Here is a 115343-nt window from a genome sequence, read left to right as displayed (position 1 = left end):
TGGCTTGACCGAAGAAAAGCTGAACAACACCGACGTGCTGATCTGGTGGGGCCATAAAGCCCACGGCGACGTTCAGGACGAGATCGTAGAGCGCGTGCATCAGCGCGTCCTGCACGGCATGGGGCTGATCGTGCTGCATTCGGGGCATTTTTCGAAAATTTTCAAAAAGCTCATGGGCACCGGCTGCGACCTCAAATGGCGCGAAGCCGACGAGAAGGAGCGCATCTGGGTCGTATCCCCGGGCCACCCGATCGTCGAAGGCATCGGCGAATATATCGAGCTGCCGGCCGAGGAAATGTACGGCGAGCATTTTGACATCCCGCAGCCGGACGAGCTGATCATGGTCAGCTGGTTCGAGGGCGGCGAAGTATTCCGCAGCGGCTGCACGTTCCATCGCGGCCAAGGCAAAATCTTCTACTTCCGTCCGGGTCACGAAACATACCCGACCTATTACAACGAGCAAGTGTGCCGCGTCATTCGCAATGCCGCCCAATGGGCCGCGCCGACGACGCGCGAGTATCCGAAATACGGCAACCATAAGCCGCTCGAAGCGATTAAAGGGAAAGTGAACGCTTAATTCTCCTATCGCATAGCTATAAGAAAGACCGCCGCGAAAGTACTGGTTTCCAGCCTTCGCAGCGGTCTTTTCGTCGTATTTCCCAATTGTACGAGGCGATGTCAGGCATACCTCTTTTTTTGAGGACGGCAATCTGGCAAAGGTTTGCGCGGCACGTAAGTCGTAGCGTCCCTGTCGGTTCCTGCACGTACCTGCCGGCTGTCAATTGTAACTTGTCCGAGTTAACCATTCCAGCCTTCCGTTGCCTTATCCCTGTTCATTCTCGCCACATCAGCCGACGCTTAGCTAACTCCTCCTTATTCGCATACGTTTAGGCTCATTCTTCTCCGCCTTCGCTAGCTCGTCCCCATCCGTTTCGTTATTCCGCCGCTTGACTCTCACCGTGACCGCCTTCGTTCGCTCTCCTGCTTTCGAACACCTCCTGAGCGACCGTGAAGATCGCGTTCAGCGCGACCGGGAACCCGGCATAGATAATCATCTGCAGGATCGTTTCTACAATTTCTTCCTCGGTCCAGCCGACGTTAAGCGCTCCGTTGATATAAAACCGCAATTGCTGCGTGTTCCCCAGCGCCGTCAAGCCTGCGACGGAGGCGAGCAAGCGGGACTTCAAATCCAATCCGGGACGCGAAAACAGCTGTCCGTAATTGAATTCGACGGCGAGCCTCCCCAGATCGGGGGCGGGGGAGTGCTTGAAGCTGTCAATAATAGCCTGATAATTTTCTTTATCGATTTGGGCTAAAATATCTAAGCCCCTTTGGTACGTTTGTTCATGAGAAGATGACATAATAGAAGCTCCTTTTTACCTTTATTATCAAACTCCGGATTTTTCCTCCACAGATCTCGCCCCATGCGCTGGATTGCGCCGGCGTCCGACCAGTCCGCCGAACGACGCGGCAACCATGAGCGATCCTGTCAGGCACACCATGCTCCACTGTCCGTGGCTCCACGCCAGTACTCCTAGATAGGAGCCGGCCGCGCCGCCCAGAAAGGTCGAAACCATGTACAAGCCGTTCAACCGGCTGCGCACTTCGGCAGACAGCGCGAAGATCCTCGCTTGGCAGGCGACTTGGTTCGCTTGCGTGCCGACGGTGAGCAGGAATGCGCCGAGCAGCAGGACCGGCAGCCGGTTGCCCGAAATCGTAAGAAGCAGGAACGAAGCCACAACGACCAGCAAGCACAGCAGGTTGGCAAGCCACGCGCCTTTGCGGTCAATGATGCGTCCGATGACGGGCGAGGCAAACACGCCTCCGAAACCGACCAAACCTACGATGCCGACGAATTCGCTTCCTAGCGAGTAAGAGGGCGATTTTAGCAGGAACGCCAGAGTGGTCCAAAATATGCTGAACGCGCCGAACACCATGCCTTGACTTAAGCAGGCTTGCCGCAGGACGGGTTCCTTCAATAACAACGGCCCCAGGGACCGCAAAAGCGCTCCATACGTCAGAGCGCCGGACGGCTTGCTCCGCGGGAACTTCCAGCGCACCCATCCGATGAGCAGCAGCATGCAGGCAAGCGAAATCCAGTACATCGCCCGCCAGCCAAGTTGGGCGTCGACGATTCCGCTAAGCAGCCTGGCGCCGAAAATGCCGCAGATGAGTCCGATGGCTACTTTCCCCAGCACGTTGCCGCGCTGCCGGACATTGGACAGCTCCGCGGCCCACGGAAAGACGATCTGTGGGACAACGGTCGTCGCCCCGATCAGCAGATGGGCGGCAATCAGCCAGCTTGCGCTCGGCGCCAGCGCGGCCAACGCCAAGGCGAGGCTGACGAGACCAAGCAGCGCGATAATCAGCCTCCTCCGCTCCACCCGGTCCCCGAGCGGTACGAGAAACAGGTTGCCGAGCGCATAGCCGATCTGTACCAGCGTCGCCACAAGTCCGATCTGCACTTCAGTCGTCCGGAACGTATGCGCCATGCTCACCAGCAGCGTCTGGTTGATATACACATTGGCTACGGTAAAGCCACAGGTCACAGCCATAAGAAACACCAAGCCGGGTGTCAAAAGGGTACGCTGCGTCGCTTCGGCAGCAGAAGCTTTCATCCGAATCACCTCCTTATCCGGTGGATGGATTTCTTTACAACGTCATGTTATAGGAACTACAATCATCTAAATAGATTCTTGTTTATCCTAGTATTCGGAGTAACGGTTTTGGGAGGAGAAAAACCCTGTGATTCGTCAAGATCAGGAGCGGAGAAAGGAACTGGGGGATTTTCTGAAGTCGCGCCGAAGCCGGCTGCTGCCTGCGGATTTCGGACTGCCGACAGGCCCCCGGCGCAAGGCCAAAGGACTTCGGCGGGAAGAGTTAGCCCAACTGGCCGGGGTAGGCTTGACGTGGTATACATGGCTGGAGCAGGGGAGAGACATCCATGTGTCGGCCGAAGTATTGGAAAGCCTCGCTCAGGTGTTTCGTTTGAGCGTGGAGGAGCGGAACCACCTGTTTCTGCTGGCGCATCAGCAACTGCCGCCGGCCCAAGCCGCCATATCCCGCAAGGACAAAACGCATCCCGTGCTGCAAAATTTCATGGACCATTTTGCCGATTGCCCGGCTTACGTCACCGATCACCGGTGGGACGTCATCGCTTGGAATCAAGCGGCGTGCGTGGTGTTCGGCGATTTTAACCGGATGAACGATAAAGAGCGGAACGCGCTCTGGCGCTGCTTTGCCTCGCCCGCGTACCGGGCGCTGCTGGCGGATTGGGAAGACCATGCGCAGCGGCTGCTTGCGCAATTCCGCTCAACCTGCAGCCGGTTCGTCGGCGAACCGTGGTTCAAGGCATTGGTCGAGGAGCTGACGGAGCTCAGTCCGGAATTCGGCGCATGGTGGCCGAGACACGACATTTTCGGCACGCCGATCGGAAGAAAGGAAATGCGGCACCCCAAGGCGGGTACGCTGATCATGGAGCATATTACGTTCCAGCTTTACGACGATCCGGATTTGAAGCTGACGCTGTATCGTCCGCTGTCCGACGAGGGGACCGACCGCAAGTTGGCCGGTCTGCTCCAGGAAGAGGCGGCGAAGGACGATCCCGGCACGACTGAACCGGTGTGACCAGTCCGTGGCGGCCGTGCCTGGGGAGCCCCGGCGGATTCACCTGAACCATGCAACTAAAGCCCGAAACGGCATGCTAAGCATGAACCGCGCCGGGCTTTTGTCTTTTCAGGATGACGCCAGGGCTAGGCGGTTGCAGAGCGGACCCGTTTGTTCGATAATAAAACGATAAAGCTTTTTGCCACGTATTGGAGTGAAATCGAATGATCGAGCCGCAGGAACAAATTGACCGCAAAGCCATCATCGTCTGGAGATGGAGCGGCTTCATCGCTTCGACGGTCTCCGCCCTGCTGGCCGCCGCCGTATTTTATCTCGCGCATCGCTTTCATTGGCCGGGGTGGATTCCTGGTGTAGTTGCGGCAGGCGTGCTGGCGGAAATCGTCCTGACGGTTCTTGTCATGCCCGAGCTGCGCTGGAAACGGTGGCGTTACGAGGTGCGGGAAGACGAAATTATGCTGCAGCAAGGGGTCATGTTCGTCAAGCGGACGCTCATTCCGATGGTGCGCATCCAGCATGTCGATACGCATCAAGGTCCGCTGCTGCGGGCCTACGGGCTGGCGGGCATTACGTTCTCCACGGCGGCGGGCAGCCATCAGATCCCTGCGCTGACCAGCGAGACGGCGGAAGTGCTGCGCGTGCGGATTGCGGAGCTGGCGAAGGTGTCCCATGAAGACCTCTGAGGGAAGGCTTCACCCGTTTGCCGCCGTATTCGTCTCGCTGCAGATCGTCAAAGGACTCATCGTGCCGCTCATCGTGATTTTTCTTTCCAAGCATTCGCGTTCCGGGTCAGGTACCCCGCTTTATTTTCAGGTTGGTTGGAGCTTGGCTGCGTTGGTAGGCTCCATCGTATGGGGATTTTTGTCCTGGCGCCGGTTCCGGTACGAAGTGTCGGAAGAGCAGCTTAAGGTGACGCAGGGCGTATTCGTGCAAAAAAAGACGTTCATTCCGTTGGAACGCATTCAGTCCGTCGACGTGACGGAAGGGGTGCTTCACCGTCTGTTCGGTCTGGTCCGCGTCGAGGTACAGACCGCCGGAGGTCAGAAGCCGGAGGCGGTGTTCTCGGCCCTCGCCCGCGGGGACGCCGCGCGGCTGCGGAGCATGCTGGAGCCGGGGAAAGCGCCTCAAGGTCAAGAGCAGCCCGAGCCCGGGGTCTTGTCTGCGGGAAGCGGAAGCGACCCTTCCAAGCTCCGGTTAACCTACAAGCTTCCGGTCGGAAGCTTGTTCGTTGCCGCGCTGACCACAGGCGGATTCGGGGTGTCCGTTTCTTTGCTGGCGGCGGCCATGGGCAAGCTTGATGAGCTGTTTCCGGATTTCCATGTGTATCGTTACTTGTGGAATGCGCTCGATGCGGCGATGATCCCTTTGTTCGCACTGGGCATTTTGCTGGTGGCGTGGATGATCTCGGCGATCGCGTCCGTCTTGAAGTTCGCAAACTTTACGATTACGCGCAAAGAAAACAAGCTGCTCCTGACCCGGGGCTTGCTGGAGCGCCGGCAAGTGACCGTTCCGCTCCGGCGGATTCAGGCGATCCGCATCGTGGAGGAGCCGCTGTGGCAGCTGTTCGGCTATTCGGCGCTTTATGCGGAAACCGTCGGCTATGGCGTGCAAAAGGGGGAGAACGCGCATTTGTTCCCGCTGCTCCGCAATCGCGAGATCGGCGAATTTGTGAAGCGGATGACGCCTCAATTCGAGGTTCCGGCTTCGCTGAAGCATCATGCGCTGCCGCGGCGGGCGCTGTGGGGCTATGCGCTGCCTGCTCCGCTCGTGCTGGCGCTGGCTGCGGCGGCTGCCGGGTTGATTACCCCGTGGGCTTATGTCGGACTGCTGCTGTGTCCGCTGGTCATGATCTGGCAATGGTGGAGATACCGGAACGCGGGCTGGAGCCGGGAAGGCCGGATGCTTGTCTTGCGCTTCCGCCGGTTGGCGAAGACGACGGCGGTTATCCCGCTGTCGCGGGTGCAGTCCGTCAGCGTAGAGATCGGGCCGCTTCAGCGCAGGCTCGGCTTGTCTACCTTGCAGATTGCCGTGGCGTCGGGCAGACGCGGCGCATTTTTCCGTCTGGCGGGCTTGCCGGAGCAAGAGGCGCGGGAGCTGGCGCGCTGGTATATGGACCGGAATAAGCGATAGCCGCTTAGCCGATAGGCTTTTTCCCGGAGACTGAACGTGCATCGTCTCGATGAGCATGATTCGAAAAACGAACAAACAGGAGTGAACTGTCCGAATGAGAAGCATCCGACCGAGCGGTCCCCAAGATCTCGATTTTTTAGTTGAGCTATGGCTGCAGGAATCCTTGACCGCCCATCCGTTTATCGATGCAGAATATTGGCGGACGAATGCGGAAGAGATGAAGACAAAGTATTTGCCGATGGCCGATACGGTTGTGATCGAGGAAGGCGGACACGTTGCAGGGTTTGTTTCCATGGTAGACGACTACCTGGCCGCCTTGTTTATCGACAGCAGGCATCATAAGAAAGGGCTGGGCAAGCAGCTGCTTGACCATGTCAAACAAGACCGGACCGCGATCCGGCTGCAGGTGTACCGCGAGAACGAGCGCGCCGTCCGCTTCTATGAGAAGCAAGGCTTCCGCATCGAAGAGGAAATGATCGACGAAGCGACGTCGACGGAAGAGTACCGGATGGTATGGATGAGGAATCATAAATAGATTGATATGAATCGGAAAAGGCTGCCGTAAGCGGCTTGAGCTTGTTGAGAAAGTGAGGGGGTGGGGTTCTCCAGTAGAGATACCCCACCTCTGCTTAATCCATCGATCACGGATATAAAACTTGAAACTGGTTGACTGTTCCCTTCTCCATGGACCAAACCTTTGTCATTTGATTGGTTTTCGGATCGTAAATGGCAATGTTGCGAGCAGGAACTTTTCTGCGCTTCTCACCACTCAAGACAGGGGCATTTTTCAAAATTCCAGAAAAATAGATGCGCTTTCCATCTGAAGCGTATTGGGCATGCTTGATTCTCCTAAAAGTATCGGTATCGCGAAAAACTTCTTCGTAGGAACCACTCTCCAAATTTAGCTTAAACACTAAGTTGAACGAATTGGAATTTATTTGATCTGTTACTGTGAATAACGCCTGCTTTCCATCGGGGGAGAGCGAAATATCGAGAATATGCTTTTTTAGGGTTGCGATCTCACGAAGTTTTCTGCCGTCTTCAGAATAGAGAACAACGCGGTAGGTAACAGGCGGCAATGCAACTTGATCCCGATTTGCATGTTGAAGCAGAGCCGTTTCTTCGTCCAGGGAATGCTCCAATGCGATAATCGTACGCGAAGCCGGAGAATAATCAAAGTAGTGAATTTCATGAGTAGAATCGTCTTCGTTCCAAACGTTTATTTTTTTCGAATCGACATTGTACACGGCTAGCTGGGCATTATCACGCTTTGCCTGCACAACGCGCATAAATACTTTGGTGTTATCCGCGCTGCTCCGTATGTAGTCTACATTCCAAATTTTTGTGGGCTTCGTTAAAAGTTCCGGCATGTTTCGTGGATTGATCGGCATCGCGTATCCAAACAATTCAATATAGTCGGGAGAGTCGTCTCCGGTCTGATGAATCTTGCTCGTGTAAAGATTTTTTCCATCTCTGGATAATACCGCGGTTGGAAACACCGTATTTTTCCTTCGGAGAAGTGAATTTGTTTCCTGCGTTCTGTGATTAAAAAGAATAAAGTTTACATTGTCAGTAGCTTCTTTTATATCTGAAGCCACAATAAACAACTGGTCTGAAGGGAGCGGCTCTTCTGCAATTACCACACGGCAACTAAACGCCATCGCCAATATCGCGATTAAAGGACACCATAGGAAGTATTTTTTCTTCACCATTGGACTAATCATGGAAATACGCTCCTTTTAACCATCCCTGATCTCTGTTCACTCCGAGCACATTCTCAAATACGTGAGGGCGAATGTCTAACACAACGCCTGCATGAAGTCGTCCGACGTCTTTCTTTTTTAAGTAGGCGACTTTTCCGTTTTCAAGATTTTTCAGGACGACAGTACTCCCGTAAGGGGGATCATCCATCTCCTGATTTGTAGCGCATGTAAAATTATCAAGGGGAAATCCGCGTTCGTTTTTAGCATAGCCGCCTAACCCATACATCGAAACGTTCCCCTCCATAACCTCGCCATCTTTCGATGCAGGTTGTACAATTCCTAAAGCATGCGGCACTGGTTTTCCAGGATTTTCTTCGCCAAAAGAAACTCCTTTCATGTAGGAAGGTCTTCCGTCCACGCCGTATTCGACAGTAACTCCTTTTTTACCGCGCGGCAAATAGTTATCCTTTTTTTCAGGGGGACGAACGGCTTCAGGATCGCTAAGGGGTGTGCCTTTTGCAAGCACCTCGTATTTATTATCCGCCACATAATGGATTACGGTTCCCGGATCCATCTTTTCTGGAATTCGATCAGGCTGCGCATGTATCTTCGGAATCCGAACGAAAAAGATTGTAGTAAATAGGAGCGCTAGAAGCACGAAGTACCTGATTATTTTTATACCCATGCAATACGTATCCCCTTTCGGAAATGTAAATTTATACAAGTTTTTCCTTTGTAACTTCCCCATCTTGGGTAATGATTATGTATAAATCAACCTAAGACCTCGTCACACGGTGAGATTCAAGGGGGCTTATTCAAACGAGCTCAAAAAAACAGAGCTTTTTCAACACTCTCGAAGCTGCCGCGGGCAGCTTTTTCTTTTGTCGGCTTGTGGTCGGATTAGGCTCTCCGTGTCGGATTATATGTCGTCACAAAAATGTAATGAAAATATTTATTGTGTACTATTTGATTATATGTTATACATTATATATAGACGTTGCAAAACCAACAGCAAGCTTGGGAGGGGTACCGGAATGACAGGAACGATTGGCGTAAGCGGGATGGGAAGAATCGGCAGATTGCTGGTTCGCCGCGCTTTTGATACGGACGAGAACGGGATGGGCCTGCAAGCGATTAACTCACTATACCCAGCGGGCACGATTGCCCATTTGCTCAAATATGACACCATACATGGAACTTGGAAGGCCGATATCCGCGAGGAAGGAAACGATCTGATCATTAACGGCAAGCGCATTCGCATCGTGTTCGAGCGCGACCCGGCGGCCATTTCGTGGAAAGACCTCGGCGTGGATCTGGCCATTGATGCGACAGGCAAGTTCAACGACCGGGAAGGCGCTTCGCGGCACCTGACGGCGGGCGCGAGCAAGGTGCTGATTACGGCGCCGGGCAAGCGCATGGACTTGACGGTCGTCATGGGCGTCAACGACGACCGCTACAACGCCCAGGAGCACACGCTGCTGTCCGCCGCGTCCTGCACGACGAACTGCGTCGCTCCCGTGCTGCATGTGCTGGATCAGGCGTTCCAAGTGAAGAACGGCTGGATGACCACCGTTCATTCGTACACGAACGACCAGAAGCACATGGACAATCCGCATTCCGATTTGCGCCGCGCGCGCGCCTGCACGCAGTCGATCATTCCGACAAGCACGGGCGTAGGCAAAGCGCTCATCGACGTGCTGCCGCATCTTGCGCCGCACGTGAACGGCATCTCGGTCCGCGTCCCGACGCCGGACGTCTCGCTGGTCGACCTCACCGTACAGGTGAAGCGGCCGGTTCAGCTGGAGGAAGTGCAGGCGACGTTCCGCCAGGCTGCGGAAGGCCCGATGGCCCGCTATTTGGGCTACAGCAACGAGCCGCTCGTGTCTTCGGATTTTATCGGCTGCGATCAATCGGCGGTCATTGACGGCCAGTCGCTGATGGTGGCTGGGGATCAGATCAAAGTGCTGGCTTGGTACGATAACGAATGGGCGTATGCGAGCCGGGTAATGGATTTGGCGAAAGTTGTTTCCGAAACCATGAAAAAGGAGAGCGATGAAGCGTGGAAAGAAGCCCTCGTGTAACGGAGAAGGAAGTGCACCTCGGGACGATTCTGTGCAAGCATTGCCATCACGTCATCGGTACACAGGATACGCGAAAAGTTACGGTCTATTACAGCGAATGCAGTCATGAGCACTGCTTGGACGGCCGGGGACGTTCCCTGGTAGCGGACGGGTCCGCTGTCGCCTCGGCGGGATCGCACACCGTCTTCGAAGCTTGACGCGCCTGTTCGATATAAACAGCCAGATCAATATAGCAGCATGAGAAAAAAGCCGGACCGGCCCTGCGACGAGCTTACAGCGTCGCGGGAGCCTGCCGGCTTTTTGCGGTTCGGGTTCGTGCTTTGGCGCGCTAGGGCTAGGCAAAAGGCTTACCAGCCACGCGTATATTGCTTGGGCGGCGTGAGCTCTGCGCGCAGCTGTTTGGCGGCGGTGCGGGCCCAGAACGGATCGCGCAGCAGCTCGCGGCCGAGGAAGATCAGGTCGGCGCGGCCGTTCTGCAAAATCTCCTCCGCCTGCTCGGCCTGCGTAATTAAGCCGACGGCTCCGGTCGGCACGTCCGCGCTGCGGCGGATCTGCTCCGCGAACGGAACCTGGTACCCCGGATATACTTTCGGCGGACCGCCGACGACGGCGCCGGAGCTGACGTCGATCAAGTCGACGCCTTGCGCTTTCATCAAGCGGGCGTAGTAGACGTAATCTTCCGGCGTGAGGCCATCCGGATGGTAATCGTGCGCAGAGATGCGGACCAGCAGCGGTCCGTCCCATACGGTCTTAACGCTGTCGATGATCTCGCGCAGGAACCGGTAGCGGCCGTCGCGGTCTCCGCCGTATTCATCCTCGCGGCGGTTCGACAGCGGCGACAGGAACTCGTTGATCAGGTACCCGTGTGCGGCATGGATCTCGACGACGTCGAAGTCCGCTTCCTTCGCCCGCGCGGCGGCAGCCTTGAACGCTTCGACGGTCTCGGCGATCTGCTGCGCGGTCATCGCTTCCGGCGTCTTCGACTTGTCATCGAACGGAATCGCCGACGGCGCGATAATGGGCCCGTCCAGCACGGCTTTGCGCCCGGCATGGGCCAACTGGATGCCGATATGGGAGCCTTGTCCATGCACGAGCCCGGTCAGCTCGCGCAGGCCCGGCACCTGATCGTCGCTCCAAATGCCAAGGTCGTAAGGCGAGATGCGCCCCTGAGGGGTGACGGCTGACGCTTCCACGATGATGAGCCCGACTTGGCCGACGGCGCGGGTTGGGTAATGGATTTTGTGCCAATCCGTGACGCGACCCGTTTCATCGAGGCAGGAGTACATACACATCGGCGACATGACAATCCGGTTTTTGAGTGTCAGCTTTTGCAGCGAGTAAGAAGTGAACAGCATGCTTTTTCCACATCCTTTGCGATTGTTATCTATACTATGGTTAGCTGGTTACATGATGTATACAACTTATCTTAGTTTAGCAGTAATTCGGCCGGATGGCAAAAGCTTGCGCAGGCACAAGCGGCAAACCGGCTGCGCCCGAACCGTATCCAAACGGCAGGCACAGCCGGTTCTGATGGTTTGCAAGCCTAGCGGCCAGCGGACGACGTGACCGGGCGGCTATTTGCGCGCCCGTCTGCGGTTCTGCGTCGTTCCCCGGCGTCTGCGCCGTCTCCTGCCGGATCTGCTGCCCCCGCTTTTGGAGGCGGCTGCCTCTTTTTTGCCGAAGGAACCGAACAGTACCTTCAGCATCGGGGCGAATTGCTGAACGCTCTGCACCATTTTTTGCATTTTGCTGATGGTCTCCACAATGCCTTCCACACCGCCGAGCTTGTCGACGATTCCCTTGATCTGCTCGACGTTAAAGCCTCCGCCGCCCCCCGCCGTGCCCGTTGCAGCGCCGCCCCCTCCTCCGAACAGCGAGGAGAGAAGACCGCCGCCCTCCTGTGCGGCTGCCGGCTGCAAAGCCATCGGGTTGCCGCCGCCGAATTCTCCGAAATCCCCGAAAGGATTGCCAGCGCCCAGCCCTGCGGTAGGCGTAAGACTGCGCGTAAATACTTGCTGCTGGCCCGGAGCGTACACTTGAGGCGCGGCATGCGGATGCGCGTACGTGACGGCGCGCGGATAGGGCGCCATGCCTCGGTTGCCAATCATTTGTCTTGGATAGCTCATCGTTTCACAACCCTTTTATTCATAGTAATGTCGCAAAGTTCACCTTGTCGCACTTTCCTCTATAGGCGGTTTCCTAGTATACTGTATGTGATGGGCAAATGTTTGGATTGGACTCCTGTCACGGTTTTCATGATTTTTGCCCAGTGTCGGTTTAGTTCGTTACCGCATAAAAATAGTAACGTTTTGCTAACTTAAAGGGAGGAATTCACTCCCAGATGTCGAAATAGGTTATGGACTTGGGAATTCATCGATCTTAGCAGACCATCAAGGGGTTGAAAATTCGTAATGCAGCTGAAAAAGTTGAATGATAAAGCGATCGACCAATTATTCGAGGCGATCCTGACACTCAAGGATATAGAAGAATGCTATGTGTTTTTTGACGATTTGTGCACGGTGAACGAAATCCAGTCGCTGTCGCAGCGGCTTGAGGTCGCCCGCATGCTGCGCAAGGGCAACACCTACAACCAGATTGAAGCGGAGACCGGCGCCAGCACGGCGACCATCTCGCGTGTCAAGCGCTGCTTGAACTACGGCAACGACGGCTACAAAATGACGCTGGAGCGCCTGGGAAGGTAAAACGAACGTTACCCTTTACCGCATCCGGACTCGATTACAACGGAGCACTCGAACAAATCCTTCTCGCCGGGCCGGTGGAGTGGGATTTTTCGTGTTCGTGCGGCTGGAAGCCACGCTGCGGGACACGATCTTTTTCACCCGGGAGGGATACGGTGTGGTAAAATACGGTATATTAGTGATAAGTCACGGGTCCCGGAGCGAGTCGTGGGTCCGCTTGGTGGACGATGCGGTTGGCGCCGTGCGGCTTCCTGCGGAAATACCGGTCTTTTCCTCCTTTCTGGAAATTGTGGAAGGACGCCTGATCCAGGACGGCATCACGCACCTGGAGTCGCTCGGCGTTACGAATATCGTTGTCGTTCCACTCTTCGTCTCGTCCGGCAGCACGCATATCGACGAGATCGCTTATGCGCTGGGCGCCAAAAAAGCGCCGCAGCTGCCGACGGACATGAAGCCGTTCGCTATTCGGGCACGGATTCACTTGACGACGCCGATCGACGACGACCCGGTGATCGCCGAGATCGTCTATGCGAAAATCAAAGCGCTGTCAACGGACCCGGGACGCGAAACGGTGCTGCTCGTGGGCCACGGGAGCGTCGAGAACGGCTTCCATCAGCGATGGAGGCGGGGACTGGAGCGGCTGGCGGAGCGCTTGAAGCGGCTCGGCGGCTTCGACGAAGCGGCTTCGGCGATGCTGCTGCCCAACCAGATTCCGGATCGGATGGAGCAATGGCGAATGCGTAAGCCGGGGCATACGGTCATTGTGGCGCCGCTGTTCCTGAGCGAGGGGTATTTTACCGAAGCGGTTATCCCGGAGCGTCTGCAGGGTTATTCGTATCGGTACAACGGCGAAGCACTGCTGCCCCATCCCGGCATATCCCGGTGGATTGAACGACAGATCAAGCCTTTTGTCGCTAAGATGCAGGACGGAACGCGAACGCGGCTTTAGCAGTTTTTTTGCAGTCAAACGACCATTGGTCAAAAATGCTTTCATACGATTTCTTATGTGAACGGGTGAGAGAGAGAATGGCACAGCCAGTCAAACGGGCAAGGCTCATATACAATCCGACCTCCGGCCGGGAGGAAATGAGGAAGCGGCTGCCGGAAATATTGCAGCGGCTGGAACGCGGCGGGCTGGAGACGAGCACGCATGCGACAATCGGGGAAGGCGACGCGACGCTCGCGGCGGCGGAGGCGGTGGAACGAGGGTTCGATATCGTCATCGCGGCCGGAGGCGACGGCACGCTGTACGAGGTAATCAACGGCTTGGCGGAGAAGCCGAACCGGCCGCCGCTCGGGATATTGCCGCTTGGGACGACGAACGATTTTGCCCGGGCGCTGAACATTCCGCGGAACTGGGAAGGCGCGGTGGACGTCATTGTGCGCCAGCACGCACGGGTGATCGACGTCGGGAAGGTGAACCAGCGCTACTTCATCAACATCGCCGGCGGCGGATCGCTGACCGAGCTGACCTATGAGGTGCCGAGCAAGCTCAAGACGATGATCGGCCAGATGGCCTACTATATGAAAGGGCTGGAGAAGCTGCCACGGCTGCGCCCGATCGAGCTGTATATCAAGACGGCGGAGGTGGAGATGCACGAGGAAGTGATGCTCTTCCTCATCTCGAACAGCAACTCCGTCGGCGGCTTCGAGCGTCTGGCGCCGGACGCGTCGCTCAGCGACGGTCTGTTCGACGTGCTGATCCTGCGCAAATGCAACCTCGCGGAGTTTATCCGCGTCGTCTCGCTAGCGCTGCGCGGCGAGCATTTGTCCGACCCGAACCTGATCTACCTGCAAACGAAGCAAATTCAAGTGACGTCCCCCGACTACGTGCAGGTGAACCTGGACGGGGAGCTGGGCGGCACGCTGCCGTGCATTTTCACGAACCTGCCGCAGCATCTGCACATCTTCATCGACGAGACGGGCCAGTCGACGTACAAGTCGCCTCCGATCAACCTGATGAAGCTGCCATGGAAAACGAGACCCGGAGTGGACGAACATGAACAGGAAGAATAAACGACGCCCGGGCGCGCCCGCTGCCGATCTCAGCGGCCTGCCCGTCGCGAAGAACGAAGAATATATCGCCGACATTGTCGGCTTGGGGCATGACGGAGAAGGGGTAGGCCGTGTGAACGGCTTTACCCTTTTTATTCAGGGCGCCCTGCCCGGCGAAAAAGTACGGGCGAAGGTGCTTAAGGTGAAGAAGCAGTACGGCTACGCCAAGCTGCTGGAGATTATTGAAGCGAGTCCGGACCGCATCGACGCGCCCTGTCCGATCTACAAGCAGTGCGGTGGCTGTCAGCTCCAGCACCTGAGCTACGACGCACAGCTCCGCTGGAAGCGTCAGCTTGTCGTCGACAATCTGGAGCGGATCGGGAAGCTGCGAGTGGCCGGAGCCGGGGCGGAGAGTAGGATGGCCGACGTAGGGGCGGAGGCGGATGCAGGCGTGGGAGCTGGGAGCGGTGGCACGATGGCCGAGGGCATCGTCGTGCATCCGACGCTCGGCATGAGCGACCCGTGGCGGTACCGCAACAAGGCACAGGTACCGATCGGCCTCGCCGTGGGCGAAGAGGGCGGCCTGATCGGCGGCTTCTACGCGCAGGGTAGCCACCGGATTATCGACATGGAGGCGTGCCTGATCCAGCACGAGAACAACGATGTCGTCGTCGCGGCGGTCAAACGGATCGCCGGCGAGCTCGGCATCCGCCCGTACAACGAGGAGACGGGCAAAGGGCTGCTGCGCCACGTTATCGCCCGCTATGGCTTCAACACGGGCGAGATTATGGTCGTTCTCGTCACGAACGGCCGCGACATCCCGCGCCGCGATGAGCTGGTCGGGCTGATCCGTGAGGCGATCCCGGACGTGCGGAGCATCTGCCAGAACGTCAACCGACAGCAGACGAACGTGATCTTCGGCGACGAGACGCGGGTGCTCTGGGGCAGCGAGGTCATCTACGATACGATCGGAGATATCCGCTTCGCGATCTCGACGCGCTCGTTCTACCAGGTCAATCCGGTTCAGACCGAGGTGCTGTACCGGAAGGCGCTGGACTACGCCGGGCTGAGCGGCGAAGAGACCGTGATCGATGCCTACTGCGGCATCGGCACGATCTCGCTCTTCCTCGCGCAGAAGGCCCGCGAGGTGTACGGCGTCGAGATCGTCCCGGAGGCGATCGAGGACGCGAAGCGCAACGCGCTGGTGAACGAGATCCGCAACGTGCGGTTCGAGGTCGGCGGCGCGGAGGTCGTCATCCCCGAGTGGAAGCGTCAGGGCATCGCGCCTGACGTGATCGTCGTCGACCCGCCGCGCAAAGGCTGCGACGCCGCGCTGCTGGAGACGATCCTCGCGATGCGGCCGGAGCGTGTGGTGTACGTCTCGTGCAACCCGTCGACGCTGGCGCGCGACCTGCGTGTGCTGGAGGATGGCGGGTACCGTACGGTGGAGGTGCAGCCGGTGGATATGTTTCCGCATACGGTGCATGTGGAGTGCGTGGCTCTGTTGGTGAGGTATGGTACAGCGTATTAAAAACCTTATATTTACTGAATTTTTCGATGTGGTACAGATTCAAAATATTAGTGGTACAGGAGTCGGAATACAGGCTTGATGTAAAATTGATGTAAAAATCGATCAGAAAATAACCCAAATGAACCGAAGACGCCAGGAACCTCCTGGGCGTCTTCGTTATTGTCCTTGTGCGGCTTTAGATGTAAAGAATGATTCGAATTTATCGGCAGCTGCCTGGTCGGCAGTTCGGAGAGCGTGGCCATAAATGTTCATTGTTGTGGTTATGCTCCCGTGTCCAAGCCGCTCCGAAATGATTTTAGCATGAACGCCTTGGTTAATCAGAATTGTAGCTGAGGTATGCCGAAGATCATGGAATCGGATGTACCGAAACCCGTTTTTCTTAACGAACTGTCGAAACCAAAGATAGGGCCGTTCATGATGGAAAGGTTGTCCATCTGGATGTGAAAACATAAACAACCAATTGCCGCCGCGCCATGCATCCCCGATGTCATTTCGTTCTTGCATTCTGTAGTCGTAATATTCTTTTAGCTCTTTAAGCATAGAACTCGGGAGAGCAACTTTTCGAATGGATTTTTTTGTTTTTGGCTGTTTGACAATGATTTCACCTTTAAGAGCATGAATCATGGTTTGCGAAACATCCAAAACTCCATTGTTGAAATCAAGATGCTTCCATTCAAGTCCGAGCAACTCGCTCCGTCGCAAACCGGATGTAAGGGCCAATGTAATCATGATTCTCCAGTGATAAGGCTCAGATTGCAACGCTCGAAGCATCTGTTCTACTTCAGCTTCGTCGTAAGGGATAATCTCCTTTGAAATGACTTTTGGTTTTTGCACATCATCGACTGGGTTTCGCTTAATTATTCTCCATTCAACTGCACGTTTGAGTATGTTTTTTAAGATTCGGTGCTGAATTTCGATTGTTCCAGAGGCTAACCCTCCGTTTTTTTTATCTCCGCGGCTGCCTTCCTTTTCAAGTTGATCAAGAAAGTTCACTATATGAAGGGGTTTGATTTCGTCCAGTCTTAGATGTTGAAAGTACGAAAGAATACGGGTCTTAAGATTAGAGTCATAAGTATACAGTGTCTTGTGTCCCAAATGTTTAACGGCATATTTATTGCGCCATTCTTCAACAAACGACCCAAACGTCATCTTCTGCGGTGCGATATACTCACCTGCTTCGACTTCTTGTCGGAATTTCGCATATTCACTTTCAGCTTCTCGTTTTGTCCGACAATGAATAGTCTTAGTATGTCTTATATATTTGCCTTTGGCATTTTTACCCAGGCTGACTGTCAAGAACCAGGAATTTTCGCCTCTCTTCTGAATATTAGCCATTCTAAACATCACCTCAAATCAGGAATCAGGATTTAGTAATACTTAGTATTGTCCATAAATAAAAAAATGAGACCCTTGAGAAGTCTCATTCGGCTTTGTAGTTCTGAATAGGCGTCATATTTTGAGTGTATGTCCTGAGGTGGAAAACGCAGGCAGCCATTGCAAGACCCAGTCTTCATTCTACTGCTAGTATCACGAATGGCGGCTCTTAAGGCGGATTTGCCGCTCTCTCCGTAAAACGAGGAATATTCCGAGATCCATTCATGACGTATGCTGGCGCTCTTCGAACATTTCCCCTATTATGCGATCTAAGAGAAGAATATAGTTGATATAAGTTCAATCCTTCTTCGGCCTAGACGGTAATTTATTCAATTATATCGTTCAGGATATTGATGTAAAAATTAGAGCCGCACGATCGGTAACAGAATAATCGTTAAGATTGATCAACTATCCTAAATTATACTTACTCGGAAAGATCGAGTTCTCGCTTGCATACATCGCATTGTACTTTAATGACTAAACCGAGACCTGTCGGTATAAAGGTATATGCGAATTTGGCACCGGCTACATCTTCAGCAACACAGGAATCCCACTCTATGATTTTCTGCTCCATCTCTTCAGTAATTCGAAATATTTTACCTGACTCGGTCTTTGTTGGCTTTTTCAATCGATTTTGAATATGACCAACGTAAATGCGATCCGGATCATCAGGATTGTATTTGCGATATACGGCACGTTCAAGTTCATCAATCTCCTTGGCAAAGTCGTGTACATTCATATTAAGACCATAACTGCGCTTCATATCCCGGTAATGCCGCAGAAAAAACCTCTTCGCGTCTTCTTCAGAATATCCTAAGCGCTTAAGCTCACCTATAACGCCTAAAGCGTAATGTTTTCGCATCATTTGCCGATCCGTCATAGACACCCATTCCTTTCATCAAAAAATAACGTCGTCATCGAAATTGTTGCCAACGTGTAAAGGGTTTTGAACTGAATTTGGAAATCTGCTATTGAACTTTGACCATTTGAACAAAGCACTTTAGGGAAAATACGACCAGACTGTTGATCGAGATTTATTTTCATTTTTTTGAGCGCTATTCGGTCCTAAAAGATTTAGAAAAACAGAATAGCGAGGCAATTAGCTAACTATTGTTACTTTATACACTGCTTTTTCACGAACTATCATCCTTCTGAGCTAGGATCTTCGCTAGGTCATTCAATGGCGGGATATAGCGTAATGTTGTAGCCATTATCTGATGCCCAAGCTGCCTTTGAATTTCGACCATATTCATTCCGGCTGATTGCATGAGATAGCCAGCAGTACGCCTCAAATCATGAGGGGTTACAATCCGAGATAAGTTAGCGTCGAGGCATAAATCCTTTAGGGTTACCTGTAACGCTTTATAGGTTAATGGTTTTTCTTTCCGAAAAAACAGCTTGTCATTACCTTTCTCTGCCCAAGCGATATAGTTCGGATGATTGATATACCGTCTAAGCTCTTCTGATAGGGCAGTTGTGATACTAGTAGAACGAGCATCATTTTTCTGCCCTTGTATAATCATTACCATCCTGTTTTCTAGGTTAATACTGGTTCGAGAAACGGATCTAACTTCTGAATTCCTAAGCCCTGTAATCAGCATGAACCAAATCAAAACGAATTCCTGACGAAAGAAAGGATCTTTTTTTAAGGCAGCACCGAGCAGAGCAAGGCATTCCTCTTTTGAAAGTGCAGTATTTTTAATCGGCCGGTCGTAATATGGATTTGGATAATCCTCCATCGGGTTTTGTTGAATTAACTCCATATCATACAGGAATTTAAAGAAATTCTTTAACGAACTGATCGCATTGTACATAACGTTCTTCGTTGCCTGATAATCCACGCGAAGGTACTCTACAAATTGGTCGATAAAGTATTGCTGAATGGGGCGAAATGAGCCGGGATGCTTTTGGCTGGCGTGAAACTTGTCGAAGTCAAGCTCTCCTTCAAACCCTCTCAAATGCAAATATTTTTCAAATTTTCGTAGGTCGCGTTCAACATATTCCTTCGCTGTAAGATCTACATGCTCATACCAAAATCTATAGTACTTAGATTCGAACAAAATGTTGTTCATCTATCGGATCTCCTTAGAAAAAATCATTGACTTTTAGATTTCCTAGCGGATGTTGATTAATAACTTTGACAAGCATGCTGTCAAACATTTTAAGATAAACTAGTGTTGAACTGAGCCATTTGTGCCTAAGCAACTCCTGAATGGTGTATATATTTACACCGGACTCCAGCAAATAAAGGGCAAATGAATGACGAAGGGAGTGTACGGATAGTTGATAAACGCGTTTGTCATCATCAGTAATCGTTGACGCCTCGTCAATAAGTCTGGTAAACATTTTTTGGATTGTACTCTCATGCAGTGGTGATATCCCTTTATCGTCGGAGAACACATATCGTTCAGAATAATCGGTCAAGTCCTTAAGAGCGCCATATCTGAAATTTACATACTTACACAGCAATTCAAGCGAGAAGTTAGTGATTTTGCATGGGGATTTAAAGTCTTTTTCGCCCTTTGAACGAATGTAAATGTCTTGCGTCTGCGGTTTTATGTCCCCAATTTGAAGAGAACATAATTCACTGAGGCGAATCCCGGTCCCGAGGAATGTCCATAGAATTATAAAGTTCCGATGGGACTCACGACCTAATCTTGCTAGCATGATCAACTCTTCAATTTGTTCTTTGGTGAATGCACGCGGTACACGTCTTTTATCGACCTCTACCTTTAATACCCGCTTTAGTTTATCTATCTTTTGTTCATAAAAATGCTCAAGAATGGTTCGCAAAAAGCTTCTCAAAAATGCAGCCTTTTTGCTTCGTGTATTTTTATTTCTCACTGGCGCTAAGTAATCGCTTAAAAATTGAGAGGTGCAAATCGTTTTGAAATCCGGGTCTTGATCGAAATGTTGGTTACAGAATTTGATAAACAAATTCATTTCATAGCGGTAAGCTACTTGTGATGCTTTTGCAAGTTCTGTAAATGAATCACTCGAAAAATAGAATTCGACCGCATCATGGAGCATCACATGTTCGGAAGGTTTTTCGTTGTTAGTGACTTTTGGAACCCAATCCATTTGATTTAACGCTTGCAGAAATTTATGGGGGCCGTATGCTTCGGCCATTTCTTTAATCTTGTCCTCTAATAAGAGGTCCATTTCAAATTCCTTATCGTAAATAGGCATGCTCATTTACCTCCTTGGTATGAATAATCAAGCTTATTCAATTCTTGAGAAAGCCAATTCGACTTCTGATTAAGATGGGTATATAAACTGACCGTATCCATCTTAATTACCCGGGAAAGTGCCTGAAGCACTTGTGGTGGCGGGTTTTGACCCGCTAGATTCGTTACGAAACAATGACGGAACAAATGTAGTCCACCAGGGAAAGTCCAGCCAGCGATTTGAATGTATAATTTATAGTTTTCTTGAAGTTCTCTTATCATCTTTTTTGGATCATCGCCAAATAAGTACTTTGACGTTGATGGAATACTCTTGATCATTTCTAGATCACGATAGAGTTTTCCCGCCAGCGGCAGTTCGTGATGTTTTCCGCCTTTGCTGTGAATAGAAATCGTTCGGATCTCCATATTAATGTCATTCAAGGATACTTGCGAAACTTCCATAGAGCGCAAGCCAAGTGTAAGCATAAATTGAAAAGCGATACGCTCCAAAAGTGGATTTTCGGAATACGTTTCAATCACATTAAAAAACGCAGTGATCTGTTCTTTAGTAGGCAGGTTTCGGAAACGATATCGAGACGCTTTGATGGATTTAATCTTTTTTGCGGGGTCTGGAAACCCATAAGTTTTTTGCAAAAATAGAAAGAAGCTTTTAATCGCATAGATGCATTCACTGATGGTGATTGAACTGTACTCTCCTTTTCGTTGTTTCTTTAGAAGGTAGGAACGAAATTCCTGTAGGTGCATCTGTTTAATAGATAAGATTGGAACTGTATGAGTTTCACATGCTGCGAAATCCTTCATATTGTTAACCAACCAGAACAGCATAGAATTGATGTGAGTTCTGACTCTTGCTAGGGTATGTCCGGATTTTCCTTCTTTTGTTAACTGCTTCATATACATTTCAATTTTCGGATGAACTGGCTTTCCTTTACGATTTTTTAGCGGAGAAAATAGAAGGCTATATTTTTCTGTATTGTGCAAGGGAGTCTTTAGATACTGATCGGCATGCTGAACGACAAACGCTATCAGTTTTTGTTGCATGCCAGTTGTTGCAAGTGATGTTGATAAATAAGTCAAAACTTCATCACTCAGTAGTTGTTCATCCATAATGTGGCTTGCAGGTATTAACAAATAGACGCCAATTTTTTGTGCTAGTTCGTGGACCATGATATACTCTTTATAGAAAATAAAGGCATCTTTAGTCATTTTGCGAAGGAGATACTTCTTTAATATTTCCGTTGGGATCTCTAAGATCACTTTGTTTTCCCATATCCATTGGTTGATTCCTTGTCGGCCAAGGTAAATGTTTACGGGTGTTTCTAGTTGCTGTAGGCTGTTTGCATAGAGCATGTTCTCAATCCTCGCTCGGGTTATTTTTCTAATATCATGATCGTCACCACGGCGAGTAAACATACCTTCATTGAGAAGAATCTTTTCGGCAAAAGAAGCATTCTGCCGAAAAGATTCTTGTTTTTTTGTAGATTCCAGATCATTGATCTGGTGAGGGTTTTGGTTCGAAGATTTTGTTTTTTCTAAGTGGTCCACCTAGGTTTCCTCCATTCATGTCCTTTTGATACTTAGCGTTGACACGAATGGGGAGGTGGTCCATTTTTCTTAGTTCAACTAAATTGGGGAAAACTTGTGACGGTAACTATTTCAGTCTGTGGTATTCCGTATGCTCCCGATACTTCTTCAGTTCGTGAAGAATTCCTTCGTATGAAGGTGATGTTTCGTTTTTAGGGATAATGACCCATAACGCCCGTTTGGTTAGCGGCTTAAATGGACGATATGTTGTAATCATGTGGTTAGCCATCGGAAACAGTTTCAGAAGTGATTCCCGAAGCACCTTATCGATTATAGGCTCGTGATTCAGATGAAATTCAAAGTAATCAAACTCGGGGTATGTCGTCACCCAGCGACCGGTTAAAGCAGTTGATTCCTGTTGGAACAACTCCGGGGCATTGACAATCACGTATCCTCTAATGCTCAATACTTTTGATCTTTCATTCGCCAGATCATTAAGGTGTATTTTTTTTGATACTCTTTCTTCAAAGTACTCCGGCGATTCAGAGTAAGAATATGGATCAGGAATCTCATAATTGATAAGCTGCCACGGGTGCTCAAAAAGAACGCTAAGTTGAAATGGCCGCGGCCAATTTGGCTTGGTAGATTCGTTAAATAGATTACTTACTGCACCACTTGATAGATCTAGCTCTACCATGATATCTGCCCGTTCGAGTCTGTAGAGTTTAGCACATAACTCTCGCCTAAAATTAAGACTGGGATCGTTCATCAGCCTTTCCCAATGCTCTTTGGAACTTTGCAAAATAAGCAGTTCATAATGGAAAAGGCTTAGAATGTTATTTCTTGCTTCAACAACTGCACTATCTACGGGCTCTTTCTTCTGGGTCTCAATTAAGTATATGTTGTAGTGCTCGTGTACTGTGCTGCGATTCGTCTTATACATTATTGGATCAAGTGTCATATGTTCATCACCACTAACCATGATATCGCAGTTTTAGGAGTGCTATTGAAATTCTTAGTCCGACTAAGAATTCGTAAACCCGTCGTATAAAAGGAAAGATTTGATACTATATGGTACACCTCCACTAAAATTATTTAGACGTAGGAACTTGAATCTGTAAATATGCATCTAAATTGAAACCACTTTGTACCTAATCCCCATCAAAAGCTTTATACAACGTGAAATAGTAGGTTTAAATCATCCTCAGTCAGACTAAGGATTTCAAGGAAAAGCATAGCAATGACTATACTTTTAATAATGAGTTCGAGTAGAACACCTCCAAGGGAAAGAAACTTTTTTATTATGTTTACAGGCGCACTGTAAGTGAACCGATTCGATTAAAAATTGATATGCACATTAAAAACACCTTGAGATAAATTTCTCAAAGTGTTTGCGATTTAAAAGTTATTAGCTAGATCGGGAGAATTGAGAAGACAGCTTGGAATTTAGGTTCTCCGCGTGTAATCACGAATTAGGCATGCTTAAAGAGAGCATAACTTTAGCCGCTGGGGGGAGCGTGATTACAGCTGGGTGCTGTTTTGGCCTGTGGAGAACAGGCACGAGCAAGAGGAGAGCCCGCGTGGTAGGTGTAGGTACATTTTAACAAAAAAATGATTAGAAAAATAGTAAAGGAATGATGTAACTTGAAAAAAATTTTTACTGTTTCTGAGATAGCCCAGTATTTAAATGTATCAACCGACAGTATCTATGCAATGGTTCGGGAAAAACAAATTCCTCATGTTAGAATTCGAAGAAGGATTATTTTTTCTATTGAAATAATAGAGGAATGGATCAGGGATCAAGGTGGAATTTAATAAGTGAAAACTGGGCGTTTTTTATGTTTGGAAAGAGGGTGATTGTGTCTTGGAAAAGGAAATCAATGTATTAATTGAATATTTTGAACGAGCTACAGCTGAATTACAACAAGAGCTTCAGTTGAAACCTGATGATGAATTTTTAAAAGGAAAGATCGCTGGCATCAAGAATGCATTAATTATATGCCGTATGTACAATAGACCCGAAGATGGTCATCAAATAGATGTAGTAATTGATACTCCGATGTAATGAGAAACGTGTGTTATAATTATAACCAAATGCCGATACTTAAGGAACAAGGACGGTGATCAGAGAATCAAATCAAGGATCTACAGAAGCTGATTAAACTCACAGGTGATCGAGCTAAGTTGGACGCCAAAGCCAATGAAACATACATTGTATATAAGACTGACAAAGGCCAAATTGTAAAGGAATTTACTGACGGTAATATTGTCCTGGCACTGACCAGGATGTCTCACATGCATGAAACGATACCAATCCTGTACGTCTTTGCCGGTAACAATGGCAGCGGAAAAAGTACAATTCGTAATCTCATCGTTGATCGGCTAGGGATTAGTATTTAATATTGACCCTGATGCCTTAGCTCGCGGAATGGATTCCGTTCATCCAGAAAGCCGAAAAGTTTCTGCAGGTAAAGCGGCCATCAAATTAGCAAGGGAATGTATTCATAACAAACGAGATTTTTCAGTCGAACCGACATTGGCTGGGTGCAACGTCATTCGCCTAATGCGTGATGCTAAGGCGAACGGATTCGAAATTTCAATGTTTTATGTTGGTCTTGGTGATTATCGTTTAAATATTGAAATAGCTGCGGCGCGAGTTAAAAATGGTGGGCATGACATCCCAGTTGAGGATATAATCAGACGACATGACACTTCAATTCCAAATTTGCTTTCTTCTCTTCACTTAATTGACCATCTCATCGTTATAGATAACAGCCATACAGAAGACAGATTATTCTGGGTGAGATAACACTTCAATAACATATCGGTCGGATTCTCTTCCTCAATGGGGTGAACGCATTGAGCAGAGATTACAGACGTAGAGTGAACAGTCAGACAAATTGGGCTGTTCTTTTTTTATATTAATGAAAGAAATTCTTCATAGATCCCCTTAACCATGATACGATAATCATGAATGAATGTTACCTACTTATGAGAAATCGAGGGGATACTATGATTGACAAAGTCATTCGCATATTCAATATTATAAATGCAATACAAGCAAACCCCGGAATCTCGGCAAAAGATCTTGCTTTCAAATGCGATGTAAACATTCGCACTATTTATAGGGATATGGATATACTGGAGCTAATTGCTCCGGTATCAAGGGAAGGCAGGGGCACAGGTTATCGTTTTATGGGTAAATTCTTCCTGTATCCTCTTAACTTTACTGAGCAGGAGGCACTCGTCTTTTCTTTGCTGCCTTCCATGCTAGATATGGAAAAGCTGCCACCTGGCTTCGATACCGCTTATGACAAGGTTATGGGAACGCATCGCAAGGAAAAGTCTCACTTGAATAATATCATCGAAGATATCACAGGGATTATTCAAATGGGTACACCAGCGTACCGCAAAGAAAGTCCAAATTTCTTACAACCAATTATCCAAGCTATTTTAGAGCAGAAGACGATTGATACCGTTTACCATACCCAATACCGAAATGAAACGACTGAACGAAAAATTGACCCTTATTATCTCGTTCCACGTGATCAGCGGTTTTATTTAATTGGTTATTGTCATTCAAAGCAAGGGATCAGGACATTTCGAATTAGCCGATTTCAAAAGGTGGAGATTATGGATCAGCCTTTCGATAAAGGTGATTTTAATATCAAGCAATACTTAAAAAATACTTGGTCCGTTGATCGCGGAGAAAAGAATATTACGTTCAAAGTCCGGTTTAATGCCGAAGTAGCCCGGTACATCAAGGAAGAAGAACTGTTTGTTCATCCACGAATGAAGGATGAGAAAGATGGCAGCCTTATCTTTGAAGTAACGGTTAACAACGAAAAAGAGTTTCTAAGATGGATTTTGCAATATGGGGCTTCTGCAGAGATACTAGAGCCTAAGGCGGTTCGAGAATCGCTCAAAGAACAGTTATCACAGTGGATCAGAATGTATCAAAAATAATGATGAAGTATACCGACGAAGTACCTGAGGCTGCAATCATGCGTTCATCTGATGTGTGGAATCAAATAATCGAACGGGCTAAAATTCAAGCTTTTGAGATTAATACTGTTCCACAAAACAAGAGGGCACCTTTGTGGTTTAGAATTAGCACGGATGGAAATACAATCATAATCAGTCAGGCCAAAGATAATGTCCCTAGTTCAACTTTGAAAATGCCCAGGACGATTTCGTTTAAAGAGTTCGATAGGATATTTCCTTATTATCAATTACGGCTTAACGGAGCGTCAGTAAGTCAAGATGCAGTTCGTAAATCTGCCAATACAGTTTACATTTACGGATTAATTGCAGATGCCCTTTCGAACTAGACAACACTATAGAGCATAATGAATTGAAGTACCTCGCGGAATTATAAGCGAGGTATTTCGTTTTATAGAACGTATATTCGCTGACATCCTGCTGTCCATACGTAGTTTTACAATATGGATAGTATTAGGAAGAGAGAGGTGTGTCATATGGAACTTCTGGCTTACGTCGCGATAACGGGCATGGTTCATTATTATGGAACGAGTTTCTTGAAACCAGGGCAGCTCGTACATGCAGGAACGATGGTAAGAATGTTGCAAATGCTTTACAGGATCTGGCGGCAAGTTCTAGCTGGACGGAATTGTGTCGGCTGATTGAGCAAATGATTGCAGGTCGAGGAATGGAAGCATCGAGTCTATATGCCGGCGGTAATCACGCTGTTCGTATAATGAATCTACATAAAGCCAAGGGACTTGAAGCATCAGTGGTGTTCTTGGCTTGTCCCTGTGGGGAGTCTGATCATGATACGACGCAATATATAGATCGTTCCACTGATCCGGCTGCAGGCTACTTTACGATTAGTAAAACGATCGGAGAATTTAAAACGGAAGTGATCGCTCATCCTATAGGATGGACCGAAATGAACGAGCGAGAGCGCGCTTTCTCAAAGGCCGAGAAAGACCGGTTACTCTATGTCGCGGCTACACGTCCGAAGCAAATGCTGGTCAGCAGTCTGTATCCAGATCAACCGGCAAAGTGCCCTTGGACACCGCTTGTGGAGGGTATGGATTTCGCGCGCGAGTTGGATGTGCCTGCGCTGAATCAGGAGAGAAAAAATGGGCCGGATTTGCAAGGCGCAATTGTAGCTCGTCAGCAGAAACTAGACGCGATCGGCACACCGACTTATGCGGTACTTTCGGTAACAGGCCAAACCAAAGCTAACGGCGCTAAACCTGAATGGTCCGCAGAAGGCAAAGGCATGGCTTTCGGGAGCGTTATCCACCGGGCTACAGAGTTGCTTGGCAAGGGGTTACCGGAGCAGGAAATCGGGGATGCGGTACGCTTTTTGGCGGATGAGGATGGCTTGGCTCCGGAACATACCAGTGAAGCTGTTAGTGTGGTGCGGGACGTACTAAGCAGCGAACTTTGGCAGCACAGTCTACGTGCGCGCTGCCGGTTGTTCGAGGTGCCGCTGATGATTCGCAAACGTTCCGATGAAGTTAGCATGTTTAGCATTGGGGATTCTGAACAAGAGGTTGCAGCCGCATCAGAAGGAACAGTTTCGATTGTGTCTATGTTCGTGGAGTCATCGACTTCCTCTTCGAGGAGGAAGACGGTTGGGTCATCGTTGACTTCAAGACGGATAGCGTAACGGAAGAGAAACTTCAGTCGTTCATTGACTTCTACCGGCCACAGGTGCAGGCTTATGCGTCGGAATGGGAACGAGCTTTTGTCTATAATGTGAAAGAAGTCGGTCTGTACTTTGTTCAATTGGGAATTTGGGCAACATGAAGTTGCCACTCCGTAAGATATAATGCATCTTGTTAAAAGAAAGTTTGAAGAACAAAAACACATCTTCCTTTTGATAAATAATCGCAACTTCTTATACATAACTATTAAGATCCTATAACATATGGTATTCTGTAAATGTAGGTTCGTAAAAGTATGTATCTGAGGTGTTCAATTATGGACGTTTGTTACAACAAGCTTTTCAAATTGTTAATTGATAAAGGAATGAAGAGAACGGAATTACGGAGAATGACTGGGATCAGTCCGAATACCTTGACGAAGCTCTCAAACAATGAATTTGTTTCAATGGAGATCCTTGTTAAGATTTGCCGTTTATTGACTTGCGATATTGGGGATATTGTTGAAATCGTGAACAAACCGGAGAATACAACCAGCGATCATGTTGCACTAAATGGTGAGAATTTATGAAAAGGCAAGATTATAGTGCAGGAACGGTAAAGCATTCATTCTGGTTTTCTGAGTTCCGTAAGGTTATATACCTGATCAATAGAGGAGAAACGCTGCCAGACATCAAAGTTTTAAATTTGCGGGAGAATATATTTGCGGCTCCAACACAGGAAAGGGCAATTCAAATATTCAATACGGTATCCAAACGTGTCAAAGTTCTTGACCCATCATTTTATACTTTGTTTGAACAAACCGATATAGCTACACAGAAAATAGTCAATCTTATTGCTGTCATTATGACTGATAGTCTATTCTTTGATTTCATTTATGAGGTCTATCGAGAGAAGCTGATTATCGGAAGCGATGAACTGGCTGATAGCGATGTCCGAATTTTCTTTAAGGCTAAACAGCTGCAGAGTGAGAAAGTCGCAAAATGGACGGATTACACGCTAAAAAGACTGGGTACTTGCTATAAGACACTACTTATGGAAGCTGGTTTAACGGATCGTACATCCGGAAACAGAAAGATTCTGAAGCCTATACTGGATAATACGCTGGAACAATGTCTGAAGGACAACGGCATGGAATTAATGATACATGCCCTGACAGGGGTGAGATAGAATTGGCTAGTTTGGAAGAAAGATTAGACATTGCAGAGCGAATGATCCGAATGCCAAGTTTTCGTCAGAACAAAGGGCTTGGTAATGAAGTTGGTTATTATGTATTCGATTACCCTGCGGAGAAAGAACTGATAGTCAGGGAACGAATCGAGTACATGAAGGCCAAGAATTCAAAATCAACTGATGGTTTTGAACTTATGGTTTTTGACCTTTACGATATTGTGATTGATATTCTGGAGCAGGAAGGCTTTATGGAACAGTGCTTTATGTTCGAAAAGAAAAAGGGGCTTGAACGCATCGTAAAGTCGGTAGGGAATCTTCTCCAGATAAATGATGATGCAAGTCTGATAGTTCAGTGTATTCAAGAGCGGACTCCTAAGGATGCCGTTGTATTTTTGACCGGAATTGGAAAATGCTACCCGCTGCTTCGGTCACATAAGGTATTAAATAACTTGCATCAAGCGATTGACCGTGTGCCGGTGGTCATGTTTTTTCCGGGTAATTATGACGGGCAGGAACTAATCCTGTTTTCAGAAATCAAAGACGATAACTATTACAGAGCATTCAAGCTCGTTGATTAAGGAGCTAGCATAATGAATATCAAAGAAATGTTCGCAAGAGAGATTGACCGGGATATTAAAGGTGTCATAAAAGTTGGCCAGGGTGATGAAGAAAATATTAAGCAGGAACTCGAAGAATACGTTGTGACAAGAGAGTTGCAAAAGCACTTTGCGGATTTTTTTTCCAGTTATAAAAAAGGGATTAACGGTCATACCGACAAAATGGGTGTGTGGATTTCCGGTTTCTTTGGGAGTGGTAAATCCCACTTTCTAAAAATCTTATCCTACCTGCTTGGTAATAAAGAAGTGCATGGAAAGAAAGCACTCGAGTATTTCATTGAGGATAACAAAATCATCGATCCAATGGTACTGGCAGACATGAAGTTGGCCGCAACTGTGCCAACCGATGTCGTCTTATTCAATATCGATTCCAAGAGTGAAATGACCGGAAAGCAGTCCAAAGATGCCATTGTCTCTGTATTTCTGAAGGTATTTAATGAGATGCAAGGGTTTTGTGGCTCGATTCCATTCCTTGCCGATCTGGAAAGACGGCTTGTAGAAGAAGATCGTTTTGAAGAATTTAAGAACCTATTTCTTGGGAATTTAGGAAATCCATGGGAAACATCCCGGCACAAATTTGATTTTATTCAAGACAGCATAGTAGAAGTGTTGGATGAAATGGGCTTTATGAGCGAGGCTGCTGCTCGTAATTGGTGTGAGAGAGCGACAGAACCGTACACGATTAGCATTGAGACTTTTGCCCGTTTGGTGAAAGAATATCTCGACCGCAAGGGAGATAATCATCATATTGTATTCTTAGTGGATGAAATTGGCCAATACATAGGTGACGACTCTAAGCTGATGCTTAATCTGCAAACGGTAACCGAAGACTTAGGAACTGCTTGTCAGGGTAAGGTTTGGATTGTCGTAACCAGCCAACAGGATATTGATTCCATAACCAAGACAAAGGGTAACGACTTTTCCAAAATTCAAGGACGTTTTGATACCCGCCTGTCCCTTTCGTCAGCTAATGTCGATGAGGTCATTAAGAAGAGAATCCTGGAAAAAAATACAACTGCTGAGCAGATGTTAAGATTACTATATGAGCAGAAAACCACTATTATCAAGAACCTGATTGTATTTAATGATGGTATAGAAAAGAAACTATACGCTGACGACCGAGATTTTGCTGCCGTTTATCCGTTTGTGCCTTATCAGTTTAATTTGCTAGGAAGTGTCCTGACCTCCATCAGAACTCATGGTGCTTCTGGCAAGCATTTGTCTGAGGGCGAGCGTTCCATGATTTCACTGTTTAAAGAGTCTGCGGTAAAGCTGATGGGTCGCCCCGAGGGCACTTTGATTCCTTTTAATGTGTTCTACGATGCATTGCATCAATTCCTGGATCACAGTCATAAGGGAGTTATCAGCCGCGCAATTGATAACAGTTATATTAACCCGGATAAGCATGAAGACTGTTTTGCTGTTAATGTTCTTAAAACGCTGTTCATGATTAAGTACGTCAAAGAAATTACAGCTAACATTGAGAATATCACTAGTTTGATGATTGCGGATATTGATACCGATAGAATGGAATTAAAAGGGCAAGTAGAAGAAGCACTGAAAATTCTGGCACGTCAAATGCTCATTCAGAAGAATGGCGATATTTATGTATTTCTGACAGACGAAGAACAAGAAATCAACCGTGAAATCGAAAGCCAGAATGTGGAGATGTCCGAAGTCGTCAGCAAGGTTTCGGAACTTATTTACGAAGATATCTTTAGTGATAAAAAATACCGTTACCCAGCGTTTAATGGCAGATACAGCTTTGCTTTCAATCAGTTCGTAGATGATCGACCATATAAAGCGAACCAGAGCAATGATATTGGAATAAGAGTACTCACTCCTAATGCTGACTACAGCACTGATGAAATAACAATGCGTATGATTTCAGGACAGGGGAAGGAAATCCTTGTTGTGCTGCCGAATGACTCCGCCTTCTTGGATGAAATCAGAAGTGCACTAAAAATAGAGAAGTTTTTACGTCTTAACACGTCCAGTGCATTGGCTAAGTTCGATCAGATCAAAGAAGGCAAGCGAGTAGAGATGCGTGAAAGAAATGGAAACGCGAAACTATTTTTGATTGAATCATTGAAGAATGCTGAGATCTATGTGAATGGTGATAAGGCGCAGATTGGTGCAAAAGATGTATCCGCTCGAATTAATGATGCTCTTGGACGCCTTGTATCAACTGTGTATCACAAACTTCCGTATATTGACGCTCCCATGGGTGAAGCGAATATCAGGTCTATGTTCAAGAGTGCAAACCAGCTTACCCTTACATTGGAGGGCGGTACCGAACCGAATATCAACGCCTTAAACGATATGCTCAGTTTTATTTCGAGCAATTCCTCCATGCACACTAAGACCTCCATGAAGAGTTTGTTGGATCGCTTTATGAAGGCTCCATATGGCTTTGTGGAAGATGATGTGGAATGGCTTGTTGCCAAACTATTCAAGAACGGTGATATTTCTTTCACCGTAAATGGAACCAGCGTGACCTTACTTAATAAATCAGATGAAGAAATCATCAACTATATTACCAAGAGAGAATTTGTAGAAAAGCTGTTGACTGAGCGTCGTGAGAAGGCTACTGACAACCAGAAAAAGGCTGTTCGTGAAGTCATGAAGGAATTATTCGGCACCTCCAGCGTTAATGAAGATGATGATGCGATGATGCGCAGCTTCCAGAATTACAGTAGGAATATTCTGAATGAGCTAGAGAAGTTTGAAATCATGTACCAGGCAAAGTCGTTTCCTGGACAGAAGATTATAGCGTCCGGTAAAAATTTGCTTCGTGCAATTATTCAAATTCAGTCCCCAATTGAATTCTTCAAGAAGCTTCACACAGATCGGGAAGATTATTTTGATTTTGCTGATGATTATGAACCCGTTAAGTCTTTCTTTACCGGAGAGCAGAAGACAGTATTTGAAAAAGCTCTGAAACTGATAAGTATATACGAGGATAGTAAGACCTTTATAGTCGATGAAAAGGTCGAACACGTTGTAAATGATATTAAGGCGATCTTGAAAAAAGAAACTCCATACGGCGAGATTCCAAAGTTGCCTGAACTGTTAGATCGATTTACAGAGCTCTATTCGAAGTTACTGCAAGATATGGAAGCGCCAGTGATCGCGGCAATAGAAGATGCAAGAAAACGTGTATTTGATGAATTAGACTCCAAGGGTTATAAGGATCAGTTTACCAATCGATTCCATCAGCTTTTCCTTGAAATTATGGAGAAGGCGAGAACAAGCAACAATGTGGCGACTTTACAGAATATCAGGGTGGAAGCCGATGCGCTGAAAGTTCGGCTACTTAATGAACTAGCAAAGAAAGATGAACAGGTTGCACTAGATAGAGTAAAAGAACAGGAAGCCAAGACGGATTATGGCAAAAGAAACGGCCAGCATATAGAGCCGAAACCTCAGCCGAAGATTAAGAAAAGGAAGAACATCAGTATCAAGAGTGTCAGTCTTTCTGCGTCCTGGCAAATTGAAACCCCGCAGGATGTTGACAAGTATATTGCCACACTACGAGAACGAATTCTGAAAGAATTGGTAGATGATACAATCATCAATATTGAGTTCTAAGAGGAGACACTGCAGATGAATAAAGCAGCTATTAAAAACTTTGCAATATGGGCAAGAAACAAGCTCATTGCAGAGATCACATACAAAGCTGGATTGCTGGGGATTACGGAGAAAGGGATTAAAAATCCCCAGCCGCAATCAACAAATGACGTTCAATTCTTCGATATCGGTACAAAAGAACCTTACTCTATCACTGGTGTGGAAATCGAACAGCGTAGAAATCTGGTTGAATTCATACAAAGAAAAGAAAAACAGTCAGATTATATGAGTGCATATAAAAGCGTAATTGAGGAGGTTGCTTATACTTGGTTTAACCGACTTATTGCTGTACGTTTCATGGAAGTGAACGATTACCTGCCGTCCAGAATCAGAGTATTATCTTCAGAAAGCAGTTCCAAGATCGAACCTGATTTGGTAACGTCCCCCTTTGACTCAGATCTAGATTATGGACCTTACGAAAGAGATCGGATCATACAGCTAAAATATGACAATCAGTTGGATGAACTTTTCCGGATGCTCTTTATCAAACAGTGTAACGCACTGAATGCCATTCTACCGGAATTGTTTGAGAACACTAATGACTACACCGAACTGTTGATGAATGTGTCTTTTACCGATAAGGATGGAGTTGTATATCGTCTAGTACACGACATCTCGGAAGACGATTTCAACGTGGAAAAAGAAGGCCAGGTTGAGATCATTGGCTGGTTATATCAATATTATAATACCGAGCTAAATGAATTGGTATACGACGGAAATATGTCAAAAAGTCGTATACCAAAAGAATTACTTTCAGCAGCAACTACAATTTATACGCCTGATTGGGCAATACGATATATGGTGGAAAACAGCCTTGGCCGACTTTGGATTGAAGGCCATCCAGATGACACCTTGAAAGCAGGGTGGAAGTATTTCCTAGAGGATGCTGATCAGGTATCAGAAGTCCATAATAAGCTGAACACAATTCATGAAGAATACAAAATCATTAAACCTGAAGAAATTAAGCTAATCGATCCTTGTATGGGTAGTGGCCATATTTTAGTGTATGCTTTTGATGTGCTAATGCAGATATACGAAAGTTATGGGTACAATCAGCGTGAAGCTGCAAAGAGCATTGTCGAAAACAATCTGTATGGTCTTGATATCGATAACCGCGCATATCAGCTGGCCTATTTTGCTGTAATGATGAAAGCGAGACAGTATAACCGTCGTGTATTAAATGAAGAATTGAAGTGTAATCTTTATGCAATTCAGGAGAGTAATGAGATCAACCGTGCGCATCTCCAATATCTCGGTCATGGTATGGACAGTCAAGAACGTAATACCGCCTTACAACAAATAAATTACTTGCTTGATACGTTTAATGATGCTAGGGAATATGGATCAATTTTAAATATTGTTAATTTAAATTGGGATCAATTGCATCTGTTTTCTAACAATGCTGAATTAGCTGGTCAAATGACATTAGATACAGTTGGATTGGAAGAGACCCAGAAGCGAATCAACCTTCTAGTGAACATGGCATCTATCATGACAAGTAAGTATCATGTTGTTGTAACAAACCCTCCTTACTTAGGGGATTCTCGTTTTAGTTCAAAACTATATGAATATGTAAAGATAAATTATCCTGACGTCAAATCGGATCTATCAATGGTAATGTTTAAAAAAGCAATCAGTAGTCTTTGTAATTCAAATGGTTTTATTTCTTTCATTACTACTACATCATGGTTGTACCAAAAAAGTTTTGAAAGTTTACGGGAATTTGTAATTCAAAATACAGATTTTGATTCACTTTTGGATTTTGGAACAGAGCTATTTGATGGAAAGGTCGGCCATAATCCAATTGTTGCGTGGGTAACGAGAAAGCATTTTACTGGTAAAGCTATGACCGCGATTCGCCTAGTCGATTATTGTTATTCAAGAAGAAATGAAAAGGAGATAGAGTATTTCAATACAACTAATAGGTACTACTCGCATCAGGAGTATTTTTCTCAAATTCCCGGCATGCCGATTGCCTATTGGTTAAGTTCTGCTATGAAAGAGGTATTTTCGTATAAAAAGACACTTAATGATGTAGGTCAGGCAAGACAAGGTTTAGGTACGTCCGATAATAATAGGTTTTTACGTTTTTGGTATGAAGTTGACTGGTATAATATCTCAATGGGTTGTCAATCATGTGAAGAAACTGTAGTACGTTCTGAAAAGTGGTTTCCATATATTAAGGGAGGGGCATTCAGAAGATGGTATCCAAATAAGGAATATATAGTGAACTACCAACATGATGGCTATGAAATAAAAAATGCTGTTATGACGAAATATCCATATCTGAAAAAACCAGATTTTGTAGTTAAAAATACAAGCACATATTTTAAAAGTGGGATCACATGGAGTGATGTTTCTTCGGGATTATTTAGTTCAAGATTTGTTGAGGAAGGGTACATCTATGCTGATGCGGGGCCTATGTTTTTCCCAACAGAATCAAAAGAATATATCCTTGCGTATATGAATTCTCGTGTTTTTCAAAAGTGTGTAGATCTTATTTGCCAAGGCTTACATTACAGCACAGGTCAAATTCCAAAGGTTCCTTACAAAAGTATACGCGATGAAAATGTGAAAAAAATAATTATACAGCTCAGCCGACAAAACATAGACATTTCAAAACTTGACTGGGATTCTTACGAAATTAGTTGGGAGTTTAAAAAACATCCATACATCACCTTTAAATCGGATAGTAATGCATTAGCCGAAACAGCTAATGCATGGGTTAAAGCAACAGAAGCCTGGTTTTTACAAATGAAAACCAATGAAGAGGAACTAAATCGTATTTTTATCGAAACTTATGGATTGCAGGGTGAAATAACACCATCTATTGAGGATAATGAAATTACAATCCGCAAGGCCGACCTCAATCGCGATATACGTTCCTTCCTATCATATGCAGTTGGCTGTATGTTGGGGCGCTATAGCGTTGACGTCGAGAGCTTGGCCTTTGCAGGTGGTAATTGGGATGATAGCAGATACAGCACTTTTATCCCGGATGAGGATAATGTTATTCCAATTACAGATGAACAGTACTTTGAAGATGACATTGTAGGATTATTCTGCGCGTTCCTTAAGAGAGTATTTGGTTCTGATACATTGGAAGATAATTTGGATTTTATCGCTAAAGTTCTTGGAAACAAAGGTAATACAGCTAGAGAAGTCATCCGAAACTACTTCTTAAAAGATTTCTATAAAGATCATTGCAAGGTGTATCAAAAACGCCCGATCTATTGGCTCTTCGATAGTGGAAAGGAAGACGGTTTTAAGGCTTTGATTTACATGCATCGATACAATGAGGATACAATCGGAAATGTGCGGATTGACTATCTTCATCGAATGCAGCGTGTATACGATAGCGAGATTGCCCGGATGCAAGATACGATTGATAACAGTAATAATGCACGAGAGGTTGCCGCGGCAACCAAACGGAAAGAAAAACTGACTAAGCAGCTAAAAGAAACTAAGGAATATGACGAGAAGATCGCTCACCTGGCTGTAGCTCGTCCCCCCATTGACCTGGACGATGGCGTGAAAGTCAATTATGATAAAGTACAGACTGGTACAGATGGCAGGAAGCTTGATGTTCTGGCAAAGATTTGATGGACCATGAAAGGGGCTGGTCGGATGGCTGAACTAAATTTGAAACAGATTGCCGACAAGCTGAATGCTGAGTTTACCGGTGATACCCGCAAACTAGTATTCTGGTACGACGATAAGGCTGATTTCGCTGACGATATTAATACGCTGGAGTTGTCTAACGCCAAGGTGTATCATTTGGAGCCGGACAATCAGTTCTATACAAAATACTTTCTGGAGCGGTTAGATCGATCGACCAACTATTTGATTTATGCACCGTTCCCCAAGCCACCTGTTCGGGATAATCATTTGGCTGATACAATTAAGTATTCAAAAGAATTCTTTGCTGATCGTGCTTCTCTGCTCACAGTTGACCTTGGAATTGAAGAAAAATATAAGCCGGTCATTCAGAAGTACATCAAGTTCTTTGGAGCGAAAGACAGAACGCAGCGGTTCTATGATCTCGAGATTGAGAGTTTTACCAGAGATACGATCGAAATAGCATTAATGAGCGCACTATGCAAGACACGAACAGCTTCCTTTGAGGAAGTTGTTCGTGTCGTTTTGACTGATAGCGACTTGGAAGATAGTAAGTTTCTTGCTGAGTTTAAGAAATACGATCTCCTTCCTGCTTTTTGGAGACTTTGTGAAGAACAATTTGGCTATACCGATGTAAAACCAACGCTGGAAAAGCTTGTCATTGCCATGTTTGTTACTTACACAGAACGGTATATGGATGCTGAGCTTCCTAAGTCCTGGATGAGCTTTGTTTCCTATAAATCAGGCAATATTATATCGTTCTTGGACAATTTGATGAATAGCCTGCTTTACCGCGGGAAATATAACGAACTTTCCGAATATGTGGCTACGGGATTGAATGCAGTTACCGCTTTGGAAGCGATTGATCCGGAAGATTTGTTGCGATGCGATACGTTTGAGTTTATTGACCGAATGATCATCAAGTGGATAAACGAACGGTTACTGGTTGAGGATACCGGTGCTAAACTGAACGGCAGGACTATACCGCTGATTTGTCAGGAGCGGAGTAAAAAGCATTTTGGTGAAACCTACAAGGAACAGTATCAGCTTTTGGAACATGCCTATTCCTTAATACTTAAAGCTAATTATTACTGTCCCGATGATTTTAAAGGGATTGTTAATCAATATCGTGAATCTGACTACCTGATTGATACTAACTATCGGTGTTTCTACACCTTTTTTGACAAGCTAAAAGACAATACTGTTTTTGAACGTCTGCGTGATTTGATCGAGAATATCTATACAAATGAATATCTGGAAAAAATCATTCCAAAATGGAATGCAGCTATTATCAATGATGAATCGATGACGGTACTGCCGTTGCAAAGAAGTTTCTATTCCCGATACATTCGTAACAGCAAGGAACGTGTAGTCGTCATCATATCTGATGCAATGCGTTATGAGACAGGACGTAGTCTCTGGGCGAGATTACAGGATGATGAGAAATGCTCAGCGAAGCTGGAACCCATGCTGAGTGTACTGCCATCCTACACGAGACTTGGTATGGCCGCACTTCTACCGCATAAAGCTTTGGAAATGACGGAAGATTACCGTATACTGGTTGATGGCGCTACATGCGACGATCTGAAACAGCGTGAAGGTGCGCTGCAAAGTTATAATCCCAACAGCCGCTGCATTCAATATGATGACATTAAGACGATGAAACGGGATGCGATCCGCCAGTTATTTGTCGGAATGGATGTCATATATATATATCACAATCAAATCGATGCCCGCGGCGATAAGCCCAATACAGAGAACGAGGTCTTTGTCGCCTGTGAAGAAGCGGTGAATGAGATTCATGATCTCATTAAGCAATTAACGGATCATGTGAGTGCTACGCATTATATTGTTACTGCAGATCACGGGTTTATCTATAAGCGGGACAAGCTGCAAGAGAGCGACAAGATTGCCAATGCCGCTGAAAAAGGTTCGTTTGTTAACCGTCGATTTATAGTCTCCGATAAGGAAATTCAGGGGGATGGCATTGGTTCTATACCCTTAAGTAGAATACTTGGTAATAATGATACTAAAGTAGTATCATTCCCAATCAGTTCCAATGTTTTCAAGGTAGCAGGCGGTGGCCAGAACTATGTCCATGGTGGTTCGTCCCCTCAAGAAATGATTGTTCCTGTACTGGATATTAAGACTGAAAAAGGCCATAAAGAAACTCGAACAGCTTGGATAACGCTGGTTAGTATGGTTCAAAAAATCTCGAACCTGATTACCACGCTGGACTTCATACAGAACGAGCCGGTCAGCGATGTCGTGAAGGGAAGCAGTTATAAGATATTCTTCGTTTCCGATGACAATGAAAAGATCTCAAATGAGAACATTTATATTGCTGATAAAAAAGATGTAGAGCCGCAAAAGCGAATTTTTCGTCTACGGTTTAACTTTAAAAATAAAAAATACGATAAATCGAAACGGTACTATCTCGTAGCATACGACGAAAAAAATGATCAAGAGGTTCTTCGTCATGATGTAATTATGGATATAGCTTTTGCCAATGACTTTGGATTTAACGTGTAGGACGGTGATAGTATGAGTGACTATGTTCGGCAGGGGACGGGAGACCAATCAGAAATGATTGAAAAATTGAAAACTTACTTCTCAGGTAAAATCGTTAGAAAAGACCTGACGAAGAGAATCAAAGAAGGAGCCAACGTACCTGTCTATGTACTTGAATATCTACTTGGTATGTACTGCTCCTCAATGGATGAAGAAGAGATCGAAGCGGGAGTCACCAATGTCAAGCAAATATTGGCTGAAAATTATGTGCGTCCTGATGAGGCTCAGAAGATCATCTCCAAGCTTCGTGAGCGCGGCAATTACACGGTTATTGACAAACTTTCGGTCAAACTAAATTATAAGAATGATGTCTACGAATCTGAGTTTTCCAACCTCGGGATCAAAGGGGTTCCTATTGCGGAGACGTATGTTTCGGACTATGAACGATTGCTCTGCGGGGGAATCTGGTGTATTGTCCAGATGGAATATTTTTACGATGAGGCAGATAAAAACCGCTGTCCTTTCATTATCCGCAAGCTGACACCCATACAGATGCCAAGTTTGGATATAGAAGAGGTCAAGTCTGCAAGATCAAATTTCACTGACGATGAATGGATCGATCTTGTTCTGAGAAGCACGGGTATGGAGCCTTCTCAGTTTAACAAGCGGGTTAAATGGCTGCATCTAGCTAGATTGATTCCACTTATCGAAAATAACTACAACTTGTGTGAACTTGGGCCTAGAGGAACGGGGAAATCCCATATTTACAAAGAAATTAGCCCCAATAGTATACTTGTATCCGGTGGTCAGACTACAGTAGCCAATCTATTCTACAACATGGGTAGCAAAACGGTGGGGCTCGTTGGCTTGTGGGATTGTGTAGCTTTCGATGAGGTGGCCGGCATCAAGTTTAAAGATCAAGACGGCGTACAAATCATGAAGGATTATATGGCTTCTGGTTCTTTTGCAAGAGGCAAGGAGGAGAAGAATGCCTATGCTTCCATGACATTCGTAGGCAACATTAACCAGAGTGTCGACGTGGTATTAAAGACATCGCATTTATTTGATCCATTCCCTGATGCTATGGCCAACGACTCTGCATTCCTTGATCGTATGCATTGCTATATCCCTGGTTGGGAAATACCGAAATATCGACCTGAATATTTTACGAATGATTATGGTTTTATTACCGACTACTTTGCAGAAATTATGCGTGAGCTTCGTAAAATCTCCTACGGGGATGCGTTTGAAAAATACTTCAAATTGGGCAGCAATCTGAATCAGCGAGATGTTATAGCGGTAAGAAGAACAGTATCGGGGTTAACCAAATTGATTCATCCTGATGGACAATTTACCAAAGAAAACGTGGAAGAAATATTACGGTTTGCCTTGGAAATGCGCCGGAGAGTAAAAGAACAATTGAAAAAGATCGGCGGCATGGAGTTCTACGATGTGAATTTTTCGTATATCGATCAGGAAATCTTCAACGAAGAATTTGTATCTGTTCCGGAGCAGGGCGGTGGCAAGTTGATCCCAGAGGGAATGGGCAGGCCAGGACATATTTACACAGTCTCGCATGGGAAGTCTGGCATGATTGGCGTTTACAAGTTGGAGATGCAAATGAGTACTGGAACCGGAAAATTTGAAAGAACTGGTCTTGGTTCGGACCGTGAAGCGAAAGAAGCTGTCGATACGGCATATCGTTACTTGAAAGCAAATGGAAAGAATATTAGCGGTTCAATTAGTACGACCACTAAAGACTATCTCATGCATATTCAGGATATGAATGGTATCGGGATGAGCAAGAGTTTGACTCTGCCGGCGGTAGTGGCTATCTGTTCAGTAGCATTAAATAAACCAGCTCTGAGTACTGCTGTCATATTGGGAGACTTGAGTATCGGTGGAACAATTATGAAAGTTGAAGAACTCGCTAATACATTGCAGGTTTGTTTGGATAGTGGGGCGAAGAAGGTTTTGATTCCAATAACGTCTGCAGTTGATCTTGGAACTGTGCCTTCAGAACTGATTGGGTGCTTCAATATCATCTTTTACCAGAGTGCTGAAGATGCGGTTTTCAAGGCTTTGGGGGTAGAGTAAATAAAAGATTGCTTTGTAAATTTCCTTAAAGTCGATACAGCTATTCTCCTATATCCTTACAGACCCGAGCGGGAAGACCGGATCAAGAATGCTGATTCTCTGTGTTACAGTGGAGTATGAACTTGAAGAAAATAATCTTTTGAATCAATCAATAGGGATAGAGGAATGTTTGACAACCCTTAAATATCTACATCATGGCGAACTTCAGTGATATTGAAGTTCGTTTTTTATTAGGAACAAACATTCGGTGACAAATTGATGTCAAATAGCCAGGTTACAATTATTGATAAGTACCTTCGAGGAGCGTGTCCCATTGAATAAAATTCAAGATATGCTTTATTACCTTATCACAGGGTTACAAAAATGGCCTAATAACTATACCGAAATCCCTAATGAGCTTCATAGAGGAATGCTAATGTTTATACAAGAAGCAGCAAGGTCAGGAAGTGAGATTCCTGCTGATTTACATCGGCTAATTCAAACTTTGCATAAACCATCGAATGAATGGGGAATCCAGGGGGTAATAGAATACTACCCAGGCGAAGCATCTTTGATTGAGGAATTCGTTGGGATCACTCCGGATGCGGAGGATTTCATAAATACATATATATCCCCTGATGAAGCACAACAGAGGAATATGTTTGCCATTTTGCAATTCTGTAGAGATGAAAGTCGGAAATTGCAGGAAGAGTATACAAAAATCCGTACATTTTTGTCGCAGCCCCAAAATGCTGTATTATCATCATTTCAACTTGCTCAATTCGCTGAATCGTTTCGTGATCGTGAACTAAGTATACTTGTTCGACAATGCTATGAAGAGGTAACTTCACTCCTGGTTAATTATCGTAAATGTCCGCATTGTGGATGGACACTTGAGTATAAACATGACCGATGGCGCTGCAACAAAGAAAATATATGTCATTCACTGGCTGACTTTGAAGTGGTAGACCAGTTCGATTTCAAAAATGAACGTATCTATCGATTACTTCCCGGTATTCAGAGATACGTACTGTTGCCTGGGATCTCTGAAACGAAACTTGCTGATTTCTTAAAACGGAAAGGGTATGGAGTAGAATTATACCCTAACATTGATGAATATGACCTTGCAGTCTCACTTCATAACAACAAGATATTTCTTGATATAAAAGATTTCAAAGACCCAAGAACACTAGCAAATTTCTTTAACCAAAAATCACAAGCATATATAGAGAAGTACGGCCAACGCGTATATGTAGTTATTCCCAAATATCGAAATGATTTATTTCCCTTTTATAGTAAGAGGGCGTCTGCACTTCTAAATGAAGAAGCTAAGAAATTTATTAATATTATTATGGAAAATGAAGTAGAAAAAACGCTAAAGAAGGTGTTCTTTTGAGAAGAACGTTTTGGGATTTAACCGAGGAAATAAGTAAAGAATTTTTCTCATTCGAGTTACCAAAATCTGAAATATCAACAATAATAAGTCTGGAACTATTTATTACGGGCTGCCTTTTGATTGACCCGCTACTTGATATTGATCAAGCTTGGGCGGTTTTGGTCGGTTATGATGAACCGATCTTAAATAACATTGAGCGTATGGATATTGTAGCCCGTCTTAGAATTTTATTTCCTGAGCTAAGGAGTAAGAAGATACTCGCCCGACGAGTTGAAGCCTATCGAACTATTGATAAGAAATATCGGTTGTTTGATATCAATGAAGAGAGAAAGACCAACAAACTGGTTCCACGATTTTTAACCAATAGGCATACCATTTACGAACAAATACTAAATAAACCAATCCCAAGACAAGTCAATGGTATCCCATTTGCCATTCAAGGGAAGTTCGAGTATTCAAGAATTGTAAGAGGAGGAATAGCTCAAAACTTCTCTGGAAGCATTCCGGAAGCATTAATTGAAAATGAAAAACGGTTGCTGCCGTCCTATCGTGAGAAAAAAAAACTTAGTCTAGAGCTACCGTTCAATGGACTTTCTCTGGCAATGGAAATGGATGAAATCGTTGATAAATCTTCGGCATGGGAAAACAGAGCAAGTTCAGTTGTGCTGGAGTCTCTAGATCGGGCTAAAGAGTTTGTTTATAAAGGAAACCAGCACATTGGTGGTGCATTGGGGGCAGGAAAATCAACATTCATGCTCATGGAAACTTATCGACTTGTGAAGCAGGAAGGTGCCCGAATTGGATTTATAGAAGGCAGTGTTTCTCAAGTGATAGAGCGTGTCAAAATTCTCCGTGAGTTAGGTATAAGTGCCGTTCCGATCATAGGTAAGTCATCAAAGAAGTCACATCAAGAAAACTATTTATTTGCAAACTCTAGCGAGATTTTTGAGATTAGTGATTGGTCGAAGGACGAATTTCAAGATTTAAAACACCTATCTGATGTTTGTGTAATTAAGGCCCTATCTGAGGATTACGAACGGAACAGTCATTATCCATGCACTCGGCTAAAGCAAGATAATAAATCAGTGAAGTGCCCGTTGGCGAATCGTTGTGGAGTTTATCACGATCTCTCTCGACTTGCCGAAGCCGATGTATGGGTGGCTACGTCTGCAAGTGTGCTCCAAACAAGAATACCGGCTATGATAGATCCGCTCGAAAGAACAATTTATGAAGCAATGTACGACTTAATGGATATCGTATTCGTAGACGAAGCGGATGAAGTCCAAAAGCAATTTGATGAGACATTCTTATCGGAATATAATGTTTTTGGAAATGTAGAGGATATCTTCGAACGGCTGTTTAACGAATTCAATCAGCTGACTAGTGGACAGTATCAATTTGCTGGTGATCCTGTAGTGAATGAGTGGAAGGATAAGCTCCGTCAATTGGATCACATGATCTGGAGGATATATAACAAATTAGATTATTCTTACACATTGCGTAAAAATATTAGTCGTAATCTTATTAGAGTAGCGGCGCTAGCAGATGCATTAAGTGACAAGCTTTCCAATAACGTAGAAGCACAAAAGAAAATACGGAAATACCTGATGAATTATGCAAGTGAACCATTTCAAGATCCCACCCTATCTAGTATTGTTGATAAGTTAATTGAAACCGAAAATATCGAAGAGAAACAAAAGCTGCTTACAAAAATTACAGAGAAACTGCTAAAAGGAACCATTCAGCCGCGGGTAAAGCGGGAGCTATTTTATGCCCAGTTGGAGTTCTTTATCTATTTATGTCGAGCGGAAGAATGCATTAAATTCATTCTGACTTCCTTCACTATGATTCAAGCAAAGCTTGGGATGTCTGCTGGTTTTTCTCCGTTATTTACGATGCAAAGAGATTACCAACCATTCATGAAAGAAGCCATGACAGGCACAATGATAGGATACAAATATGACTTGAAAGACGGGGATACAACAGGAGCATTTAAATTAGTTGAATACACTGGAGTAGGCAGATTATTGCTACATGACTGGCACCGTATTTATGAGGACTCTGATCAGAAACAAGGGCCGGCAGTTATCTTTTTATCCGGTACAAGCCATGCACCCGATTCAGCACATTATCACTTGACTACAGGATCAAAGTGGGTTCTCAAAGCAGAAAGATTACCCTCGGAAATTAGTATGACTTTCAAACCACTACTTAATGTTCGTCAAGACGGTTTTCTGGAGGTATCAGGGATTCAAGATGAAGAGACTAGAAGCAGCAATCTGTATGAGATGGTCCAGCAGCTTAAATCCGATATTCAATACGAATTGAATCATTGGAAAAGCAAAGGGACCGCAAGAAGAGTCCTCTTGGTAGTTAACTCCTATGACGATGTTGCAATTGTCGGCAGGGTTTTTCATGGTGATCCTGGTTGGGAAGGCCGGTATAAGATTCTATCGAGGGAAAGAAGCCGTGAGACTGATCAATTTCCAAGATCAATGATTGAATCATTCTCTAAAGAAAAGGCTAAAGTGTTGGTTGTTCCGCTCATGTCAGTAGGTAGAGGTTATAACATATTAGATCAACAAGGAGGGGCGCTATTCGGATCGGTCTTTTTCCTAGTACGACCTTATCCTATTCCCAATGACATGAATTACATGGTTCAAATTCTCCACGCTTATTTGCCTAGTTACTTGAAACGAATAGAGGGAAGGAGTATTTATTACGAAAAGGCTGTGTCCAAATTACGTCAAATCAGTAGTGCCAAGTTTGAAATGATGTACAAAAAGCCTGATTTTTGGTCGATTATGAGTGATTCTGAAAGAGAAGTTATGGCGTGGTTTACATTTATTCCGATTTGGCAAATGATCGGACGATTATTGCGCGGCGGCAAGAATGCCAGAGTGTTCTACTGTGACTCAAAATTTGATGCTAAGCCGGCTGGAAAACCAGAAGGAATGTCCATGTTGGATAGCTGGGCTTCAATCATGCAGAAGAACAAAAGGGATCCTCTGTTTGAAAGCTTATATGGTCCTTTTATCAAGGGGATAAATAAAATGATCCGGGAGGAACACGGTAATGAAGAAGATGGAACTGTTTGCGCTGGAAATTGATGAATCATTGTTTTATAACGAAACCATTTATTATATGAAAATGCCGGAAAGTTGGCGGAACTTCTTTAATAAAGAGCGTATAAATGGAGGTTATAAGCTTTCCTATAAAGTAGAACCGTTAGGGAAGAAGCTGAGAAGCATATTCCCCGAGATAATCAGCATTTATTCTGACAATAAAGTGCTGCTTCATAATCAGCCATGGCTTGTTTCAACACAACCTATTCCTGAATCCTATATTGGACAACTGACTCTTGGATGGCTGGCTCATTTAAAAGGATATTCGATTTCTGAATTGCCTCAAGATGTAAGGGATTCGTATCCTGTTTGGGTAACATGTACTTTCGGTGATATCCAAGAGTTCGTAGATAAATATCAGTGGGTTCCCGGTTTGGCTGCAATCAAGTTTTGTCAAGATCCAAAGTTTCTTGATCTAGGAAATGAGTTGCGTACTGAACTAAAATTCTATCATGTTATTTTCAATGGTAAGCATGAATGCATTTCTAATTCGATTCGAAAATCCCATCGCCATGATCCGTTTTCTTATGTGATTCGGCTTGATTTGAAGACTCGAGGAGGGGATGCTGGACGATATTTATTAACGGTATCCCTTGGAACAAGAAGATATCTAAGTAATGAACAAATCAAAGACGGAAAATGTTTTATGAGATCAGGTCATGCCTGTTCAGTACTTGTCTCAGTACAAAATCCATATGAAACCAATACAGACAGATCCTTTTCCCAATTAAAAATTGAGAGGCGTTCTGGAAGCAGTTCCTCCTTTACTGCTTGGGAGACCGCTTTGGACGGGTTGTACTGGGATGTAATAAATGGGGAGTCATTCGATTCTGATTTATTGCTCGTAAATCCAAAGGTCTATCACGAAGGACATGGTGAAGTTACTGCTTATGTCGTAAATAACAATCTTTTTAACGGGAATAGTGTGAAGTCAGGAATTGGCCTTCCTGAAAAAAGTGCCTTGTTTAACTTGGTCAAAAATCTTTTAGTTGGCTACGGTGCAAAGGAGCTTCAGCTTATCCCAGACATTACTCGTCGAGGTATGAATGACAGTCGCTTTCCAGTGGTCGCTCCGAATGAAGGAAGACTAACCATCGAGATTTATAGTTCTGAAAAGATGTTTGAGAAGATCAGGGAAGTGTTGTCTACAGCGCAAAAGTCAATTGATTATGTTGTTGTCCTTGATTCCCTATCTGATTCCCTCTTTAGGCTCAATTGTGATAAAGAGGTTATTGTGGAGCTTGTTCATTGTGATCCTGAAGGCATTGTAACTGAACTAGAGATAGATAAATACAAGGAGAAATCACTTGCCCAGAGCAAACGTATCAATCAGATTGCCAAACAGTTATCCAAAGCAGAACGGCAGGACAATCTGGTCCTAGCACTCGTAGAAATCGATGAAAAGGATAAATGGAGAGAAGGCACCGATCCCAAGAAGGCCATCAGGGAAGGGATGAAAAAAACGGGACGTCTCACCCAATTCATCTATCCTTTAACAGATGATGAGACGGGGAATGTGTCCCGAATTATTAATGCTGTAATGGACCTCTTCAATGATTATGGTCTGTTCAGTGATAATGTCAATAAAATCAATGTTCCTGGAACGTTGTTATCTGTCACTGTCTTGAAAGCAGGTAATAAATTTTTACCTGCTATTTCAAGATTAGCAGGCACAGAACTAAGTGTAAAGATATTAGGTATCGATTCTTGGATGTCCTTACAAGAAGCGGCACTGAAAATGGATGACGCCAAATTTCTCGATAATCCACGTAAGGAAAATAGAAGCCGTGAAGTGTTTGAAGCGTTTATCATCAAAGAGATACAAGATGAATTAGATCGAAGTGAGGGACAGCTTATTGTATTAGTGAACGCTACATTAAGGAACAATTGGATGCGGTCGATTGGCAATACCAAAATACAATGGGATCGAACTCCTATTCTCAATGAGCGCCTGTCCAATGAATCCCGATTAAAGTTTATTCGTATAAATGCAACGGACGATGTCCCTCAGTATCGGATCATTATTAACGATGCATGGAATGAAGTTAATAAAGCATCAGGAATTTTTAGAGATCCTATCGGTGTTTATTATGGTGTAGGCGGGAGACCTAGTGCTTGGAAAGGGATCTCAAACGATGCAACAAAGTTTTCATCACCGTCGAAACAATTGCTTCAGCAAAGGGCTGTGGAATACATTCCATTAGGAGCAAAGGACGATGACGAATTGGATGAACTGGCGGTTCTAGTGGATCATTTAAGACGTCTAGGCTTGACATATGATAAACACACCATTCTTCCTTACACGATGCGTGTCCTGAACTCATTATCGAAATACATAAGCGGTAATGAAGATGATTATGAATACGACGCTGAGTTTGACGAAGAAGTGGAAGTTGACTCAGAGGAAGATTTGATAGAGGTGAAAATGTGACCGTCTTTAATAAAAGGCTTTAAAGACGGCGACGAGTTTGTCGGTTTTTGCTTGATAAAAGGAATTGAAGCGAAGCAAACAAATAGTTCGGTGCCGAAAGATTATTTGGACCTCGTGCTTGTCGATTCCAGTGGAAATATTTCAGCAAAGTATTGGGATGCAAGCAAAATGTGTAATGTCACGGTACAGTGTATGGTTCAAGTATATCGTGAAAATTACAAGTTAAAGTGATCCGAATTATAAAAACAGCGGAGCAGGACGGGGTGTCCATTACAGTATTTATCTGTTCTGCACCTATAGGAGCAGAGGAATTCACTCAATCAATAGCCTAACACATAACGATATTCTATCGATTTTTACTCTTTGTTTTGAGAAAATTAAAGACACATTGGAAGAGTAATTATTAAAGAACCTACGTTGAGTCGTAATAAGTGGCTTTTCGCAGTTTCGCATGGGTATTTTAGATTTTTAAAACTTGGACAAGGGAATCGCTTTCTGTGAGATGAGCGGGTTGTGGCTCCAAACTGAACGCGGTTCTTTTTTGATTTAAATCTCGACTCTTTTAAGCTTCAGACCATCAATGATTAAATAAATCAATAAGCCATCAAGTTGATTTAATAGTCGATTTCGTGAAATATGTACACGATCTAGTTAGTATCATATAGAGGAAAATTATTCCTGATGTCGAATTATGTTATTTTAACGCAGAATTAATTTATTTAAGAATAATTGGTCAATTATAGAAGATAGGGGGTAGGGAGTTTGATAAAAAAATTAGTCTTAAAAATATTGCTACATACAATCAAATCGGAATTACTATGGAAAGTTTAAAGAAAATTAATTTTGTTTATGGAAATAACGGTTCCGGAAAGACTACTTTGTCGGAATACCTTCGGAATTCAGAAATGTCCCCCACTTGTTTGTTGGAGTGGCATGGTAGAGAATTCAAAACTTGTGTTTACAATCGGAATTTTGTAAATGAAAATTTCCGAATGGGCAATTCGATTAAAGGTATATTTACGTTAGGTAAAGAGTCAGTGGAACTCCAAGCTGAAATTCATGAGCTTAAAGACAAAATTAGACAACACGACGAAGCAATATTTAAATTATCAGGGAGCATCTCTGACAAGATAACAGATCGAGATAGAATTATTGAAATTTTTAAAGATTCTTGTTGGGAAATAAAGAAAAAAATTGATCTAGATTTTAAAGAGTCAATTGAAGGATTTAGAAATTCGCGAGATAAGTTTATGGCTAAATTTTTGGAGGAAGTCAGTAATAATTCAAGAGAACTGCGCCCACTTGAAGAATTACGAAAACTGAAGGGAAGTCTTTATGAACTAAAGGAGAAATAGTAAATAATTTAAACGAGATATTGTTTGAATCCCAACTGGAAGAAGAACCTATGTTTCAAAAAAGAATTATTGGAAAAGACGATGTCGATATTGCTAGCCTCATAACTAAATTGCAAATAAGTGATTGGGTTAAACAAGGTCATATTATTTCAAAGGAGACGGAGGGCATTTGTCCTTTTTGCCAACAATCACTTCCCAATTTTTTTGAGGAGAAATTAAATTCATATTTTGATCAAACCTATATGATAGGGGGATGCTTGGGTTAGAGAAGAGCTCTCTACAAAAGAAACAATTTAAAGGCCAGTTTGAACAATTGTTATTTCAAAAACAACAACAAGTTACAAGTGTCGAGTACTCTGTAACGGAAATTAATAAGATATTACATTCGTTTGGCTTTAAATCATTTCAGTTGGCTTCTGCAGAAGAGAATGGGAACTATAAAATTATCTGGGAAAATGGAGAAGATGCTAATGATACCCTTAGCGAGGGTGAAAAAACATTTATTACATTCCTCTATTTTTATCAATTATTGAAGGGTAGCAATGAAATTAATGATATACAGGCTGATAAAGTCGTTGTCATTGATGACCCTATTTCAAGTTTAGATAGCAGTGTACTTTTTATGGTCAGTAGTTTAGTAAGGAAGCTAATGTTCGAGCTCAAAGAGAATAGTTCTGAAATAAAACAGCTTTTTATTCTAACGCATAATATTTATTTTCATAAAGAAGTTACATTTTATCAGGGCAATAAAAGTTTTGGTGATGCTACATATTGGATATTAAGAAAGGTAAATGAAACATCATCGATTGAACCATTCACTAAGAATCCTATTAGAACATCATATGAATTACTTTGGAAAGAACTAAGGAACTCCAATAATCATAATTTTGTATCTATTCAAAATATAATGAGACGAATTCTTGAAAATTATTTCAAATTTTTTGGTGATACAGACATTGATGATCTTGAGAGTGAATTTGAGAACGAAGAAAAAATGATATGCCGATCTTTGCTTTCTTGGATTAATGATGGGTCTCATTCAATAAGCGAAGATTTATATGTTGAGAGTAATTTAGATTTAGTTGCTAGGTATTTGGGTGTCTTTAAGAGTATATTCGAGAAAAAGAATCATATTGCTCATTATAAAATGATGATGAAGGATTTTGAAATTGTTAATCAAGATACATTGACTGCCCATGTGGCAGAAGAAATATCTGCTGGATTAAGAGAAGTTGCTGGTGGTACAGAGTAGCCCACGATACTAGAAATAACAAAGCTCGAATATGACAAGGCTTGCGCGGCTTAAATAAAATGCGACTGTTAGCGAGAAGATCAGAAATTAAAGCGATGATGTAAAATTGATGTAAACAAGAAACGCATACATAAGGAATCAGCTGTCCCTTGACAGTAACCTGGAATGGGGCAAGTTTGAGCTAACACATATTGGATGAAAAAGCGTAGCAGTATAGTTCGATTATTAGGGGGAGGAAAGCAGTGACTAAAACGTACAGCTCCGAAATATGGACTGAGTTACTTGAATATATCTATTTGAAGTTAACGAATTTGGAATTGAGCAACAACACTGTTAATAGATTAAAAGCTATTACAAATACTTATGTTGTCGAAGATATAGATAAAGATAACAAGAAAGATAAGAAAGGTCAAAAAGATCAAAAGGACCTTGGAACTACGTCTCTCAGGGAAAGAACTCCAAGAGAAAAGTTTGAACTCGCTTTATTTTTTTTAAGGTCAAGATTATTAGAAGCGCCATCAGTAGCTAAAGAAATATCAGCAAACCTCCAAATTAGTCCACAAAATATAAAATTTATTTCAGATATTACTTCAACTGAACCAGATTTATCTGATATTAATTTTAGTCTAGATAAAATTAATATTAGAGCAGAAGAATTGCAAAGTTTAATTTTTGAGTTTGATAAGTTGTATAACTCGTTATCTACGTTGACGGAGTGATAAGATGACAACACTAACTGATCTTAAGAATTCAATAGATAATATTTTTAGTATAAGCTCTACCAGGAAAATACTGCAATTAAATTCAAATACTCGTGAGCGAGCATTTGAGGCATATGTGTTTTCGTTATGTGCTTTGGCCGTGAGAAAAGCTGGAGGAAAGGCTACACTTAAAGGGATAAATACGGGTTTAAACCCTACAGTTGTTGTTTTTAGAGGTTCCCCGGGACAAATGTGGTCGGATGCTCAAGATTTCTGCTTCCTTACCTGTGAATTAAATAACAAAAAATTTGAGGTGCATGTTGATGTAACATATGAGGGACAAACAGGGGCAAACCATGAAATAGATGTTTCAATATGTGCTGAACAACATGCGAATCAAGTAAGGAAAAATAGAAGGGCTCCAAAGACTAATAAACCATTGATTGCAGCAATGGAGTGTAAATTTTATGATTCAACACCTGGTGTATCTTTGGTAAGGACTTTTATTGGAATGTTACGCGATTGTCCATCAAATCAATTTAATGGATTTATTGCGAATAAGTCTACAGGTGGCATTGAAAAGTTTTTAAGCAAAGGTTGGGCAAAATCATTTACAGACTTATCTCCACTAGATAAAGCAGCCGAGGATAGATTTATTAATAATCTCGAGCAAGCATTGAGACAGTGGTCACATACTCCGTAACTGAGTCCATGACAGGGGTAGTTTGAAATAGACCCCATTAGCGAAAAGTCCGTTAGATTAAGGTTTTTGCGGGTTGTAAGATTTCGCAAGAGATACAAGCTCCTGCAGTCAGCTACCGAAAGCAAACGAAGGAGGATCTGTATGTTTGAATCCTTCTACGGTCTAAGTCTGAGTCGTCGTTCCCCTTTTTCGCGGGACATTCCTACTGGCACATTCTGGCGGGGCAAAGCGAACTATGGGAAGGACTGAGCCTGCAAGCCTACACGGTCCTCCGTCAGCGTATCGATTTCCAATGTAAACTGTCCCATTATGATCAGGCTAAAGCTGGAGCTTATGTGGATCGCCACATGGCTTATGCCGGTGATTAACACGCAATTTTCACGGACGAGGAGATTGATGAGATTTACCGATATTCCAGTAAATCCGCTCGATTAAATAAATAGGCCTGTACACACTGCCTGCTGTACGGGGCTAGAATAAGCACCGAATCAATGATGATCAAATGTTCAGTCGTCTTATGGGAATTGTCTAGGTTCCCCTTTTTGCCCTGCTGGATAACGGACTGGTTAGTTACTATAAATTGTAAGAAGTAAAAAATATAGTGCCGAGGTAGCAATTGAGAAAGGAAGAGACTAGTGAATAGGACGAATTATTTTAATTATATTGAGGAAAAATTACTGTCTTTGTCTACTAGGATAAAGGTACGCGGAAAACTTAATATATTAGATCTGAATATACATTCCGAAATGTTTTTTTCTCAGTTTCTTAATCTTCTTTTTGATTACAGCTTGGTCAATTTGAATACGTTTAAGCAGAATGTTGAGGGTATAGACTTAGTTGACACGGAAAAAAAGATCATTGCTCAAGTATCATCGACATGTAGTAAACAAAAAATCGAAAAATCACTAAATAAAGGAATATTAACAAACTACCAAGGTTACCGCTTTATATTTGTATCTATAGCAGAAGATGCGACAAAATTAAGAAATAAAAGCTTTGAAAACCCAAATGGGGTATTTTTTTCTCCTGCTGAAGATATCATAGATATTGTAAAGATAATGGACATAGTACTAAATATGTCGATTTATGATCAGGAAAGGATATACAAGTTTATCAAGGAAGAACTAGGTACAGAAATAGAAGATGTTAAATTCGAGACACCACAAAATTCTTATGCAAGTGTATTTGCTGAAAATATGAAAGATACTTATGTTAAGTCAACTATATTTAATACTGGATTAGATGCACTAAAAAATTCGAACATAGTAATTTTGGAGGGACAATCTGGTATTGGAAAAACGTCTACAGCAATTATGATAGCCAATACTCTGGCTAGGGAATATAACGTACGTAAATTAACGAGCATAGATGGTTCAGATAAGCTGGAATCAAAAAGTATTGTAGAATTACTTGAGAGTCTAAAAAAATCTATCAAAGAACAAGAAATCATTATATTTGACGATTTTTTGGGTAAAACGAAGCTAAATGATTCTGAAGATTATTTGGTACAAATTGAAGAGTTATTAAAGTTTATAAAGCAATGTAAAACTAAAAAAATAGTTTTTACCACACGAACAACAATATTTGAAAATTCTAAAAAACTAAATGAAAGCCTCGCCCAATTTTTTAAATATGATACTAAAGTGTTGCCTGTTGCAGAGGGATATGTTGTGGATGATCGTATTAATATTTTTGGTAAATACATATTAAAAAATGTTATTAGGGATAAAATTGGAGATTTATTGAATGATAAAAAAACACTTAATGCAATTATCAAACATTTAAACTTTAGTCCATTGATAATTGAAAGAGCTACTTCCGATTGCAGATCGAAAGAGTCGAACCAATTTGGAGAAACTATTTTAACTCATTTGGATAATCCAACTTGTATATGGGAAAAAGAAGTTAGTGCGTTGGATAATAATGCTTTAAATTATTTATTTGTTCTTTATTCACTTTCAGATACTTTTGTTGAACAAAAAATCGTTGATGAATGCTTTGAAAATTTTAACAAAAGAATGGAGATTAAGAAAATTGAAGATTTTAATGACACAAGGGAGCGTCTAAAAGCACTAATTTCTTTTGATAATGCAAATAATATTTCATTTAGACACCCTTCTATAATTGATTATTTATCTAAAAAAATATATCCGGTCAAAGAGAATCTTATCTTAGCAGCTGTATATTTTGAACAAATTGAAAGGCTAGATGAAAGTAAAGAGAAAATTAATCAGCTATTAATAAATCCTCAAGAATTCTTCAAGCTTAAAGTTTTGCCGTTTAAATTTATAGATCAGGGAATTCTACTTCAAAATACAATATGTATACCATATTTAAAGTGCATACTTGAATGTGGTTTTCAGAATAATGCATATGTAAGTATTATTGCTGGGGTTTTAGAAAAAATATTTCAAAATAATTACTTATTATTAATGTGGGATTCAGATGTAATTATCGATATACTAAATTTGAAATGTTATAATTTGAGTATGATATTGAATAATAAAGAATATATGGAATTGCTTTATCGAGCTTCGAATTCAGGGAATATATGGAAACTTATTCGGGTTACAGAGGAAAAAAATGAAGAAGGTTATGACTTTAAAAAGATGGAAAAAAATGTTCAAAATGAAATATTGAATAAATTGGCTGATATTGCACATATTTCAACCGAAGAGCAGATTATGTCTCTTTTTGAGTCATATATGTTAGGGTGTATTGAAGATTATCCTGAGGATGAGGATTTTGAGTTTATAGCGCAGGAGATTATCGAAAATATTTTAGAGGATATTGACAAATCGCAGTTAGAGCAAGAAATGATTGATGCAGCAGAAAAAAATGGACTATATAATGTGGATTTTAATAAAATAGAATACGACTATTATAATTATGAGAGTTTAGTAGAAGGTTATGCAGTAAATGTTATAGAGGAATACTTTCTCTATAGATAGAGGAACAAGATTTGACTCCTACTTCAAGTGTAAAGATTAATGTCCAGAGTAATTATATAATTGAAGAATATTTTGAATCTGCTGTGTATAGTGATGAGGCATACTTTGTGGAACTAAGGAACATTGTTTAATGCAGATATTGTTAAAAATTCTAACATATATTTCCCATTTCACCCGTTAGAAGGGTGATTTTTATACTTGAATTTGAAATGAATTTTGAAATAATTTGAGCGATTCGGCTTTCCGCGGCGCATTGAAAATGAAACACCTTCATTTTCATGAAATCGCTCAAACTCTTACCACATAAGGCTTTACATCTTGATTTCCCTTATAGCTCACTTTCTGACAAATCCCTAAAATCTCGGAACCTACGCCCCGTTGGCAGGGTTCCTTTTTCATCTTTATGTTCCTGAGCGATTAAGTGCACACGGATCAAAAAGCAAAATGCTTCTCCACTATTCACAGCTTTATCCTTTAACGTACAGTAAATACTCTTCCTCCACTGGAGGTAATGGGATAAAGGATTGTTGATGTAAAATTGATGTAAAACATCAACCGAAACGCACGGCAACCAGCCTTTTAGAAAGGATGCCCATTGGAATAAAGCCAGTCAAATCAAGGTTCCAGTGGATTGGAACAGATTATATCCCATGATAATATGTTTCCGCATACGGTGCATGTGGAAAATGTCGCGTTAATCGTACGAAGTGTGTTGTAAAAAAGCATTTTAGTCTGCCCATTACCAAATAAGTCTGCCGCTGAGTAAAATAAGTTTACCGCTGAGCCGACCGGAATCAGGCATTTACCCTGATATTCGCTCGGCTTATTTCCTTTCCCAAGCGATCTCCCTAGTTGATAATTCTTCGATCATCCGCCGCGGCAACTCTAAACCTTGATTTCGCCTCGTATGTCTCGTCCCAATGATGACAAATCCAAGCCTATCCCAATCAGAAACTCTTGCCACGCCTACGTTTTTCCTCATTGAAGCCTTCCCAATTGCTTTCTCAGGCATTTCCCAATCCAAACTCCACTCACTCTTCTCAAGCTGTCCGAACGCTCTTACCAATCGTTTTAATTCAACGAATTACCCTCCGAACCCTGATCTTCCCCAGTCTTTTCCCTTGGTCTCAGCATAAAATATATTTTTCATTTTTTGGTTTTTTCTTGATTTTTCAGGCTTTTACCCTGTAGATCTCCGGTTTCAGCGGCAAACTTATTTTGCTTCTACAGATTTGGGAATGGGAGTGGCAAACTTATTTGAATGGGGACAGGTCATTTAATGAAATCCATAATCTAGAATGTTTGTTTTAATTCATGGATAAATTGTCTTTACTTGCCGCGCACACTTTTTTATCAAATTTAGAGTGACGTCGATGCATCCATACTAAGTGTATATTCTGTGTAACACTACCATAAAGCACATTTTTTCTTCTGTTGAATATTGCCTACTCATTTTGATTTTTCTTATTCCATCTATTTATAAAAGGCTCATATTATTCGTATAGTTCAAAGATCACCGTATAACAGAGGGTCAGAGCTGCGATTCCAAAATGCGAAATCACAATACCTGTTAAATAATAATCCAGAATATAGATGAATAAATAAGCTAAGAGATAGTTGTTTACCCTATTGATATATATTTGTAAACCTCTCGTCCTTTAAATACACTTTCTTTAATTACTTCAAAGATAAAGCCAGTAACTAAATTAAAAGGACTAAAAATAACTGTGGCAATTGAAAAAAGAAATCCGGCACTATGTGTTATAATTTGTGTTCCCGACAAGGGGATTTTAGATAAAGCCATGATTAGTAAGAAATTTAAACCACAAATAACCCAATTGAGCCTATTAAAAGAATACGTAGAAGCACTTTTCACTTTTTCTAGGGCATCGGAAAAAAATGTGTTTTTTGAAGGTAGTTCGAGCTAAATGTCTAACTTTTGTAATGTGAATCTGGTAGTTGTACCATATTTGTACACAAAAAAGCGCACAACCTTTAAAGTCGTGCGCTCTATTTCAATTTACTTCGCGCTTTCTTTAATGTTCGTAAATCCTTTTGTATCATCCGTCCGGTACTTATGTGTTAGGCTTTTATTAAATTCAATATTTAAAACTTCAATTCGACTTGTTTCATTTTGTTGCGCATCGAACGTCAGTAATTTAAGCAGAACCCCTGTTTCAGTATCTACCCAGAGTTTGAATTTGCTTCCAAATTTCTCGGATAGCGTTGACGTCAATTTACCTTCAATGATTGTCGCATTTCGATTCAATAAAGTTTCATTTCCGACAATACTATAGTTTTTTTCGTCATCTTTAAGCCAAAATGCAATTTGTTGGGGAAAGGTAACAAGCTGAGCGTCTTGTGCCGTAGCCGGATCGCTTCGATGTACCATATGCTTTTCATTCTTGCTGTCTTTAAATTCACGTACTGCCACTTTTTCATCACTGATTTTGGACTTGTCGTCTTTTGTGTAGGTTTTGTGTTTCACATCGAACTCAGTTAGGGTATTCTTATCCGAAATAGATTCTTTTTTGATACCCGCCTTGTCTTTGACCAAAATACGACTGTATGGGTTAGAACCTTGTTCTACTTCGAAATCAACGGTAATGTTCCTGTTTTTGGTGATGTTTCGGTATGTCCCTTGAACGGTTTGATAATTATCGATGGCATTAAGCATTTTTTCTTTAATCTCAGTTGCTGGTTTAATTATGGTTATTTGTTCCTGAACATGTCCTGCAGTGTCATTAGCTTTAGTAGTAGAAGTGAAATAGAACCCTGCACCTGAAGCAATAGAAATACTAGCAATAACAAGCGCTACTGAGCGGAACTTTTTCATAAGGAAATCAGTCCTCCATTATCAAGGTTTCCATGATTTATTGTTTAAAACTACGTCATCCGCACCCATGCCGCCATAAAAAGAGGATCTCTCCAGGATGAACAAGGAGTTAACTCCCCCTGTATAGGTAGAAGAAAAAGAAGTCCATCCACTTTCAGCATATTCCTGATCAAGCGTTAAATTTAGACCGCCGACTTTATACTTTACAACATCTACAAATTTCTTATTATTGAGATATACATCAGGACTCAAGGTAAGATCACGTGCGTTTAGGTTCATGCTCCATCCATAAACCGATTTTGTATCCCCTGCAGGAGTATCAGTAGTATTGAGCTGGGCTGTATATGGAACACTGGCCTTCTGACTAAATCCGGGTATGGTGGTCCAATATTCGCTTTCTTGTGCTTTTGCCAAACACTCAGAATCATTTTGTCCATCACCGCACCAGTACATGGAGTCTCCGGGACCAGAGGCAATCGCTGGTACAGAAAAGACAGATAGTATGGCCAACGTGGTAACACCGGCTGACAGTACTTTTTTGAGATTCATTTGAATTTACCTCCCAAAATTATACACATTTTAAAAATAATAATAAAGGGTATTGATTCCTAATATTTAGTTTTTATACATATTCAAATTTTTTTGTATGGACATGCCTCCCTAAATAAAATATGAACAATTTGTCGCGACCTCATCGCTCGTAACAAAAATAACATAAAATAACAAAATATGGGATAGGAATTAATGTCTATTTTTATTCCGTTTATTACTTTAAAATTCACAAGTAATTGCAGTTATTACCAAATATCACTTATACTTTGTAGAAAATTCTCGAATCGTTTATCCCAAGGAAGGGTTAGAGGGGGATAATGATAAACAGTCAATTGTAAGCTAGAACTTACTTTGATATAATTAACCAATGTAAAAATTTATATAAAAAGGAAGTTATGTATTATGATGGGTATGAATGCTGAGTGTCAGAATAAAACCATCGCAGATATCATCTTCCAACTTAGAAAAGAGAAGAACTTGACATATGCTGAACTAGAGGAACTAACAGGTGTGGGTATCACGGTTCTACATAAAATAGAAACTGGAGCAACAAAGCGTCCAGAGTTTAAGACGATTAAGGCCATAGCCACAGCGTTGCCAACACACTATACGGAGATTATAGAATGTTATATTGAGGAAGAAGATCGAGTTGAGACTTTATTCGAAATATTGCGAGAGGTAATCACCCTGAAAGATGACTTTACTTTAGCCCCTGCGGTAGCTTTGCGGTTACTTCAATCACCGCAAAGGAGTACAGAAGATTCTTTGCAACGATTATTTGATTTTACGGAAACGGTATCCGATGCCCCTCTTAGGGCATCTCTTTTCACTGTTATTGTTCAATATTCCAGAGAACACGGAGTTCCGTATTACGTTGCTAAGGGGCTGTTGCAAAAATATTTGATTGAGAGGAACGATTTAAAACGGTTAGAGGAAACATTCCAATTGGGTCAAGAAATAACCTATTATGTTGATTTTTTATCGTCTGGGGAGAAAATCATATTTTATTTCAGAATGGCTTTGCACGCATACACCATCAAAAAATACAACGAGTGTATAAAGCTTTGTGAAAAGGGGCTTCCCCTTGAAAAAAAGGATACAGAACTAAAAGCAAGGGTATATCTGTCATTGATTAATTCATTATTGAAACTTAAAAATTATGATGCAGTTGAGAAGCATCTGGATATTTTTGAAAAGATGGAGAATGAATTTGTTGTCATACCCTCTCTACATATCCGAGCTTTGATTAAATCAAGAAAAAAAGAGTACGACGTAGCTATCCCTATCTTACGAAGATACTTGGATGAATTTAGCCGCGACTATAGAATACACATAGCTGATGAGTTACTAGAAATCTATCTGGAAAATGGTGATTTTGAATCTTTTGCTGAGATATTAGAAAAAGAGCATGAGTTTTTACCTGAACAGCCAAAGACACCTCAAAAGTATTTGGCGCTTGGAAAGTACTTCAAGCATAAAGGATTCTATCAACTTTCCATCGGCTTGATTGATGAAGGTATACAAAGTTACGTAAACTGTATTAAATCATTTGGGCAAGTTAGTGCTTATGAAGAAATAAGCGAATGTATTCGAGAATTGCTAAAAATTCACATAAAGCTGTCGAAATCCCTAGAGCTTAAACATATAATTAAATTGAAGGAGGCATACGAATAACTTAAAAATATCCTGGAGGTGAAGAGCCGTGAAGAAGGTTGCCCTGTTAGTAGCAATTGCTCTATTTTTTGTTGGCTTTACTATCCCATCAGATCTTATAAAAAGTCCCGTTATAATTGTCCAGTTAAGTGAGCCTGATACTGGATTTTAGAATTATTTATAATACATTTGTAATTTATAAACAGGCATATTCGCCTGTTTTTTATTTTGTTTTATGTTTTTTTTCTTAAAATTCTATAAAGTCCATTTTGAAGGAAAAACCAATATACTTTTCTTGAAACTTTTGATAGAGAATCTTGAGAGGAGAATAGTTGCATGAAATTATCAGCTAGCGGAGGGGAGGTTACGGATTTACCAGTACTCCATATGGACGATGAAGAATTACAGAAAGAGATGATGGCTCTCCTTAGACAAATGGAAGAAGCTGTACAACAGGGAGAAAGATTGACTGGCGAACATATGGTTCAACTAAGCCAACAATTAGATGCATACGTTTTAATCGCTCAAACTAGGAAGATGAGGTGTATAAGCTAGAGCAACTTTTTGAATATCAGCTCAATTCAATACTGTTCATTTTGAGGTGTGTTGATGCAAGAGGGTAGAATGACCGGGATTGTTAGAGTGATAGACGATTTTGGGAGAATTGTGATCCCCACGGAGGTTAGGCGTGTTTTGAATCTAGAACCCAATGTCAGGACAGAGTATTTCTGTGATGACGAGAGAAAGGCGATTATGGTTTATAAATACCGCGCCAAAGAATGCTTGTTTTGTTCAGGCAGGCAGCAAATCATATATTTCAAAAAGTTTTACATTTGTATGCCATGCATTCAGAGCCTTCCGCCGCTTCAAGTTTTCCTGGAACGATTGGAACGGGAACGGGCAGATGCGGCACAAAAAGCTCTTTCCAAAAAGAAAAAAATGACGGCAAGAAGAAAAGAAACAATGGATCGTCTGCATCAAGCAATGAAGGAAAACCCGAAAGCTTCGCAAAAGGAACTAGCCAAGATGTTGGGAATTTCACAAGGATGGATCAGTCAGCTGCTTAGGAAGCAGGTAGATTCATAAATATGCTAACTCTTAGAATAATTGAACAAGGGGATATTGCAAATAAAGCAATAACTGGGGGAGTCGATAAAATTGTCATATTCTGTATTCATTTTGCGGCTATTTAGTACTATAATAGTACGAGTAGGTATTCCGTACTAGGAGAGACAGAATATGGCTTATATGGTGCCGGATACGATCCCAAGAAGGGCAACCGCTGGTGAACGTATTTTGTTTGAGAGTTTGAAAGATCATTTACCGAGCGACTATATCGTTTATTATGAACCTGAAATTCGGGGACGAAGGCCCGACTTTGTGATTATCGGACCTGATCTGGGTCTTGTTATCCTTGAAGTTAAGGATTATACGAAAAGTACATTATACCAAGTGAACCATGATGAATGGACACTACGCAACACAGCCGGCGAGCTGATCACAACGAAAAGTCCGCTCAAGCAGGCTCGGGATAACGCGCGGATCATAGAAAACTACTTAAAGAAGGATAAGAATCTCATTCAAGAGACGGGCTCCTATCTAAAGTTTCCATACGGCTTCGGGACCGTTTTTACGCGGCTGAAGCAAGAAGATTTTATTAAACTGGATCTTTACCAAGTGATAGAACCTCAATTTGTACTATGCAGAGATGAAATCGATCCAGATGAGGATGGGTTTTCTCCTGACATTTTAAGGGATAAGATTCATGAGATGTTCACCGTGTGGACTACCAGAAAGACCATTCTCACGGATGAAGATATTCAGGCAATTCGCTTCCACTTGTTTCCCGAAGTGCGGATCAGCGCGGAATATAGAACTCCTATTCAACATCAGGATCAGCTGCTTCTTTCCCTGCATAACATCAAAACGATGGACCTTCATCAAGAAAATATGGCAAAGCAAATCGGCGATAAGCACCGACTCATACGGGGAGTTGCTGGCAGTGGGAAAACGCTCGTCCTTGCCAGTCGCGCTAAAATGCTGGCCAAGGCTCATCCGGACTGGAAGATTCTCGTTCTCTGTTATGGCATTCCGTTATCCCGAAGTCTGAAGCAAATGATTGAGCAAAAGTTAGACGAACCGGATGACTTGATGGATTTAATCAACGCAGAAGCAACGAATCCGATCGAAGCATCGAAGATTGAGGTATACAACTTTCATGAGTGGCTTAGAAATAGCTTGCACATGAAAGATAGCGAAATCCCCGCATTGCTTGATAAGCTGAATAAGAACGAGGCAATCGTTCCCGCTTATGATGCGATCTTGATTGATGAGGGCCAAGATTTCGAGCCTGATTGGCTGAAGCTGTTAAGTCTCTGCTTGAACCCGGATACCCAGTCTTTACTCTTAGTTGAAGATCGCGCACAGTCGATTTTTAAAAGAAAAACAAGTCTGGCTCAGGATATCGGTCTTGATTTTCGGGGACGTTCTAAAATTCTTTCTATTAATTACCGCAATACGGCGCAGATTGTTCAATTTGCCTGGGACTTTTATCAAGAACACTCCCAGTTAAAGAACAAAGTTCAAGACGGCTCCATAGAAGGCGTAGAAATTATTCCTCCTCAATCCACGAAGAGGAAGGGTCCGGAACCGATGATCAAAGGCTTTCGGGATATTCAAGAGGAAATGAACTTTGTTTCCAAGTCGATTATCTGTCTGCATCAACAGAAAAACATACCTTTTGAAGATATAGCCATTTTATATCGAGTGAAGAACAGCCATCGGATTTCCTACATCGATGAAATTAAACATAGCCTGAACGAGCACGAATTACCCTTCACATGGATTACAGAGAATGCAGCGTCAAAACGTAATTTTATTCGAAATGAACGTACCATTAAGATATCGACCATAGATAGCGCAAAAGGTCTCGATTTCCGTGCTGTTTTTATTATCAATATCGAAAATATGCCGTTTTCGCTAGAGGAGGTTGAAGAGAGGGAAGTTTCTCTTTTCTATATTGGAATGACACGTGCCTTGGAGTGGTTGTTCTTGAGCTACAGCGGCGAATCCAAATTCACCCAATACTTGGATGAGGTTTCGAGGAAAAGAAAAGAGCAGCCATCCTCTCATAAGCAATTTGGATAATATGGAGATCAAAATAGGCGCCTTTGCGGTGCTCTTTTTATAGGGAGCCATAGTTAAAAATGAGAAGAAAATCGAATAATTACATAAAAATAATATTACTATTTACAGTTATGTTTTTATTGCTTGTAGTTGTAGTGCCGATCATAATAAACCAATTATATCAGGCTGGTAATGGCTACAAAACATTATGGGAAGCTAAAGATGTATTATCATATTTTGGTACGGTATTAGGAGCCGTAGCGACGATAGCTGCTGTAATTACTACAATTCTATATGGTGAACATTCTAGAAAACAGGATCGGAAACGCCAAATGATGCCTTTGCTAGACTGCAAATTAGAACTAGATGTTAATCATAAGTTAAAAGTGGGGCCTTCTATAGAACTTGATGTAATAGTTCTCGCATGGGGAAACGTTCGCTCAATTAATAAAATAGAACAAAAAATGGTCAACTCAGTTAAGAATAAGAAGAGTATCTACTTTGAATATCATCTAACTAATGTTGGTTCGGGTAACGCGTTGCTAATTAAAATTGTTTTTAACGGAAGGTTTCTCATTAGACCATTTAATATACAACCTAATTCAAAAGAAGTACTGAGAATTATTGTAGAGGATAGTTATCTTGATAATATTTATACAACAATTCATTTTGAAGCGAAGTATATGGATGTTGATCGATCTGCTTTTTACAAACAAGAAGAAATTCTTGCGATCCAGAAAAACGACAATAATGAAATAATATTCTTAAATGTAAGTGACCGAGCTGACGGGCAGAAGGAAATAGATAAATTAGAATACGATAAGGGATGAAAATGTAGCAAACATAACCCTGAAAATTACTCATACACTGCCCGCGACGGCCAGAGGTCGCAAGGTAGAGCATGCGGACGAAGCCGAAAGAGTCTGTCAAGAATTTTGTGTAACTCTCAAAATCGATCTGGCAAACTGAAGTACCGCGGCTTGACATGAAAAAGGTCGCAAGTTCATCCCAGTTTTGCATCTCTATCTCATATACATCATATTGAGCGTTTGGTCGTTATTGACAATAGTCAGGCAACTTGTGAAATTGTTTTGCAAGTAGACCATCGTATTCTGAGATATCAGGTTGCCTCATTCCCATTATGGGTTCAAAATATCAAGGAACATCTGACAATTTAAGTAAAATCCCTCGGTTATGATGAATATCAGAGAACGAGTCACCTTCCCGAAGTTATTGAAAATGTACTTTTCTATTTCAATTATTGATGCCGTTTCCATCCATCGAGTATAGCTATATACTTAGGGCATGGGCTTGGAAATAGCCCTAAAGCGAGGAAGGGAATGGTACTATGAAACGAGCAAGCGAGTTAACCTCCTAAAATAAGCACTTTACTATTTTAGGAGGTTATCCAAGTGAACTTTACGGTAATCGATATGGACAAATGGGAAAGACGGGCGTACTTCGAGCATTTTATGAATGTCACCAGATGTACGTTCAGCATAACGGCCAACTTGAACATTACCCAATTGCTCCCGGTCCTTCAGACAAAAGGTCTCAAGCTTTATCCTGCATTTCTTTATATGGTTACAAAAACGGTGAATGCGCATCGCGAATTCCGGGTTTGTTTCAATAAAGAAGGGGAGTTGGGGTATTGGGAAAAGATGCTGCCCAGCTTTACCTTTTTTCATAAAGATGACAAAACGTTTTCTACCATGTGGACCGATTATTCGAACGACTTCAATATATTTTATCAACACTATCTGAATGATATGAACAGGTATGGCGAAGTGAAGGGCTTATCCGCAAAAGGAAATGAGCCGCCGAATACGATCAATGTTTCGTCTGTTCCCTGGGTTAGCTTTACCGGGTTCAATCTGAATATTTATACGGATGGACGGTATTTGCTGCCGATTACGACGTGCGGCAAATATTTTGAACAAGCTGGCGAAATTTTGCTGCCCGTTTCTTTGCAGGTTCATCATGCGGTTTGTGACGGATACCATGCCGGTATTTTTATAAATGAATTGCAGGAGATGGCTAATAATTGCGAGCAATGGTTATGCTCTGATCCTGCTACTTTGTAAGACGAATGACTACCCAAACAAAATCACCCTTACGGGTGATAAAACACGTATCCCTAACTTTATGCATACTTTGTCCACAAACAACAAAAATCAAAATTTCCAAAGTAAAAAAAAGAGGGGCTCGCCCCTCTTTAAATGGCTGGAATAGGCATCCGAAATCGGTTGTTCCGGTCATCCTATTATTCTCAGTCAGGCTAAATCCAACCAAGTCACGATGTCGGAAGAATTTCACGGAAAAGTGGTGTTTTTTCATGAATTACTAGAAATTAACCTAAAATTATTAATAAATCCGTCTTTTTGAGGAAATATTGACTCTATCTTCTGAGTATTAAACTCATAGAAGTAAATGCCTCTTTTATTGTCTGTTTTTTCACTTACTCCTAAGAAATAAACCCCTTTTCCATCTTTGGATAGGTACAATTCACTTCTCACTTTTATAGGCAAATCAATATTCTGTCTCTCTCCTGTTTTAATATTAATTAAGCTGTATTCTACCGGATCTTTGTTTATCTGTCTTGCCGTGGCAATGAGGATTTGCTCTCCTCTTGCCGTTAAACATAAGATTTGTTCATTGTCCAATTCGATCACCGAACGCTGCTTCATGCTGTGATTATCGATCTCCACGATCTTATTCTTGGGCGGGATCAAGTCTGTTTGGGTTTTGTTGGCTTTTTCAATGTTTTTACTTTGCTCATCTTCTGAATAACTCGCCGCATAGGTCTTATTCGTTTCCGGATCATATGAGATGTCCCAGACTGTGGTGTCCATATCCTGATCATTTACAGCACTTATTTGCTTGCTTTCCTTATCGTAAAAAATAACTTTGAGCGGACGCTCACCCTTTTTCACCGCCGCCATAATCAATTTGTTTTCGGCCGCATGAGGTATAATTTTATTAATCGCAAATAAATCATTAGTTAGTCGCTGGGAAGTTTTCGTTTTGTTATCATAGACAAACAATTGGTCACCCTTACCCTCCCCAGCAGCAGAATAGTAAATTTTGTCCTCCTTTAACGAGACGACCGTTAACGGATATTGAGAGGTATAAGGTAAATCGGTTACTTTAGTTAACGCTTTATTGTTAATGTCATATGTATAAACTCGCATAACCATTCCATCATTGGTGTCAACCCCGTTTACATATTCTGTATTGGTTATAGAAAGGTAATCTCCCATTTGCAGTTCTGTTGTAATCGTCTTGCTTTTTTCAGGTTGTCCATTGCTCCCGGTGCCCGATGAGTTACAGCCTGTAATCAGGGCGAACAGAAGGATTGTCGCAACCATAGATAATATTGAGAAGCAATTTCTTTTCATCTTATCTCCCCTTAATCGGTTCAAAAGCTGTAAGGGGGCGCAAGTAACGCCCCCCTGGTATTTTAATGATTCAAGTTAGAAAGAGTAATAATAACGACCTTTAAAAGAAACCGACGATGACCACTTTACGCCAAAATCTTCAACGCCATCTTTCCAAATATCCAATGTAGCGTCAGGAAGTTCCCCATTATCCCTCTTGGTTACATTTGCAAACTTGTCGTTTTCCAGATTTCTGGCATCCAATACGGTATCATACTTAGGATTATCAATATCGCCCTTAGTGGCTGCATCGCCCTTTTTTAGAGTATTTTCGCTTTCTCCTTCTGTATCAGTAAAGTTAGTGAATCGGCCTTCGCCTAAAACATGTTTTTCTGCAATTGTAATTTTGTTGTTGTTTTTTCCATAAGTATAAGTGCCTGCAGGTTTCCTTGTTCCTCGCGGCAAAGCTTTGTAAGCCATCGTGCTGATTCCTTCTGGATAAATAAACTTCTTAATGTACCCTTCTCCATCGTATACAACTTTCAGTCCAGGCTTTGGAGCTGGATTTTCAATATTGTATACCGGGAGATTTTTTGCTTCGGCTTTGATTTGTTTGACCAGTTCCTCCTCTTTCGCTAATTTCTCTTGCTCTTCTTTTGATAGAGTTCTTTTTTCGGTATTTTGCTGAGCGATTGGCGATACTATTGGAGTACCTTTCTCAATAATAACCATCTGGTTAGAACTGTCATACTCAATAACAGTCCCCGCTTGCATTCTGGTAGGGATCGCGCCATTTTGTGATTGCGAAGAAGCAAATGTTGATGCTTCCGTAACAGAGACAGTGCCGGCTACAAGTCCAGTCAAAGCAGCAACTTTCATAATACTTGAAAATTTACTCAAAATAAACATCTCCTTCTATAAGTTTTTGTTTTCTTGCTTTGGGCCAATAATTACTGCTCTACGTTGATATTGTGGGATTGCGCTTCACAACACTCAATCATTATCGAATCCCATTCAGAGGTAACTGATGACTCGATTTCTTGGGCTATCCTCCTTTCTCCAAAACTACTAATCATGTACAGACGGTTAGCCAATTTGATGTTATTCATTTTTTCGCCTGTATAATATAAACAACAAATATATCTCTATGTTACGATTTTTTTAAAAAATTCCATAATTATACTTGTTATTCAATATGAATATGGAGTCCATTGTTAGCGAGGTCATTTCGGACTATTTTCATTAAATCATTTATTCTTCATGATCCGATTTGTGTCGCAATAGAAAAATGGGTATAATAAAAATAATTTCCAATTTAGTAATTATAAAGAAATAAATAGTGTTTCGGTTATTTATGAGAAACCAGCAAGATTTTGTGGTGTCGCACTTCATATTTCAATGAGTCATATTAACAAAAAAGAAGTAGGAGTGTAGAAATGGAAGATTACCTCATGTTGTTATTGGTCGCAGACTTTTATTCATTGCATCCTTCTATTCAGAAAAAAGTATCTTTTGAGCTTTATAAACATGTTTATCCCTCTGTCGTATACATACTTCATGATGATGCCGAAGTAGAGGACATTGTACAGGAAGTTTTTATAAAAGTAATTAATAGCCCCCCTATTGTTGAGAACGAGAACCAACTAAGAGCATGGTTGAAAGTTGTGGCTAGAAATACCGCATTGAACTTTGTCAAGAAAAACAAAATATATCGTAACTACATCGACCTAGATACTGTTTTTATTAACACAGAGGATGTAAACTCGGAACAAGGGTCGCTCGAGAGGAATGTTGAAGCTAAAGTGCTTGAGGAAGATATCATCATCTACTTGAAAAAAATAAAGCCAGACTACCAGCAATTAATTGAATTGAAATGGAAGCGACAACTGTCATATAAAGAAATAGCTGACGAAATAAACACTAGTGAAAATATCGTTCGTCAAAAACTACATCGCGCTCGCGAAGCACTTCGGAAATTACTGCATAAGAAATGGGGGGCCGGTGAATAGTTCGGGCGGCTCGAAATCGATAACAACCGTGTGAGCGTTCGATTAAGCCGTTTGTGATCGGTCGCAAAAAGTGGCTGTTTGCCAATACACCATTAGCGCTGCGGCCAGTGCGACCATTAGAGCGTAATCGAGATGGCAAAGGAAAACGGGTTACACCCGTTCCGGTACCTCAAGTACCTGTTTGAGCAATTGCCGCGGTTTCTGATCTCCAAGGCCGTTTATGCCGTGGTCGGCTTCACTGACCGATTCCTGTCGCACTCCCTAATCTTCATCCATCATACGACGGCTTTCATCTGACTGCTAGGTGGGTGGGGCCTATTTGACGTTCACGTCGTAATACTTTCGCCCTGTTCGGGTGCTCCAAACTATGGAATAATCATCCTCAGGAAGCCAACGCCGCAAGGCGCGCAGCTTCCGGGAAAATCTCTTCAGGCTATCGCCATCCTTCCTTCTACACTCATTGGACATTAGGGTGGCGGCTCTCCTGAAGCGATTGACCACCATCAGGCTATCGCATCTCTTCCTTCTACCTAACCCTGATATTAGAGATGCGAATTTCCTGATGACGATCCATCCGTTATGGAGAGGAGGCATCCGGGCGTCGTATTTTCATACTTCCCGGAGTCTTATAATGAGAAACGTCATTTACCTGAGAAGAAACCGAAAAGTCATCGTCCAACCCGGCCGTCATGTTCTTCCCGATAAATATATGGCAACTGCCTTGAAAAATATCGAGTACCTGGGCTTTACATTCTCCAAATCGTTAATGGAAGTCCTTCGCACCCTGTCTGTCGAAGAGTTCACGGCGTTTTACCACCAGCTTGTGGCGGACTTGAAATCGCTTCTGGGAGCGAATGTAAACTTCAAGCCGATGTACCCTAATTTTCCCGAGCAAGTGATGCTGCTCAGCCAAGCCGAGCTGTACCTGCACGCCATCTATCACTACCTCACGCTCGATCTGCCCGAGCACGAAGCCCTAGAGAGAATCCCGCTGCTGGATCAAGTGGATCTGAAAATCATCGATCTGGGAAGCCCGGAACAATTTGATCAAACGATTCGCAATCTCATCGCGGCGAACGGTTCGATTTCCGAACAAGACAAGGAAGATATCGAATGGGTCATCGCAGCCAACGACGATCTAGGTGCTGTGCTGCCGAATGAGATTCCTTTGAAAGAAAATGTGGGCTTTGTGGTCGGTGTGCTGCTGAAGTATAACAAGGCGAGCCTTGACCTCGTCGGAAAATACGTGAAGACGGCAACGGACGTGCTGCGCTTGGCTGTTGCGCTTTCGGATGGGGATGTCAGTCTGGCGGCGAACACGAAGTTCCGCAAATTCAAACGCGCCGAACGGCGCTTGCTTCTGGGGCTGCTGGACCGGTGCGGCAATATCGTCGAAGATATGCTGCGCTATAAGCATCGCTGGATACGTCTTGGAGAAATTTTGCATCCCACTGAATACCAAAACCGGTATGCTCGCTGCCAAGAGGCCTTCGATATTCTCCGGAACGATAAACCGTACGAAACGTTCGGCGGAAAAGTAGAGCTTGCGCTTCGCCGGAAGGATACGCTACTCGCGGCAGCTTTGCTGAAAACGCGCGCGGGTGAATTCGCCAGACGGTTGGATCATCTGTTGCGGCTGTCCGAGGATAGCGCGCAAGTGATTGACCAATTCGCCGAGGTCGCCGATCAGGCATCTACGCCCGTGCTGCTGCAGGTCATGGCTCATTTTAGCCATCGACAGGAAATGCGCGAGCTGCGCACCTTTTTCCCAAAAGGAAATGTGGCGAAGGCCATGGCCATTCCGAATACGCTGCCGGGTATCGATCCCGATACTTGTGAAGCGGTGGTCGACACATGCAGACGTACCTTAATCCGCCGCTTCTCGGAGCTCCCGCCGCTAGGAGACGTGTATATCGACGAAAGCTTGAAACAGTATCTGATGCCGTTCTCGCAGCGGTCGGCCAGCAAAGCGCTGCGTACGATCGTTCGAGGCAGCCGGGTTAAGATGACGGAGGGGGATACGATCCGTTTTTTCCTCTGGTGGAAGGAAGGGATGGTCAACGGCAAGCATACGGGGCGTGTCGATATCGACTTGTCGGCGGTGATGTATGATAAGAATTGGCAGTATGTTGAGCATATTTCGTACACGAATCTGCGGTCCGACAAATACAAAGCCGCGCATAGCGGAGATATTACATCGGCTCCCCAAGGCGCTTGTGAGTTTATCGATCTGCATATTCCTTCGATCGTCCGGTATGGCGGCCGATTCATCGTCGCCTCGCTGAATTCGTTTACGGAGCAGCCCTATTGCAACTTGCCGGAGTGCTATGCCGGTTGGATGATGCGGCAGTCCCCGAAGACCGGGGAGGTATTCGAACCTTCGACCGTGGCCGATAAAATCGATCTCACAGCAGATACCCAGATTGCCATTCCCGTCATTCTGGATCTGGTGGAACGAACCGTGATCTGGACGGATCTGGCTTTGAAGAAGCATCCGTACTACTATAACAATGTCGAGGGCAATCAAAAAGGGATGGTCCTGATGGGCAAAGCCATGACCACACTGACGAAGCCGACCCTGTATGATTTGTTCATGCTGCACGCGACGGCCAGAGGTCGCAAGGTAGAGCATGCGGACGAAGCAGAAACGGTTTTTGCTTTGGACCGGGGTGTTACGCCTTATGATATTGGCACCATCATGTCGGAGTTCGTTGTGTGACGGAGCCTAACATTGAGCGCAAAGTAGTTTGCTTAGGGAACGCCTAAAGGGGTGTTCCTTTTTTTATTAAGGAAACGCTTCCAAATATTTCTTTGAACCTAAGCGGCCTCCATATGATCTAATTAGTATAACAGCAGTGAGGAGGACAGTCAGCATGAGAGAAGAGGTTATCAAGGCTCAGAAGGGGGACAAGGAGGCGTTTATCGGTCTGATCCGCAGGATGGAACAACGACTTTATAATGTGTCCAGGTCGATTCTCCCGAACGATGAAGATTGTGCCGACGCCGCCCAGGAAGCCATCGTGAAAGCCTATAAAGGATTGCACGCGCTGAAGGACCCTAATTTGTTCAGCACATGGCTGATCCGGATTTTGATTAACGAATGCAACAAAATATGGAATACGAAGCGGAAATACGTATCCGGCGCCGCGGCGGAGCAGAGCTACATCATGGAGGGGTATGAGGAGAAGCTGGAAATCCGGGAGGCTGTCGAAAAGCTGGAGCGGCCGCTGAAGGTTGTCGTGGTGCTGTATTATTTCGAAGACCTGCCGATCAAGCAAATTGCGGAAATTCTTGAGCTTCCGGAGGGGACGATCAAATCCAGATTGAACCGGGCCCGAATCAGCTTGTCTCAAATGTTTACAAATCCGCTGGAAAGGAACATCGACTATGGATACTAATCAAGTGGACAGCTTGTTCAGCAAAGAACATACGGCCGCAGCCGTTCCCGATATTTTCAGAACGAAAATCAATGAAACGCTCGGCGCTTTGCCCGACCTCCCGGAGGCCGGCCTCAGGGGCTATCGCAAGCACATGAAGAGAGCGCTGGTCAGCGCCGCCGCAGTCGTGCTGGTGGGCGGAGCGATTCTTTCGAATCAGCCGGCCATGGCCGATTTTGTAAAGTCCTTATTCAACGCCAGCAGAGATGCAGGACTTGAGAACAGTCTCCAGCAGGGCTTGGTCCAGTATCCTAACGTTCAGGCGAAGGATAAAGGAATCACCCTCACCGTTTCGGAAGTGATGGCGGATCGGTCCAGACTTGTTTTGGCGGTCGGGGCGGAGAACAAGAAGGGGGAATCGCTTGTCGATGAAGTGGATTGGGACCGTCTTGAGGTTCAGGACGAGCACGGCAAGGTGGTTGCCGATCGCAGGTATATTCAAGGGAATGTATTCACCTATGTTTTCCCGGAAAAACTGACATCCGAAACGTTAACGGTCACAGGCGCTTTCACAGAGATTGGAAGCTTTGCAACGAGAATCGAAGGGAACTGGAATATCCGGTTCGATGTGAATCTGGCCCATGCTGATCAACAGACCAAGACCGTGCCGATCAACCAAGAGTACGTGGCGCCGCAGGGCTATAAAATCGAAGTGAACAACCTGACCAAAGCGCCGAGCGCCGCACGGCTCGATCTGACGGTTTCGCTGCTTGACAAGGGGCAGATCTTCGATGCGGAACAGTTTAAGAGGAACCAGGCGCTCATGTCCCATGAGCTCATGTTCCATTTCGAGGACAAGCAAGGAAAACCCATTTCCTATGTCAATCCTCAAGAGCTTCCGGCTGTCGTCCATCAATTCACAGGTGACTCTTATTTTGACGAAGCTACCGGAAAGATGCATTTGTCCTACATTTTCTCTCCGCAATTGTTTGATGACAAGATCTTTGACCAGACCGGCATGAGGCTTGTGCTGGACGGCTGCGTTCTGCCGGTGAAGTCAGGGAAATCACTTACTTTTAAGCCTGAGGAAGCGATGCGCAAACCGGTCATCTTCGAGGACAATGAAGGGAAATTCACAATCTCCGACGTAAGATTAGACGGACAAGGCGCACGGATGAAGCTGACAGGAAATGTATATTACAGACCGACGAGTGGAGAATGGTCGGTTGTAGATGATCAAGGGCGTCAATATCCCGTGGAGTTCATTGGCGGCGGAATTAGCGACATAAATCAGGTTTTGCTGGATGCCTCGCTGGTAATCAAGGGGATGAGCGAGATTCCTTCCGAAATGACTTTAACCCATAAAGTAGCCAACAAACTATACTCGGATCAAAACTGGTCCTTCGAGCTGCCACAGAACGAGGGATAACAGCATCGCGTGTTGAAAGCCGATGAAGCGTCAGGCGGGGAGCCTGAACGCACCGGCTTTTTTTCCGTTCGCCTGCCTTGGCCGGACACGGTCCCGCCGCTCAGCCGGACACATCGGCTGCTCTTGCTTCCCCGGCCGCCTCCGGCTCCAGCGCTTTGATTTTCTTCACTCGCCCGATCATCAGACCAAGGAGAGCGACGAACAACCCAGAAAGAACGAATAGTAAGCCGATGCCTCTGCCTTGCCCGGTCCCGATGAGCAGCCCGACCGTTTGGCTCAGCGCCCCGTCCGGAAGAAGCAGCGGGTTAAACACGTGATCCGATAAGAAGCCCGCCGACCCGAAGGCCAGGATGAAGCCCACTTGCGAGATGGCGGAAACCATGGACCATACTCTGCCCTGGTTTTCATTATCCACATTCGTCCGGATAAGCACCTCCAGACTTGTATTCACAAACGGAAGCGTGATGAAAAAGAGGAACCCGAACACGATAATCATCGTAACGGCCGGGAACAGACCCATCAGGGCATAGAACAGACCGGCCAGCGCAAGAAACAGGGAGAGAATAAAGACTTTGTTTTGTTTTAAGCCGAATACGCCGATCAACAGGCTGCTTACCAGCATTCCGGTTGCGGATAAGGAAAGGGCGATCCCCAAGGTCCTCGAATCGGCAAAAGCCAGCACCATCGGCCCGAACAGCGATTGAAGCAGCCCGATATAAAAGCAAACCATGGAGGTTAGCACAACCAGCCATAAAATCCCTTTCCGGGAGAGGAGATAGCGGAAGGAGTCGGCCAGATCTCTGAAAAAATTCCCGTTGTCCTGCTTTCGCGGGGCAGCCTCGCGCTTCGTAATTACCAGCACGGCAGCAACGGCGATCAGGAAAGTCACGATATCCAGGATGAGAACCAGCTTAATATCAAAATAACTGACCAGGAATCCGGCAATCATCGGAGAGATGAGATATTGCGCCGATCCCGCCAACTGAATAAGCCCGCTGGCTTGGGAATACAGCTCTTCGGACACAAGATCAGAGACGGCGGCTTTATACGCGGGGGTCTGGATCGCTGTGGATACGGAGCTTAAGGCGACTCCCAAATAAATGTGCCACAATTCCACGTTTCCTGACATCATGACGAACAAAATGAACAAGATACCCACGATCGACCCGGCATCTCCCAGGATCATCATCTTCTTGCGGTCGAACCGGTCGGCAAGCACCCCGGTGAACGGAAGCATAAGAAACGACGGCAAAAAATTGAAAAGAATGATCAACGAATAGTCCATGGCCGACTGGGTCTTCTGAAACACAAAGACCCCCAGCGCAAAAGCCGTCAATCCGCTCCCGATCGCTGAGAAGAGCTGCCCCGCCCAAACGATAAGAAATTTGCGAAACGCTGCATCCCGGACGTTCATTCCCGCACCCCCACCTAAATAAATGAAAAGGAGCCCCGCTTCGCGCCTAAGGACCTCTCGATCATCGCTTGCATGGACTTAAGCCGTCTCGTCTGCTCTTCTTGATTCCAGTGGAAGAGGCCCGATTCCAGCAAAAATTGCGATCCCGCCAGAAGAAACTGGACGGTTTCCAGCGGATGCTCCACATCAAACAGGGCTTCTTTTTTGCCTTGTTCGATGACTTGGGCCAATACCGGCGATATTTTCACAATAATCTCGATGTTAATCCGCTCGTGAAGCTCCCGGTTCTCGGACCGGTGTAGCCCTTCCATCAACTCGCTTTCGTTGACCGCAAGCTGATGCTGTCCCCGCAGCATCTGGCGCAGCTTATCCATTACGCCCATCGCAGGATCGTCTGCGATTTGTCGGTAGGATTCGCAAAGCCGGTCGACCAGCTCGTGAACAAGCGCATCCAGAATTTGTTCCTTTGATTTAAAGTAGTAATAAAAGGTCCCTTTGGCCACGCCGACCTTCTGAATGATCGCCTCTACGGTTGTGCCCGCATAGCCGTGATGTCGAAACAGTTCGCCAGCCACCGTCAAAATCTCTTGTCGCCGAGTAATCGGATCTTTAACAATTCGTTTCATACGAATACCTCCTATAGACTGACCGTCAGTCTATAGATTATACTAACATATGACTGACCGTCGGTCTATAGATATTTTAGGAGCCATTTTCCAATGGGCACATCTTTAATTGCGAAAAAGGATCGCCTTCCCCGCTGTCGAATCTATATTCATCATCTTAGAGAGAAGGAATATCACATGAGCAATTACCCTATCGATGTCAGCAATTTTCATGAGACTTTACTGCGTTTAAAAGGAATGGTCAGCGTAGAAAGCAGTGTAGAGAATTTGGAGCCGATCGATCGCGAAATGCTGTCCCTGTCCGATTATGCCCATCTGCCCCACGCCACTTTAAGGCGCACCAACGGCGGACTGGAAAACGAGGTGTTCCTCCAGTTTGAATTTGAGATTGAACGGTCCGAAGAGGGCTTGGTCGCCCTGGAGTTTATTTCATGGTTTGTCAGGGACCAAGCAAGGGGAGGGAATACGATCCAACTGCGTCCTTTTGCGTTGCCGCCGGAAACGCCGTACGGTAGGCAGCTCGGAACGACCTTGAAATTCCATATCGATCTGTTCATCGATGGGGTCGTCGATACGCTCGAACCGGCTTTTGCAAAAATCAGAGAGCTCGATGCTTCCTTACATCTGGCTATGCGACTGTATCAAATTCCAGTAAAACCCTAACGCTATATGACGATTGTCATACCCTCGATCTGACGTTTATGACTACAGCCTGCGGGGTGCTTTCTCTATAATGGAGGATAGAAAACCTGCGTCCGACGTTCTATAACGTTCCCCGCGCGTCCTATCGAGGAGGAAATAAACGAATGCACCAAGCGAGTATAGCTCATCTTAAAAAGAACGTCGGTCCCTTTGAGAAAACCGATACGAAGTCAAGCTTATGGCAGCTTGTGAACACGCTGGTGCCGCTGGTGCTGCTCTGGTGTGCGGCCTATGCGAGCTTGTCCGTTTCGTACTGGCTGACGCTTCCTCTCACCATCGTGGCCGGCGGCTTTGTGGTCCGGACTTTTATTATTTTCCATGACTGTTGTCACCAATCGTTCTTCAAAAGCCGGCTCGCTAATGATATACTCGGAAATATCACGGGTGTGATGACGCTATGTCCGTATGAGCAGTGGAAAAACAGCCATTCGATTCATCATGCCACAAGCAGCAACCTCGATAAGCGCGGCGTCGGGGACATCTGGATTCTCACCGTGGACGAATACGTCGCCGCTCCGTTATGGAGACGGCTCGCTTACCGGATTTACCGGAATCCGCTGTCGATGTTCGTCGTCGGCCCGGTCTATGTGTTCCTGCTTCAATACCGCTTTAACCGCAAGGGAGCGAGACGCAAAGAGCGTATCAATACCTACGTGACGAATCTGGCGATCGTCGCTCTGTATGCGCTGCTGATCTGGGTGATCGGCTGGCAGGCTTTTGTACTGGTCCAAGGCCCGGTTTTTTTCGTCTCCGGCTTGCTGGGGATCTGGATGTTTTACGTGCAGCATCAGTTCGAGGATTCCTACTTCGAGAATGAGGACCAGTGGAGCTACGTGAAAGCGGCCACGGAAGGGAGCTCTTATTACAAGCTTCCGAAGCTGCTGCAGTGGATCACCGGAAATATCGGGTTTCATCACGTGCATCATCTGAGTCCGAAGGTGCCGAACTATAACCTGGAGAAGGCGCATGAGGCCACGCCCGAGCTGCAGAAGGTTACGACGCTTACGATCGGCACGAGCTTGCAGTCGCTTCGTTTCCACTTGTGGGACGAGAAGCGCAAGAACTTTGTAGGCTTTAAAGACATCAAGCCTTTGCTCCGCAAGCCGGCGGCGGCTAGTCAGGTGAACAGCCCCAGTCCGAGCTTGCAAGGAAAATAAAAGCCTGTTTCATAATAGGTAAGGGATGACGCCATGCGCAAGTGGATTCAAATTATTCACAAAAATACGGGACTCAGCCCCTATGTATGGGTCGTCTTTTATATTCTTCCGTTTTATTTCATTTTCAGCTCTTCATCGACTTATGAAGTGGCCGTCGGCATTACGATGATCATCGGCTTTTTTATATGCTATGTGCTGACCTTTATATCCAAAGGGTGGCTGGTGTACTTCTGGACCAGCGTGCAGATCGGCATTTCCATTACGATGAGCCTGCTGTTCGGCTACGTGTATTTCTCGCTCTTTCTGGCGTTTTTTATCGGCAATATCCAGCATCGGGTCGGATTTTTTACGCTGTATTCCATTCATGTGATCAGCACGCTGGTCACGATCAATTACGGCTTCGTGACGCAGAATCCGGTCATTATTACGCAGCTGCCGTTTGTGTTGGTCAGCTTGATCGGCGTCATTCTGCTGCCGGTGAACACGTACAACAGGAACAAGCGGGAGAAGCTGCAGGACGAGCTGGAGGTGGCGAACAAGAAGATCTCCGAGCTCGTCAAGCTGGAGGAACGTCAAAGAATCGCCCGCGATCTGCACGATACGCTCGGCCAGAAGCTCTCGCTCATCGGCCTGAAGAGCGATCTGGCCGGGAAATTGATCGGCAAAAACCCGAGCCGCGCCCAAGCCGAGCTGAACGATATTCATCAGACCGCGAGAAGCGCGCTGAAAGAAGTGCGGGAGATGGTCACCCAGATGCGCGGCACGCGGCTGGAGGATGAAGTATTTCGGGTCAAGCAAATGCTGAAGGCAGCGCAGATCGATTTTGTTCTGGAGGGCAGCCCGAAGCTGACCAACACTTCGCTGCTGAACGAAAATGTGGTCAGTATGTGCATTAAGGAAGCTGTTACCAATATTGTCAAACATAGCGGCGCATCCACATGCTGGATTACCATCACGCCGTCGCGGACGGAGCTCGTGGTCCGGGTGCAGGACGACGGCTGCGGTCTCGCGGAGCATCCGGACTGCTTGCGGGGCAACGGGCTGGGAGGCATGAAGGAGCGCCTCGAATTCGTGAACGGGAGCCTGGAGTTTGGCCCGGGTCCGGGAACGATGATCGTGATGAAAGTGCCGAATGTGTTCAAACAACCGGAAAAGGAGGCGGAGGGATGATTCGCATTGTCATTGCCGAGGATCAGCGGCTGCTGCTGGGCGCGCTGGCTTCCTTGCTCGATCTGGAAGAGGACATGACGGTGGTCGGACGGGCCAACCATGGCGAGGATGCGGTCAAACTGGTCCGCCTTCATAAGCCGGACATTTGTATCATGGATATCGAGATGCCGGGGAAGAGCGGGCTGGAAGCGGCCGAGGAGCTGAAGGGCTGCGGCTGTAAGGTGATCATCCTGACGACGTTTGCCCGCTACGGCTATTTCGAGCGCGCGCTGAAGGCCGGGGTGCACGGGTATTTGCTGAAGGACAGCCCCAGCGAAGAGCTGGCGAATTCGATCCGCAGCGTCATGGCCGGCCGGCGCATCTACGCATCGGAGCTCGTCGATGAGGAGGCCGGGGAGGAGAATCCGCTGACCGAGCGGGAGCAGGAAGTGCTGCACCTGATCGCCGACGGGAAGAACACGAAGGAAATTGCCAGTCAGCTCTATATTACCACCGGCACCGTCCGCAATTACATTTCCGTCATTCTGGATAAGCTCGGCGTCAGCAACCGGATCGAAGCGATCATGCGGTTTAAGGAAAAAGGATGGTTCAAATAACCGCCGCACAAGTCACAAGGAGGCTGGTACCGTGAAAAGCTTGCTTGTAACGGGTTATAAGGCGTCGGAGCTTGGGATATTTTCGTTGAAGCATCCCGGCATCGGGATTATTAAGAAGGCGCTGAAAAGCCGGTTCGCCGCGCTGCTGGACGAAGGGCTCGAATGGGTGATCGTCAGCGGCCAATGGGGCGTGGAGCTGTGGGCGGCCGAAGTGGCGATCGAAATGAAGTCGCAGGGCTTCGAGCTGAAGCTCGCCGTCATTACCCCGTTCCTGGAGCAGGAGGAGAACTGGAGCGAAGAGAAGAAGGCCGTTTACCAGCAGGTGCTGGCGGGTGCGGACTATGTGAACAGCGTCACGAAAAGCAAATATAGCGGGCCTTGGCAGTTTCGCGCGCGGGATCAATTTTTGCTGCGCAATTCCGACGGTCTGCTGCTTGTCTACGATGACGAGAACGAAGGCTCGCCGAAGTTCCTCCGGGAGGAAGCGCTGCGTCTGGCGGATCAGGAGTATTATCCGATCCACAGCATCACGGCGTACGATCTGCAAAGCGCGGCCGAGGAAGAGGCCATGCTTCATCAATATGACGAATAAGACGCCAAGTCGATCTTTTTGCGGCTTGGCGTTTTTTGTGCTGCCATAGGCTATGAGTAACGGACCGCTGCCTTCCAAGCTATGGTAAGATGAAGGCAAGGAGGACGAATGTTCTCCTTTTCACTTTCGGCTCGGGGAGGAGCTTCCCTATGCGGACTCGGATTCAAGCGCTCTCGCTGCGCGGCAAGCTGATGGCGGGCATCGTCGTGTGCTTATTGCTGCCGTCCGTCGTTTCCTTTTTTGTTTCCAACTGGTTTACGCAGGGCGTGATGAAGGAGCAAGTCACCCGCAATTCGCAAGAATCGTTGAAAATTGTGGACCAGTACGTGGCGAATCAGCTGGATCGAATGCTTTATATTTTGAACCTGCTGCAATTTGATCCGGACCTGCATTTATTCGTTGCCGAGCTCGGCCGGATGGACTCGGTCCGTCAGCCGTACGAAATCGTTCAAACGAAGCTGAAGCTGAACAAAAGGCTGGACGCGATTCTCGCTTCCTTCGATCCGCTGTATTTGACGATTCTTTTGCCGAATGGAGACTATTGGGCCAATTACAGCAGCTTCGACTTCGACCCGAAGCAGTTGTTCGGCAAGCCTTGGTACCAAGAAACGAGCGATTTGGCGCATTATCAGACCCGCTGGGTCGGCGGGGAACCGAACTATGTGCCGAATCCGGACGGTGTTCGCCACCCTTACGTCCTTACGATCGCCAAGCCTATTCGCTCAGGCGATCAGCTTAGAGCGGTGGCTGTCGTCAGTCTGGATGCCGCCGCTTTGCAAAAGCTGTTTTCAAGCTCGAAAAAGGAAGAGACGCTTCTCATCACGGATCGGGAAGGCCGGATCGTATTCGACAAGGAGATGGAGCGCATCGGCACGCTGTTTCCGTTTCACGACCGATTGCCTTCCGAAGGACAGGCCAGCTTGATCGAGGTCGACGGCGAAGCCAACCTTCTCATAGCGGAAGCGCTCAATCCGCATTGGCAGCTCGTGAGCATGAGCCCATACAAGCAAGCGTCCAAGCCGATTCAGGCGATTCGCCGGATCGATTTTCTCATTCAAACGATGTGTTTAATCGTGTTCGCTGGAGTTTTGCTCTATTTGACAGGCGCTTTGACAACTCCCATTCGAAGGCTGGCGCAGACGGTAATCCGGATCGAATCTGGGCATCTGGGCGAACGATCCGGTATCCGGGGCTGGGACGAGGTAGGCCGGCTCGGTGTTGTCTTCGACCGGATGCTGGACCGGATCGAGACGATGGTCCAAAGCATCATCCGCGAGCAAGAGCATAAACGAAAAGCGGAGCTGGCTATGCTTCAAGCTCAGATTAATCCGCATTTTTTATTTAATATTTTGAATTCGATCCGCATGAGAATTTTGCTTCGCGGCGACCCGGAAAATGCCGACCTCATCAGTTCTTTGTCTTCGCTGCTGCGAATGACGATTAACCGCAACAATGAGTTCATCAGCTTGCATGAAGAGATCGAGATGATTGAGCAGTATGTCCGGCTGATTAATGTCCGGCTCGGGGACCTGCTTCATCTCAAGCTGTCGATCGCTTCGGACGCCGTGCTGGCGGAAGTGCCCCGGTTTGTGCTGCAGCCGATCATCGAGAACGCTTATCTGCATGGATTTGCCCGCAAAGGAGGGACGATCACGATTCATGCGCACCTGCTGGCAGACGGACGTCTGAACATCGTGATCGCGGATTCTGGCGTCGGGATCTCGAAGGAGCGGCTGGAAAAGCTTCGCGCCGATCTGCAGGGAGAGGGCGAAGCGAAGGAACGGGCGTCCGCGGGATTGTCGGGCATCGGACTGCGGAACGTATACGAGCGTCTGCGGCTCATTTATAAGGAGCAGTGTTCTTTTGCCATGGATTCCGAGCTGGGCCACGGCACGACCATTACCTTGATCATTCCGCAGCAGCGAGAGGAGGAGTAAGGGATGTACACCGTCTTTGTTGTCGACGACGACCTGCCGGTTTTGCACTATTTGAAGGAAGCGCTGCCATGGGAAGAAGTTCAATGCCGGTTGGGCGGCTGCTTTCAAGATCCCGAGGAAGCGCTCTCCGCTGCCGGGGCATCGCAAGTGGATATTCTGGTAACGGATATCGGGATGCCGGGAATGGACGGGATGGCGCTGATCCGGGCAATGCGAGCGCTGCATCCGGGGCTCAAGGTCGTTATCCTCTCGTGTCACGATGAATTTGATTATGCGCAGCAAGCGCTCAAGCTTCATGTGACCGATTATGTGTTGAAGGAAACGATGACGGCCGGGCTGATCGGAGACTTGTTGAAGCAGGTGAGTGGGGCACTTGATGCGGAGAGAACCTCCGAAGCCGTGAAACGGGACATGGAAGCGAAGGTGAAGCAGAACGACAGCTTGCTTCGGCAAGCCTTCATGCTCCAGACCATTCAGAGCCCCCTGCTCCATGTCAAGGAATGGGAGCAGCGGGCGCAGGAGTACGGGATCGACTTGTCCCGAGGGGAGCGGGTGCCTGTGCTGGCTTTTCCCGACCGTCCCCGGGAAGCGATCACGCGGTTTCGTACCTCCGAGCTGCTGCGGGATACGGCCGAGAATGTATTGGCTGAAGCGCTCGGTACCGGAGCCTGCGAGGTGTTCCCTTACCAGCAGGGGGAGCTGCTGCTGTTGTTTCCTTTCTGCTCCGAACATCGTATCGGGAGCTGGAAGCGGGTGGAGGAGATGCTTCGTACCCAGCAGAAGTGCCTGCTTCAATACGCGAAAGTGTCTTATTCGTTCCTGATCGGACTGCCTTGCAAGGAGCCGTTCCGTCTTAAGGAGAACCTCGTGGCGCTCGTCGGACTGGGAAAGGAACGATTTTACATGCCGCACGGATCGGTCGGGCGAATGGAGCAGGCGCTGCCCGTCGCAGGCTTGGGGGACGAGCTGTTAGCCCAGTATGTGCCGGCTTTGGAGGATTTCCGGCAGCTTGTGCTGCAAGAGAAAACGGACTCGATCGCCGCAACCGTCGGTCAATGGATGGGAGTTATGCGTGAAAACCGGTTTCACCCTGTGGAAGTGAAGGAATGGATGCTCAAAATCGTGCTGGAGATCCGCTTGCGGCTGAAATCTCTCCAGATGAACCCAACGAGCTTTTCCTCAGGGCTTCTGCATCATGATGTTATGGAACTGGCCAGTCTGCAGGAGCTGGGCGAGTGGTTTCAACATTTCCTGAACCAAGCCGTGGAGTGCGCCGGAAGGATCAGAAAGGAGTCGAAGCGCCGCGAGGTGCTGGAATGCCAGTGGTTTGTCGCGAGCAAGTGGCAGGAGCGGGTCGGCCTTGAGGAGGCGGCCGCGCACTTGCACCTCCATCCCAACTATTTGAGCCGGCTGTTTAAACGCGAGACCGGAGAAAATTTTGTCGAGTTCGTCACCCGAACCAAGATGGAGAAAGCGCAGGAGCTTCTGGAGCGGACGGACAAAACCGTCGAAGAGATCGCGGCCATGCTCTCGTACGAGAACAAAAATTATTTTACGAAGCTGTTTAAGGCCCATACCGGAGCTTTGCCGAGCGCGTACCGTTCGGCAAAGAAACGCTGAGACCGCAGTCTTGTGCCCGACCTTGGAACAAACGGATTAAAAAATGAGTAAAAGTGGTGTAAATCGTGCCTGTTCGGGGAGGGCCATGCCCAATACTATGGGGTTAGCGGACGGAAACGGAGGGATGAAAATGAGTGCGCTTTCTTGAGCATAGCGTTCGCTGACAGCAGGAAATTATTTTAGACGAAAGGCGGGTAATATTTTATCATGAGCCTTCCCCGTAAAAGATCTAGCTTTGCTGTCTTCCTTATCATAGCCATACTGCTTCACATGGCAGGAGTATTGTACGTCGCTCCCGAGCCTGCACATGCGGCCGGAACGACTTATTATGTGGATTCGGCGGGCGGAAACGACACGAATCCCGGAACAAGCGCTTCCGCGCCATGGGCGACATTAGCCAAAGTCAACGGCACGACATTTCAGCCGGGCGATAAAATTTTGTTCAAATCGGGCAGTGTCTGGACCGGCCAATTGTGGCCGAAGGGATCGGGAGCAAGCGGGAATCCGATTGTGATCGACAGCTACGGAACCGGCGCCAAGCCGATTATGAACGGAGCGGGCACGAGCTATCCCGCGAACACATCGGGCGCCGTCATGCTGTACAACCAAGAGTATTGGGAAATTAATAACCTTGAAGTGACCAATTTCAGCTCTTCCATTGTGTCCTCAAGGGCCGGTATTCTGGTGTACAACAATCAGCCGGGCTTGAAAAATCATATTTATGTGAGAAATTGCTACGTTCACGATGTGAATTCGGATGTGAACGGCAATAAAAACAGCGGCGGAATCATCTTCTTCGGCACGCATATCGACAAAGACGGGAAAGCTACGGTAGGCTTGCAGGCCGGATTTAACGATGTGCTGGTGGAGAACAACCATGTCGCCAACGTAACCAAGGAAGGTATTCGCACCAAATCGGATGCGGGCAACGGCTATCCGAAGATTAGCACGAATGTCGTATTCCGGGGCAACTTCGTCGAAGAGGTGTGGGGAGACGGCATGGTGCTGGCGGAAGTGCTGTCCGGCGCCTTGGCATAATACAACACGGTGAAAAACCATAGCAAAACGTCTTCCGGCAATTACGCGGGCCTATGGACGCACTATACGACGGGAGCCGTCGTCCAGTTTAACGAAGTGTATGGCGGAAGCGGCGGCAACAACGACGGGGAAGCCTTCGATTCGGACAATAATTGCATCGGAGACGTGTTCCAGTATAACTACAGCCACAATAACTCCGGCGGGCTCGTGTTGGTCATGCCCAGCGCAAGCAATTTGAAGTTCAGGTACAACATTAGTGAAAATGACGGCTACCGTTCAGGCCAGGAAATCTTCTTCTATCACAGCACCAGCCCAGGAAACGAAATTTACAACAATACCATTTATGTGGGACCTAACGTAACGACCCAAGTTTTTGATAACGATTCCAATATGGTCAAGTTTTATAACAATATCATTAAAGCGGACGGAACGATTACGAAGTTCGCAGAAAAGGCATGGAGCACGTCGGCCGTGTTCCAAAACAACAGCTTCTACCCGGCAACCATCGACGACATCAACGGTCCCGCGTCGCATCCCGGTTTAATAACGGCCGACCCGCAGCTCGTCAACCCTGGGGCTGGAGAAACGAACATCAATATGAACGATCCGAACCGGTTGAACGGCTACAAGCTTCAGCCGACATCGCCGCTCATTAACAGCGGAATCCCCGTGGCAAATAACGGTGGCAGAGATTTCTGGGGCACGGCTCTATACAACGGCAATCCGGATATCGGCGCTTTCGAGTATGCTTCGGGCGGTCCGATCCAGCCTTCGGTGAGCTATGAGCCAACGGCCGATTCCTATGTCAGGGACGGAGCTTACGCGGGTACGAATTACGGCACAGAGGCGACGATGATGGTCAAAGCCGATGCGTCCGGGTTTGCCAGAAAAGCTTATGTGAAGTTCAATTACGGAACCTTTGGCGGTTCAAGCGCAGCCTCTGCCAAAGTGAAGGTGTATGTCCCGGCCGTCAATACGGACGCTTCTAGGACGGTCAAACTATACGGCACCGCGGATAAAAGCTGGAGCGAGACGGGCATCACCTGGAACAACGCTCCGGCGGGCACAACGCTCCTCGGCAGCGCTGTCATGAGCAATACCGTCGGGACATGGTATGAATTCGATGTGACAAGCTATGTGAACAGCCAGATGTCGGACAAGCTCGTGTCGTTCTTGCTGGTGAACGAAGGCGCGGCCAGCTCGAAGGGAGACGTGTCTTTCAATACCAAAGAGGCCGCGAGCAATAAGCCGCAGCTCGTATTAACGCAATAACCTCCCTTACTTCGAGGGATTGTCAGGATCATCGGGAAATAGCAGCAGCTTGGATGACACGGAATGACGGAGTCTCTGCTATTTCCTTGATGTTTTTTAGGAGGCTTTTCACATGAAGAAACGGATGCCGCTTGTTATTGTGCTGCTTGCAGCTCTACTTGTTTTATTGTTCTTCTTGTTCGGACAGCGGTCCGGCCGCGATGCTTATGCGGAGGTTTTGACGATCAACGGGGAATCTGTTGTGTTGGGCGAATTTGAAATGGTTCTCAAGGATCGCGTAGCGGAAGTGTACAGATATTTTCATGAAACCTATGGCGCGCAAGATAGTGCGGAATTTTGGACGAAAAGCTTCAACGGCGAAATTCCATTGGAGATGGCGAAGAAAAAAACGCTGGAAAAGCTTAAAATCATAAAGACGGAGCAGCTTCTGGCCAAGCAATACGGACTGACGGACGATGTCAGCTACAGAGGCTTTAAAGAGAGGTTAACCGAAGAAAATAAAAGAAGAGCGGAAGCCGTGAAAAAGGGCCAGCCTATATTCGGGCCCCGCGAATATAGCGAGATGGCCTATTTCAACCACGTGCACGACACGGTCAAACGGCAACTTCTTGATTATGCTGCGAAACATGAAGCTCAGGCCGCGAATGAGGCGCTGCATGCCGCTTACGAGAGCATGCGAAAAAAAGGGGAGCTGAAGAAGCCCGACCGTATTCGTACGCAAGTCGTTGAATTGGTGTTTGGAAGCGGGGACAGTTCCGGTTCCTTAACAAGAAGCGCCGCGATGGAGACGATGAACGGCATCCGATCCGGGCTGGCAGGCGGCAAGGAAGCCGATGCGGTTGTCCGGCAGCTTGGGGTCAACGCGTCGGTGAAGGAAAGAACCTTCGACGATTCCACCTATGCTGTGGATAGCAGCGAAGAAGAGGAAAAGGTGTTCGCTGCTGTCCGAAAGCTGAAGCCGGGCGAAGTCAGCGAACGATTCGAAACTGCCGGATCGGTATTCGTCCTTCAATGTACGGAGCGCACACCGGGCGGGGACCTCCGATTTGAAGATGTCCAAGAGCGGCTGAAATGGAAGTACGCCGAAGAGCAGTTGGGCAAACGGGTAACCGAAACGGCGGAAAATGCGAATATCGTCATCCATCATAAGATTTATGACGAGATCGCCGTGCGTTAGCTTGCCTCCGCGTGCCAACAAGTCAAAATAATGTACACATCCGGTAAAAATCGTTCAAATCTTTCGCAGGCGCTCCGTGCTACGATGGTTCGTAGGAATGCAACACGAGATGATTTTGAAGACGGAGGGAGCCACTACGTATGCTGTATCCACAATCAAATAGTTCCAGAGCGATGATTTCGCTCGACGGATTTTGGAAGTTTGCACCGGATGTTAACGACGACGGGGAACAACGGGGATGGCCGCTTCAACTGCCGGCCGACAGGGAAATCGGAGTACCGGCCAGCTGGAACGAGCAATTTCAGGATTTGATGTACTTTTTCGGCACGGGCTGGTATGAGCGGGAGATAGAGCTTTCCCGACAGCTTCGCTCGGAACGGATCTGGCTGCGCGTCGGCTCGGCCAATTACTTGTCGACCGTGTGGGTCAACGGGACAGAAGTCGGCCAGCATGAAGGCGCTCATCTTCCGTTCGTGTTCGAGATTACCGACCATGTCCACTGGGACGGCCCGAACCGGATTACGATCCGGGTAGACGCCGCTATCGCGGCCGACCGTCTTCCGCCGGGAGACGTGGAGGACGAACAGATTGTCGGATTCAAAGGACAGTATCCGAACAACTACTATGACTTTTTCCCTTACGGCGGCATTCATCGTTCGGTGACGCTGTTTACGACTCCGATGTCCTTTGTCAGCGACATTCGGATCACGACGGAGATCGATGGAACGGAGGGCAAAGTTAAAGCCCATGTCGGTCTAAGCGAAGGCTTCGAAGGTGCTTGCACCGTTAGCATTCGGGGCACGCAATGCCGTTCGTCCGTGGAGATTGGAACGGACGGGCCTTCGGTTGATGTTGACTTCACCGTTCCCGCGGCAAGACTGTGGTGTCCGGAGGACCCCTTCCTGTATGAATTGGAGGTCCGCTTGACGGACGGGGATGGACAAGTGATCGATCAGTACGTGCAAACGTTCGGCATCCGGACCGTGTCGATTCGGGGCACCGAGCTTTTGCTGAACGGCAAACCTGTATTTCTCACCGGCTTCGGCATGCACGAGGATTTCCCGGTACTGGGCAAGGGCATCTCTCCCGCGGTCATCGCCAAAGATTTCAACCTGCTGAACTGGATCGGAGCGAACTCGGTCCGCACGTCGCATTATCCGTACAGCGACGAATTTCTGAGCTATGCGGATAAGCACGGCCTATTGGTGATTGGCGAAACGCCTTTCGTCGGCTTCGTCCGCAGCCATTATCAGGGAACTACCATTCTGAATAAAGCGAAACGGGTGATCACGGAAATGATCGAACGCGATGTCAACCACCCGTGCGTTATCGCCTGGAGCTTGGCGAACGAAGGAGATACGTTGGCTCCGGAGGCGGATGCATTCTATGAAGCGCTGTACAGCCATGCGAAATCGCTGGACGGTACGCGGCCGATTACGATTGTCAATTGCGTCGATGTGGAGAAGGACGTCGCGCTGAAGCATTACGATTTTGTCAGCCTCAACCGGTATCACGGCTGGTACGAGCAGGCCGGACGGTTGGACGAAGGCTGCCGCATCCTGAGCGAGAAGCTGGACCGCTGCTACGAGGTTCTCGGCAAGCCGGTGATCGTGACGGAGTTCGGAGCGGACGCCGTCGCCGGTGTGCACGTGGACCCGCCGGAGGTGTTTTCCGAGGAATATCAGGCGGAGATGGTTACCCGGCAGTATGAAATCATCCGGCAAAAACCATACACGATCGGAGCTCACGTATGGTCGTTTGCCGATTTTAAGACAAGCCAGACCCCTTCGCGGGTCGTTGTCAACCGCAAGGGCGTGTTTACGCGCGACCGCCAGCCGAAGCTTTCGGCGCACAAGCTGAAGGCGCTTTGGAGCGGGGGATCGTCGAAAAAGCCAAGCCGAACTTAGTTCGGGCTTGGCTTTTTTTTCAGCGATATCAAGGGTCACAGCAAAATTTTATACAAGGCCCGCGGTCTGCCCTTCTGGTACGGCTGCTCCTCGCCCGATATTTCGGCATAGCCGCTATCAACCAGCTTCTTCAATAGGCGTTCGGCGCTCCGTTTGCTTAATTGCAGATAGTCAGCCAGATCGGACGCCGAAAAAATCCGGTTGTGACGCAGATGGATAAAATCGATGATTTTGGTAATGCTGGAAACGCTGATCCCGGTTTGCTTGGCAACCGTTAGGATGTGCTCATCATCGCTTTGAAGCTGAAAGGTTTTGGTCGTTTTATGATGTAACGGCCCGATGACCTTTTTATTCTCGGTAACGATGTACGCGCCGTGGCCCGCATGCTTCTTGGCATGATATAAGCCGATTTGTGCGTGCTCTTCCGATTCGAGTGCCGTGACGCCGAAACCGAAGCCGAAGCGGATGCTGGCCTGCGTGAACGGTTTCAACTGATCCAGAATAGGAAATACGTGGTAATTTCCGGTGATTTGCCGGATGCCGCCTCTCGTTCCGTAAATCATAAACGTGCGGTCGTCGATGCGTTTCACCGAAGCATTCATCTTTTTCCCCAAGTCCAGCAGCAGCTCATGCAGCTTGGCATGCAGTTCCGTATCCGCGGCCTGCGCATCATCAGGATAGTCGATTTGAACGATGCCCGCAGCAATCTGGGACGCTTGGCTTAACAGCAGTTCTCCCTTGGCGACGGCGTGCTGAAGCGTGTCTAGAATATTTTTTTTCGGAATGATCATGCGAAAGCTGGGGATGCCTAATTGTTCCAGCTTTTTATGCACGGATTGGACGGAGGTCAACACAAAATCGACGTTTCCGGCCTTCCATTGCTCGTGGTGAAACTTTACAATCTCGTCGGTACGATAATGCTCGTGCTCTTTAATATAAATCCGGGCGGCGTCGATATTCAGCTCGTCCAACACATGCAGGACGACCTCTTGGTAAGGGATATCGATCGATAACCGGTCCGGATGAATGCAGAGCGTGTCCCTGATGTAATAGAGCGAAATGGTAAACACCAGCTCGTCCAGCGGGATATAAACGGCGGGAATCCCCTGTTTCTCAATCTCGTCCTTAGCGAAAAAATACGGAAAAGGGCCCGTGAAAAACAGGACGTCGTCATTTTGCGCCATCTTGACCAGCTTGGCGCTCTCTTCCGGCTTGTCATAAATGAGCGAGCGGATTTGCACGTTGGCATGGCTGTTTAAGCGGAGTACTTTATCCGCCATTTTTTCAGACCCGATAACGGCAATTTTGATCACCATGCCCCATCCTCCAAATCGTATCGCCATATAGTCAAAACACCCCTGAGAATTCCAGGGGCTTAAGAATGAACTATTCGTTTAAATAATCAAAAACGGCCTTCCCAATTGTTGATATTACCTGCTGCGCGGGAAGATTGTCAACCAGATCGGTGGTGAGGACGGCGATGTAGGCGGTTTTGCCGTTCACCTGAAGGATGCCCGCATCATGCTCCGTTCCGGGCAGCTCGCCCGTTTTGTGGGCAAGCACCGGCTTGTCCATCGAAAAGCCGCCGATTATCCGGGCAGGCAATTTCGCATTAAACTGCTGATTCCGCAGCAACTGCAGCGCGGCGTCTTTAGCCTCTTGCTTCAAGGTGCTTCCGCCGACGATTTCCTTGAGGAAAATAATCATATCGCGGGCTGAGGTGAAGTTGTCTTTCTCGTTCCGTTTGGCTTGGAAATCGAGCATTTTCCGGCCCAGAACGGTTGCGCCGCATCCCAGACCGTCCGATAGCTTGTTCACGGTCCCCATGCCGATCAGATCGATAATCATATTCGTCGCGGTATTGTCCGAAACGATAATCATTAAGGCCATGAGATCCTGCAAAGACAGGCGCAGCGCGCCGGATAATTGATGAATCACGCCTGTTCCGCCCACGCGCTCCCCGGAAGGAACGGCATAAGGCTGATGCAGATCAAGCCTGCCTTCTTGCGCTTGCCGATAGGCTTCCAGCAGAATGGGAATTTTAATCAAGCTGGCGGAAGGGAACGGCTCGTCCGCATGGATGTGAATTTGCCCCTCGGCCGTGTCGACGGCAATTCCCGCTTTGCCTTCTACCGAAGAGGCGGCTTGGCGTATGGTAGCTTCAAGCTGGTTAAAGTTCATAGCGATCATCACTCCATTTAGTTATAAGAAGAGCGCGCGCACGACAATGAATAAAAAGACGGCAGCGGTCACGACGACACCGAAAACGATTACATTTTTCAGGTCTTTGGAACGGGCCAATCCCATAGAGCCGAGCGCATCCCCGGTCGGGTACAAGAAGAACGGCATTTGCGAGCCGACCAAGAGAGCGAGCACCCAGACCGGCATCGGAATAGCCAGATCCGTGACGGTAGGGAGGAACATCTTATGCATGAGAATAGAATGCGCTACCGCGGCTCCCGGAATACCGGTGATGTTCACGAGTGTGCTCAAAATGATCATCGTCGTTTGTCCGCCGTGCTCTACGTAAGGAAGCAGCAAATTTTTGAGGGCTTCGAAGCCGCCCATTTTTTCAGTGAAGTAGATGAAGGGTGTAAACAAGATAAACTGGATAAAGATCCACAGAAGCGGTTTGGCACCTTCGACAAAGGTATCGGCAATTTGATTGGGAGTTAGCCTTCCGACGAGTCCGGTAATCAGCGCCGTTAATAAGATGACGACGATGGTAAACGTAGACCCTCCTTTGATCGCAATTCCGTAGGCAATGGAACCGAGCAAGGTGATGAGAAAGGCGACGGTAGCCTGGGTCGTAATTTTTCGCGTCCTGGCATCGGGCTGTTCTTCTTGCTGGAACGCGCTGATGTCGTCATCGGAATACGGATGCAAAAGCAGAGTCTTCTTCAGGATTCGCTTGCTGTAGACAAAGGTGACGACCCATATAATGACGGCGACAGGAAGTCCTGCATGGAGAAGCACCTGGGCATAGGTTAAACCTGTCAGCTCCATTAAGGTTACCATAGGCGGAGTGAAAGGTCCAAGCAATAACCCGGCTGCGGCCGCGCCGTGGAACAGGATGGCCACGACGCTGGAGGACAGGCCGGCTGCAGCTACCACCGGGATCAGGACGGGAGCGACGATTGCGTTGGCCCCGGCCAGCGTACCTAATAGAGCGGCCAGCAGGGAGGAAGCGATCATGGTGCTGATCATCGCTTTGTTCGGCGTGTTGATCCCGACGTTGTTCATGATAAAGCGTACGATGTTGCGGGCGACGCCTGTCTTTTCGGCGATTTTTCCCAAGCCGCCGCCGGCCAAGATGACAAGGCCGATATAGGCGATAAAATCGGCCATCCCGTTTTTGCCGATGACGGTAGCGACATCCATTAAGCTTGCGCCGCTCATAAGGGCTCCCACGATGATGGAGGTGCCAATGGCCGCGATGGGGTTCCATCGGATGAAAATTAAACCGATAAATAAGAGCAGGGGAACCAGTCCGAGAAGAGAAGGGCTTTGGATCATAGATAAAAACCTCCCTTGTTGTATGCTTTAACCCAGGTGTCGATCGGCCTTCAAGACGGCGTCCAGCATGACGTTTCCGGCAATTTCAATATCTTCCCATGTGCTGTATTCTTCCGGGCAATGGCTTTTTCCATTCGGGCTTTTGACAAAGATCATGGCAGCCTTGCAAATATCGGCCATATGGCTGGCGTCGTGTCCGGCCATGCTCGCGAGCCGCAGGAAGGGCGCGTTTCTGTCGCTTGCCGCTTGTTCGATCAGAGCGACGACCTCTTCGTCCAATCGGACGGGGGCTTGATCGAGGATGTTTTGCTCTTTGATTTGGATCTGACGTTTGCTCTCCACGTTTTTCCATGCTTGTTTAATGGCTGCAACGACGCGCCTGATGTCTTCGCGGGTTTCTCCCCGCACCTCAAGGATAAATTCCACCTTACCGGGGATAATATTGGCCGCATTCGGGATCACATCCAGCTTTCCGACCGTGCACACCGTGTCCCCTTCATCGTTTCTGGCGGCGTTCTCGGCCATCAGGATCAATTCCGCGGCCGCCGTCAGCGCATCGCAGCGATGCTCCATCATGGTGGTGCCGGAATGATTGGCTTCGCCGATCACTGTGATCTTGTCGCGGTAAATTCCGACAATTTTATCTACGGACGCCACCGGCATGTTGTTTGCGGCCAAGCGCTTGCCTTGCTCGATGTGCAGCTCAATATAGGCTTTTTTATCTTTTTGAAGCGTTTTCATTTCCGGGAATTTATCAAGTCCTCCGCCGGCTTGAAGGAAAGCCTCTGCCAACCGATAGCCTTGCGAATCTGTAACCTCTTTCAAATGATCAGGTGAAAGCTTCCCCGTAAAACAGCGGCTTCCCATCGTGGAAAGGTTAAAGTCGTTCGGCTCTTCGGCGGTAAACGAAACGATCTCCAGATCGTGGTCGAGGCTGACCTTATGGTCCATGATCGTCCGGATAATTTCCTTGGCCAGCAATACGCCTAAAGCGCCGTCGTATTTTCCGCCGTTCGGAACGGTGTCCAGATGAGAGCCGATCACAAGGGCTCCTTGTTTTTGCCCGTTTCCTTTCAGCGTGCCCCAAATGTTGGCTGCCCCGTCGATCGTCACCGTCAGCCCCATTGCTTCGAGCTGCCGCACGAATATTTCCCGAACTTCGAAATCGGCCGGGCAAAAGCTCGGCCTGGTCATACCTCCGTTCGCATCGCGTCCGAATTCCGCATACTTGTTCAGGTCCTGCTGCAAACGCTCCATCGAAATGTTCAACGCCATCACCTCTTCGTTTTCATTGTTGTTTTAGCAAGTCTGTCCGGACATCAATTCCCAATCCGGGTTTGGCTGTGACGCGGATGTGCCCCTCGGCCACAAATTGTTGAATCGGCGTTTTCAAGAGATCGTGCTCGTGCAGATACGCTCCACAGATGAAATCGCTCGGATACGTGACGACGGGCGTACCGGTTACAAAGTGAGCGCTTGCGGCAATGCCGATGCCTAATTCCAGATTGCTGCCGACCGTACACGTCATTCCGGCGGCTTCCGCCATCGCGGCGATTTTTTTCGATTGATAGATGCCCCCGACTTTACAAACCTTCAGATTGATCACATCGGCGATCCCGAGTTTAATGGCGGTCATGGCGTCTTCCGGTCCGAATACGGCTTCGTCGATCATGATCGGCGTCTTCACTTTATCGCGAATTTCTTTGACCCCAAGCATGTTCCATTTTCGGACCGGCTGCTCGACGCATTCCACTTCGCCGGTTTCCTCGATTTCACGAATTACCCGGATGGCGGTCGGGACGTCGTACCCTTGATTGGCGTCGAGGCGCAGCTTGGCCGGTTTGCCGGAATCTGCAATGGCTTTGCGGATCAGGCTGACGAGCTCGATGTCTCTCTTCGGATCTCTGCCGACTTTGATTTTGACGACGCCGAAGCCTTCGTGGATTCGCTTCATCGCTTCCTCGTAAGCATCCCGGTTGCTTTTGATGCCTACGACGTACGTTAACGGGACGGATTCGCGCGCGGTTCCGCCAATTAATTTATACAGCGGTTGATTCAAGGTTTGGCCCCACGCATCGTGGAGGGCGATGTCGATCGCCGATTTCGCGGCGGAATTCCCGTAAATGGCTTGATTCATTTTCGCATGCGCGCACGCAATCTCGTCAACCGGCAATCCGATCAGAGGCGGAGCCAGATACCGATCGTTCACCAATTTGACCGTTTCCGCGGTTTCTCCCATAAATGCCGGAGAAGGGGAGGATTCGCCGTACCCGCGAATACCGCTCTCCAGAATCACCTCGACAATAGCGTGCTGTCTTGTTGTTGCCGAATACAGGGAAATTTCCCAGGTATGGGTTAGCGGAACCTCGACAATGTGCGTAATAATTTGTTTGATGGCATTAGACATGCAGATTAAGCCTCCAATCCGGTTTGTGCAAAGAGTCTTTTGTATAAATTGTCGTTATATATTCGTTAAATTGCAGAAAGTTGCCTATATATACCAGTAACCTCCTTTTACGATTTGTCGCTATATTGACGTTAATTCGTAATTCGAATATACTCCAGCCGTCCGATTGTTGTCAATGATTGATTTTTGGAGCCGTTAAACTTTTCTTGACACGTCCAATCATTGGGCTTAGTATAAAGGTGTGGGCAATTGGGTGACCCAATTATCCGAATGTAACGTTATTCGTAGAAAGGTAACGGACAATGACCATTAAGAAAATAAAATACCACCGGGTCTATGAAGATGTCATTGAGCAGATTGAAAATATCATTCTCGAAGGCAACCTTGCTCCGGGGGACGTCCTGCCGACGGAACGGGAGCTGGCTCAAGCGTTCGGCATCAGCCGCGGCACACTGCGCGAAGCTTTCCGCATTTTGGAGCGGGAGGGATTGATCGAAACCCGTCCGGGAGGCGGCCGTTTCCTCAGCAAAAACCTCTCGAAAGCGGAAGATACGAAGCGCATCCTCGAAAATATCGAGCGGGCGACGATTATTGAGCTGCTGGAGGCAAGGGAAATTTTCGAGACGGGAATTGTGGAATTGGCGGCAATGCGGGCGACCGAGCAGGATATTGCGGAAATTGAAAGCGCTCTTGAGCGCTGGGGGACGATCGACCGCAACTCCGAAGATCCCGTCAATCCCGACCAAGCGTTCCATCTCTCGATCGCCAAAGCGACGCACAATGTCGTGCTGGTCAATCTGATCGATCTGCACATGGATCTTTTGCAAAAAACACTGACCAAGACGGTCGATATCCCCGGCCGCAAAAGCGAAGTGTACAAGGAGCATTACGCTATACTTCAAGCGATCAAGGAAAAAGATCCGGCGAAAGCCAAAGCGGCGCTTCTGCACCATCTCCAGCAGGTGAAGCAAAATGTTTCTTCGAGCAAAGTGGAGTCAAACGGATGATCAGCATCCTTTTGACGTTTAAATTGGACCACCCAATTACCCAATATCCAAAATTTGTGTGAGTTGGTGGAAAATACAGATAATCATCGTTAGCGGATAGGGCGGAGGAGTCATATGGCAAAGGACGAGTTCAAAATTTTAGCCCCTTGCGGGATGCTGGGCTACGGGTTTCCGAAGTCCTCCTTTATGAACGGGATGGCTTGCGGCCCGGATGCGATCGTGGTGGACGCAGGTTCTACCGACGCGGGACCTCATAAATTAGGCGCAGGCACGGCGATTGTCAGCAAGCAGGCCTGCAAGAAGGATCTCGAAATCATCATTACCGAAGGCGTCAAAGCAGGCATTCCGATCATCATCGGGTCGGCCGGGGGAAGCGGCGCAAAGGTTCATGTGGAATGGACCCGTTCGATCGTCTTGGAGATTCTGGAAGAGCACGGGATTCGCGGCATCAAGGTAGCGACCATCTGGGCGGATATTCCCCACGAGGTGGTGGAGGCGAAGCTGGAAGCTGGCAAGTGCGAGCCGCTGGGCCTGACCGTTGCGCCGCTGACGCCGGAACGGCTTGCGGCAACTGACCGCATCGTGGCGCAGATGGGGCACGAACCGATCGTTGCGGCGCTCGAGGAAGCGGCAGACATTATTATTTGCGGCCGCGCGTACGACCCGTCGCCTTTTGCGGCTGTCGCCATGCACCATGGCTACGATACAGCGCTTGCTTACCATCTCGGCAAAATTCTGGAGTGCGCTGCACTGTCCGCCGAGCCGGGAACGACGAAGGACTGCATGCTCGGCACCTTGAAAGCGGATTCGTTTATCGTGCAGCCGCTGAATGAGAACCGCAAATGTACGGCGGTGTCGGTGGCGGCGCACACGTTTTATGAGAAGGACCACCCTTACATTTTGCACGGGCCGGGCTTGGTGCTCAATCTGGAGCATTGCGTCTTTACCGAGCTTGGGGACGGCAGCGTCGAAGTGCGCGGCAGTCGAATCGCCGAAACTCCGGTATACAAGATTAAGCTTGAAGGCGCGATGAAGGTGGCTTACCGCACGTTTGTTGTCGCGGGGGTCCGCGATCCGCTGCTGATTGCAAAGATCGAAGAAGTCGAAGAGCTCGTCAAGCAGCAGGTGCGCGACTATTACAGCGAGGTTTCGCCGGACGATTACAAGATCCATTTTATCAACTATGGCCTCGACGGCGTGTTGGGCGAGCTGGAGCCGCAACGCAAGCCGGCGCATGAGCTGGGGATCGTGTTCGAGGTCGTCGCCAAGACGCAGGAGCTGGCCAATGCGGTATGCAGCTCGGTGAGATCGACCTTCCTGCATTACGGCTACGAAGGAAGAAAAGCGACCGCAGGGAATTTGGCGTTTCCTTTTGCGCCTAGTGATGTGCCGTTCGGCGCGGTGTATGAGTTTTCCGTTTACCACCTGATGGAAGTCTCGGACGGATTCGAAATGTTCCGAACCGATTATGAAGAGGTGTAAAATATGAAGTTATTCGATGCGGCGGCCGTCCTGCGCAGCAAAAACAGCGGCCCCTTTGAAATTACGGTTGACGTGCTGTTCAACGATCCGTCCGTTTATTACAAAATCAAAGAGCAGGGCCTGATCAATAAAGAGCTCGTATCGCGGCTCTACAATATTGAGCAACATAACATTACGCAGATCGTCTTCTTCGATCAGGCGCTCGGATTCAAAATTACGTTTGCGAGAAAAGTTTCGTCAGGCACCTTCCTGGACCGGGACGTGTATGGGGCGCAGCAGCATGCGCCGCTGATGGAACTGGAGATCAACTTGTGATCCGTCAGGAGGTGTAACGGATGAAAGCGTATTCGAAGCTGAATCGAATATGGGCCGATAAAGTGCTCTATCTCATGCTTCTCCCGTGTCTCGCGTATTTCGTCATTTTCCATGTATGGCCGATTATCGGCATGAAGCTGGCCTTTTACGAATACCGCATTCTCGGAGACAACGTGTACGTCGGGCTCAAATATTTCCGCGAGCTGTTTAGCACGCCCATATTTTCCAACGTACTGGCCAATACTTTAATCATTAGCGCGATGAAAATGTTTCTTATTTTTCCGATACCGATCTTGTTCGCGCTGATGCTCAACGAGTTCGCGAACGGCAAATTCCGCAAGGCGGTACAGGTCGTTTCGTATTTGCCCCACTTTCTGTCGTGGGTCGTCATTGCGGGCATTTGGTTCGAATTTCTGTCCCCATCCACGGGGGCGGTAAACGATCTGATCAAGGCGCTCGGTTTTCCGCCTCAAGATTTCCTGACGGATAAAGGAAGCATCCGGTGGGTGCTGATTGCCAGCGAAGGCTGGCGCAGTATCGGCTGGGACTCGATTATTTTTCTGGCCGCGATCATGGGCGTCAGCCCCAGCTTGTACGAAGCGGCTTATGTCGATGGAGCGTCGCGCTGGCACATTGTCACCCGAGTCGTGCTGCCGCATCTGTACGTTCCGATGGTCACGATTTTCATCCTGAATGTCGGCTTCATTATGAATGCGGGACTTGATCAGGTATTGAACTTCACCAATGATTCCGTCAACAGCCAGATCGACATTATCGATACGTACGTCTACCGTGTCGGCTTGATCAACGGGCAATATTCGTTCGCTACAGCGGCCAACCTGTTCAAGAGCCTGATTGGCGTCGTACTCGTGCTGTCCACTCATTTCATATCGAAGAAATTGACCTCGAAAGGCGCATGGTAAGGGGGAGCCAAGATGGTTGGCAAAAAAATAACCGTTTTCAAACTGTTGATCGGGCTGCTGCTGACGCTTCTGACGCTGACGATGTTCGTGCCGATCGTGAACATATTTGCCAGAGCGTTATCGCATCCGGACCGGGTTAATCAGCTGAAAGGCTACGATCTGCTGCCCAAAGGGTTCTCGCTGATCAATTTTCAAGTCGTTCTCGGCAATCCGATTGTCGGCAAGGCGCTGATGAATTCACTGTTTATTACTATCGTAGGCACCTGCTTATGCATCTTTTTTACAACGATTGCGGCCTATGTCTTAACGCGAAAAAACTTGGTCGGCAAAACTCCGATTATGATTTTTCTGATCATCATCATGATCTTCGAGCCGGGGATCGTTCAGGAATATATGGTCATGAAGGACCTGCATCTGCTCGACAGCTTATGGTCGATGGTGCTGTACCGGATGATCAACGTGTACTACTTGATTATTATGATGCGTTTTCTGGAGGAAATTCCGGAGTCCTTGCTGGAAGCGGCCAGAATCGACGGCGCCGGGCACATGACCTTGTTTATCCGTATCGTTATGCCGCTGGCGCGCATACCGCTGCTGACGATCGGGATGTTCTACGCGATTGCAAAGTGGAACGAATTTTTCAAATCCAGCATTTTCTTGTCCAGCCGCGAGAATACGGTGCTGCAGGTGCTGCTTAGACAATTCGTTGTGGAGAGGGACACTTCGACGTTGGTCGGCGCAGCGAATCTGCTCAAGAACAACAATATCGCGCAGCTTGATTTCTCATCGCTGAAAGCGGCTACAATTGTCATTGCCATGATTCCGATTCTTATGCTCTATCCTATTATTCTGAAGTATTATACCAGCGGAGTAATGGATGGCGGCGTCAAAGAATAAACAACACAAGACATTGGGGAGGAAATAGAAATGAGAAAAGTGTTCACCCTGCTCGCAGCAAGCTTGCTGGTCATCTCCACCGCGTGCAGCTCCGGCAATTCGACAGCTCCGGGCGGTTCGGCCGCGGCGCCGTCCGGCGACCAGCCGGTCACGATTACGATCGTCGACAAGGACTTGCAGCCCGACGATCCATTGCTCAAAGGCATCGAAGAAGGCATGAAAGCCGAAGGCAAAAACGTGAAGCTGAAGCTCGTTCCCGTGCAGAGCGGCACCTACTCCGAGAAGCTGGGCCTGCTGCTGCAAAGCGGCAATATTCCCGATCTGATTTATTTCCAAGGCGGCGACTATCAATTCGCGGTCACCCAAAAAATTCTGGAAGATTTGACGCCGTACATCGAAAAATCGACGCACGTGAAAGCGTCCATGAACCCGTACAACCAGGAAAGAACGAAAAACTATCCGTATCTGGTATGGCTGTCGCCGACGAGCAGCTCGGTACCGGTCGTGCGCCAGGATTGGTTTGACAAGACGGCATCGGGCAAGGAACTGCTCGTTAACCCGACCGTGGACAACTACTATAACTTTTTCAAAGAGCTGAAAGAAAAGAACGGCGCGAAATTCGCGTATACGACAGCCGGTACGCTCGACGAGCTTGACGCCACATTCGGGCAAGCATTCGGACTGACTTCCACTTGGCTGAAGGGCGAGGACGGCAAGTACGCGTTCGGCAAAACGACCTCCTCCGAGAAAGACAAGCTGGAGTTTTATGCGAAGCTGTACAAGGACGGCCTGCTTGATCCCGAGTTTCTGACCAAAAAATGGGATACGAAGGAAAAAGCGTTCTACGACGGTCAAGCTGGGGTGATTGCAGGAACGCAAGGGAAAGTTATCGACCTGTACAACACGAAATCGACGTCTCAGAACGGAGCTGGCGCGAAGGTAATGCCTCTGCCGCCGGCAAAAGGGAAAGGTCAAGGTTACACCCCGGTTGACGTAAGCAAGGAGAGCCGCGGCTTCGCAATTGCCAAAACCGCGAAAAATAAAGAGATGGCCTTCGCCGTATTGGAGTATCTGGCCAGCCCGAAAGGCCAACTGCTGGATAAGCTCGGCATCGAAGGCAATCAATATACCGTCGTCGACAACAAAATCAAGCTGACGGCAAAATCGGCCGAGTGGTATCCGCGGTTCGTCGAGTCGACCGTAAACTTCAAGCCGGAGTTCGATCCGTCGACGCCATACTTGTCCGAGCCGGCGGCGAAATCGCTGGATATGATGTCCAAGCTGTCCAAAAAAGATAACAGCTTCATCATTCCTGCGGAGCTCGCAGCCAAATGGGACGCCTGCAACGCGCTCTACAAAGAATTTGCCGCCAACGTGGTGACGGGCAAGAAAACAATCGCGGATTTCGATCAGTTCGTACAAGCCTGGAATGCCGCAGGCGGCAAGGAAATGACGGATTACGCCAACCAAACGATAAAATAAACGGCCGGTAAAGTGCGGGGCGGAGGCCTCGCACTTCCTGCGGAGGGGAGAGGAACCGATGCTGTCTTTTGCGGATCGGGTGAAAGGCGTCGTCTTCGGAACGGCGTACGGCGATGCGATGGGCGCGGTTGTCGAGAAAATGACCTATGGTCAAATTAAAGAGAAATACGGCCGTGTCGAAACGACGAAGACGAAATGGTGGAAAGCGGATTGGCCGGAAACGACGCGGCTGGGCAGAATGCGCGGCCAGGGCATCGTGACGGACGACACGCTCATGACGCTGGCGCTGATGAACGTGTACTGCACGGAGCGGCGGCATCTGGACGCCTACGATATGGCGAACGAATTTGTGAAGGAAATTGCTTTCCGGCCGAGGTACATTCCGGAGTTCGGCCGAGAGGCGCTTATTTTGGACCGGTTGTTTTATCCGGAGAAGCATATTTTCAACCGGCATGTGCTCGCCAACTGCGAGCCCCGCGAGGGCGGTTACGGCAATATGGTCAACTGCGGAGCGGCTATGTACATCGCTCCTGTCGGGATCGTGAACGCTTGCAACCCGAAGGGGGCGTACGACGAAGCGATCTTGTTCGCCTCCGGCCACCAGATCAGCTATGGGCTGGAAGCGGCGGGCGTCATGGCCTCCTGCGTCGCCAAGGCGTTCGAGCCGGGCGTCACGGTCCATGATGTGGCAGAAACCGCGGTGTATTACGCCAAGGACGGCACGAAGCGGGCCATTTACGCTCTTTGTGAGAAGGCCCTGCTCCTGCAAGCGGATAGAGCGGACCGAGACAAGGTCGTCCATGCTTTACACGAAGTGATGGCAGTCTACTCTCCGATGCGCGACGACGTTAACCGGAGCATCGATAAAGTCGGCATCCCTTCGAATCATTACACGCCGAGCCGATTGTTCTCCATCGAGGAGCTGCCACTGGCGCTGGCGTACATGGTCCTGCACGACGGCGATATCCTGGAGGCAGTCAAAGACGGCGTAAGCTCCGGCCGCGATACGGATTCGATCGGCGTCATGATCGGCGCGATTCTGGGCGCGATGCAGGGCGTAAGGGCGATTCCAGCCGACGAGATCGCGGTATTGGAGGAAGTGAATAAGCAGGATATGGCAGGGAGCTGCGACCGGTTTACCGAAGCGGCAGCGGCGATTATTCAAGAGGATCTGGAATTGAACAATTTCAGACGGAAGGCTCTGGAAGTCTTGTAAATAGGCAGCGAAGTGAGCGGAATCGTTCTGTAGAGCTCATTACAATAATAGAGAAACATACGAGAGCTTATTGAGAAAGTGAACTTAAACAAAAATAGAGATGCATACGCAGGTGGGGTATCCACTGGAGGAGCGATAGCGTTCGCCTTTGTCCGCGGGAAATGTCCGCTGTAAGCGGCATCCAATTCAAATTTCCTGCGGACAAGAGCGACCGGAAGTGGATACCCCACCCCTTCGTAACCTCTATTATCCCATTTGCTCACTTATTCGACACTCTGTAGCCTTCCAGGCTCATTATTTTAAAGGCGGTGCACGGAACATGATTCCTTCGAATTATTTAGAGAAAGTTTACGCAGGTTATTTGGGCATGAATATCGGCATAAGGCTGGGCGCGCCGGTGGAGCCGACGATCTGGACTTATGAGCGGATCAAAAATACGTACGGCGAGATTACCGACTACGTGAAAGAATTCAAAAACTTCGCGGCCGATGACGACGCGAACGGTCCGTATTATTTTCTGCGGGCCTTGTACGACGACGCGGTCGACCGCGATATTACCCCGAACGACGTGGCTCGCGCTTGGCTGAACTACGCCCGCGAAGGGATCGGGATGTTCTGGTGGGGCGGCTATGGCATCAGCACGGAGCATACGGCTTACATCAACCTGAAAAAAGGAATTCCGGCCCCGCAATCCGGCTCGATCGAGCAGAACGGCCTGATTATCGCCGAGCAGATCGGCGGGCAAATTTTTATCGATACATGGGGCTTGGTCAACCCTTGCAATCCGAAAAAAGCCGCCGATTTCGGTGAGGCTGCGGCCCGCGTATCGCACGACGGTGAAGGGGTGCTGGGCGCGAGATTTTTCTGCGCGGCGATCTCCAAGGCGTTCGAAACATCGGATATTCGCGAGATTATCGAAGCGGGGCTCGCTCAAATTCCGGCGGATTCCATCTATGCGCGAGTGTCGAGAGCGGTGCTGGAATTCCACGCGCAGCAGCCGGACGACTTCCGGGCTTGCCGCGACATGCTCGAAAGAGACTGGGGCTACGATAAATATACCGGCGTGTGCCATATTATTCCAAATGCGGGCGTCTGCGTGCTGTCGATGATTTACGGTCAGGGCGACTTCAACCGGACGGTGGAAATCGCCACGATGTGCGGCTGGGATACCGATTGCAATGCGGGCAACGTCGGCACCGTGCTCGGCGTTGCATGCGGCCTGGAAGGCATCGCGGACAAGTACCGCAAGCCGATCAACGACTCTATCGTGATGTCGGGTATCTCCGGCTACCTGAACATTTTGGATATTCCTACGTATGCCAAGGAATTGACGATTCTGGGTTACCGTCTGGCGAAGGAGCCGTGCCCGCAGGAAATCGTCGACAGCTTTACGGACCGCGACATTTATTTTGACTTCGAACTGCCGGGCTCGACGCACAATATCCGGGTTTCCGATCCGTTCTTTTGCCAGGCAAGGCATTCGACGGAGAAAGCTTTCCGCGGAACCGGCTCACTCGAAGTTATCTTTGACCGCATGACCCGCGGCGAGAAGTCGAAAGTCTTTTACAAGCCTTACTACACCCGCGCCGATTTCAGCGACGAGCGGTATTCGCCGACGTTTGCGCCGAGAGCGTACTCGGGCCAGAAAGTATCGATGAATATTTATCTGGATCAATGGGGCGGCAACGAAACGATGGGCATTGCTCCTTACGTCCGGTTGCACAAAAGCAAGAAAGAGCTCGTCCAAGGCTATGTTAAGCTCGTGAATCAAGAGTGGATCGAGGTGGAGTTCGTCATTCCGGATTCGGAAGGCGAGCTGATCGACGAGGTCGGGATCGTGCTCGAATCGTACTCGACGCGCAAGCCGAAAAGCCTGGGCCGCATCTTTATCGACGAATTCCGGATTTCCGGCAAAGCGGACTATACGATCGATTTCCATAAACAGTCGGGCGATTTTGGCTGCGTGACGCCTTTTGCCCATAATCACGGTGCTTGGAGTCTGGTGGACGGCTCGATGTATCTGATGACCGCCGAGCCTAGCGAAGCGTATACAGGGAACTATTTTGCCACGGATTATTCCGTAACCTTGGACCTGAATCCGCAAATCGGCGATTCGCATCTGGTGGCGGTTCGCGCTCAAGGAGCGATGCGCGGGTATCACGCAGGCTTTGACGGCAAAGATCAAGTCTCCCTCTACCTGAACGATTTCGGTTATACTAAACTGACCGGAGCCAGCTACCCTTGGCAGTTTGGCCAGAACTATGAACTCAAGGTGACGGTGCAAGGGCAGGTCATCACGCTGTTCATCAACGGGGCGCAAGTCCTGCAGCATACGGACGGTACGTTCGGCTATGGCATGTACGGTGTCAGCACCCTTGGCGCGGCGAGAACCTACTACAGCAATATCCGAGTCACGGAGCTCTAAAAGTCCGGTCCGGTGAATTTGTAACGAAGAGGGCGGAATCCGATGAAAATTATGGTTGTCGGCAGTGCAAATATGGATATGGTCATGCGGACGAGCCGTCTTCCCGAAATCGGGGAGACGATGCGGGGCGACGGATTTTTCCTCGCTCCCGGCGGCAAAGGGGCCAATCAAGCGGTCGCTTGCGCCAAGATGGGCGCCGAAACGTGGTTTATGGGGAAGGTGGGCGACGATATTTTCGGCCAGTCCCTGATCGATCGGCTTAGCAGCTTCGGCGTGCGCACGGATTTCCTCAAGCGCGAGCAGGATGTGACGACGGGCGTGGCCGCCATCACTGTATGCAACGGAAATAACAGCATCATTCTCGACGGCGGAGCTAACAGCGAAGTCTCCCCCGGCTATATTCGGGGGTACCAGCAGGAGCTGCTTTCGGCTGCGGCCGTCATGCTGCAGCTGGAAATTCCGATGGAGACGGTTTACGAAGTTATTCGTTTGGTGAAAGGCCAAGTGCCGATTTTCCTGAATCCGGCGCCTGCGGTTCCGATCGAGGATGCAGTTTTGCAGGGCGTGGATTATTTTACGCCGAACGAAATCGAGTGCCGCATCTACACGGGGATTGAGATCCGGAGCACCGACGATGCTTTTGAGGCTTTGAACAAGCTGCGGGCCAAAGGGATTCGCTATCCGCTCATTACGCTCGGAGAAAAGGGCATCGTGTACTATAACGGAACGGAGAACGTATACAAGGAAGCTCTCAAGGTTGAAGCCATCGACACGACGGCGGCCGGTGACACGTTCTCCGGCACGCTGGCCGCGATGATCATCGCGGGCAAAAGCATGGACGAAGCGGTGGATATCGCCCAGCGCGCCTCGTCCATTGCAGTGACCCGTTTGGGAGCGCAGGATGCGATCCCTATGTTGTCGGAAGTATTATAGGTTGGCCTAAGCACTTGCTTGCAAAAGCAGGTGCTTTTTTGCGAACAGCTCTACAGCCGGAAGCGACGAATGCTCTCGCGAAGCTCTCCTGCAAGCAGTGTAAGCGACTCCGCGCTGCCGGAGATGCGTTCCATCGACGCGAACTGCTCGTTCGAAGCGGCGGCGACGCTTTCCGTGCTGTCGCTGGAGGTCTGGGCGATCATCGCCGTGGATGTGACCGAGGCGGTAATCTGCTCCGTTGTCGCTGCCATTTCTTCTGCCGTGGCGGACACTTCCTGAATATGTCCGTTCATCTGCTCGATCGAAGCGGCAATGTCCCGGAAGCTGCGGCCCGAGTCGCTCACCAGATGGATGCCTGCCGTGACCTGCTCCGTAACGTCGCGGATCGCTCCGGCCGTTTCTTTCGTTTCCTCTTGAATCAAGCGGATGCGCTGGGTAATATCCTTGGCGGCCGCTTCGGATTGGGTCGCCAGCTTCTTCACCTCGGCGGCGACGACCGCGAAGCCTTTGCCGCTTTCTCCCGCTCTTGCCGCTTCAATCGAAGCGTTCAACGCCAGCAAATTCGTCTGGTAAGCGATCTCGGAGATCAATTTCACAATGCCTCCGATTTCGTCGGACCGTTTGCTCAGCCGTTCCATACGTTCCGAGGTCTGCTTGGTTGTGGTGGAAATGGCGTTCATCTGCTCTTCCGCTTCGTCCATCGACTCCGTGCCTTTTACCGCATTGGCGGCTGTCGTTTGGAACTGCTCCGCCATGTCCGAGGTTGCCTCCGAAATCCGGCCGATCCCTGCGGCCATTTCTTCCATGACGACGGCGGTTTCTTTCGAGGTCGTCAGCTGTGCCTGCGCTCCTCCGGCAACCTGCCGCGAGGCGTCGGCAATCTGCTGCGCGGCGATCGTCGTCTGACTGGCATCGGCTGCCAGCGAATCGGCCAGCTGCGTGACCTGGTGCGAAGCTTCCGAAGAGCGGCTGATCGCCGTATGTAGCTCGCGGACCATGCGGTTCAGGGCGTCGGCCAGCTGGCCGGTTTCATCGCGGCTTTTCACGGATAAAGGCTGAACGGTCAAGTCGCCGTCTGCGACCCGTACGATACTGCCGGTGACCAGACGCAGCGGGCGGGCGATCAGGAGAAGGAACAACACACTGATTCCGAAGGCGACAGCCACGCTGGCCCCAAGAATGACATAAACCCATATTAAGCTATCCTTATACGCTTTTTTTGCTTCCAGTGCGGAGGTTTCAGCCTGCTTGTGGTTCCATTCGACCAGACTGGTCAAATGCTTCTGCATTTCGTCGAAAATACGGTGGCCGGCATCGATCAGGATCATGGCTTGCTGGGGATTGCTGCGGCTGGTGACTAACGTTCGTTGCGTGTTCTTTTTGAATTCGTCCCAGCTTCCCTTGAAGGAAGCAAAGTTGCTTCGTTCTTCGTCGGCTGTGATCTGGGACTCGTACTGCTGCACCGTCGATTCGACTAAGGAGTAGCTTGCGCCGATTTCATCCTCGAGGGTTTTGCGCACTGCCGCATCGGTACTGTCTTTGTGGCGGAACACCAGATTAAGCACATGCTCTGTCTCAAAATAAATCCGGTTGATCTCTTTCACCTTTGGCATCGAGTTTTCGGTAACCTGCTCAACGCGGTTTTGGATAAACATCATTCGGTTTAAAGCAAGAACGGCGGTGATGGTAGTAAGAAGCAACATGGTAATGAATCCCAAAGCAAGCTTTCTACTGACAGTCCAGCGCATCGTACGAGCCCCCTCGGCTATGCTATTTTTATATTGGATATGGTTTTCAGAATAAAATCAATTCGACAATCCAATGGTAAATTCCTTCTTATTCCAACTGGTGTGGTGGAAGAAATTTCGGGAAATGTGGAGAAGAAAGCATACGCTGCTCATGCTATTTTTGTAAGTAATTGTAATTCAATTTTAAGTGAATTGGAAATGATTTGTTGAAATTTACCGAATAAAAATATCTATTGCAGAATTTGGGAGAAAATGATATTATACAACCAATGATCGAAAGCGGAAGCACCGCCTTATTCATGTGTATTTAGCCATGGATAGGGCGGTTTTTTTGTGCTCAAAAATAGAAAATTTTGTAAATCTTTGTCTGATTATCTCGTCGAAAGAAGGAGAGTGACCCATGCAGCTATCCTTGCTGAAGGAAAATGAAATCCATTCATGCGTACTGCCTGACAAGAAGTCCGGGCAGTATTGGGTCACTCAAACGAACCTTCTGGGGTATGAGGAACGGGTGATCGGGGTCGAAGGCGTGGACGGCCAATGGATTCTCAAGTCGAATCAGCATGCGGTCGTCCTGGATGCGGGCAGCCGCAAAGTAAAGGAGCTTACCGTCGAGCCCCTGACCATCTATAGCGTCCTTCTGAAGAAAACGGATGAAATTGCGATTCTTTTTGCCGAACCGGTATCTGCCGATCGAAAAATATTTCGAAGGTATAGCTTGCCCAGTAGAGGGAAAATAAAGATCGGCCGTGCAGACGGCTGCGAAATTAGGTATGCGAATAGGTACACGTCCTCCGTTCATGCGGAGCTGTTCGTTTCCGAAACGTCCATAACCATCCGGGATACGGGCAGCTCGAACGGAACGTTTGTGAACGGGAAGCGGGCGACGGAGCAAATCCTTAAACCGGGAGATGTGCTCTATATCATCGGCTTGAAGATTATTGTCGGCAGCGGTTTTATTGCTATGAACAATCCGGACGGCCAGGTGAGCTGTAATCCCGATGTTCTCAGACCAAGCGTTAAACCGCATCCTGCGGTTCCAAATACGGAGGATGAAATCGATGAAGAGGTGCCGGAAGGCGATTTGTTTTACCGTTCTCCAAGGTTTATCAAGGAAGTCGACCGTGTCGAGATCAAGATCGATGCTCCGCCGCCCCAGATAAATCTGGAACAAACTCCGCTTATGCTCATGCTCGGTCCGTCCATTACGATGGGCATGGCTTCCTTGTTCACCGGGTTGTATTCTCTACACAACGTGCTGCAATCCAACGGCAAAATCATGAATGCGATGCCTACCCTTGTCATGTCCTTCAGCGTCCTGCTGGGTACGATTCTATGGCCCGTTTTGACGAGACGGCACGAAGCTAAGAAGAGGCTCAAGCAGGAGAGCATGCGGCAGGAAAAATACAAGCTATATATTCAAGAGGTTCGAGAGAAGATACGGAATGCCGGGGAAAGCCAGCGCCAAGTTTTGCATGAAAATCTGATTACTCTGGAGGAGTGCGTTTCGCGAATCAAGCTGCGCAAGCGGACCCTATGGGAGCGGACCCGCAGACAAAACGATTTTTTGAAGGTACGCCTGGGACTAGGTAATCTGCCGCTTCAGGTTGTGCTGAAATTTCCGGAGAGAAGATTTTCCCTCGAAGATGACGGGCTTCAAGAGGAACTGTATCAGCTCATGGAAGAGCCGAAAATGGTGGAGCAGGTTCCAATACCACTTTCGCTAACGGAAGATTGGATTAGCGGGATGATCGGTACGAGAGCTGAAGTTATTGTTGCGGCTAAAGGGCTGATTATTCAGCTTGCGGCGCTCCATAGCTATGATGAATTAAAGCTTGTTTTTATCTATGACAAGAAGGAAAGCAAAACGTGGGAGTTCGTAAAGTGGCTGCCTCACGTTTGGAGCGACGATAAGTCCATCCGATTTATCGCGACGGAGCCGGGCGAGGTAAAGGAGCTTTCGGTCTTTTTCGAAAAAGAAATTGCCGGAAGAGAGCGCATCGTTTCGGAGGAAGAGCTTAAAGAGGTTATGCCGCATTACGTCGTCTTCGCGATCGACAAAAGCTTGGCCGGCAAGGCGGAGATGATGAGTGGTATAAGGAAGCACAAAAACAATATAGGCCTTAGCGTGATCCATCTTTACGACGAACTGAAAAACTTGCCCAAAGAGTGCTCGCTGGCCGTGGAGTTTGAAGGAAAGCATTCGAAAATATATGACAAGGACGACACCTCCGGGAAGTATATTGCGTTTCAGCCTCATCCGTATACCATTCAGGACGAGCTCCAGCTTGCCGTGCAACTGGCCAATATTCAACTGGATACTTTGGGAGCGGGCTATACGCTGCCTGCCATGCTGACGTTTCTCGATTTGTTCGATGTTGGCAAGGTCGAGCATCTGAATGCGCTGACGAGGTGGCGGGATCATGATCCTACCTTATCCCTCCAAACTCCGATCGGGGTAGATACGACCGGCGAACGGTTTTATCTGGACTTGCATGAGAAATACCACGGTCCGCATGGCTTGATTGCGGGGATGACGGGTTCCGGGAAAAGCGAATTTATTATGACGTTCATTCTTTCGTTAGCCGTAAACTATCATCCGGATGAGGTCGCTTTTATTCTGATCGACTACAAAGGCGGCGGTATGGCCGGTGCATTTGCGAGTTTGCCTCATCTGGCGGGAACGATTACGAACTTGGACGGCGCGGCGGTTAAGCGGTCCTTGGTCTCGATCCAGAGCGAGCTAAAGCGAAGACAAGCGATCTTTAGCGAAACGAGCAAGCGGTTGAACATGAGCAACATGGATATCTACAAATATCAGAGGCTGTTCCGGGACGGGAAAGTGATGGAGCCGCTGCAGCACTTGTTTATCGTATCGGACGAGTTCGCGGAACTAAAGACGCAGCAGCCTGAGTTCATGGAGCAGCTCGTTAGCGCGGCGCGTATCGGCAGAAGCTTGGGCATTCACTTGATCTTGGCAACCCAGAAGCCATCTGGAGTGGTGGATGATCAGATTTGGAGCAATAGCAAGTTTCGCATTTGTCTTAAGGTGCAAGAGAAGGCCGACAGTATGGACGTGATCAAAAGGCCGGATGCGGCCGGGCTGTCCGTCACTGGGCGGTTCTACGTCCAGGTTGGTTTCAACGAGCTGTTCGAGCTTGGTCAATCCGCTTGGGGTGGGGCGCCTTATTACCCGACGGATCGGGTTGAGAAAGCCAAGGATAAGAGCGTGACCGTCATCGACAACCTGGGACGTATCGTGAAACAAGTCAAAATCGATAAACGCAAGACGCGGTTCCATAACCCGGCCAAGCAATTGGATGAGGTGAATCGCTATTTGGCAGCTATCGCCAAAGAAGAAGGCATTGGCGTCCGTCCGCTCTGGCTGGACCCGCTTCCGGAGTTCATTTATCTTGACGAGCTCAGGGAGAGACATCCGGTTTCGCAACAAGCCCGTGGTGTACTGAATCCAGTGATTGGCCAAGTGGATGACCCTGCCAACCAGCGACAGTTTGAGATGACCTTTCCGTTGTCCAAGGAAGGAAATGCGGTTATTTACGGTGCGGCGGGAAGCGGGAAAACGACCTTTTTGACCACGTTACTGTACTCGCTAATGGAGGAGCATACGCCGTCCGAGCTCCATGTATATATTTTAGATTTCGCTTCCGAGACCTTGCGCGCCTTCTCCAAAGCGCCGCATGTGGGCGATGTCGTGCTCTCGCATGAAGCGGAGAAAGTCAATAATTTGTTCAAGATGCTTTATCAAGAGACCGCGGACCGGAAAAAGCGGTTCGCAGACTATGGCGGCGATTACCAGTCCTACATGAGATCGGCACAGACTGCCGTTCCTTCCATTGTCGTTGTCGTTCATAACTACTCGGCGTTCGCGGAGTTATTCGAGGACAAGGAAGAAGCGATGGCCTATCTAACGAGGGAAGGCTCGAAATACGGGATTTACTTTGTCTTGTCCGCATTGAATACGGGCGCGGTCCGGTACCGGGTTTTGCAAAATTTTAAGCAGTTGTACGTGCTGCAGCTTAACGATGCCGCCGACTATTCCAGTGTGCTCGGTCATGTAGAAGGTGTCTACCCCTCCAAGTTTAAGGGGAGAGGCATTATGAAATCCGATCGGGTATATGAATTTCAAATCGCGCACACGCATTGCGATGTGGAAAACCGCTTCGAGCATATTCGCAAGTATGGCGAAAAGTACGCCGCCAGATGGACGGAGCCGGTCGCAAGAAGAATTCCGATTCTGCCTGAGCTTATTGATGTGAATTTCTTGATGGACGAGATCAAGCACGGCAGGATCGGGAAAATTCCGGTGGGCGTGGAGAAGAACAGTCTGCAGACAGCTTGCTTTCACTTTGACCAGCATTACATCCAGCTTATATTGTCTCAAAATAACGACAATGCGGGCTTTATCCAAGGGCTGGCCGAGGTCCTGGCGGCTAAAGGGGAAGCCGAAGTTGCCGTCATCGATCCGGACAACAAGCTGGTGGATGACGAGTTCAAAACCTATACCCATTATGGAAATCCAACGGATTGGGACCAAGTTGTTGCACAGTTATTTAGCACCCTCGTCCACCGCAACAATACGTACAAGGATACGATGGCCACCGGCGAACCGGCTCCGGTTTTTGCCAAACAGACTTGGATCGTCCACTCCCTGACTAGCTTAAACTCACGAATTTCCGAGGATTCCAAGGATAAGCTCCGGGTTCTTCTGGAGAAAGGCGAGACGATGTATCAGGTAAATTTCATTATCTGTGAACGCGTTTCGTCGATTTCGTCCATTTCCTATGAACCTTGGTTTAAGGCAAAAGTGGTCCTCAATGAGGGGATTTGGCTGGGGAACGGCATAGCGGATCAATATCAGCTCAAGATCGGAAAGCTCACCAGCGAGCTGTACCAGGATATTGGAGACGACTTCGGCTATATCGTGATAAACGGAAAGCCGGTCCTTATGAAGCTGGTGATTTCGCCCTTGCATCTCAAGGAGGACGATTCCGATGGATAAAATACTGGTTGAAGTATTTGTACCGGCTCTAGCCAGAACCTATGACGTATACATCCCTCTCACGACCAGGCTTTGGGAGGTCGAGACGTTATTAACGGGGGCGATCGCCGAGTTATCCAACGGTTATTTTGCTCCGACCCGCGATACGGTTTTATGCGAGAGAACAAGCGGTTCCGTTTTGGATATTGGCATGTCAGCTCAAGAATCGGGACTTCATCACGGTTCCCGGCTGATGTTAATATAAAACCTTTATTACCGAGAGGAGAATTAGCATGGCAAGAAAAATTGTCGTAGATCCCGCTAGGCTGGAAGCCGCAGCTAAAAACATGGATGGGCATGCCGCCGAATATCAGCGTTTGTACGATCAGCTCTTTAACGAAGTTAAGGCCATGGGCAACGCGTGGAAGGGGCAGGATAACGTCGCTTATACGACGCAAATCGAAGGATTCCGCGACGATTTTGAAAATATGAAAAAGCTGATGGAGCAATATTCCGAGTTTTTAAAGCATAGCGCCCAAACGTATCGGACGACGCAAACCGAAATTGCGAATTCCGCCAAAAAATTAGCGAACTAATTATCCCTTTAAGGAGGCCAACGACAATGTCTATCGAAGGAATCAGCATATCTACTGCAGAGGTAACGCAAACCGCGGCAACGATCCGAACACTGAACAGCAGCTTGACCGCCAAGCTCGAAGAAATCAAGAAAGAAATGAACGGCTTGACGAGCTCTTGGGATAGCGATGCCTCCCGAACCATCCAGGACAAATTCAACGGGAATGCCCAAAAGTTTAGCGATTATCGGGCGGTTGTGGACTCTTATGCGGCTTTTTTGGATAATACGGTTTCGAATTACGATGCAACCGAAACGACCATTAACAGCAACGCCAGCCAATTCAAATAATACATGATCCGGGTGTGGAGGGTGACAGGAGTTTCTGTCGCTCTCCGTCGTCTACAATCTAGGAGTATGAAGAGGGATGCGCATGAACGCGGCAGCAGATCGGGAAGCAACCGCCATTATTGAAGAGCTCAACAGAATCAGACGGGAATTGGAAAGCGTTGCGCTGGAATTAAAAGGGTTGAAAGGAATTAGCATTGACTATTGCTCCAGAAGATTGACACAAATTTCAAGTGAGTACAGCGAGGTCGTTCAAATGCTGTATCGATTGAGATAAGGGGAAACAATACGTCTTCAATTTTGTTTTTATGGAGGGTACGGAACGGGAAATGAATTTCAATGGAAGGCTGGTGCTTCGAATCGTGATGCTGCTATCGCTTGTAACGGTTATGGGCTGCGGTCAGAAGTACAAGGACGCAGAAGACAAAATGGCGCGGTATTTAAATGAAAAGTATGGCGAAGAGTTCGTGGTTGAAAACGTCGGAGGCGGATATGGGTCAGGGATATTTTCAACCGATACGATCAAAGCGGAGGCGTATCCCCCAAATTCCCCAAGGCATCGGTTCAGAGCGGAGATTACAAAAGATTTTAGCAAAGTATGGGACAACTATATGAACATGATCATGGCCGACAAGTTCGATGAAAAGATGATCAAGATATCTCAAGAAGTTTTTGAGCAGAAGGACATCTGGGTTAAGACAAATCTGGATTCGGGCGGCTTATCTTTTCCGGCACGTGATTTGAATGACAAAAATATGAGTATCGAAGATTACTTTAAGGCCGAAGCGATTAATGGACTAGCCGTTGATCTGTTTATTAAAAGCGAACCCGATATCGACAAGGAACGCCAAGCGGAAAAAGTAGACCAATTGGTAGACAGAATATTGGCCTTAGATGAATTTAAACATGGGTTTATTTCGGTATTTTATTTAAAACCGTCGGTTTATGAGCATGTCAGCACGGAGTTTTATACAGTGGGCGAAGCACTTCATTATTACACTCGGAAAGAAATGAGTTATACGCATACGTTTGCCAAAATTTTCGATGCAAAAAAGGTGTATTCCGTCCAAGAGATTTTGAGTCATTTTGACTGGGAGTATAAGGAGTCATAAGGAAGGGGGATACCATTGACCGCGAACATTACCGAGGCAGATAAAGTGATACTTTCAGAACTGGTGTACTTGAATATAAAAAATCATGCGGATCTAAACAAAAGCTTGCTTTCCGGGGCGCTTACCGTAGGTGAACTCGTAAACACCTACAAGCAAGAACTGGAATCATCATTTAAAGATGTTGAAAACCATTTTAAAACAAAAGAACAGTTTGAAGCATTTAAACACGCAATCGAAAGTTTATCTCAGGATTCTTCGAAATATGATCGTTGGAAAATAAGCCATATCGATGACGATAATGCGGTAACAGGATTCGTGGCGTACACGTTCGAGCCGGAGCCTGGACAAGCGGTGTTTGCCTTCCGGGGAAGCGAAGATATTGCCAAAAAAGAGTTTCGGAACGATTGGAAAAATAATGCGTCGACTTCGTATGAAGAGGAAAGCGTCCAGCAGCATAAAGCCAGATTGTACATGGAATCACAGGCGAAGCTGTACAACAATATCACGGTAACGGGTCATTCTCTCGGGGGGAACCTAGCGCTATATGCAACCCTAACGGCGCCTGGTGAAATCCAACAAAAAATAGTCAACTGTGCTACGTTTAACGCCCCTGGCTTCAACAAGGAATTTACCATGACCTATCAACATTCAATCCAGCATATGAGGGGGAAAATTCAGGAATTTCAGAACCGATACGATTCCGTGTCTTCCCTTTTCTATAATCCGACCAAGCCAATCATGATCGAAACTTCAGCCAAAAAAGGAACGCTACCTGATTTATTCAATATGGATCATCATGCCCTAAAGCATCTTGTGAACGACAATGGTACTTTAACAAGGGACAATGTCCAAAGCAAAGCTTTTGAATATCGAATGCTATCCAATCTTACGCAAGGGATTCAAAAGCTGCCTAACCCGATGTTGTACGAAACGGTGGAGCTCATTTTTGCCGTGTGGAACGGCGATATCGATACGGTTCAGCTACTGAAGACGGCAGGTGCTTTAGCCGTCACCAATGTTCCCCAAACCATGATTACCGTAGGAGCGATGCTCAAAGCTGTAGAAATTACGTTTGTAGCTACCGCGTTTGTAACAGTTGCCCAGATTGCTGCCGAAGTAGTGGATGAGAAGATCGTTCAGTTCAAAACGTGGGTGACGCGCAAGTTCGACGATCTATTTGAACAGGCCGGACTTGGAGCCGTCCTGAAAGAGAGGTTTCACGACTTTAAGCAGCGGGTATATGCTGAAGTGCATGATATCGTCAGCAGGGTTTCGAAGTTCGTCAAGGATTCCTGGCATACGTGGAAACCATCCGGAGTACAACAAGAGGATATTCGCGTGAACATGATGGAGCTCCGAAATTTGGCT

95 protein-coding genes and 1 pseudogene (2 of these 96 running past the window's edge) are annotated in these 115343 nt (G+C 46.7%); 72 read left to right on the top strand and 24 right to left on the bottom strand.

Annotated elements, in window-relative coordinates:
- On the top strand, positions 1-577 hold the 3' portion of the coding sequence (locus PEL01S_RS04880; protein WP_063187934.1) for a ThuA domain-containing protein. Its footprint begins 161 nt before the window's first position; only the last 577 of its 738 coding nucleotides appear in the window; the start codon falls outside the window, past its left edge; the stop codon is at positions 575-577.
- 358 nt (positions 578-935) lie between these two features.
- On the opposite strand, the gene PEL01S_RS04875 is transcribed toward PEL01S_RS04880, so the two are convergent.
- The gene (locus PEL01S_RS04875; protein ID WP_063187936.1) at positions 936-1361 is read right to left on the bottom strand and encodes a carboxymuconolactone decarboxylase family protein; all 426 of its coding nucleotides are present in this window, start codon (positions 1359-1361) and stop codon (positions 936-938) included.
- A 27-nt stretch (positions 1362-1388) separates the two neighbouring features.
- Entirely contained in the window at positions 1389-2618 is a 1230-nt protein-coding gene (locus PEL01S_RS04870; RefSeq protein WP_063915831.1) for an MFS transporter, read from the bottom strand.
- Between the two features lie 130 nt (positions 2619-2748).
- On the opposite strand from PEL01S_RS04870, the gene PEL01S_RS04865 reads away from it, so the two are divergent.
- The 4 genes from PEL01S_RS04865 to PEL01S_RS04850 all read left to right on the top strand — a co-directional run bounded on the left by PEL01S_RS04865 (position 2749) and on the right by PEL01S_RS04850 (position 6289).
- Complete coding sequence (locus PEL01S_RS04865) at positions 2749-3627, top strand: helix-turn-helix transcriptional regulator (protein ID WP_063188253.1); 879 nt, start codon at positions 2749-2751, stop codon at positions 3625-3627.
- A 203-nt stretch (positions 3628-3830) separates the two neighbouring features.
- Positions 3831-4307: a PH domain-containing protein gene (locus tag PEL01S_RS04860; RefSeq protein ID WP_063187938.1), complete on the top strand. Its 477-nt coding sequence runs from the start codon at positions 3831-3833 to the stop codon at positions 4305-4307.
- Positions 4294-5754, top strand: coding sequence for a PH domain-containing protein (locus PEL01S_RS04855; RefSeq protein WP_063187940.1), 1461 nt, complete (start codon positions 4294-4296; stop codon positions 5752-5754). Before PEL01S_RS04860 ends, PEL01S_RS04855 begins: the two co-directional genes overlap by 14 nt.
- 94 nt (positions 5755-5848) lie before the next feature.
- Positions 5849-6289, top strand: a complete 441-nt coding sequence (locus PEL01S_RS04850) for an N-acetyltransferase (protein WP_063187941.1) — start codon at positions 5849-5851, stop codon at positions 6287-6289.
- A gap of 106 nt (positions 6290-6395) precedes the next feature.
- On the opposite strand, the gene PEL01S_RS04845 is transcribed toward PEL01S_RS04850, so the two are convergent.
- Both PEL01S_RS04845 and PEL01S_RS04840 read right to left on the bottom strand, forming a co-directional pair.
- Complete coding sequence (locus PEL01S_RS04845; RefSeq protein ID WP_063187943.1) at positions 6396-7478, bottom strand: TolB-like translocation protein; 1083 nt, start codon at positions 7476-7478, stop codon at positions 6396-6398.
- Positions 7471-8142 (bottom strand): RlpA-like double-psi beta-barrel domain-containing protein, encoded by a 672-nt coding sequence (locus PEL01S_RS04840; protein ID WP_063187945.1) that lies wholly within the window; start codon positions 8140-8142, stop codon positions 7471-7473. Before PEL01S_RS04840 ends, PEL01S_RS04845 begins: the two co-directional genes overlap by 8 nt.
- Before the next feature lie 349 nt (positions 8143-8491).
- On the opposite strand from PEL01S_RS04840, the gene gap reads away from it, so the two are divergent.
- Positions 8492-9538 carry a type I glyceraldehyde-3-phosphate dehydrogenase gene (gap, locus tag PEL01S_RS04835; RefSeq protein ID WP_063187946.1) on the top strand — a complete coding sequence of 349 codons (1047 nt, stop codon included), beginning with the start codon at positions 8492-8494 and terminating at the stop codon, positions 9536-9538.
- Positions 9517-9735 (top strand): GapA-binding peptide SR1P, encoded by a 219-nt coding sequence (locus tag PEL01S_RS04830; protein WP_063187947.1) that lies wholly within the window; start codon positions 9517-9519, stop codon positions 9733-9735. Before gap ends, PEL01S_RS04830 begins: the two co-directional genes overlap by 22 nt.
- Before the next feature lie 150 nt (positions 9736-9885).
- Here PEL01S_RS04830 and namA read toward each other — a convergent pair whose 3' ends face one another.
- On the bottom strand, positions 9886-10893 hold the full coding sequence (gene namA / locus PEL01S_RS04825; RefSeq protein ID WP_063187948.1) for an NADPH dehydrogenase NamA: 1008 nt from the start codon (positions 10891-10893) through the stop codon (positions 9886-9888).
- A gap of 219 nt (positions 10894-11112) precedes the next feature.
- Positions 11113-11664: a hypothetical protein gene (locus tag PEL01S_RS04820; RefSeq protein WP_127459548.1), complete on the bottom strand. Its 552-nt coding sequence runs from the start codon at positions 11662-11664 to the stop codon at positions 11113-11115.
- Positions 11665-11949: 285 nt separating this feature from the next.
- Between PEL01S_RS04820 and PEL01S_RS04815 the strand changes: the two genes are divergently transcribed.
- From PEL01S_RS04815 to rlmD, 4 genes are all read left to right on the top strand, one after another.
- Positions 11950-12240: a YerC/YecD family TrpR-related protein gene (locus tag PEL01S_RS04815; protein ID WP_010494821.1), complete on the top strand. Its 291-nt coding sequence runs from the start codon at positions 11950-11952 to the stop codon at positions 12238-12240.
- Positions 12241-12394: 154 nt separating this feature from the next.
- Positions 12395-13186, top strand: a complete 792-nt coding sequence (locus tag PEL01S_RS04810) for a sirohydrochlorin chelatase (RefSeq protein WP_127459592.1) — start codon at positions 12395-12397, stop codon at positions 13184-13186.
- A 77-nt stretch (positions 13187-13263) separates the two neighbouring features.
- Entirely contained in the window at positions 13264-14253 is a 990-nt protein-coding gene (locus PEL01S_RS04805) for a diacylglycerol kinase (protein ID WP_010494818.1), read from the top strand.
- Positions 14237-15763 (top strand): 23S rRNA (uracil(1939)-C(5))-methyltransferase RlmD, encoded by a 1527-nt coding sequence (gene rlmD / locus PEL01S_RS04800; RefSeq protein WP_174806898.1) that lies wholly within the window; start codon positions 14237-14239, stop codon positions 15761-15763. The genes PEL01S_RS04805 and rlmD overlap by 17 nt, the downstream gene beginning before the upstream one ends.
- Before the next feature lie 156 nt (positions 15764-15919).
- On the opposite strand, the gene PEL01S_RS04795 is transcribed toward rlmD, so the two are convergent.
- From PEL01S_RS04795 to PEL01S_RS04770, 6 genes are all read right to left on the bottom strand, one after another.
- Positions 15920-17098: a site-specific integrase gene (locus PEL01S_RS04795; protein WP_127459546.1), complete on the bottom strand. Its 1179-nt coding sequence runs from the start codon at positions 17096-17098 to the stop codon at positions 15920-15922.
- 463 nt (positions 17099-17561) lie between these two features.
- The gene (locus PEL01S_RS04790) at positions 17562-18017 is read right to left on the bottom strand and encodes a hypothetical protein (protein ID WP_127459544.1); all 456 of its coding nucleotides are present in this window, start codon (positions 18015-18017) and stop codon (positions 17562-17564) included.
- Between the two features lie 253 nt (positions 18018-18270).
- Entirely contained in the window at positions 18271-19209 is a 939-nt protein-coding gene (locus tag PEL01S_RS04785; protein ID WP_127459542.1) for a tyrosine-type recombinase/integrase, read from the bottom strand.
- A gap of 13 nt (positions 19210-19222) precedes the next feature.
- A complete protein-coding gene (locus PEL01S_RS04780; protein WP_163768180.1) occupies positions 19223-20326 on the bottom strand; it encodes a tyrosine-type recombinase/integrase in 1104 nt (367 codons plus the stop codon).
- 2 nt (positions 20327-20328) lie between these two features.
- Positions 20329-21870: a tyrosine-type recombinase/integrase gene (locus PEL01S_RS04775; protein ID WP_127459538.1), complete on the bottom strand. Its 1542-nt coding sequence runs from the start codon at positions 21868-21870 to the stop codon at positions 20329-20331.
- A gap of 106 nt (positions 21871-21976) precedes the next feature.
- On the bottom strand, positions 21977-22810 hold the full coding sequence (locus PEL01S_RS04770; RefSeq protein WP_036692714.1) for a hypothetical protein: 834 nt from the start codon (positions 22808-22810) through the stop codon (positions 21977-21979).
- 683 nt (positions 22811-23493) lie between these two features.
- On the opposite strand from PEL01S_RS04770, the gene PEL01S_RS04765 reads away from it, so the two are divergent.
- From PEL01S_RS04765 to PEL01S_RS04655, 23 genes are all read left to right on the top strand, one after another.
- Positions 23494-23664: a helix-turn-helix domain-containing protein gene (locus PEL01S_RS04765; RefSeq protein WP_127459536.1), complete on the top strand. Its 171-nt coding sequence runs from the start codon at positions 23494-23496 to the stop codon at positions 23662-23664.
- Between the two features lie 49 nt (positions 23665-23713).
- Entirely contained in the window at positions 23714-23914 is a 201-nt protein-coding gene (locus tag PEL01S_RS04760; RefSeq protein ID WP_127459534.1) for a hypothetical protein, read from the top strand.
- 363 nt (positions 23915-24277) lie between these two features.
- The gene (locus PEL01S_RS35575) at positions 24278-24658 is read left to right on the top strand and encodes a hypothetical protein (RefSeq protein WP_307721993.1); all 381 of its coding nucleotides are present in this window, start codon (positions 24278-24280) and stop codon (positions 24656-24658) included.
- A gap of 203 nt (positions 24659-24861) precedes the next feature.
- A complete protein-coding gene (locus PEL01S_RS04750) occupies positions 24862-25815 on the top strand; it encodes a helix-turn-helix transcriptional regulator (RefSeq protein WP_127459532.1) in 954 nt (317 codons plus the stop codon).
- Positions 25815-26180 carry a hypothetical protein gene (locus PEL01S_RS04745; protein WP_127459530.1) on the top strand — a complete coding sequence of 122 codons (366 nt, stop codon included), beginning with the start codon at positions 25815-25817 and terminating at the stop codon, positions 26178-26180. Before PEL01S_RS04750 ends, PEL01S_RS04745 begins: the two co-directional genes overlap by 1 nt.
- A gap of 140 nt (positions 26181-26320) precedes the next feature.
- Complete coding sequence (locus tag PEL01S_RS04740) at positions 26321-27490, top strand: 3'-5' exonuclease (protein WP_127459528.1); 1170 nt, start codon at positions 26321-26323, stop codon at positions 27488-27490.
- Positions 27385-27630, top strand: coding sequence for a PD-(D/E)XK nuclease family protein (locus PEL01S_RS35650; RefSeq protein ID WP_127459590.1), 246 nt, complete (start codon positions 27385-27387; stop codon positions 27628-27630). The genes PEL01S_RS04740 and PEL01S_RS35650 overlap by 106 nt, the downstream gene beginning before the upstream one ends.
- A gap of 153 nt (positions 27631-27783) precedes the next feature.
- Positions 27784-28056 (top strand): helix-turn-helix domain-containing protein, encoded by a 273-nt coding sequence (locus PEL01S_RS04730; RefSeq protein WP_443093771.1) that lies wholly within the window; start codon positions 27784-27786, stop codon positions 28054-28056.
- Positions 28053-28655, top strand: coding sequence for a DUF1819 family protein (locus tag PEL01S_RS04725; protein WP_127459524.1), 603 nt, complete (start codon positions 28053-28055; stop codon positions 28653-28655). Before PEL01S_RS04730 ends, PEL01S_RS04725 begins: the two co-directional genes overlap by 4 nt.
- 2 nt (positions 28656-28657) lie before the next feature.
- Positions 28658-29236, top strand: coding sequence for a DUF1788 domain-containing protein (locus PEL01S_RS04720; RefSeq protein ID WP_204343634.1), 579 nt, complete (start codon positions 28658-28660; stop codon positions 29234-29236).
- 12 nt (positions 29237-29248) lie between these two features.
- Complete coding sequence (brxC, locus tag PEL01S_RS04715; protein ID WP_127459520.1) at positions 29249-32866, top strand: BREX system P-loop protein BrxC; 3618 nt, start codon at positions 29249-29251, stop codon at positions 32864-32866.
- A 15-nt stretch (positions 32867-32881) separates the two neighbouring features.
- Positions 32882-36508: a BREX-1 system adenine-specific DNA-methyltransferase PglX gene (pglX, locus tag PEL01S_RS04710; protein ID WP_127459518.1), complete on the top strand. Its 3627-nt coding sequence runs from the start codon at positions 32882-32884 to the stop codon at positions 36506-36508.
- Between the two features lie 24 nt (positions 36509-36532).
- Entirely contained in the window at positions 36533-39055 is a 2523-nt protein-coding gene (gene pglZ / locus PEL01S_RS04705) for a BREX-1 system phosphatase PglZ type A (RefSeq protein ID WP_127459516.1), read from the top strand.
- Between the two features lie 54 nt (positions 39056-39109).
- Positions 39110-41131, top strand: coding sequence for a protease Lon-related BREX system protein BrxL (brxL, locus tag PEL01S_RS04700; RefSeq protein WP_239551426.1), 2022 nt, complete (start codon positions 39110-39112; stop codon positions 41129-41131).
- 313 nt (positions 41132-41444) lie between these two features.
- A complete protein-coding gene (locus tag PEL01S_RS04695; RefSeq protein WP_127459512.1) occupies positions 41445-42506 on the top strand; it encodes a restriction endonuclease-related protein in 1062 nt (353 codons plus the stop codon).
- The gene (locus PEL01S_RS04690) at positions 42503-45616 is read left to right on the top strand and encodes a pPIWI_RE_Z domain-containing protein (RefSeq protein WP_127459510.1); all 3114 of its coding nucleotides are present in this window, start codon (positions 42503-42505) and stop codon (positions 45614-45616) included. The genes PEL01S_RS04695 and PEL01S_RS04690 overlap by 4 nt, the downstream gene beginning before the upstream one ends.
- Positions 45582-48062, top strand: a complete 2481-nt coding sequence (locus tag PEL01S_RS04685; protein WP_127459508.1) for a pPIWI_RE module domain-containing protein — start codon at positions 45582-45584, stop codon at positions 48060-48062. The genes PEL01S_RS04690 and PEL01S_RS04685 overlap by 35 nt, the downstream gene beginning before the upstream one ends.
- Positions 48063-48808: 746 nt before the next feature.
- On the top strand, positions 48809-49417 hold the full coding sequence (locus PEL01S_RS04680; RefSeq protein ID WP_307721994.1) for an AAA family ATPase: 609 nt from the start codon (positions 48809-48811) through the stop codon (positions 49415-49417).
- Positions 49414-49683, top strand: coding sequence for an AAA family ATPase (locus tag PEL01S_RS04675; RefSeq protein WP_371860677.1), 270 nt, complete (start codon positions 49414-49416; stop codon positions 49681-49683). Before PEL01S_RS04680 ends, PEL01S_RS04675 begins: the two co-directional genes overlap by 4 nt.
- A complete protein-coding gene (locus tag PEL01S_RS04670; RefSeq protein WP_127459502.1) occupies positions 49671-50669 on the top strand; it encodes an AAA family ATPase in 999 nt (332 codons plus the stop codon). Before PEL01S_RS04675 ends, PEL01S_RS04670 begins: the two co-directional genes overlap by 13 nt.
- Positions 50670-50911: 242 nt before the next feature.
- Positions 50912-51388, top strand: a complete 477-nt coding sequence (locus tag PEL01S_RS04665) for a hypothetical protein (protein ID WP_127459500.1) — start codon at positions 50912-50914, stop codon at positions 51386-51388.
- Positions 51389-51392: 4 nt separating this feature from the next.
- Complete coding sequence (locus PEL01S_RS04660; protein WP_127459498.1) at positions 51393-52073, top strand: hypothetical protein; 681 nt, start codon at positions 51393-51395, stop codon at positions 52071-52073.
- A 635-nt stretch (positions 52074-52708) separates the two neighbouring features.
- A complete protein-coding gene (locus tag PEL01S_RS04655) occupies positions 52709-55024 on the top strand; it encodes an SMEK domain-containing protein (protein ID WP_127459496.1) in 2316 nt (771 codons plus the stop codon).
- A gap of 2020 nt (positions 55025-57044) precedes the next feature.
- On the opposite strand, the gene PEL01S_RS04650 is transcribed toward PEL01S_RS04655, so the two are convergent.
- Positions 57045-57860, bottom strand: coding sequence for a sigma-E factor regulatory protein RseB domain-containing protein (locus PEL01S_RS04650; RefSeq protein WP_127459494.1), 816 nt, complete (start codon positions 57858-57860; stop codon positions 57045-57047).
- Positions 57861-57881: 21 nt separating this feature from the next.
- Positions 57882-58409: a hypothetical protein gene (locus PEL01S_RS04645; protein WP_127459492.1), complete on the bottom strand. Its 528-nt coding sequence runs from the start codon at positions 58407-58409 to the stop codon at positions 57882-57884.
- Positions 58410-58814: 405 nt separating this feature from the next.
- On the opposite strand from PEL01S_RS04645, the gene PEL01S_RS04640 reads away from it, so the two are divergent.
- The 6 genes from PEL01S_RS04640 (at position 58815) to catA (ending at position 65275) form a co-directional block, all read left to right on the top strand.
- Positions 58815-60086 carry a helix-turn-helix domain-containing protein gene (locus PEL01S_RS04640; RefSeq protein ID WP_239551366.1) on the top strand — a complete coding sequence of 424 codons (1272 nt, stop codon included), beginning with the start codon at positions 58815-58817 and terminating at the stop codon, positions 60084-60086.
- Between the two features lie 315 nt (positions 60087-60401).
- Positions 60402-60620: a hypothetical protein gene (locus PEL01S_RS04635; RefSeq protein ID WP_127459490.1), complete on the top strand. Its 219-nt coding sequence runs from the start codon at positions 60402-60404 to the stop codon at positions 60618-60620.
- Positions 60621-60674: 54 nt separating this feature from the next.
- A complete protein-coding gene (locus PEL01S_RS04630) occupies positions 60675-61151 on the top strand; it encodes a winged helix-turn-helix transcriptional regulator (protein ID WP_127459489.1) in 477 nt (158 codons plus the stop codon).
- A 153-nt stretch (positions 61152-61304) separates the two neighbouring features.
- Positions 61305-63212, top strand: a complete 1908-nt coding sequence (locus PEL01S_RS04625; RefSeq protein WP_127459487.1) for a 3'-5' exonuclease — start codon at positions 61305-61307, stop codon at positions 63210-63212.
- Positions 63213-63271: 59 nt separating this feature from the next.
- Entirely contained in the window at positions 63272-64021 is a 750-nt protein-coding gene (locus PEL01S_RS04620) for a hypothetical protein (RefSeq protein ID WP_127459485.1), read from the top strand.
- Positions 64022-64603: 582 nt separating this feature from the next.
- Positions 64604-65275: a type A chloramphenicol O-acetyltransferase gene (catA, locus tag PEL01S_RS04615; protein ID WP_127459483.1), complete on the top strand. Its 672-nt coding sequence runs from the start codon at positions 64604-64606 to the stop codon at positions 65273-65275.
- Positions 65276-65524: 249 nt separating this feature from the next.
- Here catA and PEL01S_RS35115 read toward each other — a convergent pair whose 3' ends face one another.
- Both PEL01S_RS35115 and PEL01S_RS04605 read right to left on the bottom strand, forming a co-directional pair.
- Positions 65525-66589, bottom strand: a complete 1065-nt coding sequence (locus tag PEL01S_RS35115) for a TolB-like translocation protein (RefSeq protein WP_239551365.1) — start codon at positions 66587-66589, stop codon at positions 65525-65527.
- Between the two features lie 75 nt (positions 66590-66664).
- Entirely contained in the window at positions 66665-67468 is an 804-nt protein-coding gene (locus PEL01S_RS04605; protein WP_063187989.1) for a hypothetical protein, read from the bottom strand.
- A 536-nt stretch (positions 67469-68004) separates the two neighbouring features.
- On the opposite strand from PEL01S_RS04605, the gene PEL01S_RS04600 reads away from it, so the two are divergent.
- The 5 genes and pseudogenes from PEL01S_RS04600 to PEL01S_RS04580 all read left to right on the top strand — a co-directional run bounded on the left by PEL01S_RS04600 (position 68005) and on the right by PEL01S_RS04580 (position 73383).
- The gene (locus PEL01S_RS04600) at positions 68005-68577 is read left to right on the top strand and encodes an RNA polymerase sigma factor (protein ID WP_063187991.1); all 573 of its coding nucleotides are present in this window, start codon (positions 68005-68007) and stop codon (positions 68575-68577) included.
- A 3-nt stretch (positions 68578-68580) separates the two neighbouring features.
- Positions 68581-68874, top strand: a pseudogene (locus PEL01S_RS04595) (IS66 family transposase); the annotation flags it as partial.
- Positions 68875-69208: 334 nt separating this feature from the next.
- Complete coding sequence (locus tag PEL01S_RS04590) at positions 69209-71296, top strand: TerD family protein (protein WP_174806897.1); 2088 nt, start codon at positions 69209-69211, stop codon at positions 71294-71296.
- A 154-nt stretch (positions 71297-71450) separates the two neighbouring features.
- Positions 71451-71975: an RNA polymerase sigma factor gene (locus PEL01S_RS04585; protein ID WP_127459481.1), complete on the top strand. Its 525-nt coding sequence runs from the start codon at positions 71451-71453 to the stop codon at positions 71973-71975.
- Positions 71965-73383 carry a DUF4179 domain-containing protein gene (locus tag PEL01S_RS04580; RefSeq protein WP_127459479.1) on the top strand — a complete coding sequence of 473 codons (1419 nt, stop codon included), beginning with the start codon at positions 71965-71967 and terminating at the stop codon, positions 73381-73383. The genes PEL01S_RS04585 and PEL01S_RS04580 overlap by 11 nt, the downstream gene beginning before the upstream one ends.
- 100 nt (positions 73384-73483) lie before the next feature.
- Here the strand turns inward: PEL01S_RS04580 and PEL01S_RS04575 are convergent, their stop codons facing one another.
- Positions 73484-74797, bottom strand: coding sequence for an MFS transporter (locus PEL01S_RS04575; protein WP_127459477.1), 1314 nt, complete (start codon positions 74795-74797; stop codon positions 73484-73486).
- A 14-nt stretch (positions 74798-74811) separates the two neighbouring features.
- Positions 74812-75423: a TetR/AcrR family transcriptional regulator gene (locus PEL01S_RS04570; RefSeq protein WP_127459475.1), complete on the bottom strand. Its 612-nt coding sequence runs from the start codon at positions 75421-75423 to the stop codon at positions 74812-74814.
- Positions 75424-75516: 93 nt separating this feature from the next.
- Here PEL01S_RS04570 and PEL01S_RS04565 point away from each other — a divergent pair, with 93 nt between their 5' ends.
- The 11 genes from PEL01S_RS04565 to uidA all read left to right on the top strand — a co-directional run bounded on the left by PEL01S_RS04565 (position 75517) and on the right by uidA (position 88591).
- Positions 75517-76086: a hypothetical protein gene (locus PEL01S_RS04565; RefSeq protein ID WP_239551364.1), complete on the top strand. Its 570-nt coding sequence runs from the start codon at positions 75517-75519 to the stop codon at positions 76084-76086.
- A 143-nt stretch (positions 76087-76229) separates the two neighbouring features.
- Positions 76230-77282 (top strand): Delta(5) desaturase DesA, encoded by a 1053-nt coding sequence (desA, locus tag PEL01S_RS04560; protein ID WP_127459474.1) that lies wholly within the window; start codon positions 76230-76232, stop codon positions 77280-77282.
- 33 nt (positions 77283-77315) lie between these two features.
- Complete coding sequence (locus PEL01S_RS04555) at positions 77316-78452, top strand: sensor histidine kinase (protein WP_127459472.1); 1137 nt, start codon at positions 77316-77318, stop codon at positions 78450-78452.
- Positions 78449-79048 (top strand): response regulator transcription factor, encoded by a 600-nt coding sequence (locus PEL01S_RS04550; protein WP_063188008.1) that lies wholly within the window; start codon positions 78449-78451, stop codon positions 79046-79048. Before PEL01S_RS04555 ends, PEL01S_RS04550 begins: the two co-directional genes overlap by 4 nt.
- Positions 79049-79079: 31 nt before the next feature.
- Positions 79080-79640 carry an SLOG family protein gene (locus PEL01S_RS04545; RefSeq protein ID WP_127459471.1) on the top strand — a complete coding sequence of 187 codons (561 nt, stop codon included), beginning with the start codon at positions 79080-79082 and terminating at the stop codon, positions 79638-79640.
- A gap of 149 nt (positions 79641-79789) precedes the next feature.
- Positions 79790-81577, top strand: coding sequence for a cache domain-containing sensor histidine kinase (locus PEL01S_RS04540; protein WP_164824241.1), 1788 nt, complete (start codon positions 79790-79792; stop codon positions 81575-81577).
- Between the two features lie 3 nt (positions 81578-81580).
- Positions 81581-83197, top strand: coding sequence for a helix-turn-helix domain-containing protein (locus tag PEL01S_RS04535; RefSeq protein WP_127459467.1), 1617 nt, complete (start codon positions 81581-81583; stop codon positions 83195-83197).
- 270 nt (positions 83198-83467) lie between these two features.
- Entirely contained in the window at positions 83468-84235 is a 768-nt protein-coding gene (locus PEL01S_RS04530) for a right-handed parallel beta-helix repeat-containing protein (RefSeq protein WP_163768038.1), read from the top strand.
- A 9-nt stretch (positions 84236-84244) separates the two neighbouring features.
- Positions 84245-85507 carry a CBM96 family carbohydrate-binding protein gene (locus PEL01S_RS04525; RefSeq protein ID WP_127459463.1) on the top strand — a complete coding sequence of 421 codons (1263 nt, stop codon included), beginning with the start codon at positions 84245-84247 and terminating at the stop codon, positions 85505-85507.
- A 112-nt stretch (positions 85508-85619) separates the two neighbouring features.
- A complete protein-coding gene (locus PEL01S_RS04520; RefSeq protein WP_127459461.1) occupies positions 85620-86684 on the top strand; it encodes a peptidylprolyl isomerase in 1065 nt (354 codons plus the stop codon).
- A 140-nt stretch (positions 86685-86824) separates the two neighbouring features.
- Positions 86825-88591 (top strand): beta-glucuronidase, encoded by a 1767-nt coding sequence (uidA, locus tag PEL01S_RS04515; protein WP_127459459.1) that lies wholly within the window; start codon positions 86825-86827, stop codon positions 88589-88591.
- A gap of 35 nt (positions 88592-88626) precedes the next feature.
- Here uidA and PEL01S_RS04510 read toward each other — a convergent pair whose 3' ends face one another.
- The 5 genes from PEL01S_RS04510 to PEL01S_RS04490 form a co-directional block, all read right to left on the bottom strand.
- On the bottom strand, positions 88627-89907 hold the full coding sequence (locus PEL01S_RS04510) for a transcriptional regulator (RefSeq protein WP_127459457.1): 1281 nt from the start codon (positions 89905-89907) through the stop codon (positions 88627-88629).
- 70 nt (positions 89908-89977) lie between these two features.
- Positions 89978-90772, bottom strand: coding sequence for a serine hydrolase (locus PEL01S_RS04505; protein WP_163768035.1), 795 nt, complete (start codon positions 90770-90772; stop codon positions 89978-89980).
- Positions 90773-90793: 21 nt separating this feature from the next.
- Positions 90794-92107 (bottom strand): SLC13 family permease, encoded by a 1314-nt coding sequence (locus PEL01S_RS04500; protein ID WP_127459453.1) that lies wholly within the window; start codon positions 92105-92107, stop codon positions 90794-90796.
- Between the two features lie 27 nt (positions 92108-92134).
- Positions 92135-93382: a Zn-dependent hydrolase gene (locus PEL01S_RS04495; RefSeq protein ID WP_127459452.1), complete on the bottom strand. Its 1248-nt coding sequence runs from the start codon at positions 93380-93382 to the stop codon at positions 92135-92137.
- 13 nt (positions 93383-93395) lie between these two features.
- The gene (locus tag PEL01S_RS04490) at positions 93396-94514 is read right to left on the bottom strand and encodes a mandelate racemase/muconate lactonizing enzyme family protein (RefSeq protein ID WP_127459450.1); all 1119 of its coding nucleotides are present in this window, start codon (positions 94512-94514) and stop codon (positions 93396-93398) included.
- Positions 94515-94816: 302 nt separating this feature from the next.
- On the opposite strand from PEL01S_RS04490, the gene PEL01S_RS04485 reads away from it, so the two are divergent.
- The 9 genes from PEL01S_RS04485 to rbsK all read left to right on the top strand — a co-directional run bounded on the left by PEL01S_RS04485 (position 94817) and on the right by rbsK (position 105194).
- Positions 94817-95521, top strand: a complete 705-nt coding sequence (locus PEL01S_RS04485; RefSeq protein ID WP_127459448.1) for a FadR/GntR family transcriptional regulator — start codon at positions 94817-94819, stop codon at positions 95519-95521.
- 114 nt (positions 95522-95635) lie between these two features.
- Positions 95636-97003, top strand: a complete 1368-nt coding sequence (locus PEL01S_RS04480) for an acyclic terpene utilization AtuA family protein (RefSeq protein WP_127459447.1) — start codon at positions 95636-95638, stop codon at positions 97001-97003.
- Between the two features lie 3 nt (positions 97004-97006).
- Positions 97007-97318, top strand: coding sequence for a DUF4387 domain-containing protein (locus PEL01S_RS04475; RefSeq protein WP_108534967.1), 312 nt, complete (start codon positions 97007-97009; stop codon positions 97316-97318).
- A gap of 20 nt (positions 97319-97338) precedes the next feature.
- Positions 97339-98241 (top strand): ABC transporter permease, encoded by a 903-nt coding sequence (locus tag PEL01S_RS04470; protein WP_127459445.1) that lies wholly within the window; start codon positions 97339-97341, stop codon positions 98239-98241.
- Between the two features lie 12 nt (positions 98242-98253).
- Positions 98254-99138: a carbohydrate ABC transporter permease gene (locus tag PEL01S_RS04465; RefSeq protein ID WP_063188039.1), complete on the top strand. Its 885-nt coding sequence runs from the start codon at positions 98254-98256 to the stop codon at positions 99136-99138.
- A 30-nt stretch (positions 99139-99168) separates the two neighbouring features.
- Positions 99169-100620 (top strand): extracellular solute-binding protein, encoded by a 1452-nt coding sequence (locus PEL01S_RS04460; protein WP_127459444.1) that lies wholly within the window; start codon positions 99169-99171, stop codon positions 100618-100620.
- A 58-nt stretch (positions 100621-100678) separates the two neighbouring features.
- The gene (locus tag PEL01S_RS04455; protein WP_127459442.1) at positions 100679-101836 is read left to right on the top strand and encodes an ADP-ribosylglycohydrolase family protein; all 1158 of its coding nucleotides are present in this window, start codon (positions 100679-100681) and stop codon (positions 101834-101836) included.
- 319 nt (positions 101837-102155) lie between these two features.
- Entirely contained in the window at positions 102156-104261 is a 2106-nt protein-coding gene (locus PEL01S_RS04450; protein WP_174806896.1) for an ADP-ribosylglycohydrolase family protein, read from the top strand.
- A gap of 42 nt (positions 104262-104303) precedes the next feature.
- Positions 104304-105194 (top strand): ribokinase, encoded by an 891-nt coding sequence (gene rbsK, locus PEL01S_RS04445; protein WP_127459440.1) that lies wholly within the window; start codon positions 104304-104306, stop codon positions 105192-105194.
- 50 nt (positions 105195-105244) lie between these two features.
- On the opposite strand, the gene PEL01S_RS04440 is transcribed toward rbsK, so the two are convergent.
- Positions 105245-106942, bottom strand: coding sequence for a methyl-accepting chemotaxis protein (locus PEL01S_RS04440; RefSeq protein WP_127459438.1), 1698 nt, complete (start codon positions 106940-106942; stop codon positions 105245-105247).
- A gap of 400 nt (positions 106943-107342) precedes the next feature.
- On the opposite strand from PEL01S_RS04440, the gene essC reads away from it, so the two are divergent.
- From essC to PEL01S_RS04405, 7 genes are all read left to right on the top strand, one after another.
- Entirely contained in the window at positions 107343-111962 is a 4620-nt protein-coding gene (gene essC / locus PEL01S_RS04435) for a type VII secretion protein EssC (RefSeq protein WP_127459436.1), read from the top strand.
- Positions 111955-112206, top strand: coding sequence for a methyltransferase (locus tag PEL01S_RS04430; RefSeq protein ID WP_127459434.1), 252 nt, complete (start codon positions 111955-111957; stop codon positions 112204-112206). Before essC ends, PEL01S_RS04430 begins: the two co-directional genes overlap by 8 nt.
- Before the next feature lie 28 nt (positions 112207-112234).
- On the top strand, positions 112235-112537 hold the full coding sequence (locus tag PEL01S_RS04425; protein ID WP_063188060.1) for a WXG100 family type VII secretion target: 303 nt from the start codon (positions 112235-112237) through the stop codon (positions 112535-112537).
- A gap of 26 nt (positions 112538-112563) precedes the next feature.
- On the top strand, positions 112564-112866 hold the full coding sequence (locus PEL01S_RS04420) for a pore-forming ESAT-6 family protein (protein ID WP_127459432.1): 303 nt from the start codon (positions 112564-112566) through the stop codon (positions 112864-112866).
- Positions 112867-112948: 82 nt separating this feature from the next.
- The gene (locus PEL01S_RS04415) at positions 112949-113140 is read left to right on the top strand and encodes a hypothetical protein (protein ID WP_127459431.1); all 192 of its coding nucleotides are present in this window, start codon (positions 112949-112951) and stop codon (positions 113138-113140) included.
- 52 nt (positions 113141-113192) lie between these two features.
- Entirely contained in the window at positions 113193-113975 is a 783-nt protein-coding gene (locus PEL01S_RS04410) for a hypothetical protein (protein WP_127459429.1), read from the top strand.
- 15 nt (positions 113976-113990) lie between these two features.
- Positions 113991-115343 carry the 5' portion of an Mbeg1-like protein gene (locus PEL01S_RS04405; protein WP_163768033.1) on the top strand. The gene runs 222 nt beyond the window's last position, so only the first 1353 of its 1575 coding nucleotides appear in the window; its start codon is at positions 113991-113993; its stop codon lies beyond the right edge, outside the window.

Source organism: Paenibacillus elgii NBRC 100335 (assembly GCF_004000865.1).
GTDB lineage: Bacteria > Bacillota > Bacilli > Paenibacillales > NBRC-103111 > Paenibacillus_G > Paenibacillus_G elgii.
The sequence above is the reverse complement of the archived record's forward strand: the minus strand, read 5'-3'. Positions and strand labels throughout refer to the sequence as shown.

Bases quoted from the DNA above. Each gene is read 5' to 3' on its own strand.
- PEL01S_RS04875 (WP_063187936.1), bottom strand. From the start codon at position 1,361: ATGTCATCTTCTCATGAACAAACGTACCAAAGGGGCTTAGATATTTTA.
- PEL01S_RS04870 (WP_063915831.1), bottom strand. From the start codon at position 2,618: ATGAAAGCTTCTGCTGCCGAAGCGACGCAGCGTACCCTTTTGACACCC.
- PEL01S_RS04860 (WP_063187938.1), top strand. From the start codon at position 3,831: ATGATCGAGCCGCAGGAACAAATTGACCGCAAAGCCATCATCGTCTGG.
- PEL01S_RS04855 (WP_063187940.1), top strand. From the start codon at position 4,294: ATGAAGACCTCTGAGGGAAGGCTTCACCCGTTTGCCGCCGTATTCGTC.
- PEL01S_RS04850 (WP_063187941.1), top strand. From the start codon at position 5,849: ATGAGAAGCATCCGACCGAGCGGTCCCCAAGATCTCGATTTTTTAGTT.
- PEL01S_RS04845 (WP_063187943.1), bottom strand. From the start codon at position 7,478: ATGATTAGTCCAATGGTGAAGAAAAAATACTTCCTATGGTGTCCTTTA.
- PEL01S_RS04840 (WP_063187945.1), bottom strand. From the start codon at position 8,142: ATGGGTATAAAAATAATCAGGTACTTCGTGCTTCTAGCGCTCCTATTT.
- gap (WP_063187946.1), top strand. From the start codon at position 8,492: ATGACAGGAACGATTGGCGTAAGCGGGATGGGAAGAATCGGCAGATTG.
- namA (WP_063187948.1), bottom strand. From the start codon at position 10,893: ATGCTGTTCACTTCTTACTCGCTGCAAAAGCTGACACTCAAAAACCGG.
- PEL01S_RS04820 (WP_127459548.1), bottom strand. From the start codon at position 11,664: ATGAGCTATCCAAGACAAATGATTGGCAACCGAGGCATGGCGCCCTAT.
- PEL01S_RS04815 (WP_010494821.1), top strand. From the start codon at position 11,950: ATGCAGCTGAAAAAGTTGAATGATAAAGCGATCGACCAATTATTCGAG.
- PEL01S_RS04805 (WP_010494818.1), top strand. From the start codon at position 13,264: ATGGCACAGCCAGTCAAACGGGCAAGGCTCATATACAATCCGACCTCC.
- rlmD (WP_174806898.1), top strand. From the start codon at position 14,237: ATGAACAGGAAGAATAAACGACGCCCGGGCGCGCCCGCTGCCGATCTC.
- PEL01S_RS04795 (WP_127459546.1), bottom strand. From the start codon at position 17,098: ATGGCTAATATTCAGAAGAGAGGCGAAAATTCCTGGTTCTTGACAGTC.
- PEL01S_RS04790 (WP_127459544.1), bottom strand. From the start codon at position 18,017: ATGACGGATCGGCAAATGATGCGAAAACATTACGCTTTAGGCGTTATA.
- PEL01S_RS04785 (WP_127459542.1), bottom strand. From the start codon at position 19,209: ATGAACAACATTTTGTTCGAATCTAAGTACTATAGATTTTGGTATGAG.
- PEL01S_RS04780 (WP_163768180.1), bottom strand. From the start codon at position 20,326: ATGCCTATTTACGATAAGGAATTTGAAATGGACCTCTTATTAGAGGAC.
- PEL01S_RS04770 (WP_036692714.1), bottom strand. From the start codon at position 22,810: ATGACACTTGATCCAATAATGTATAAGACGAATCGCAGCACAGTACAC.
- PEL01S_RS35575 (WP_307721993.1), top strand. From the start codon at position 24,278: ATGGATTCCGTTCATCCAGAAAGCCGAAAAGTTTCTGCAGGTAAAGCG.
- PEL01S_RS04750 (WP_127459532.1), top strand. From the start codon at position 24,862: ATGATTGACAAAGTCATTCGCATATTCAATATTATAAATGCAATACAA.
- PEL01S_RS04745 (WP_127459530.1), top strand. From the start codon at position 25,815: ATGATGAAGTATACCGACGAAGTACCTGAGGCTGCAATCATGCGTTCA.
- PEL01S_RS04730 (WP_443093771.1), top strand. From the start codon at position 27,784: ATGTATCTGAGGTGTTCAATTATGGACGTTTGTTACAACAAGCTTTTC.
- PEL01S_RS04725 (WP_127459524.1), top strand. From the start codon at position 28,053: ATGAAAAGGCAAGATTATAGTGCAGGAACGGTAAAGCATTCATTCTGG.
- brxC (WP_127459520.1), top strand. From the start codon at position 29,249: ATGAATATCAAAGAAATGTTCGCAAGAGAGATTGACCGGGATATTAAA.
- pglX (WP_127459518.1), top strand. From the start codon at position 32,882: ATGAATAAAGCAGCTATTAAAAACTTTGCAATATGGGCAAGAAACAAG.
- pglZ (WP_127459516.1), top strand. From the start codon at position 36,533: ATGGCTGAACTAAATTTGAAACAGATTGCCGACAAGCTGAATGCTGAG.
- brxL (WP_239551426.1), top strand. From the start codon at position 39,110: ATGATTGAAAAATTGAAAACTTACTTCTCAGGTAAAATCGTTAGAAAA.
- PEL01S_RS04685 (WP_127459508.1), top strand. From the start codon at position 45,582: ATGAAGAAGATGGAACTGTTTGCGCTGGAAATTGATGAATCATTGTTT.
- PEL01S_RS04670 (WP_127459502.1), top strand. From the start codon at position 49,671: ATGCTTGGGTTAGAGAAGAGCTCTCTACAAAAGAAACAATTTAAAGGC.
- PEL01S_RS04660 (WP_127459498.1), top strand. From the start codon at position 51,393: ATGACAACACTAACTGATCTTAAGAATTCAATAGATAATATTTTTAGT.
- PEL01S_RS04650 (WP_127459494.1), bottom strand. From the start codon at position 57,860: ATGAAAAAGTTCCGCTCAGTAGCGCTTGTTATTGCTAGTATTTCTATT.
- PEL01S_RS04645 (WP_127459492.1), bottom strand. From the start codon at position 58,409: ATGAATCTCAAAAAAGTACTGTCAGCCGGTGTTACCACGTTGGCCATA.
- PEL01S_RS04640 (WP_239551366.1), top strand. From the start codon at position 58,815: ATGATGGGTATGAATGCTGAGTGTCAGAATAAAACCATCGCAGATATC.
- PEL01S_RS04635 (WP_127459490.1), top strand. From the start codon at position 60,402: ATGAAATTATCAGCTAGCGGAGGGGAGGTTACGGATTTACCAGTACTC.
- PEL01S_RS04630 (WP_127459489.1), top strand. From the start codon at position 60,675: ATGCAAGAGGGTAGAATGACCGGGATTGTTAGAGTGATAGACGATTTT.
- PEL01S_RS04625 (WP_127459487.1), top strand. From the start codon at position 61,305: ATGGCTTATATGGTGCCGGATACGATCCCAAGAAGGGCAACCGCTGGT.
- PEL01S_RS04620 (WP_127459485.1), top strand. From the start codon at position 63,272: ATGAGAAGAAAATCGAATAATTACATAAAAATAATATTACTATTTACA.
- PEL01S_RS35115 (WP_239551365.1), bottom strand. From the start codon at position 66,589: ATGAAAAGAAATTGCTTCTCAATATTATCTATGGTTGCGACAATCCTT.
- PEL01S_RS04600 (WP_063187991.1), top strand. From the start codon at position 68,005: ATGGAAGATTACCTCATGTTGTTATTGGTCGCAGACTTTTATTCATTG.
- PEL01S_RS04590 (WP_174806897.1), top strand. From the start codon at position 69,209: ATGAGAAACGTCATTTACCTGAGAAGAAACCGAAAAGTCATCGTCCAA.
- PEL01S_RS04585 (WP_127459481.1), top strand. From the start codon at position 71,451: ATGAGAGAAGAGGTTATCAAGGCTCAGAAGGGGGACAAGGAGGCGTTT.
- PEL01S_RS04580 (WP_127459479.1), top strand. From the start codon at position 71,965: ATGGATACTAATCAAGTGGACAGCTTGTTCAGCAAAGAACATACGGCC.
- PEL01S_RS04575 (WP_127459477.1), bottom strand. From the start codon at position 74,797: ATGAACGTCCGGGATGCAGCGTTTCGCAAATTTCTTATCGTTTGGGCG.
- PEL01S_RS04570 (WP_127459475.1), bottom strand. From the start codon at position 75,423: ATGAAACGAATTGTTAAAGATCCGATTACTCGGCGACAAGAGATTTTG.
- PEL01S_RS04565 (WP_239551364.1), top strand. From the start codon at position 75,517: ATGGGCACATCTTTAATTGCGAAAAAGGATCGCCTTCCCCGCTGTCGA.
- desA (WP_127459474.1), top strand. From the start codon at position 76,230: ATGCACCAAGCGAGTATAGCTCATCTTAAAAAGAACGTCGGTCCCTTT.
- PEL01S_RS04555 (WP_127459472.1), top strand. From the start codon at position 77,316: ATGCGCAAGTGGATTCAAATTATTCACAAAAATACGGGACTCAGCCCC.
- PEL01S_RS04550 (WP_063188008.1), top strand. From the start codon at position 78,449: ATGATTCGCATTGTCATTGCCGAGGATCAGCGGCTGCTGCTGGGCGCG.
- PEL01S_RS04540 (WP_164824241.1), top strand. From the start codon at position 79,790: ATGCGGACTCGGATTCAAGCGCTCTCGCTGCGCGGCAAGCTGATGGCG.
- PEL01S_RS04535 (WP_127459467.1), top strand. From the start codon at position 81,581: ATGTACACCGTCTTTGTTGTCGACGACGACCTGCCGGTTTTGCACTAT.
- PEL01S_RS04530 (WP_163768038.1), top strand. From the start codon at position 83,468: ATGGCAGGAGTATTGTACGTCGCTCCCGAGCCTGCACATGCGGCCGGA.
- PEL01S_RS04520 (WP_127459461.1), top strand. From the start codon at position 85,620: ATGAAGAAACGGATGCCGCTTGTTATTGTGCTGCTTGCAGCTCTACTT.
- uidA (WP_127459459.1), top strand. From the start codon at position 86,825: ATGCTGTATCCACAATCAAATAGTTCCAGAGCGATGATTTCGCTCGAC.
- PEL01S_RS04510 (WP_127459457.1), bottom strand. From the start codon at position 89,907: ATGGTGATCAAAATTGCCGTTATCGGGTCTGAAAAAATGGCGGATAAA.
- PEL01S_RS04505 (WP_163768035.1), bottom strand. From the start codon at position 90,772: ATGAACTTTAACCAGCTTGAAGCTACCATACGCCAAGCCGCCTCTTCG.
- PEL01S_RS04500 (WP_127459453.1), bottom strand. From the start codon at position 92,107: ATGATCCAAAGCCCTTCTCTTCTCGGACTGGTTCCCCTGCTCTTATTT.
- PEL01S_RS04495 (WP_127459452.1), bottom strand. From the start codon at position 93,382: ATGGCGTTGAACATTTCGATGGAGCGTTTGCAGCAGGACCTGAACAAG.
- PEL01S_RS04490 (WP_127459450.1), bottom strand. From the start codon at position 94,514: ATGTCTAATGCCATCAAACAAATTATTACGCACATTGTCGAGGTTCCG.
- PEL01S_RS04485 (WP_127459448.1), top strand. From the start codon at position 94,817: ATGACCATTAAGAAAATAAAATACCACCGGGTCTATGAAGATGTCATT.
- PEL01S_RS04480 (WP_127459447.1), top strand. From the start codon at position 95,636: ATGGCAAAGGACGAGTTCAAAATTTTAGCCCCTTGCGGGATGCTGGGC.
- PEL01S_RS04475 (WP_108534967.1), top strand. From the start codon at position 97,007: ATGAAGTTATTCGATGCGGCGGCCGTCCTGCGCAGCAAAAACAGCGGC.
- PEL01S_RS04470 (WP_127459445.1), top strand. From the start codon at position 97,339: ATGAAAGCGTATTCGAAGCTGAATCGAATATGGGCCGATAAAGTGCTC.
- PEL01S_RS04465 (WP_063188039.1), top strand. From the start codon at position 98,254: ATGGTTGGCAAAAAAATAACCGTTTTCAAACTGTTGATCGGGCTGCTG.
- PEL01S_RS04460 (WP_127459444.1), top strand. From the start codon at position 99,169: ATGAGAAAAGTGTTCACCCTGCTCGCAGCAAGCTTGCTGGTCATCTCC.
- PEL01S_RS04455 (WP_127459442.1), top strand. From the start codon at position 100,679: ATGCTGTCTTTTGCGGATCGGGTGAAAGGCGTCGTCTTCGGAACGGCG.
- PEL01S_RS04450 (WP_174806896.1), top strand. From the start codon at position 102,156: ATGATTCCTTCGAATTATTTAGAGAAAGTTTACGCAGGTTATTTGGGC.
- rbsK (WP_127459440.1), top strand. From the start codon at position 104,304: ATGAAAATTATGGTTGTCGGCAGTGCAAATATGGATATGGTCATGCGG.
- PEL01S_RS04440 (WP_127459438.1), bottom strand. From the start codon at position 106,942: ATGCGCTGGACTGTCAGTAGAAAGCTTGCTTTGGGATTCATTACCATG.
- essC (WP_127459436.1), top strand. From the start codon at position 107,343: ATGCAGCTATCCTTGCTGAAGGAAAATGAAATCCATTCATGCGTACTG.
- PEL01S_RS04430 (WP_127459434.1), top strand. From the start codon at position 111,955: ATGGATAAAATACTGGTTGAAGTATTTGTACCGGCTCTAGCCAGAACC.
- PEL01S_RS04425 (WP_063188060.1), top strand. From the start codon at position 112,235: ATGGCAAGAAAAATTGTCGTAGATCCCGCTAGGCTGGAAGCCGCAGCT.
- PEL01S_RS04420 (WP_127459432.1), top strand. From the start codon at position 112,564: ATGTCTATCGAAGGAATCAGCATATCTACTGCAGAGGTAACGCAAACC.
- PEL01S_RS04415 (WP_127459431.1), top strand. From the start codon at position 112,949: ATGAACGCGGCAGCAGATCGGGAAGCAACCGCCATTATTGAAGAGCTC.
- PEL01S_RS04410 (WP_127459429.1), top strand. From the start codon at position 113,193: ATGAATTTCAATGGAAGGCTGGTGCTTCGAATCGTGATGCTGCTATCG.